The 115,343-nt window shown below is 35.3% G+C and carries 106 protein-coding genes, 13 tRNA genes and 1 pseudogene; 50 read left to right on the forward strand and 70 right to left on the reverse strand.

Annotated features, from left to right (window positions below):
* Nucleotides 1-10: 10 nt before the first annotated feature.
* Genes EL158_RS06330 through solA form a run of 5 tightly spaced genes read left to right on the forward strand, consistent with a single transcriptional unit; the run spans nt 11 to nt 3,906 of the window.
* Entirely contained in the window at nt 11-784 is a 774-nt protein-coding gene (locus EL158_RS06330; protein WP_027303637.1) for a MetQ/NlpA family ABC transporter substrate-binding protein, read from the forward strand.
* A 9-nt stretch (nt 785-793) separates the two neighbouring features.
* The gene (locus tag EL158_RS06335; RefSeq protein WP_027303638.1) at nt 794-1,558 is read left to right on the forward strand and encodes a MetQ/NlpA family ABC transporter substrate-binding protein; all 765 of its coding nucleotides are present in this window, start codon (nt 794-796) and stop codon (nt 1,556-1,558) included.
* Nucleotides 1,559-1,566: 8 nt separating this feature from the next.
* Nucleotides 1,567-2,229, forward strand: coding sequence for a flagellar basal body P-ring formation chaperone FlgA (gene flgA / locus EL158_RS06340; protein WP_027303639.1), 663 nt, complete (start codon nt 1,567-1,569; stop codon nt 2,227-2,229).
* Nucleotides 2,226-2,780, forward strand: coding sequence for a UbiX family flavin prenyltransferase (locus EL158_RS06345; RefSeq protein WP_027303640.1), 555 nt, complete (start codon nt 2,226-2,228; stop codon nt 2,778-2,780). The genes flgA and EL158_RS06345 overlap by 4 nt, the downstream gene beginning before the upstream one ends.
* Before the next feature lies 1 nt (nt 2,781).
* A complete protein-coding gene (gene solA / locus EL158_RS06350; RefSeq protein WP_027303641.1) occupies nt 2,782-3,906 on the forward strand; it encodes an N-methyl-L-tryptophan oxidase in 1,125 nt (374 codons plus the stop codon).
* Nucleotides 3,907-4,128: 222 nt separating this feature from the next.
* Here solA and EL158_RS06355 read toward each other — a convergent pair whose 3' ends face one another.
* Together EL158_RS06355 and EL158_RS06360 are read right to left on the reverse strand one after the other, a co-directional pair.
* Nucleotides 4,129-5,085, reverse strand: coding sequence for an MvdC/MvdD family ATP grasp protein (locus tag EL158_RS06355; RefSeq protein WP_027303642.1), 957 nt, complete (start codon nt 5,083-5,085; stop codon nt 4,129-4,131).
* Between the two features lie 2 nt (nt 5,086-5,087).
* The gene (locus EL158_RS06360) at nt 5,088-5,294 is read right to left on the reverse strand and encodes a hypothetical protein (protein ID WP_027303643.1); all 207 of its coding nucleotides are present in this window, start codon (nt 5,292-5,294) and stop codon (nt 5,088-5,090) included.
* 98 nt (nt 5,295-5,392) lie between these two features.
* On the opposite strand from EL158_RS06360, the gene EL158_RS06365 reads away from it, so the two are divergent.
* Nucleotides 5,393-5,668 (forward strand): helix-turn-helix domain-containing protein, encoded by a 276-nt coding sequence (locus EL158_RS06365; protein WP_027303644.1) that lies wholly within the window; start codon nt 5,393-5,395, stop codon nt 5,666-5,668.
* 210 nt (nt 5,669-5,878) lie between these two features.
* Here EL158_RS06365 and EL158_RS08990 read toward each other — a convergent pair whose 3' ends face one another.
* The 4 genes from EL158_RS08990 to guaA are packed head-to-tail and all read right to left on the reverse strand — an operon-like array spanning nt 5,879 to nt 8,922.
* Nucleotides 5,879-6,736: an IS256 family transposase, variant Zn-binding type gene (locus EL158_RS08990; RefSeq protein WP_414973604.1), complete on the reverse strand. Its 858-nt coding sequence runs from the start codon at nt 6,734-6,736 to the stop codon at nt 5,879-5,881.
* 22 nt (nt 6,737-6,758) lie between these two features.
* Nucleotides 6,759-7,046 carry a DNA (cytosine-5-)-methyltransferase gene (gene dcm, locus EL158_RS08775; protein ID WP_027303647.1) on the reverse strand — a complete coding sequence of 96 codons (288 nt, stop codon included), beginning with the start codon at nt 7,044-7,046 and terminating at the stop codon, nt 6,759-6,761.
* Nucleotides 7,015-7,359, reverse strand: a complete 345-nt coding sequence (gene dcm, locus EL158_RS08780; protein WP_027303648.1) for a DNA (cytosine-5-)-methyltransferase — start codon at nt 7,357-7,359, stop codon at nt 7,015-7,017. Before dcm (EL158_RS08780) ends, dcm (EL158_RS08775) begins: the two co-directional genes overlap by 32 nt.
* Before the next feature lie 3 nt (nt 7,360-7,362).
* Nucleotides 7,363-8,922 carry a glutamine-hydrolyzing GMP synthase gene (gene guaA, locus EL158_RS06380; protein ID WP_027303649.1) on the reverse strand — a complete coding sequence of 520 codons (1,560 nt, stop codon included), beginning with the start codon at nt 8,920-8,922 and terminating at the stop codon, nt 7,363-7,365.
* Nucleotides 8,923-9,057: 135 nt separating this feature from the next.
* Here guaA and EL158_RS06390 point away from each other — a divergent pair, with 135 nt between their 5' ends.
* From EL158_RS06390 to EL158_RS06430, 9 genes are all read left to right on the forward strand, one after another.
* Nucleotides 9,058-9,519 (forward strand): hypothetical protein, encoded by a 462-nt coding sequence (locus EL158_RS06390; protein WP_027303650.1) that lies wholly within the window; start codon nt 9,058-9,060, stop codon nt 9,517-9,519.
* Nucleotides 9,512-11,296: an excinuclease ABC subunit UvrC gene (gene uvrC, locus EL158_RS06395; RefSeq protein ID WP_027303651.1), complete on the forward strand. Its 1,785-nt coding sequence runs from the start codon at nt 9,512-9,514 to the stop codon at nt 11,294-11,296. The genes EL158_RS06390 and uvrC overlap by 8 nt, the downstream gene beginning before the upstream one ends.
* Entirely contained in the window at nt 11,296-12,462 is a 1,167-nt protein-coding gene (locus tag EL158_RS06400; protein ID WP_027303652.1) for a hypothetical protein, read from the forward strand. Before uvrC ends, EL158_RS06400 begins: the two co-directional genes overlap by 1 nt.
* A 9-nt stretch (nt 12,463-12,471) precedes the next feature.
* Nucleotides 12,472-13,497 (forward strand): pseudaminic acid synthase, encoded by a 1,026-nt coding sequence (gene pseI, locus EL158_RS06405; protein WP_027303653.1) that lies wholly within the window; start codon nt 12,472-12,474, stop codon nt 13,495-13,497.
* 6 nt (nt 13,498-13,503) lie between these two features.
* Nucleotides 13,504-15,225 carry a motility associated factor glycosyltransferase family protein gene (locus tag EL158_RS06410; RefSeq protein ID WP_027303654.1) on the forward strand — a complete coding sequence of 574 codons (1,722 nt, stop codon included), beginning with the start codon at nt 13,504-13,506 and terminating at the stop codon, nt 15,223-15,225.
* Nucleotide 15,226: 1 nt separating this feature from the next.
* The gene (locus EL158_RS06415) at nt 15,227-16,915 is read left to right on the forward strand and encodes a motility associated factor glycosyltransferase family protein (protein WP_027303655.1); all 1,689 of its coding nucleotides are present in this window, start codon (nt 15,227-15,229) and stop codon (nt 16,913-16,915) included.
* Nucleotides 16,882-17,211, forward strand: a complete 330-nt coding sequence (locus EL158_RS06420) for a hypothetical protein (protein WP_027303656.1) — start codon at nt 16,882-16,884, stop codon at nt 17,209-17,211. Before EL158_RS06415 ends, EL158_RS06420 begins: the two co-directional genes overlap by 34 nt.
* A gap of 2 nt (nt 17,212-17,213) precedes the next feature.
* A complete protein-coding gene (locus tag EL158_RS06425) occupies nt 17,214-19,115 on the forward strand; it encodes a motility associated factor glycosyltransferase family protein (protein ID WP_027303657.1) in 1,902 nt (633 codons plus the stop codon).
* 79 nt (nt 19,116-19,194) lie between these two features.
* Nucleotides 19,195-20,139 carry a hypothetical protein gene (locus EL158_RS06430; protein ID WP_027303658.1) on the forward strand — a complete coding sequence of 315 codons (945 nt, stop codon included), beginning with the start codon at nt 19,195-19,197 and terminating at the stop codon, nt 20,137-20,139.
* Nucleotides 20,140-20,143: 4 nt separating this feature from the next.
* Here EL158_RS06430 and EL158_RS06435 read toward each other — a convergent pair whose 3' ends face one another.
* Nucleotides 20,144-20,716 (reverse strand): YceI family protein, encoded by a 573-nt coding sequence (locus EL158_RS06435; RefSeq protein WP_027303659.1) that lies wholly within the window; start codon nt 20,714-20,716, stop codon nt 20,144-20,146.
* A 57-nt stretch (nt 20,717-20,773) separates the two neighbouring features.
* Nucleotides 20,774-21,139, reverse strand: a complete 366-nt coding sequence (locus EL158_RS06440; protein WP_027303660.1) for an HIT family protein — start codon at nt 21,137-21,139, stop codon at nt 20,774-20,776.
* A gap of 74 nt (nt 21,140-21,213) precedes the next feature.
* Between EL158_RS06440 and EL158_RS06445 the strand changes: the two genes are divergently transcribed.
* Both EL158_RS06445 and EL158_RS06450 read left to right on the forward strand, forming a co-directional pair.
* Nucleotides 21,214-21,861: a putative metalloprotease CJM1_0395 family protein gene (locus EL158_RS06445; RefSeq protein ID WP_027303661.1), complete on the forward strand. Its 648-nt coding sequence runs from the start codon at nt 21,214-21,216 to the stop codon at nt 21,859-21,861.
* A complete protein-coding gene (locus tag EL158_RS06450; RefSeq protein WP_027303662.1) occupies nt 21,861-22,733 on the forward strand; it encodes a DMT family transporter in 873 nt (290 codons plus the stop codon). The genes EL158_RS06445 and EL158_RS06450 overlap by 1 nt, the downstream gene beginning before the upstream one ends.
* Nucleotides 22,734-22,746: 13 nt before the next feature.
* Here the strand turns inward: EL158_RS06450 and tupA are convergent, their stop codons facing one another.
* Nucleotides 22,747-23,553 (reverse strand): tungstate ABC transporter substrate-binding protein TupA, encoded by an 807-nt coding sequence (tupA, locus tag EL158_RS06455; protein ID WP_027303663.1) that lies wholly within the window; start codon nt 23,551-23,553, stop codon nt 22,747-22,749.
* 76 nt (nt 23,554-23,629) lie between these two features.
* On the opposite strand from tupA, the gene tupB reads away from it, so the two are divergent.
* The 3 genes from tupB (at nt 23,630) to acs (ending at nt 27,352) form a co-directional block, all read left to right on the forward strand.
* Nucleotides 23,630-24,319: a tungstate ABC transporter permease TupB gene (gene tupB / locus EL158_RS06460; RefSeq protein ID WP_027303664.1), complete on the forward strand. Its 690-nt coding sequence runs from the start codon at nt 23,630-23,632 to the stop codon at nt 24,317-24,319.
* Nucleotides 24,316-25,260, forward strand: coding sequence for a tungstate ABC transporter ATP-binding protein TupC (gene tupC / locus EL158_RS06465; RefSeq protein WP_027303665.1), 945 nt, complete (start codon nt 24,316-24,318; stop codon nt 25,258-25,260). Before tupB ends, tupC begins: the two co-directional genes overlap by 4 nt.
* A 127-nt stretch (nt 25,261-25,387) precedes the next feature.
* Complete coding sequence (acs, locus tag EL158_RS06470) at nt 25,388-27,352, forward strand: acetate--CoA ligase (RefSeq protein ID WP_034955671.1); 1,965 nt, start codon at nt 25,388-25,390, stop codon at nt 27,350-27,352.
* On the opposite strand, the gene EL158_RS06475 is transcribed toward acs, so the two are convergent.
* Complete coding sequence (locus tag EL158_RS06475; protein WP_027303667.1) at nt 27,339-28,643, reverse strand: MFS transporter; 1,305 nt, start codon at nt 28,641-28,643, stop codon at nt 27,339-27,341. The genes acs and EL158_RS06475 overlap by 14 nt on opposite strands.
* A 102-nt stretch (nt 28,644-28,745) precedes the next feature.
* Here EL158_RS06475 and rdgB point away from each other — a divergent pair, with 102 nt between their 5' ends.
* Entirely contained in the window at nt 28,746-29,357 is a 612-nt protein-coding gene (gene rdgB, locus EL158_RS06480; RefSeq protein ID WP_027303668.1) for an RdgB/HAM1 family non-canonical purine NTP pyrophosphatase, read from the forward strand.
* Between the two features lie 39 nt (nt 29,358-29,396).
* Here the strand turns inward: rdgB and EL158_RS06485 are convergent, their stop codons facing one another.
* From EL158_RS06485 to mqnE, 7 genes are read right to left on the reverse strand one after another with little or no spacing between them, the layout of a single operon-like run.
* Nucleotides 29,397-31,847, reverse strand: a complete 2,451-nt coding sequence (locus EL158_RS06485; RefSeq protein ID WP_027303669.1) for an efflux RND transporter permease subunit — start codon at nt 31,845-31,847, stop codon at nt 29,397-29,399.
* A complete protein-coding gene (locus EL158_RS06490; protein WP_004275209.1) occupies nt 31,844-32,413 on the reverse strand; it encodes a Tgt2/MlaC family protein in 570 nt (189 codons plus the stop codon). Before EL158_RS06490 ends, EL158_RS06485 begins: the two co-directional genes overlap by 4 nt.
* Nucleotides 32,414-32,421: 8 nt before the next feature.
* Entirely contained in the window at nt 32,422-33,114 is a 693-nt protein-coding gene (locus EL158_RS06495) for an MlaA family lipoprotein (RefSeq protein WP_027303670.1), read from the reverse strand.
* 8 nt (nt 33,115-33,122) lie between these two features.
* Nucleotides 33,123-33,563: a phosphoribosyltransferase gene (locus EL158_RS06500; protein ID WP_027303671.1), complete on the reverse strand. Its 441-nt coding sequence runs from the start codon at nt 33,561-33,563 to the stop codon at nt 33,123-33,125.
* Between the two features lie 6 nt (nt 33,564-33,569).
* A complete protein-coding gene (locus tag EL158_RS06505) occupies nt 33,570-34,925 on the reverse strand; it encodes an NCS2 family permease (protein WP_027303672.1) in 1,356 nt (451 codons plus the stop codon).
* A gap of 46 nt (nt 34,926-34,971) precedes the next feature.
* A complete protein-coding gene (locus EL158_RS06510) occupies nt 34,972-38,337 on the reverse strand; it encodes a S8 family serine peptidase (protein ID WP_027303673.1) in 3,366 nt (1,121 codons plus the stop codon).
* Between the two features lie 22 nt (nt 38,338-38,359).
* Nucleotides 38,360-39,424: an aminofutalosine synthase MqnE gene (gene mqnE, locus EL158_RS06515; protein WP_027303674.1), complete on the reverse strand. Its 1,065-nt coding sequence runs from the start codon at nt 39,422-39,424 to the stop codon at nt 38,360-38,362.
* 108 nt (nt 39,425-39,532) lie between these two features.
* Between mqnE and EL158_RS06520 the strand changes: the two genes are divergently transcribed.
* Both EL158_RS06520 and glmS read left to right on the forward strand, forming a co-directional pair.
* Nucleotides 39,533-41,836 (forward strand): [protein-PII] uridylyltransferase family protein, encoded by a 2,304-nt coding sequence (locus EL158_RS06520; RefSeq protein ID WP_051529112.1) that lies wholly within the window; start codon nt 39,533-39,535, stop codon nt 41,834-41,836.
* A 2-nt stretch (nt 41,837-41,838) separates the two neighbouring features.
* Nucleotides 41,839-43,635 carry a glutamine--fructose-6-phosphate transaminase (isomerizing) gene (gene glmS / locus EL158_RS06525; protein ID WP_027303676.1) on the forward strand — a complete coding sequence of 599 codons (1,797 nt, stop codon included), beginning with the start codon at nt 41,839-41,841 and terminating at the stop codon, nt 43,633-43,635.
* 25 nt (nt 43,636-43,660) lie between these two features.
* On the opposite strand, the gene fumC is transcribed toward glmS, so the two are convergent.
* The 14 genes from fumC to EL158_RS06595 form a co-directional block, all read right to left on the reverse strand.
* Nucleotides 43,661-45,052 carry a class II fumarate hydratase gene (fumC, locus tag EL158_RS06530; protein ID WP_027303677.1) on the reverse strand — a complete coding sequence of 464 codons (1,392 nt, stop codon included), beginning with the start codon at nt 45,050-45,052 and terminating at the stop codon, nt 43,661-43,663.
* A 200-nt stretch (nt 45,053-45,252) separates the two neighbouring features.
* Complete coding sequence (locus tag EL158_RS06535) at nt 45,253-47,589, reverse strand: autotransporter outer membrane beta-barrel domain-containing protein (protein ID WP_164715688.1); 2,337 nt, start codon at nt 47,587-47,589, stop codon at nt 45,253-45,255.
* A 195-nt stretch (nt 47,590-47,784) separates the two neighbouring features.
* Nucleotides 47,785-47,861 (reverse strand) — tRNA-Arg (locus tag EL158_RS06540).
* A gap of 66 nt (nt 47,862-47,927) precedes the next feature.
* Nucleotides 47,928-50,003, reverse strand: a complete 2,076-nt coding sequence (gene fusA, locus EL158_RS06545) for an elongation factor G (protein WP_027304870.1) — start codon at nt 50,001-50,003, stop codon at nt 47,928-47,930.
* Nucleotides 50,004-50,012: 9 nt separating this feature from the next.
* Nucleotides 50,013-50,483 carry a 30S ribosomal protein S7 gene (gene rpsG / locus EL158_RS06550; RefSeq protein WP_027304869.1) on the reverse strand — a complete coding sequence of 157 codons (471 nt, stop codon included), beginning with the start codon at nt 50,481-50,483 and terminating at the stop codon, nt 50,013-50,015.
* Between the two features lie 68 nt (nt 50,484-50,551).
* Nucleotides 50,552-50,935 (reverse strand): 30S ribosomal protein S12, encoded by a 384-nt coding sequence (rpsL, locus tag EL158_RS06555; protein ID WP_012661187.1) that lies wholly within the window; start codon nt 50,933-50,935, stop codon nt 50,552-50,554.
* A 139-nt stretch (nt 50,936-51,074) separates the two neighbouring features.
* Nucleotides 51,075-52,514 carry an aldehyde dehydrogenase gene (gene aldA, locus EL158_RS06560; protein ID WP_027304868.1) on the reverse strand — a complete coding sequence of 480 codons (1,440 nt, stop codon included), beginning with the start codon at nt 52,512-52,514 and terminating at the stop codon, nt 51,075-51,077.
* Nucleotides 52,515-52,524: 10 nt separating this feature from the next.
* Nucleotides 52,525-52,842, reverse strand: coding sequence for an L-rhamnose mutarotase (locus tag EL158_RS06565; RefSeq protein WP_027304867.1), 318 nt, complete (start codon nt 52,840-52,842; stop codon nt 52,525-52,527).
* Nucleotides 52,818-53,612: an amidohydrolase family protein gene (locus tag EL158_RS06570; protein WP_027304866.1), complete on the reverse strand. Its 795-nt coding sequence runs from the start codon at nt 53,610-53,612 to the stop codon at nt 52,818-52,820. Before EL158_RS06570 ends, EL158_RS06565 begins: the two co-directional genes overlap by 25 nt.
* 1 nt (nt 53,613) lies before the next feature.
* Nucleotides 53,614-54,858, reverse strand: a complete 1,245-nt coding sequence (gene fucP / locus EL158_RS06575) for an L-fucose:H+ symporter permease (protein WP_034956336.1) — start codon at nt 54,856-54,858, stop codon at nt 53,614-53,616.
* 10 nt (nt 54,859-54,868) lie between these two features.
* Nucleotides 54,869-55,654, reverse strand: coding sequence for an SDR family oxidoreductase (locus tag EL158_RS06580; protein ID WP_027304864.1), 786 nt, complete (start codon nt 55,652-55,654; stop codon nt 54,869-54,871).
* 14 nt (nt 55,655-55,668) lie between these two features.
* Entirely contained in the window at nt 55,669-56,835 is a 1,167-nt protein-coding gene (locus tag EL158_RS06585; protein ID WP_027304863.1) for a UxaA family hydrolase, read from the reverse strand.
* Entirely contained in the window at nt 56,813-57,094 is a 282-nt protein-coding gene (locus EL158_RS06590) for a UxaA family hydrolase (protein ID WP_027304862.1), read from the reverse strand. The genes EL158_RS06585 and EL158_RS06590 overlap by 23 nt, the downstream gene beginning before the upstream one ends.
* A complete protein-coding gene (locus EL158_RS06595) occupies nt 57,091-57,999 on the reverse strand; it encodes a dihydrodipicolinate synthase family protein (RefSeq protein WP_027304861.1) in 909 nt (302 codons plus the stop codon). Before EL158_RS06595 ends, EL158_RS06590 begins: the two co-directional genes overlap by 4 nt.
* A gap of 222 nt (nt 58,000-58,221) precedes the next feature.
* Between EL158_RS06595 and EL158_RS06600 the strand changes: the two genes are divergently transcribed.
* Complete coding sequence (locus EL158_RS06600) at nt 58,222-58,995, forward strand: IclR family transcriptional regulator (protein WP_034956332.1); 774 nt, start codon at nt 58,222-58,224, stop codon at nt 58,993-58,995.
* Nucleotides 58,996-59,015: 20 nt separating this feature from the next.
* On the opposite strand, the gene rpoC is transcribed toward EL158_RS06600, so the two are convergent.
* The 20 genes from rpoC to EL158_RS06700 all read right to left on the reverse strand — a co-directional run bounded on the left by rpoC (nt 59,016) and on the right by EL158_RS06700 (nt 75,721).
* The gene (gene rpoC / locus EL158_RS06605; RefSeq protein ID WP_027304859.1) at nt 59,016-63,569 is read right to left on the reverse strand and encodes a DNA-directed RNA polymerase subunit beta'; all 4,554 of its coding nucleotides are present in this window, start codon (nt 63,567-63,569) and stop codon (nt 59,016-59,018) included.
* A complete protein-coding gene (rpoB, locus tag EL158_RS06610) occupies nt 63,562-67,695 on the reverse strand; it encodes a DNA-directed RNA polymerase subunit beta (protein WP_004277758.1) in 4,134 nt (1,377 codons plus the stop codon). The genes rpoC and rpoB overlap by 8 nt, the downstream gene beginning before the upstream one ends.
* A 99-nt stretch (nt 67,696-67,794) precedes the next feature.
* Nucleotides 67,795-68,172 carry a 50S ribosomal protein L7/L12 gene (gene rplL, locus EL158_RS06615; protein ID WP_004277759.1) on the reverse strand — a complete coding sequence of 126 codons (378 nt, stop codon included), beginning with the start codon at nt 68,170-68,172 and terminating at the stop codon, nt 67,795-67,797.
* 13 nt (nt 68,173-68,185) lie between these two features.
* Nucleotides 68,186-68,668: a 50S ribosomal protein L10 gene (gene rplJ, locus EL158_RS06620; protein WP_027304858.1), complete on the reverse strand. Its 483-nt coding sequence runs from the start codon at nt 68,666-68,668 to the stop codon at nt 68,186-68,188.
* 143 nt (nt 68,669-68,811) lie between these two features.
* Complete coding sequence (gene rplA, locus EL158_RS06625) at nt 68,812-69,513, reverse strand: 50S ribosomal protein L1 (RefSeq protein WP_027304857.1); 702 nt, start codon at nt 69,511-69,513, stop codon at nt 68,812-68,814.
* A 55-nt stretch (nt 69,514-69,568) separates the two neighbouring features.
* Nucleotides 69,569-69,994, reverse strand: a complete 426-nt coding sequence (gene rplK, locus EL158_RS06630) for a 50S ribosomal protein L11 (RefSeq protein ID WP_027304856.1) — start codon at nt 69,992-69,994, stop codon at nt 69,569-69,571.
* 22 nt (nt 69,995-70,016) lie between these two features.
* A complete protein-coding gene (nusG, locus tag EL158_RS06635) occupies nt 70,017-70,550 on the reverse strand; it encodes a transcription termination/antitermination protein NusG (RefSeq protein WP_027304855.1) in 534 nt (177 codons plus the stop codon).
* An 8-nt stretch (nt 70,551-70,558) separates the two neighbouring features.
* Nucleotides 70,559-70,738, reverse strand: a complete 180-nt coding sequence (secE, locus tag EL158_RS06640; protein ID WP_004275235.1) for a preprotein translocase subunit SecE — start codon at nt 70,736-70,738, stop codon at nt 70,559-70,561.
* A 16-nt stretch (nt 70,739-70,754) separates the two neighbouring features.
* A tRNA-Trp gene (locus tag EL158_RS06645) sits at nt 70,755-70,830 on the reverse strand.
* A gap of 12 nt (nt 70,831-70,842) precedes the next feature.
* The gene (gene rpmG / locus EL158_RS06650; protein WP_004275236.1) at nt 70,843-71,001 is read right to left on the reverse strand and encodes a 50S ribosomal protein L33; all 159 of its coding nucleotides are present in this window, start codon (nt 70,999-71,001) and stop codon (nt 70,843-70,845) included.
* A gap of 47 nt (nt 71,002-71,048) precedes the next feature.
* Entirely contained in the window at nt 71,049-72,248 is a 1,200-nt protein-coding gene (gene tuf / locus EL158_RS06655; protein ID WP_004277763.1) for an elongation factor Tu, read from the reverse strand.
* A gap of 68 nt (nt 72,249-72,316) precedes the next feature.
* Nucleotides 72,317-72,391 (reverse strand) — tRNA-Thr (locus EL158_RS06660).
* A 92-nt stretch (nt 72,392-72,483) separates the two neighbouring features.
* Nucleotides 72,484-72,560 (reverse strand) — tRNA-Gly (locus EL158_RS06665).
* A gap of 7 nt (nt 72,561-72,567) precedes the next feature.
* Nucleotides 72,568-72,652 (reverse strand) — tRNA-Tyr (locus tag EL158_RS06670).
* Between the two features lie 50 nt (nt 72,653-72,702).
* Nucleotides 72,703-72,778, reverse strand: a tRNA-Thr gene (locus EL158_RS06675).
* 46 nt (nt 72,779-72,824) lie between these two features.
* Complete coding sequence (locus EL158_RS06680) at nt 72,825-73,079, reverse strand: hypothetical protein (RefSeq protein WP_027304854.1); 255 nt, start codon at nt 73,077-73,079, stop codon at nt 72,825-72,827.
* Nucleotides 73,080-73,240: 161 nt separating this feature from the next.
* The gene (locus tag EL158_RS06685) at nt 73,241-73,615 is read right to left on the reverse strand and encodes a glycosyltransferase family 25 protein (protein WP_027304853.1); all 375 of its coding nucleotides are present in this window, start codon (nt 73,613-73,615) and stop codon (nt 73,241-73,243) included.
* A 16-nt stretch (nt 73,616-73,631) separates the two neighbouring features.
* On the reverse strand, nt 73,632-74,369 hold the full coding sequence (locus EL158_RS06690; protein ID WP_027304852.1) for an amino acid ABC transporter ATP-binding protein: 738 nt from the start codon (nt 74,367-74,369) through the stop codon (nt 73,632-73,634).
* 1 nt (nt 74,370) lies between these two features.
* Nucleotides 74,371-75,027: an amino acid ABC transporter permease gene (locus tag EL158_RS06695; RefSeq protein ID WP_027304851.1), complete on the reverse strand. Its 657-nt coding sequence runs from the start codon at nt 75,025-75,027 to the stop codon at nt 74,371-74,373.
* The gene (locus EL158_RS06700) at nt 75,020-75,721 is read right to left on the reverse strand and encodes an amino acid ABC transporter permease (protein ID WP_027304850.1); all 702 of its coding nucleotides are present in this window, start codon (nt 75,719-75,721) and stop codon (nt 75,020-75,022) included. Before EL158_RS06700 ends, EL158_RS06695 begins: the two co-directional genes overlap by 8 nt.
* A gap of 148 nt (nt 75,722-75,869) precedes the next feature.
* Between EL158_RS06700 and folD the strand changes: the two genes are divergently transcribed.
* The 9 genes from folD (at nt 75,870) to EL158_RS06745 (ending at nt 78,267) form a co-directional block, all read left to right on the forward strand.
* Nucleotides 75,870-76,727 carry a bifunctional methylenetetrahydrofolate dehydrogenase/methenyltetrahydrofolate cyclohydrolase FolD gene (gene folD / locus EL158_RS06705; RefSeq protein WP_027304849.1) on the forward strand — a complete coding sequence of 286 codons (858 nt, stop codon included), beginning with the start codon at nt 75,870-75,872 and terminating at the stop codon, nt 76,725-76,727.
* Nucleotides 76,728-76,735: 8 nt separating this feature from the next.
* Nucleotides 76,736-77,563 (forward strand): signal peptidase I, encoded by an 828-nt coding sequence (gene lepB, locus EL158_RS06710; RefSeq protein ID WP_027304848.1) that lies wholly within the window; start codon nt 76,736-76,738, stop codon nt 77,561-77,563.
* Between the two features lie 116 nt (nt 77,564-77,679).
* A tRNA-Lys gene (locus EL158_RS06715) sits at nt 77,680-77,755 on the forward strand.
* Between the two features lie 5 nt (nt 77,756-77,760).
* Nucleotides 77,761-77,836 (forward strand) — tRNA-Val (locus EL158_RS06720).
* 13 nt (nt 77,837-77,849) lie between these two features.
* Nucleotides 77,850-77,926 (forward strand) — tRNA-Asp (locus EL158_RS06725).
* Between the two features lie 5 nt (nt 77,927-77,931).
* Nucleotides 77,932-78,007: transfer RNA gene (locus tag EL158_RS06730), tRNA-Lys, on the forward strand.
* A gap of 13 nt (nt 78,008-78,020) precedes the next feature.
* Nucleotides 78,021-78,096, forward strand: a tRNA-Arg gene (locus EL158_RS06735).
* A 5-nt stretch (nt 78,097-78,101) separates the two neighbouring features.
* Nucleotides 78,102-78,177, forward strand: a tRNA-Val gene (locus EL158_RS06740).
* 13 nt (nt 78,178-78,190) lie between these two features.
* Nucleotides 78,191-78,267, forward strand: a tRNA-Asp gene (locus EL158_RS06745).
* A 4-nt stretch (nt 78,268-78,271) separates the two neighbouring features.
* Here the strand turns inward: EL158_RS06745 and EL158_RS06750 are convergent.
* Entirely contained in the window at nt 78,272-80,827 is a 2,556-nt protein-coding gene (locus EL158_RS06750) for a YhdP family protein (RefSeq protein WP_027304847.1), read from the reverse strand.
* Here EL158_RS06750 and mltG point away from each other — a divergent pair.
* Nucleotides 80,742-81,737, forward strand: a complete 996-nt coding sequence (mltG, locus tag EL158_RS06755) for an endolytic transglycosylase MltG (RefSeq protein WP_027304846.1) — start codon at nt 80,742-80,744, stop codon at nt 81,735-81,737. The two genes, EL158_RS06750 and mltG, sit on opposite strands and share 86 nt — an antisense overlap.
* A gap of 3 nt (nt 81,738-81,740) precedes the next feature.
* Complete coding sequence (locus EL158_RS06760) at nt 81,741-82,904, forward strand: MFS transporter (protein WP_027304845.1); 1,164 nt, start codon at nt 81,741-81,743, stop codon at nt 82,902-82,904.
* On the opposite strand, the gene EL158_RS06765 is transcribed toward EL158_RS06760, so the two are convergent.
* The 8 genes from EL158_RS06765 to rplI all read right to left on the reverse strand — a co-directional run bounded on the left by EL158_RS06765 (nt 82,897) and on the right by rplI (nt 91,159).
* On the reverse strand, nt 82,897-84,678 hold the full coding sequence (locus EL158_RS06765; RefSeq protein WP_027304844.1) for an aminopeptidase P family protein: 1,782 nt from the start codon (nt 84,676-84,678) through the stop codon (nt 82,897-82,899). The two genes, EL158_RS06760 and EL158_RS06765, sit on opposite strands and share 8 nt — an antisense overlap.
* A gap of 10 nt (nt 84,679-84,688) precedes the next feature.
* Nucleotides 84,689-86,242 carry a peptide MFS transporter gene (locus EL158_RS06770; protein WP_027304843.1) on the reverse strand — a complete coding sequence of 518 codons (1,554 nt, stop codon included), beginning with the start codon at nt 86,240-86,242 and terminating at the stop codon, nt 84,689-84,691.
* A gap of 106 nt (nt 86,243-86,348) precedes the next feature.
* A complete protein-coding gene (locus EL158_RS06775) occupies nt 86,349-86,903 on the reverse strand; it encodes a hypothetical protein (RefSeq protein WP_027304842.1) in 555 nt (184 codons plus the stop codon).
* Nucleotides 86,896-87,993, reverse strand: coding sequence for a hypothetical protein (locus tag EL158_RS06780; protein ID WP_027304841.1), 1,098 nt, complete (start codon nt 87,991-87,993; stop codon nt 86,896-86,898). Before EL158_RS06780 ends, EL158_RS06775 begins: the two co-directional genes overlap by 8 nt.
* A complete protein-coding gene (era, locus tag EL158_RS06785; protein WP_027304840.1) occupies nt 87,983-88,858 on the reverse strand; it encodes a GTPase Era in 876 nt (291 codons plus the stop codon). The genes EL158_RS06780 and era overlap by 11 nt, the downstream gene beginning before the upstream one ends.
* A complete protein-coding gene (hslU, locus tag EL158_RS06790) occupies nt 88,855-90,174 on the reverse strand; it encodes an ATP-dependent protease ATPase subunit HslU (protein ID WP_027304839.1) in 1,320 nt (439 codons plus the stop codon). The genes era and hslU overlap by 4 nt, the downstream gene beginning before the upstream one ends.
* Entirely contained in the window at nt 90,171-90,716 is a 546-nt protein-coding gene (gene hslV / locus EL158_RS06795; RefSeq protein ID WP_004277780.1) for an ATP-dependent protease subunit HslV, read from the reverse strand. Before hslV ends, hslU begins: the two co-directional genes overlap by 4 nt.
* A complete protein-coding gene (rplI, locus tag EL158_RS06800) occupies nt 90,716-91,159 on the reverse strand; it encodes a 50S ribosomal protein L9 (protein ID WP_027304838.1) in 444 nt (147 codons plus the stop codon). Before rplI ends, hslV begins: the two co-directional genes overlap by 1 nt.
* A gap of 114 nt (nt 91,160-91,273) precedes the next feature.
* Here rplI and pseB point away from each other — a divergent pair, with 114 nt between their 5' ends.
* From pseB to EL158_RS06820, 4 genes are read left to right on the forward strand one after another with little or no spacing between them, the layout of a single operon-like run.
* Nucleotides 91,274-92,272: a UDP-N-acetylglucosamine 4,6-dehydratase (inverting) gene (gene pseB, locus EL158_RS06805; RefSeq protein WP_004277782.1), complete on the forward strand. Its 999-nt coding sequence runs from the start codon at nt 91,274-91,276 to the stop codon at nt 92,270-92,272.
* On the forward strand, nt 92,272-93,396 hold the full coding sequence (gene pseC, locus EL158_RS06810; protein WP_027304837.1) for a UDP-4-amino-4,6-dideoxy-N-acetyl-beta-L-altrosamine transaminase: 1,125 nt from the start codon (nt 92,272-92,274) through the stop codon (nt 93,394-93,396). Before pseB ends, pseC begins: the two co-directional genes overlap by 1 nt.
* Complete coding sequence (locus EL158_RS06815) at nt 93,377-94,729, forward strand: DUF4910 domain-containing protein (RefSeq protein ID WP_414973602.1); 1,353 nt, start codon at nt 93,377-93,379, stop codon at nt 94,727-94,729. Before pseC ends, EL158_RS06815 begins: the two co-directional genes overlap by 20 nt.
* Nucleotides 94,726-95,502 carry an AAC(3) family N-acetyltransferase gene (locus tag EL158_RS06820; RefSeq protein WP_027304836.1) on the forward strand — a complete coding sequence of 259 codons (777 nt, stop codon included), beginning with the start codon at nt 94,726-94,728 and terminating at the stop codon, nt 95,500-95,502. Before EL158_RS06815 ends, EL158_RS06820 begins: the two co-directional genes overlap by 4 nt.
* Before the next feature lie 4 nt (nt 95,503-95,506).
* Here the strand turns inward: EL158_RS06820 and EL158_RS08560 are convergent.
* A pseudogene (locus EL158_RS08560) lies at nt 95,507-96,779 on the reverse strand (DUF2920 family protein).
* A 63-nt stretch (nt 96,780-96,842) separates the two neighbouring features.
* Here EL158_RS08560 and EL158_RS06835 point away from each other — a divergent pair.
* From EL158_RS06835 to EL158_RS06865, 7 genes are all read left to right on the forward strand, one after another.
* Nucleotides 96,843-98,336 carry an amino acid adenylation domain-containing protein gene (locus EL158_RS06835; protein WP_126361650.1) on the forward strand — a complete coding sequence of 498 codons (1,494 nt, stop codon included), beginning with the start codon at nt 96,843-96,845 and terminating at the stop codon, nt 98,334-98,336.
* Nucleotides 98,323-99,051 carry a formyltransferase family protein gene (locus tag EL158_RS06840; protein ID WP_027304805.1) on the forward strand — a complete coding sequence of 243 codons (729 nt, stop codon included), beginning with the start codon at nt 98,323-98,325 and terminating at the stop codon, nt 99,049-99,051. The genes EL158_RS06835 and EL158_RS06840 overlap by 14 nt, the downstream gene beginning before the upstream one ends.
* Nucleotides 99,038-99,271 (forward strand): phosphopantetheine-binding protein, encoded by a 234-nt coding sequence (locus EL158_RS06845; protein WP_126361557.1) that lies wholly within the window; start codon nt 99,038-99,040, stop codon nt 99,269-99,271. Before EL158_RS06840 ends, EL158_RS06845 begins: the two co-directional genes overlap by 14 nt.
* Nucleotides 99,268-99,642, forward strand: a complete 375-nt coding sequence (locus EL158_RS08785; RefSeq protein ID WP_126361560.1) for a polysaccharide deacetylase family protein — start codon at nt 99,268-99,270, stop codon at nt 99,640-99,642. Before EL158_RS06845 ends, EL158_RS08785 begins: the two co-directional genes overlap by 4 nt.
* A gap of 23 nt (nt 99,643-99,665) precedes the next feature.
* Nucleotides 99,666-100,205, forward strand: a complete 540-nt coding sequence (locus tag EL158_RS08790; protein ID WP_126361563.1) for a polysaccharide deacetylase family protein — start codon at nt 99,666-99,668, stop codon at nt 100,203-100,205.
* Entirely contained in the window at nt 100,205-101,200 is a 996-nt protein-coding gene (locus tag EL158_RS06860; protein WP_034956225.1) for a hypothetical protein, read from the forward strand. The genes EL158_RS08790 and EL158_RS06860 overlap by 1 nt, the downstream gene beginning before the upstream one ends.
* 158 nt (nt 101,201-101,358) lie before the next feature.
* Nucleotides 101,359-101,580: an acyl carrier protein gene (locus EL158_RS06865; RefSeq protein ID WP_004275275.1), complete on the forward strand. Its 222-nt coding sequence runs from the start codon at nt 101,359-101,361 to the stop codon at nt 101,578-101,580.
* A 27-nt stretch (nt 101,581-101,607) separates the two neighbouring features.
* On the opposite strand, the gene EL158_RS06870 is transcribed toward EL158_RS06865, so the two are convergent.
* Both EL158_RS06870 and EL158_RS06875 read right to left on the reverse strand, forming a co-directional pair.
* Nucleotides 101,608-102,660 carry a hypothetical protein gene (locus EL158_RS06870; RefSeq protein ID WP_027304802.1) on the reverse strand — a complete coding sequence of 351 codons (1,053 nt, stop codon included), beginning with the start codon at nt 102,658-102,660 and terminating at the stop codon, nt 101,608-101,610.
* Between the two features lie 48 nt (nt 102,661-102,708).
* Nucleotides 102,709-103,911 carry a DUF2920 family protein gene (locus EL158_RS06875; protein ID WP_027304801.1) on the reverse strand — a complete coding sequence of 401 codons (1,203 nt, stop codon included), beginning with the start codon at nt 103,909-103,911 and terminating at the stop codon, nt 102,709-102,711.
* 81 nt (nt 103,912-103,992) lie between these two features.
* On the opposite strand from EL158_RS06875, the gene EL158_RS06880 reads away from it, so the two are divergent.
* Nucleotides 103,993-106,164, forward strand: a complete 2,172-nt coding sequence (locus tag EL158_RS06880) for a methyl-accepting chemotaxis protein (protein WP_232008201.1) — start codon at nt 103,993-103,995, stop codon at nt 106,162-106,164.
* A gap of 120 nt (nt 106,165-106,284) precedes the next feature.
* Here the strand turns inward: EL158_RS06880 and purN are convergent, their stop codons facing one another.
* Genes purN through tig form a run of 7 tightly spaced genes read right to left on the reverse strand, consistent with a single transcriptional unit; the run spans nt 106,285 to nt 113,360 of the window.
* Nucleotides 106,285-106,857: a phosphoribosylglycinamide formyltransferase gene (purN, locus tag EL158_RS06885; RefSeq protein WP_027304699.1), complete on the reverse strand. Its 573-nt coding sequence runs from the start codon at nt 106,855-106,857 to the stop codon at nt 106,285-106,287.
* A complete protein-coding gene (locus EL158_RS06890; RefSeq protein ID WP_027304700.1) occupies nt 106,848-108,200 on the reverse strand; it encodes an NAD(P)H-hydrate epimerase in 1,353 nt (450 codons plus the stop codon). The genes purN and EL158_RS06890 overlap by 10 nt, the downstream gene beginning before the upstream one ends.
* Nucleotides 108,200-109,423, reverse strand: coding sequence for a DNA recombination protein RmuC (locus EL158_RS06895; protein ID WP_027304701.1), 1,224 nt, complete (start codon nt 109,421-109,423; stop codon nt 108,200-108,202). The genes EL158_RS06890 and EL158_RS06895 overlap by 1 nt, the downstream gene beginning before the upstream one ends.
* A complete protein-coding gene (locus EL158_RS06900) occupies nt 109,416-110,927 on the reverse strand; it encodes a YifB family Mg chelatase-like AAA ATPase (protein ID WP_004277805.1) in 1,512 nt (503 codons plus the stop codon). The genes EL158_RS06895 and EL158_RS06900 overlap by 8 nt, the downstream gene beginning before the upstream one ends.
* Nucleotides 110,914-111,447, reverse strand: coding sequence for a peptide deformylase (gene def, locus EL158_RS06905; protein WP_027304702.1), 534 nt, complete (start codon nt 111,445-111,447; stop codon nt 110,914-110,916). Before def ends, EL158_RS06900 begins: the two co-directional genes overlap by 14 nt.
* A 6-nt stretch (nt 111,448-111,453) precedes the next feature.
* Complete coding sequence (gene clpP, locus EL158_RS06910; protein WP_004277807.1) at nt 111,454-112,038, reverse strand: ATP-dependent Clp endopeptidase proteolytic subunit ClpP; 585 nt, start codon at nt 112,036-112,038, stop codon at nt 111,454-111,456.
* Nucleotides 112,038-113,360, reverse strand: a complete 1,323-nt coding sequence (gene tig / locus EL158_RS06915; protein WP_027304703.1) for a trigger factor — start codon at nt 113,358-113,360, stop codon at nt 112,038-112,040. Before tig ends, clpP begins: the two co-directional genes overlap by 1 nt.
* 116 nt (nt 113,361-113,476) lie before the next feature.
* Here tig and folE point away from each other — a divergent pair, with 116 nt between their 5' ends.
* The 3 genes from folE to EL158_RS08605 all read left to right on the forward strand — a co-directional run bounded on the left by folE (nt 113,477) and on the right by EL158_RS08605 (nt 115,184).
* Nucleotides 113,477-114,049 carry a GTP cyclohydrolase I FolE gene (folE, locus tag EL158_RS06920; protein WP_027304704.1) on the forward strand — a complete coding sequence of 191 codons (573 nt, stop codon included), beginning with the start codon at nt 113,477-113,479 and terminating at the stop codon, nt 114,047-114,049.
* Between the two features lie 27 nt (nt 114,050-114,076).
* A complete protein-coding gene (locus EL158_RS08600; protein WP_167541490.1) occupies nt 114,077-114,622 on the forward strand; it encodes a hypothetical protein in 546 nt (181 codons plus the stop codon).
* 73 nt (nt 114,623-114,695) lie between these two features.
* Nucleotides 114,696-115,184: a DUF8374 domain-containing protein gene (locus EL158_RS08605; protein ID WP_167541491.1), complete on the forward strand. Its 489-nt coding sequence runs from the start codon at nt 114,696-114,698 to the stop codon at nt 115,182-115,184.
* Nucleotides 115,185-115,343 lie beyond the last annotated feature (159 nt).

The following is a 115,343-nucleotide window of genomic DNA, read 5'->3' on the forward strand; positions in this document are numbered from 1 at the left end:
GGAAACTTCCATGAATTTCTTAAAGATAATTTTAACTTTTTTTTTATTTTCTTCTTTTTCGTCTGCTAATGAAAAAATTATCACCATAGGACTTACACCAAATCCTTTTGAAAATTTAATTGAGCATATGAGAGAGGATTTTAAAAATGAGGGTTATGAACTTAAAATTGTTGAATTTTCTGATTATATCCTGCCAAATAAGGCTTTAAGCGCTAAAGAATTAGACGCAAATTTATACCAACACAAGCCTTTTTTAGACGAATACAATAAAAATGCCAAGAGCGATTTAGTCGCTACCACGCCTATTGTGATTGCTCCTATGGCTGCATTTAGTCAAAAGCTAAAAAATCTTAGCGAGTTAAAAGATGGTGCTAGGATCGCTATCCCAAATGACCCTACAAATGAAAGTAGAGCTTTGGAGCTTTTGCAAAAAGCTGGACTAATCAAGCTCAATGACAAGGTTTTAAAAACTCCGCTTGACATAGTGGATAATCCTAAAAAGCTTAAATTCCTAGAGCTTAAAGCCGCACAATTACCTCGTGCTTTAAGTGATGTGGATGTAGCTGTGATTAATTCAAACTATGCTTTAGGGGCGAACTTGAACCCTGTAAAAGATTCCATTTTCATTGAGGATAAAGATAGCCCTTATGTTAATTTTGTAGTCGTAAGAGCAGAGGACTCACAAAGTGCAAAAACTAAAGTTATCGATAAGGTTTTAAGGAGTGAAAAACTTCGAAATTTTATCGAGGAAAACTATAAAGATATTTTAATTCCTGGTTTTTAAGGAGGAAAAATGAAAAAAATTATTTTAATTGTTAGCTTATTGTTTCATTTTGCTTTTGCAAATGATAAAACCATAATTATAGGTGCTACACCTACTCCACACGCTGAAATCTTGGAATTTAGCAAAGCTTTATTTAAAGAAAAAGGTTGGAATTTGGAAGTGAAGGAATTTGCTGATTATGTGTTGCCAAATTTAGCTTTAGCACAGGGGGATTTAGATGCAAATTTATATCAGCATAAGCCTTTTTTAGATGAGTTTAATGCTAATCAAAAAAGCAAGTTAGTCGCGGTAGATAATATCATTTTGGTGCCTATGGCTGGGTATTCTAAAAAAATTAAGGACAAAGACTTAATTCCACAAAATGCTAAAATCGCTATCCCAAATGACCCTACAAATGAAAGCAGAGCTTTAGATTTACTTGAAAGAGCTGGGCTTATCAAGCTCAATGACAAGGCTTTAAAAACTCCGCTTGACATAGTGGATAATCCTAAAAAGCTTCAATTTGTAGAGCTTAAAGCCGCACAATTACCTCGTGCTTTAGATGATGTAGATGTAGCACTTATCCCTACAAATTATGCACTTGGAGCAAAATTAAATCCAAAAGATGGGCTTTTTATCGAAGATGAAGGAAGCTTATATGCTATCGTTTTAGCCGTGCAAGAAAAGGATAAAGATGGCGAGAAAGCACAAGTTATCAAAGAAGTGCTAAAAAGCGAAGCGATTAAAAAATTCATTGAAGAAAAGTATAATGGTGCTGTAATAAGCCTATTTTAAGGGAAAATATGAGGAAAATTTGCTTTGTATTTTTGTTTTTATGGCAAATTTTAGAAGCTGGAAATTTAGATCTAGTCAAAGCTGCCTTAACTAAAGAATATCAAAATAATTTTCCTCAAATCGTTATCGAACAAATTGATTTAAAAATCACTTCTTTACCAAAAGATTTTGAAAAATTTGAGTTTTTGCGTATTGCTAATGGGAAGTTTAATAGAGCGCAAGGTTTTGTAAGGGCAGAATTTAAAACTCCACAAAATATCTCCAAAAATGTTTTTTTTCGTTATTTTATCCGTGCTAATTTAGAAGTTTTGCGTAGCACAAGGGCGATAAAAAGAGGAGATAGAATCGGTGCATTTGATTATAAAATTGTGATGATGGACTTTGATAAAGTCCCAAGCAATGCCCTAAGCAAAGAGGACTTAAACAATCTTCTTGCAAAAAATAATATTAGCAAAAATACCATTTTAAGACAAAATATGTTTAAAACCACAGCTATTATTAAAAGAAATGACCAAGTTATAGGCGTTTTAAAAGATAAAGGTATAGATGTTTTAATCGAGCTTGTTTCTTTACAAAGTGCAAATTTGGGTGAGAGAATTCGAGTTAAAAGCAAGGACGGCAGAGTGATGCAAGGCATTGTTGTGGGGAAAAATAGGGTTTTGTTACAATGAAAGTTTTGTTAGGGATTACAGGTTCAAGTAGTGTGCATTTAGGGCTTAAAATACTTGAAAATTTAGAACAAAAGGTTGAGCTTTTTTGCATTATCACTAAGGGTGCTAAAAAAAGTTTTGAAGCGGAAAATAAACAAAATTTAAGTCAAATTTGTAAAAAATTTAATCAATGCGTTTTTTTAAATGATGAGGATTTAAGTGCGGGGGTTTCAAGTGGCTCTTTTGGTATCGATAAAACCATCATCGCCCCCTGCTCTATCTCGACATTAGCTAAAATTCACGCTGGGTTTTGTGATACTTTATTAACAAGAGCTTGCGCGGTAGCCTTAAAAGAGCAAAAAAAACTCATTTTAGCCGTGAGAGAGCTGCCTTTTTCTACACTAAATTTAGAACATATGGCAAAACTTTCTCTAATGGGAGTTATCATAGCTCCGCCCATTTATGCAAGTTATAGCAAAATAAAAAATTTAGGAGATTTGGAGAATTTTATTATTGGAAAATGGCTTGATTTACTAGAAATTGACCATAATTTATATGAAAGGTGGGGTTAAAATGCTTTATGATATAGCTATTATTGGAAGTGGGACGGTGGGAGCTTTTGCGGGATATTATGCTGCAAAATCCGGCAAAAAGGTATGTTTGATTGATAAATTTCAAACACCTCATACACTAGGCTCTTATCACGGCGATACGCGAATTTTTCGCATTGCTTATGGGGAAGGGAGTAAATATATCCCTCTCTTGCAAGAGGCTTACACACTTTGGGGAGAATTTGAAAAAGCACATAAAATTAAACTTTTTGAGCGTGGTGGGCTTTTAAATGTAGGCAGTTACGACAATGATTTTATGCAAAATATCCTCACAAGCATAAAGGAATTTAAACTTAATACAAAACAACTTAATGCTAAAGAAATTTATGAAAATTACGGCATTAAAATTGCAAAGGATTGCTTTGGCATTTTAGAGCCTGATACTGGCTTTGTTTATAGCGATTTAAGCGTAAGTCTTGCGATTTTAGAAGCTCAAAATTTAGGTGCAGATATTTTAATCGACACTCTTAAAAATGTGGATAAAAAAGAAGATATTTTCACACTGCATTTTGAAAATAAAGAAAAAATTAAAGCAAAGCAAATTCTAATTTGTGCTGGAAGTTTTGTCAATGAGGTTTTAGACTGCTTTGATTTTGAGTTAGCTCCTGTGTGCGTTAAGGCAAAAAGAAAGGTGGTGCATTGGTATGAAAGCTTGGGAAATTATCCCATTTCAAAACTTTCATCATTTATTATAGAATTTGAAGATGACCATTTTTATGGATTTTATGATTTTAAAGATGGACTTAAAATTGGGCGTGATCAAAGCGGACAATTTATTAATAATAGGGAAGAGCGTAAAGATTTTGGTGCTTATGAGGAAGATTTTAGGGAAATAGATGTATATATTAAAAATTTCTTTCCCAAAATAGGCTCTTTTAAAAAGGGAAGTGTTTGTAGCTATCCTTTGAGTGCGGATAATGACTTTATTATCGATTTTTTAAGTGAAAATGTCTTTTTTATCGGCGGTTTAAGTCATGGCTTTAAATTTGCTCCCGCACTTGGCAAATTCGGCTTTGAGGCTTTAAATGCTAGCAAGTTAAATGAGGATATTCAAAAACATTTTAGCTTAAGTCGTTTCAAGAGATAATTTTAAATCCACAAAATCATAGCTCTAGCTGAAAGCTTATTCTGCCACCCTGCTTTTGCGTGGGATCTATGTGGATAGGTAAAATCTTATCCGCATATTTGTGGGCATTGGGTATGGCAAGACTTACTAGAAGACTTATGCTAAGTGATTGATACAGCACAAAAAGCTAGACTCGCCTAAAAGGTAAATTTTATGTGAGACCACTATTTAGAAGACTTGCGTTTAATGCTTTGCGTTATTGCACCACCTAGCTATTGCTCCGCTTATATCAAGTCCGCTTAAATCCTCTATCCATAGCCATTGCCCGCTACAATTAATTTCTAAAAAAATCCATTCATTTTTTAAATTTATTATAAAATCCAAAGCTCCAAATTCTATATTTAAATTTTTCATCATTTTTTTTACTTTTGATTTTATATGTAATGGAGGATTTATTATGCTGTGGGGCGTTTTAGCTAGATCGTATCTCCGCCAGTCTTCATTAGCTATTTGCGATTTTTGCGAATCAATTTTACAAGCAAAATGCTCGTTACCAACAATCGTATATCTAACTTCATATTTTTTATCAATATACTCTTGTAAAATGATAGGATTTTCTTTATTGTCTTTAAAGGCAAAAACATCATCAGTTTTTAATCTATAAGTATAAAAACCATATACTTTATTATTTTTTTTGAAAGCATCTTGGTGCGCTAGCTTTAAGATTATGTCTTCATGTAATTTAGCAAAATTTAATAAATCTTTTTTATTGTTGCTTACAATAGTTTTGGGCATTTTAAAACCTATTTCTTGCGCCAAAGCCATTTGGCGATATTTATTATCGCCTTTAAGAACATCAGAGATGTTATTTAACCACGGTAATTTAAGCAATGAAGTGTATAATCCCGTTAATGTGGAATTCCATTCATTAAGCCAAATTTTAAAATCTATATTTGAATTGCTTTTTTCTTTTTGTTCTAAGGTAAGTTCGACATAAGCACGCCTTAGCCAAACATGAGTGATTTTATTGCCTTTAACACAAATATCATTTTGCTCAATTATCCAAACATTATCGCAAAAAGTAATTTTTGTTTGCAATAAAGATTCATAGTCTAAATTAAGTCTAAAATATTTACATTTAAGCTTAGAAATCACTCTATCAGCGTGAGTATCGTAAATATCGCTTAGTATTAAAAGCATATTTATACAGCCATGCCTTCATTTGGTCTATCCGAATCGCTACGATTATCTCTGGCGTTGGCGTATGTTGTTTGTTGTGTTGAGGTAGGTGCTCCACTTGCGTAAATTTGTAAAGCCTCAGAATTTGCTGGTTCCCAACTCCAATTTTGCGTTTGTTGTGTAATATAGTCCATAGGCTCCAAAAATTTGCTTGCAAATACCTTTTGCATTTTTTCTCCTTTTGTGATTTTTAACTTATTATAATAAGTTGCGATGAGATTTTACATTTTTTAAAATTAAAAATAACTTATAATAATAAGGTATTTTAATGCTAGATGATGAAAAAATACAAGAAATTTACAAAAAAATAGGGCAAAATGTAGCCGCCGCGCGTAAAGAGCGTAAAATTTCACAACTTGCCCTATCGCTTGAAATGGGCTATAAATCTGTAAGCCTTGTAAGTTTTGGAGAAATTTGCCTAAAAGGCGCACATTTTAATATCGCACACCTTTTACAAATATCGCAAATTTTAGATATACCCTTTAACTCACTCTTTAACGGCATTCAAGAAATCCTAGATAAAAGCAAGGATTTAGAGCCTTAAAAGTGCGAATTTTAGAATTTTTATTTTTTTAAATTTCTAAAATTTCGGCTTAATGGTAAAAAGTGTTGATAAAATTCAACACTTTTGACTCATCTTTCATCATTTTTTAATCTAAAATAATTAGAAATAAATTTCTTTTTATTTTCTAACTTTAATCCACTATGAACTCTAAGCTTAATCTTTAAATGAGTGAATTCTGCTTCTATGCCATTATTGGAGTTTGGTAAGTATTTTATGCTCTAAAATGTAATAAAGATAAGCTAAATTACGCTTTAAGCTATAATAAGCAGATCTTAGTCTTTGATGAGCATAAATAAGCCTACCACTATCATTTATGCTTTTTTCATTTAAAAAGTCTTTATGTTTTTCTTGCCAGTTTTCTAGCTCTTTTACAAAGCTTTCTTTGTTTAACTTAGTAAGCTTTCTACTTAACTCTAAAAGCTCTTTAGAAACTAAACTTTTAGGCTTTTTAATTAATTTTGTCTGAATGTTCCTTTGTATATGGATTTGGCATATTTGAAATGGTATAGGATATAGTATTTTAGTAAGTCCTTTAAAGCCATCTGCTGCTACTACTACTTTAATGACATATCCTTGTTCTAAATACCACAAAAAGCCTAATACATAATCTTTTATTTTTTCTTTATGCTCTATAAAATTCCACCATATAAACTTCTTAGATATAGCGTCTTTAAATACAACTACTCCAAAGTTTAATCCCCAGTAAGTTACATCTATTAAGAGTATTATTTCTTTTAGATTTAGTTTTGATAGCTTTGGTGTTTCTATGCTTTTTATGTAATTTTGAAGCGTTTTCATACAGATATTATTTTCTTTAGCAAGAATACTTAGGATTTTCTTTTTTGCAATGTATGAATTAAATAATTTTTGGCTTGAAATTGTGCTTTTAAATACAAATATTTTAGAACAATTTTTGCATTTATATCTTTGTGAATTACTTTTAATCAAACCATTTTTTACTACTAAAAAACTACCGCAATTTGGACATTTTTTTTGTTCATATTTTTCAAGCCCCTTAAATGATGAATTTAAGGGATATTTTAGCAGTTTTTATCAACACTTTTTACCATTAAGCCGAAATTTGTGGCTTTTTTAAAATCAATAAATCAAAATTAAAAGCTGTTTTTTGTGAGGCAATAATGATAATTCGTTCCCTATTTTGCGGCACACCAAAATCTTTAGCATTTAGCAATTTAAAACTTACTTCATAACCCAAATTTTGTAAAATAATTTTAAGTGTTTGCCCCTTATTGTGGTGGATTAAATGCTTTACATTTTCAAGCAAAACTACCTTTGGTTTTTTCTCATCAATAATCCTACAAATATCAAAAAAATAGCGTTCCCCTTGTATCTTCAAAACCTTTTTTCTTACCTGAAATGCTAAAAGGCTGACAAGGAAACCCCGCACAAAGCAAATCAAAATCAGGCAAAGATTTAGCTTCAATTTGTATAACATCACTTAACGGACTTTCTTTAAAATTTGCTTCATACACTTTCGCGACTTTTTCATTGATTTCACTTGAAAATACACATTTACCACCGGCATTTTGCACCCCAATTCTAATGCCACCAATCCCAGCAAATAAATCAATAAAACTAAAATTCTTTTGTATAAAATCACCCTTTTTTCTTTGCTCTAAAATAGCATTAGAGAATAAATTCGCAGTCATTCCCTACTCCCACTCAATAGTCCCCGGGGGTTTTGAGGTAATGTCATAGACTACGCGGTTTATCCCTGCTACTTCGTTGATTATGCGATTTGAGACAGATTCTAAAAATGCGTGGGGTAAGTGTGAGAAACTTGCAGTCATTCCATCCATCGCTTCTACTGCTCTTACACAAATCGTATTATCATAAGTGCGATTATCGCCCATTACGCCTACACTTCGCACATTGAGTAACACGCAAAATGCCTGCCACACGCTATCATACAAGCCCCATTTATGCAGCTCTTCTATGAAGATAAAATCCGCCTCTTTTAATAGCTCTAAATCCGCGGCATTCACCTCGCCCATAATGCGTATGGCAAGTCCGGGTCCGGGGAATGGGTGCCTCATAAGCATAGATTCAGGCATTCCTAATTCTCTGCCTAACGCCCTTACCTCGTCCTTAAACAGCTCTCTTAAAGGCTCGATTAGCTCAAATTTCATCCATTCAGGCAGTCCACCGACATTATGGTGGCTTTTTATCGTTTTGCTAGGACCCTTCACACTCACAGATTCTATAACATCAGGGTAGAGTGTGCCTTGTGCTAGGAATTTTATCTCGCCTTTTGTGTTGTGCTTTTTGGCTTCAGCTTCAAATACTTCTATGAACGATTCACCGATGATTTTGCGTTTCTTTTCCGGATCAGTTACGCCCTTTAATCGCCCTAAAAATAGCTCTCTCGCATCGGCTACAATCAAAGGCACTTTTAGATTCTCTCTAAACATCGCTTCTACCGCTTCTCTCTCCCCCTTTCTTAAAAGCCCGGTATCCACAAAAACAGGGATAAGATTTTCCCCTATGGCACGATAAAGTAAAGTTGCCACAACGGAGCTATCCACGCCACCACTCACTGCACAAAGCACCTTATCTCCCCCAAGCACCTTTTCCCTTAGCTTTGCAATCTCAACTTCCGCAAAATTTCGCATATTCCAGCTTGTATCTGCCCCGCAAATCCCCACAGCAAAGTTTTTCAAAATCTCCCCGCCACACTCACTATGCACCACTTCTGGGTGAAATTGCAAGGCATAAATATGCCGCTTAAAATCTGCGATAGCGCAATTTTGCGTATTCCCACTTTTCGCCAACTCCACAAAGCCACTAGGCACAGACTCCACCTTATCCGCGTGGCTCATCCACACGATAGAATTTTGCTTCACACTCTTAAATAGCCTAGAATCCACGCTAGAATCCGCAATTTCTAAAACCGCCTTGCCAAACTCCTGTGCGTTCGCTCTTACCACACTTCCGCCAAAAAAATGCGCGATATACTGCATACCATAGCAGATTCCAAGCACAGGGATTCCAAGCTCAAACACCCTAGAATCCGGCTTATACGCTCCCTCTTCATACACACTCGCAGGTCCCCCACTCAAAATTATGCCCTTAGGATTTTTCGCTTTAATAGAATCTAGCTTTTCAAAATATGGCACAATCTCCGTATAAACGCCATATTCACGCAATCTTCTAGCGATAAGTTGTGTATATTGTGAGCCAAAATCTAAAACCAAAATTAAACTATTCATCATCTACCACCTATTTAAAGTTTCATATTTTTTAATACTTTTTACCGAGCCATTTTGCTCATAAGTCGTATAAGTTGGCTCTCCTTTATATCCACAAGCACTTAGAAATATTAAACAAAAAAATGCTAAAATTCCTTTATGAAAAAGATAAAAACCGCGACCAATGTTATTGTTGAAATGGCAAATCAGCCTCATTATACTCCCCTAAAAGATCGATTTTACTATAAAGATTTTTTACTCTTAATGCCAGAAAAACACAGACGCCACATTGCTAAGATTTTCATTAAAAATGACACTCTAAACATCATAACGCTTAATCACATAGGCTACCAAGAATTAAACCACGATGATAGCAAAAAATACATTAAAATTCTTATAAAGCTTTACGCAAAAGAAAATCCAAACAGCAAATTTATCGATGTGAAAAATCTTAGAATTTTTTCCCAACGCTATGAAAAAACTAAGCTAAAATTAGAAAATAGTCCTAAAAAAATTCGCCCCTATATCGAGCTTTCTTTAGGGAAATTTAAAAATCCTTTCGAAAATAAGGCTTTATATGACAAATTTGAAGCCTTGAGAAAAGTGATACAAAATGCTTGAAAAAGACCTTATGAGTTTGCCAGAAAGTGCGGGGGTTTATCAGTATTTTAACGCAGAGGGAAAGCTCCTTTATGTCGGTAAGGCTAAAAATTTAAAAAAACGCGTTAAAAGCTATTTTAGCTTTAATCCTCTAAGAGCAAATTCTAAAAATAGTCTAAGAATTCAAAAGATGATTAATGAGGCAGCACATTTAAAATTTATCAGCACTAAAACAGAAGCTAACGCTCTCATTTTAGAAAATTCTCTCATCAAACAACTTCACCCAAAATACAATATTTTATTAAGAGATGATAAAACCTATCCTTACATTTATATAGATTTAAATGAAAAATTTCCGCGTTTTGAGCTGACGCGTAAAATTATCAAAAAGCCCAAAATTAAATACTATGGACCCTTTTTTAAGGGAGCAAAAGAGCTTTTAAACGCCCTTTATCTTTACTATCCTTTAAAACAAAAGAAAAATTGTAAAAAACTTTGTATTTTTCATCAAATTTCAAGGTGTAGTGGGGTTTGTGAAGGTTTAGTGAGTGAGGAAAATTATAAAGCAATTTTAACAAATGCCACAAAAGCCCTTTTAAATCCCAGTCTTTTAATCAAAAATTTAGAACAAGCTATGTTTAAATACGCTCACAATGAAAATTATGAAGAAGCGGCTAAAGTCCGTGATGAAATTAACGCCATAAAAGCCTTAGAAACAAAAGTTCAAATTGATTTAGCAAGGCTTGAGGATTTTGAAATTTTTGCCCTTGCTAGTGAAAATGGCATTTGCTCCACTTTGCGTTTCATCATACAAGAAGGGAAAATCATCAGCACCCATTCAAAAATTCACATTTTAAAAGAAAAAGAAATCAATACAAATGAAATTTATAAACAAGTGCTTTTAGAAAGCTTTAATCAAGACAGCCCCCTCGTCTCAAATCAAATCTATGTTTATGAGGACTTTGAGGATAGAAAGCTTTTAGAGGAATTGTTAAGCGAAAGATTTGCTAAAAAAATTCATATCCAAGTCCCACAAAAGGGTGAAAAAAGAAAAATTTGCGATCTTGCTTTTGAAAATGCCTTACTTAACATCAATATCCATCTTAAAAATAATGATTTAAGCTTAATAGAGGAATTAAAGCATTATTTTGAGCTTGAAAATGTGCCTCATTGCATAGAAATTTATGATAATTCTCACCTACAAGGCGTAGCAAAAGTGGGTGCTATGGTGTGTTTTAAAGACGGCAAATGGGAAAAGAAACATTACCGCAAATTTCATCTTCAAGGCAAAAGCGATTATGAGCAAATGAAGGAAGTTTTAATAAGAAGAACGAAAGACTTTGAAAGCCTTTCGCCTCCTGATTTATGGCTCATAGATGGAGGTAAAGCCCTGCTTGATTTAGCAAATAACATTATCAAAAGCACAGGTGCAAATGTCGATGTTTTAGCCATAGCTAAGGAAAAAATCGACTTTAAAGCACAGCGTTCAAAAGGAAGTGCTAGAGATAAAATCCACTCGCAAAAAGGCGAATTTTTACTTAAAACAGATGATAAAAAGCTACAATTTTTACAAAAATTAAGAGACGAAGCGCATCGCTTTGCTCTTTCTTTTCATAAAAATACTAAGAAAAAACAGGATTTAAAAAGCTCTAAACTCTTAAATTTAGGTATTAGTGAGGGGTATTTGCAAAAACTACTTGCTTTTTATGGAGATTTTGAGAGTATTTATGAGGCAAATTATGAGGAACTAAAAATGCTTACAAATGCAAAAATAGCTCAAAAAATTAAGGATATGTAATGATATTAAGCTTTTTGATTTTAATTTTAAGCACTTTTTTACTTTTTTTAAGTGTCGATTTTAACGCTCTTGCTAACACAGACGAACAGCTTAAACTTAGTATTTTTCTTAGCATTTTACTTTTGGGCGGGGTTTTGTGCATTACGCTTTTTAGAAAAGAGCGTTTTTTGCAAAAACTATTTTATAAAATTTCCCTCCTTGAAAAAAGCGAAAATGAAAGCGTAGAAAGGGCTTTAGACGCCTTAAAAGAACGCTTAGAAATGCAAAAATACCACATCAAAAAAGCAAATTTAGAAAAACAAGAAAAGCTTTCTTTGCTAGAAGAGCTTTATTATCATCTAGGTAATATTCAAAACGCTCTTTATTACATAGAGGCTGATGAAAAATCTCTCTCTCTTTTGCTAAATGCCCTACATAAGCAAAAAGAAACACTTCGACTAGCTATCAATCACCCCATAAGCTATAACAAAAGCTTAGGCGGACATAAGGATAAATTTTTGCGTTATGAAGCTAAAATCGCCCTCGTTAATAATGATGATTTAGAAAATTTTCTTATCCAAAATATCTTGGCGTATTTTGGGATACAAAGCGTTTTTTTTAAAGAAATTAGCTTTGATAGAAATGATTATCATCTCGTTTTCATTAAAGATGAAATCTATCAAAAATTAGTCAAAAAGGAGGAGGATTTTATCGTTTTTGGGAGGGATAAAAATTTAAGTTATCCTTGCTTTTTACCTATGCCACTTGATAAAAAAATGCTCGAAATTCTTCTTAAAAAACGGCTCGAAAAATTAACACCAAAGCAGTTTGAAAAAGGCGTCTTAAATAATGTGCTTTTATTTAAGCAAAATGAATTTGATGCGAATTTATTTTTTAGCATTATAGAAAAGCAATGCTCACAAAATACTTTGGTAAATTCTTTATTTCAGCTTAAAGAGTGCTTGAGTAAAGAGAGTTACCGCCTTGTTTTGCTTGATTATGATGTGATTAAATTTGATTTAGAGCAAGTTAAAATTTTACTTCATATCTATAAAAATCACAACCCACAAAGCCACATCATACTTTTTACTCAGGAAAAAATCACTGAATTTGACTGCATTAGCGAGGTTTTAAGCTCCATTAGCAAAAATGAGCTTATCGCACTTTTACGCAAGTATTTAAATTAAGGACTTTCAATGCTTATTAAGGATTTTGACACGACAAAAGGTGTTTTCATCATCGCAGAGCTTTCAGCTAATCACTCAGCAAGTTTAGAATTAGCTCTTAAAACTATACAAGCAGCTAAAAAAGCGGGGGCAAATGCCATTAAAATTCAAACCTACACGCCCCACAGCCTTACCCTAAAAAGTGATAAAGACGATTTCATCATTAAAGGAGGACTTTGGGACAAAAGAAGCTTTTTTGAGCTATATGAAAAGGCACAAACACCTTATGAGTGGCACTCCCAGCTTTTTGAAGCCGCACAAAATGAAGGACTACTATGCTTTTCAAGCCCCTTTAGCGAGGAGGATTTAACTTTCTTACGCCGTTTTGACCCACCAGCTTATAAAATCGCCTCTTTTGAGGCAAATGATGAATATTTTGTGCGTTTAGTAGCAAGAGAAAAAAAGCCCACTTTTGTCTCCACAGGAGTGATTGATGAGAGTGAAATTGCAAGAATTTGCGAAATCTTTAAGGAAGAAGAAAACGAAAATTTATGCCTTTTAAAATGCACCTCCGCCTACCCTGCCGAGTTAAAAGATATGAATTTAAACGCCCTTTTAAGCCTTAAGCAATTTGGCTATGAGGTAGGATTAAGTGATCATAGCAAGGGGCATTTGGCGGCGACTTTAGCAGTAGCTTTGGGGGCTAGGGTGATAGAAAAGCATTTTATGCTAGATAAAAATGTCATCAGCGAGGATAGTGCCTTTAGTCTTGATTTTGACGAATTTAAAGCCTTGGTTAAAATAATAAGAAATGCCGAGCTTTGTTTAGGGAAAAAAGATTTAAATTTAGATGAAAAAAGTTTAGAAAATAGGCGTTTTGCGAGAAGTTTATATGCGAGTAAGGACATTAAAAAAGGCGAAGTTTTTACTAAAGAAAACATAAAATCCGTGCGACCTAGCTTTGGCTTACACCCTAAATTTTACCCACAAATTTTAGGTAAAAAAGCAAAAAGAAATATAGAATTTGCCACGCCTTTAAAGGAAGAGGATTTATAAAGCATAATGAATTTAACTAAAAATATCAAAGCTCTAAAGCAGAGCAACCCTAGCCTAAATTTACCTCAAAAGCAAGATAAATTCAGCCTTGATGAAAGCTTAAATCTCTGCTTTAAAGAGGGTAAAATGTATCATAATGTCAAAGAGGAACTTAGCCAAAAGCTTATTTATATCAAGCAAAACTACGCATATTATCCCCTGCTCTATTTTTACGGCTTTGGTAATGGCACGCTTTATAAAATTTTATGTCAAACACAGACTAAAATCGTTGTTTTTGAGGACGATTTAGAGCTTTTAAGCCTTGTGTTTAGTTTGATTGACTTTAGTGAAGAATTGCAAGATAAAAGACTTGTTTTAATCACAAATTTAGAAGAGCTTAACGCCCTTTTTGAGGATGAGCTAATCCAAACAAGCTATAAAATTTACACGCTTTTTTCACATTGTGCCTTTTATGAAAATGAGAAATTTGAGCTGTTACACGCTAAATTTAAAGAGTATTTTGACTTTTTGCTTTTACAAAAGGGGAACGACCCCGAGGACACGCTCACAGGTATGAAACATACGCTTATCAATCTTAAAACTATGCTTGAAAAACCTAAATTTAAGGACTTTTTAAACACTTACCGCTTTCAAAATCAAAATGCCATTATCGTTAGCACAGGACCAAGCCTAAGTAAGCAACTTCCGCTTTTAAAAGAAGTGCAAGAAAAAGCCGTGATTTTCGCAGCTGATAGTGCCTATGCTATCTTAAAAAAAGAGGGCATAAGGGCGGATTTTGTTTTTTCCTTAGAAAGACTAGAATTAACAAGTGAATTTTTCAACCAAAACTTTAACGAACTTGATGAAAATGTCCTTTTCATCATCACTTCCCTGACTCACCCAAATACCTTAAAATATCTTAAAAATCAAAATTTTCTCCTTGTTTTGCGACCCTTTTATTTTGAAAAGGCTCTAAAATGCGATGAATTTGGCTATTTAGGTGTGGGAGCTAGTGTGGCAAATATGGCTTATGAGTGTGCGGCGGCACTTAGATTTGAAAACATTATCTTTATAGGACAGGACTTAGCCTACGATGATATGGGACTTTCACACGAAAAAAGCTATACCTTACTTTCTTACCACAAAAATGACTTTCAAAACGATAAAGATAAATTTTTATGCGAAGCTTATGGGGGGCAGGGTTTGGTGCAAAGCTCTTTGGCTTGGACTCTTTTTAGACTAGGACTTCAAAGAGACATACTAAATGCTAAAAAGCTAAATATCAACACCTACAACGCCACAGAAGGCGGTGCGAGGATAGAGGGTTGTATAGAAAAAAACTTTGCTTGGTGTTGTGAAAATTTACTTCAAATAAAAAAGAAAAAACTCCCCATAAAAAGCGTAAAAATATCCACTACAAACGCTTTTTTAAGCCTTAAAAACTTACTTGAAAAAGGAGAAAAATTTGAAGCTAAACTTGAAACAATTTTGTGTGATTTAGAACAAGCTCTAAGTAAAGAACAAAATTTGGAATACTTTTTGCATAATTTAGAAAAATTAAGCGAGGAATTTAAAAAGCAAGAAATTTGCACGGATTTATTCTTAGCCTTGCTTTTTGATTTAGAAAGCGAAAGATTAAAGTTAAGGGCAGAAAATGCCGATATTTTAACAAATTTAAAAACACAAAAAGGCTATTTTGCCAAGCTTTTAAAACTTTTAAAGAAGCAAAATGCACTTTTAAAGGAGTAAAATGAGCTTATATGAAAAAAATTTAAAGGCACTTAGAAACATCGCCTTAAAAGAAGCTTTAAGCAAGATAAAAGCACCAAAGCATTTTAAGCTTATCACGGGAAGCGATTCTTTGGATATAAATTTACAGGATTTAAGGGATAATTCTTTGCTCTATCAAAACCCTATGCAAGAATTAAACGAGGCTATAAAGCTTTATAATGAAACTTATCCGCTTTATCCTGTGCTTTATTTTTACGGCTTTGGTAATGGGCTTTTGTATAAGGTTTTAGCACAAAATGAAAATCATCTTTTATTTGTCATTTTTGAAAGTGAGCTAGAAATCATTTATCACATTTTTCATCTTGTCGATTTTACTAAAGAGCTAGAAAAAGGTAAATTGATATTTTTAAACCCAAAAAATGATATTAATTTAGAAGCACAAGCTTTATTGGGCGAATTTATGCCCGCTTTTTACTCTTCTAGGGTGTATTTTTTAGAACTACACTCAAAATATTATGAAAAATTTAAAGAAAATGTCAAACAAACAAATGAAATCCTCACTCTTACCATTAAAAATACTATCAGTGCTTATGGCGATGATCCTTATGATGCTTTGCTTGGCATCAAGCAACATAGCTTTAATTTAGTCGAAATGATAAGCCACCCCACCATACAAGAATTGCACGCAAAAAGAAAAGGTAAATTTAAATCCTGCGTCATAGTTAGCACGGGACCTAGCCTTACTAAACAGCTCCCGCTTTTAAAAGAGGTGCAAGATAGGGTTGTGATATTTGCAGCGGACTCGGCTTATCCTATCTTAATGCAAAATGACATTGTGCCTGATTATGTGTGTATGGTGGAGCGCACGGATTTTACAGCGGAGTTTTTTAAGCACGATTTTGGAAATAAAGATGATAAAACGACCTTTTTACTCGCCTCCCTCGTGCATCCAAACGCTATAAGCTACTTGGAAGCACGAGGGAAAAATTATATGCTACTTGAAAGACTGCTAGCCTTTCACGCCTTTACCGCGCTAAAGCAGTGGGGCTATATCAACGAAACCATAAGTGTCGCACATATGGCTTTAAGTGTGGCGAGTTCTTTGGATTTTAGAAATATTGTTTTCATAGGGCAGGATTTAGCCTTTGCTAAAGATGGAAGCTCTCACGCTAAAAATTATCAAAATGGAGAAAATTTTGAAAGCGGATATTATGAAGATGAATTTGAAGTAGAGGGCTATGGCGGAGGGAAAGTAAAAACGCACTTTTTATGGTATATGTTTAAACATTTTTTAGAAAAACATATTAGTGAGTTGGCGAAAAAATATATATTTTTTAACGCCACCGAAGGGGGCGTTAAAAAATATATATTTTTTAACGCCACCGAAGGGGGCGTTAGGGTGCAAGGGACGATAGAAAAGCCTTTTAAGGAATGCTGTGAAGAATTTTTCACAGAAGAAAAGGGCGATTTAGAAAAGTTAGAGAGCCTAAATCAACAAAAGCAAAATGAATTACTTCTTAAAAGCTTATATAAACTTTATCAAGCTAAAAAAAATTGCTTAAAATTTAGAACATTTTTAAATGAAAATTTAGATGAGCTTAATGAGCGTCTAAAACCTTACGCAAATCAAATCAATCCTAGCTTATTGCACGGGGGGGGGGGGGGGGTAGTATTATGCAACAAAGTATCGAACAAATTATGCAAATAAGAGAAGAAATACAAGGCGTAGGACTTGAGATTATAGAGCTAATCCAGCCTCTAAAGGCACAATTTGACCTAAATTTAGGGCGTTTAGTTAGCATAGTTGTAAAGGATAATGAGACAAATTTACAAAAAAATCTTTTTTGGATTAAGGAGCATTTGTATTATTTTGAACTCATTGCAAAATATGTCAAAGATGAGGAAAAAGAGCTTCAAGCCGCCATTTTAAAACTTGAAAATGAGCTTAAAAATAGAGGCTTAGAAAAAAGAGTAGAAAAATTAAAAACTAAATTTAAGGATTAACAATGCTAAAGAGTGAATTTTTTGACAAAAATATCAAAGCCTTAAAAGCTGTCGATGTAGAGCTTAGCAAAAAACTCAATAAGATAAAGGGAACTAAAAAATTTGATCTCATTTTCAATAAAGATCCACTTGACCTAAACATCATAGAGCTTAAAACGAGAGAAAAAATTTATGAAAATCCTCTTAAAGAATTAGAAGAAAAGCTAAAATTTATCGATGAAAAAAGGTCGCTTAATCCTGTTTTATTTTTTTACGGAGTGGGAAATGGCTTTTTATATAAAGCTCTGTTGCAAAATAAAACACATCAAAAAATTATCGTTTTTGAAAAGGATTTAGAGCTACTTTTTCTAGCCTTAAATCTTTCTGATTTTAGCGAGGATTTAGCAAATAATAGGCTCATTTTTATCCAAAATAAAGAAATGAGCACGAATCCTTTAAGAGCTTTCCAACTCTTTCAATACCATATGTCATCTTTACTTTACCGCTCTTATTTTTTAGAAATTCATAGCATTTATTACGAAAAACAAAGAAAGGATATTTTAGAACTTAATCGTATCAACAAAAACGCTATCATAGATCTCTCTTTAAGAAATGGCAACGATCCTCAAGACGCCACTCAAGGCATTAATCAATTTATCCAGCACCTCCCTAAAATGCTAACGCACCCTACCCTACACAACCTACTTGACAAAAGACAAAATAAGGCTGAAACCGCCATCATAGTCGCCACTGGACCAAGTTTAACCAAACAACTTCCCTTACTTAAAAAATATGCCAAAAGGGCGAGTATCTTTTGTCTTGATGCAAGTTATGCAATTTTAGCAAAAGAAAACATTAAGCCTGATTATGTGTTAAGCCTTGAAAGAGTGGAGGCTACGAGTAAATTTTTTGATAATGATTTTAAGGAATTTGACAAAGATGTGCTTTTTATCCTTCCCACACTTACGCACCAAAAAACGCTTAGTTTCATAGAAAAAAACCGCAGGGAATATATGCTAGTGCCAAGGCTTCTCCCCCTAGCACAAGAGCTCAAACTAAAAGAATTTGGCTTTGCAAATGGCTGGAGTGTCGCACATATGGCTTATTCTTTAGCGTGGGCTTTAGAACATAAAAATATTATCTTAATAGGACAGGATTTAGCCTTTGCCAAAGACGGAACCACGCACTCAAAAGACTATCCAAGAGGTTTAGAAACAGCTAAAAGAGAAATCGGTGCTTTAATGCAAACCGAACTTAAGGCTTACGGAGGTAAGGGTAAGGTTAAAAGCACGAAAATTTGGAGTCTTTTTAGGGATTTTTACGAACAACTTATCTATCTTTCAAAAAATTCTTGCAAAACTTATAACGCCACAGAAGGCGGTGCGAGGATAGAGGGGGCGATAGAAAAGCCCTTTAAGGAGCTTTGCGAAACCTTATTAACAAAGGACATTAAAAAACCTCTTCCTAAGCCAAAAGCTCTTCCAAGAAATAAGCAAAATGAACTTATGCTTCAAAGCTATAAAAAGCTCAAAAGCTTTATAAAGTCGAGTGAAAATTTAGGTAAAGAGTGCAAAAGACTCTCTAATCAAATCAAGACAATCACACAGGGCAACACACAAAAGCACTCCCTTGAAAGCATTTGTCAAAATATCGAAACCTTTAAAAACAAAATAGGACAAAAAAGATATTACTATCTTAGTGAAATTCTAGGTCCTAGCACCTTTCATAGCGAAAGTTTGCTCTCCCCACTTTATCTAAGCTCGGTAAAAAACGACTCCGATAGACAAAATAAGCTTGTAGCGTGGATTTATGCTAATGAGGCGTGGGTTGATGAAATTTATAATCTTATCTTTATGCAAAATGGCGTGATAAAAAGAGCCATAGTGCCTTTAAGAGAAACTTTAGAAAAGAGAAAAGTGCTTTAATTTGGCTAGGCTTTATCCTAGCCTTTCACATCTTCATTTAAAAAATGCTGTTAAAATTAGCAAAAATTAAAGGTATGTTTTGGATTTTCTTTTCATTTTTAGTTTATTTTTTGAATTTCTTGCTTTATTTTTGGCATTTTATTTTCACGATGTAAGAATTTTCTTTTTAAGTCTTAGTTTGCTTGTTTTAAGAGTAGCTTATCTTTTTAGCCCTGTGTTTCAGGCACATTTGTTTTTAAGTTTGTTTTTACCACTTATTTTTTTACTTTTTTATCTTAAGAATTTTTCCAAATTCATCTTTTCTAGGCAAAATATCCAAGCCTTTTTACTCCTCATTTTAGTAGGAGTTTTAGCTCTTATCCTACCGCAAAACACACATTTTAATGCGACAAATTTAAATTACGAGCTTATGAGTTTTTACACTCCGCTTAATGAGCTTGGTTTTGTATTTTTTCTCTTAGCCTTATTATTTTTAGGGCTAAAAGGACTTAAAAATTTAGATTTTACTCCGCTTTTAACGCTTTTTGGTGCTTATGTAAGCTTTTTAATCAAAGAGTTTTGGAGCTTTAAATATTTTGAATTCGCAAGTTTTATTTTTTGCTTTATCTTGCTTTTTAACGCTTATAAAATGCTTTTTTTCGATAGTCTTACTAAATTTGGGAATGAAAAAAAACTCTCCCTTTACCTTAAAAATAAAGAAGAGTATTTTATAGCCTTACTTCATTTTGACGAACTTAGCAAGGCAAAAGAGAGTTATCAGTCTCTCATCTTAAAGCAAATTGCTAAAATTTTAAGGCGTCTTAAGGCTCAAATTTTTTTTATTGATAAAGATTTTATTTTGATTTTTAAAGATGAAGAAAGTGCGTTAAGGCATTTGGGCTATTTAGAGTCTTTACTCAAAAATACAAATTTAAATTTAGAAAATGAAAATTTTAAGCTTGAATTTAAGCTTGTTTGGCAGAAAAATGAAGGGGGTCTTTGGCAGAATTTACAAAGCCTCAAGGACAAACTCCTTAAGGCTTAAAGGCTTATTTTTCGTTAGCTTCTACCTCAACGCTAATTTTCACTTCATCGCCTAAAGTAAGATTTGAAGTGCTTGGAGCGAATTTAAAATCGCTTCTTTTAATCTCACTTTCCAAAGTAAAGCCAACTTTCTCTTTACCATCTTTACCCTTAGCTATGCCACCTATTTCAGCGTCAAAAACGATATCCTTAGAAACGCCAGCTATGGTTAAAGTGCCACTCATCTTACCTTCGCTATCACTTGTTTTTTCATATTTTTTCATCACAAAACTCATTTCAGGGTGGCTTTTAGCTTTGAAAAAATCGTCTTGCAAGAGGTGATTATCTCTTGTTTTATTATCTGTATCCACAGAAGCGACCTTAACTTTTGCTTCAAATTTTTTAAATTCATAAGTCGCAGGGTCAAAGTCAATCACCGCATCATAATCCTTAAAATTTCCCTTAACATTACTAATTTGCAAATGCTTAATCTTAAAGCCAACATCAGTATGAGTCTTATCAAGCACATAATCCTTAGCCATAAGAGCAGGACTTAGCAAAGAGGCTACCAAGAGCGAACTAAACAACATTTTTTTCATTTTTTCTCCTTTATAAATTAAATTATAGAAATTTTAATCTATTTTAAATAACAAATGTTAATTTTTTAACCTTGCTTTTAAAAATTCCTCAAATTCCTCAAACGAAGGCAGATTAAGATCTCTAAATTCCCTTTGCTGCTTTCCCCACATACACTCAGGGAAAAAAGCGTCCTCTTTAAAACGCGCCATAATGTGAAAATGGACTCTTGGGACATAGTTTCCAAAAGAGGCGATATTAATCTTTTCAGGCTGATAAAATTCCAACATCGCTTTTTCGCAAAGCAAAATCGTATCAAAAAGCTCTTTTTGTAGGGGCGTAGGACAATGGCTTAATTCTTTGTAATTTTCTTTTGTAAAAACTTTAATCCAAGGCACTTGCGACTCTTCTTTTTCTATATAAATTAACGCATTTTCATAAAGCATTATTTCTCCTTTTTGTATATTTTATAGTAATTTAAATAATTTGATGTAAAATATAAAAAATAAAGGAGGTAAAGGTGATTATTAGTTCAAATTATTCAAACTATAATTATTACAAGCCTCAAAGCTATGAAAAAGATGCAAATTCTTCACAATTTAACACCAAAAATTCAAACGAAAAAGATTTTGATGAAAAAGATCAAAACTCCGCCGAAAATAAACAAGAACAAACACAAATGATAAATGGCGTAGAACTTACAATGAAGGAAGTGCAGCTTGTAAGAGAGCTTCAAAGTATAGATAGAAATGTCAAAGCCCACGAAGCGGCACATCAAGCAGCGGGTGGGGGCTTGGCTGGAGCGGCTAGCTTTAGCTATACCAAAGGACCAGATAATCAAATGTATGCCACAGCCGGTGAAGTGCCAATAAGAATGCAAAAGGGCAATACGCCCGAAGAAACCATAGCCATAGCTCGTCAAGTCGTAGCTGCTGCTATGGCGCCAGCTGATCCTAGCCCTCAAGATTATAAAGTCGCAGCTAATGCGACAAGAATGGAAATTGAGGCAAGAGCTGAAGCGACTAAACTAAAAGCCGAAGAAGCAAAAGAAAAAAACAAAGAAGAAGAAAAAAGACAAGAAGAAAGTGAAAAAAAAGGCTTTAAAGAGCAGATTCAAAAAGCTTATGATTTAAGCGAAGATTCCTTAGGGCTTAACATCGCTTCTTAATGAAACAAAGCTATCTTTACCTCTCTCTCATCATCGCTATGTTTTTATGGGGTATGTCTTGGCCCACTTCTAAAATTTTAAGCTCTTATGCTAATGTGGAATTTGTTGTTTTGTGGCGATTCTTCTTTGTGCTTGTGGGATCTTTGCCTATCTTATTGTTTTTAAAAATTTCCTTAAAAATTTCTAAAAAGACACTCAAATGGCTTTTCATAGCAGGAGGCTTAAATGCCCTTTATGCTTTTATCTTTTTTCTAGCCTTGCGTTATGGCACGGCTGGTAAAGGCGGAGTTTTGGTTACGACTATGGTGCCTATTTTTTCCTATCTTTTTTTATTTTTAGGTTTAAAAAAAAGCTATAAACTAAGCAAATATGAAATTTTTGGACTTTTCATAGGCATTATTTCAGGGCTTTTTTTGCTCAATTTAAATTCCCTTGAAGAGCTTTTTGGACGCTTTAATGTGCTATTTTTACTTTGTGCTTTTATCTGGGCTTTGATGAGTCTTTGCACACATAAAACTAAAGGTGAGCATCCTTTGAGTGTGAATTTTTATGTTAATTTTATTTCCTTTTTGCTTTTTACTCCACTTTTTTTAAATGATGAAAGCTTTTTCATTTTAGAAGCAGATATGAAATTCTGGCTTAATATGTTTATCGTGGCATTTTTATCCACTGTGGTGGGAACGAGCATTTATTATTATGGAATTCACATTTTAGGAAGTGTAAGAGCAAATTCTTTTATACTCATCACACCAGCAAGTGCTTTATTAACTAGCTTTTTAATTTTAAATGAAGTGCCGACTACACTGACCTTAGTGGGCGGTGCTTTGGCTATTGTGGCGATTTATTTTATGGGAAAAAAGGGTAAGGCTTAAGCCCTACCGCAAATTATTCTTTTCTGCTCTTTGCATCAACGATAAATAAAGGCTTATTGAGTAGTTTAAAGTCTTCAATCGTCTTTAAAGTGCCATCACTCACAAGCCATTTTATAAATTTGCTCGCTTCTTCATAATTGACATTTTGGCAATGCTTAGGACTTACTGCTATGACGGAGTAAAAATTCTTTAAGCTATCATCACCCTCACTCACAATAACTAAATTTGGATTAGCTTTTGCGTCTGCTTCATACTTGATATAAGTGCCACGATCTGTTAAAAGCACACCTTTTTTCTCCTCAGCGATCTTAATGCTAGCTAACATTCCCTGTCCGCTTTGTATATACCAGCTCTCTTTTTCAGGCACACCGCCTACATTTTTCCACAAACCTTTTTCTTTATTATCCGTGCCTGATTTATCTCCTCTTGAAACAAAAGGCATTTTTTCAGCCCTAATAAGCTCTAAACTTTCTTTAAGGCTCTTTCCTTTGAATTTATCCGCCAAGCTCTTATCCGCCACGATAATAAAGTCATTATACATCACAGGAGTTCTATCTACACCAAAACCCTTACTTACAAATTCTTTTTCTACCTTAGGAGAATGCACAAAAAGCACATCAGCATTGCAATCCTCTCCTAGTTTTAAAGCTGCTCCCGTGCCAACAGCGACCCATTTTAAGGTATTACCGCTCTCTTTTTCATAAAGAGGCTTTAAGGCGTCTAAAAGACCTGTATTATCAGTGCTTGTTGTTGTCGCCATCTTTAATTCTGCTGCACTAAGGCTTAGTGCTACTAAAGCGGATAGAATAATTTTTTTCATCGCTTTTCCTTTCTGTTTAAAATAAAATGCAATTTTAGCATAATTATGCTAAAATCACGCCCATTAAGGATACATTTTGGATTATATATTTAACGCATTTAAAGAAGCTTTAAATTTACTTTTCAATGCCGATGAAAGCGTCATTTCAGCCATTAAAACAACGCTTTTAAGCTCAAGCGTTTCTATCATTTTAGCTCTTATGGTAGGCTTTCCACTTGGCTTTTGTTTAGGATTTTTTAATTTTAGACTTAAATCAAGCTTAAAACTACTTGTCAATACCAGCCTCTCCTTTCCTACTGTGGCTGTTGGGCTTATCATTTATGCCTTTATTTCCAGTAGGGGACCTTTGGGGGAATTTGGCTTACTTTTTACTATAAAAGCTCTCATTTTGGGGCAGTTTGTTTTAGCCCTACCCATTGTCATCGCCCTCTTTTCAAATTTAATAGAAAATATGGACAAAAAACATTTTTTACTCATAAAATCCTTTCATTTAAGCGCATTTAAGCTTGTTTTAACCATCATTTATGAATTACGCTTTGCACTCATTAGCATTATAGCTCTAGCTTATGGCAGGATAGTCGCTGAAGTGGGCGTAGCGATGATAGTAGGGGGGAATATCAAATACCACACCAGAACAATAACAACAGCCATTTCCCTTGAAACAAATAAAGGCGAATTTGAACGCGGCATAGCCTTAGCCTTAGTTTTAATCAGCATAGCCTTTGTGCTAAATTTTCTTATCCACAGCTTAAAGAAAAATCGATGATAGAAATTAAAAATCTTAGCTTTTCTTATGGGACAAAAGGCATTTTGAAAAATCTTAATCTAAACCTTGACACTAGCAAAATAAGCATTTTAATGGGTGCAAATGGGAGTGGGAAATCAACTTTTTTAAGGATTCTTAATTTTTTAGAAGGCGATTTTCATCAAAATATTAGCTATTTTAAGAAAAATATTTTACGCCGTGAGGAAAAAAGATGGCTTTATTTACTTTTTGCAGAAGCTTGTTTGCTAAATAGAAGTGTCGAAAATAATCTTAAATTTATCCAAAAAACCTACCAAATAAAGGGCGATTTAAAGGGCTTTTTAAGTGAAATTTACACACTTTTGGAGCTTGATAAAAGCTTACTTAAAAAATATCCCGGAGAACTCTCCTCAGGGCAAAGACAAAAAATAGCCTTTGCTATGGCTATGGCGGCTAGGGCGCGTTATTATTTACTTGATGAGCCGAGTGCTTTTTTGGATAAAAAGACCTCTTTTTTACTTAAAAACGCTATCTTACATCTTAAAAAAGGTCTAAATTGCGGTTTTTTAATTACAAGCCACGATAAAGAATTTTTAGATTCTTTAGCTGAAGTGAAACTCTATCTTAGTGATGGAGTGATTTTAGAATTTGAAAATACAAATATTTTTGAATTAAATCATCAAATTTTACATTTTGAAAATCCAATTAAATTTGACAAAATAGCTGACAAAATAGCCCTTAATCCTTACAAAATCAGCCTTTTTTCAGGACAAAAATACTGCATTAAAAATGCTAAAATCATAGCCTTAAGAACGCGTCAAAATGATGTTTTCATTAGAATTATTTCAGGGGATAAAATTTTAGAATTTGCCCTTGAAAACGAAGCGTTTAAAAAAGCAGATTTAAATCTTTATCAAAATTTAAATCTGGGCTTCAATGAAGACGCACTTTGCTTTTTATAATTTGTTACCAAAATTAACATAAAGATAAATTTTTTCTTAAATAAGTCTAAAAATACTCAATAAATCCATTAAACTTTCATACAATTAATTTTAATTCTATATAAAATAAATTTTTTAGGAGTGGATAATGTATCAAAACGACACACAACTCATCAAGCCCAATAAAGAATTTGCAAAAAAGGCACGCATTAAAAATATCTGTGAATACTATGAACTTTACGAAGAGGCTAGTGAAAATTTTGAAAATTTTTGGGGGAAAATGGCTTTGGAGAAAATCGACTGGTTTAGTCCTTTTTCTAGAGTTTTAAATGGGGATAATCCTCCATTTTATAAGTGGTTTGAAGGGGGGACTCTAAATGTAAGCTATCAATGTCTTGATCGTCATATGAAAACAAGGCGTAATAAAGCTGCCATAGTATTTGAAGGAGAGATGGGCGATTATGAAGTTTATACTTATAGAAGGCTTTTTCACGAAGTGTGTAAGGCAGCAAATTTACTAAAGCGTTTTGATGTCAAAAAGGGCGATAGAGTCGTGCTTTATATGCCTATGATACCAGAAAGTGCGATTTTAATGCTAGCTTGTGCGAGGATAGGGGCTATTCATAGTGTTGTGTTTGGCGGTTTTTCTCCAGAAGCTTTGAGAGATAGGATTATCGATGCGGGCGCAAAACTTGTCATCACAGCAGATGGAGCTTTTAGACGCGGTAAGCCTTATATGCTAAAACCTGCCGTGGATAAGGCTTTAAGTGAGGGGTGTGAGTGCGTGGAAAAAGTGCTTGTTGTCATACGCAACAATGAGCCTATTAACTATGTTAAAGGGCGTGATTATGTTTATAATGAGTTGGTTAAAAACGAGTCATATAAATGTGAGCCTGAAATTATGGATAGTGAGGATCTGCTATTTTTACTTTACACTTCAGGCTCGACAGGTAAGCCTAAGGGCGTAATGCACGCAAGTGCTGGCTATATTTTATGGGCTCAAATGACTATGGAGTGGGTTTTTGATATAAAAGATTATGATAATTATTGGTGCAGTGCGGATATAGGCTGGATTACAGGGCATACTTATGTCGTTTATGGACCTCTAGCTTGTGGAGCGACTACGATTATGTATGAGGGAACGCCGACTTATCCAAATTCTGGTAGATGGTGGAGAATGATAGAGGAATATCAAGTGAGTAAATTTTACACATCACCCACTGCCATTAGAATGCTTTACGCAGATGCACCAGATGAGCCTAAAAATTACGATTTAGGCACTCTTGAAGTTTTAGGGACTGTGGGAGAGCCGATAAATCCTAGTGCTTGGAGCTGGTTTTATGAAGAAATTGGAAATTCAAAATGTGCCATTGTAGATACTTGGTGGCAAACAGAAACTGGAGGACATATGATCACGCCTTTGCCCGGTGCTACGCCTTTAAAGCCTAGTTGTGCGACTCTACCTTTACCGGGAATTTTTGCTGAAATCATCGATGAGGAAGGAAATAAAAAGAGCATAGGTGAGGATGGTTTGCTTTGCATTACCAAGCCTTGGCCTTCTATGATAAGAGGAATTTGGAAGGATGAGGAGCGTTATAAGGAAAGCTATTTTTCTCAAGCTAAAAAAGATGGAAAGCCTGTGTATTTTAGCGGGGATGGGGCTTTTTATGATGAAAGAGGCTACATTACCATTACAGGACGCACGGATGATGTGGTTAATGTCGCTGGACACCGTATAGGCACAGCAGAGGTTGAGTCAGCACTTGCCAAACATAAAGATGTAGCAGAATCTGCTGTTGTGAGCGTTTTGGATAGTATTAAGGGTGAAAGTTTATTCGCCTTTGTTGTTTTAAATTCTAATGCAAGTTGCGATTTAGGAAGTGAGCTTGAAACCTTAAAAGAACTCAATGACATTTTAAGAGCAGAGATAGGACCTATCGCTAAAATAGAGCAAATTCTTTACACGCCGGGCTTACCAAAAACAAGAAGCGGTAAGATTATGCGAAGAATTTTACGCACCATAGCAAGAAAAGAAGAATTAAAACAAGATATTTCTACCCTAGAGGATTCTGCTATTGTGGCAAGTATCATCAAATTAGCTAATGAGCAATGACCTTGCCCATTAGCCCCTCTAATTCTTTTTGAGAAATTTGTGCTTTATCAAATTTTACCACTAAATGATGGTGATTTTTATACACTTCCAAAACGCCCTTTAGCTTTGAAACAGCATTTATATCGAGCTTGGTATCAAGGGGCAAATAAAGATTTTTAAGGTCAAATGGATTTTTTAAGAAAAATAAAGAAAAAAGCCAAAAAAACGCCAAAATAATCATAATCAAAGCTAAAATTTTCAACGCATCAAAATGTAAAAATATCCCACCTATTACGCCGCCGCTAAAACTTCCCGCATAACCAAAGGCATTAAATGCACCAAGTGCTTTGCCTTTTTCATTGACCTTGCAAAATTTAGAAGCACAAGATTGCATAATAGGCTCGTGCAAATTAAAACCTAGAAAGAAAATCGCCACAGCAGCGATAAAAATTGCTAAATGGTCAAAAAAGGCAAAAAGTATGTAAGAAAAGATAAAAAAAACAACACCAGCTAATAAAATGTGCTTTGCCAAACCCCTTTTCTCTCCCAAAGCCCCAGCAAAGCCCATAGCCACGAAGCCTACAAGCATAGAGGCAGTATAAACAAGCCATAATTTATCATAATGAAAACGCTCAACCAAAATAATAGGGATAAGCAAAAAGGCTATGGACATAAGCATTTTTTGCATAAAATTTGTCGCATTCATTAGGGCTAAATTTTTTTCTTTAAGCAAAGCTAAAAGTGGAGTTTTGCTATTTTCGTGTGTGATTTTAGGCTCTTTTGGCACAGCAGTATAAAGCAAAATAATGCAAAGAAGAGATAAGGCGGCACTTAAATCAAACAAGCTTGAAAGCCCAAATTTAGCACTCATTATAGGTGCTAAAACCATAGATAAAGCAAAAGCTATACCTATAAAACCTCCCATCATCGCCATAGCCTTGCCTCTTTGCTCTTCGCTTACAAAATCGCTTATCATCGCACTTGCCACAGCACCTATCGCACCAGAGCCTTGCAAAATGCGTCCTAAGAGCATAGTATAAATGTCATTTGCCAAAGAACAAATTAAAGAACCGATGATAAAAAGCACTAAACCTAAAAGCATCGTTTTTTTACGCCCTATTTTATCACTAAGCATCCCAAAAGGCACTTGAAATATGACTTGCATTAAGGCATAAACACCCACAAGCAAACCGACCAAAAAATCGTTTGCATTTTCAAGTTTTAAGGCGTATAAACTCAGCACAGGCAAAACGATAAAAAGCCCAAAAAATCGACTCGCAACAATGAAAGAAAGAACTAAAATACTACGCATTGCTTATCCTTGATTGAAAAGGGCTTATTTTACTTAAAAAGCTTTAACGCTTTATTAAGTTTAAAAAAGTAAGATTAAGCCTTAATAAAATAAGGATAAATGATGAAAATTATTTTAGCAAGTTCCAACGCACATAAATTAAAAGAATTCAAAGAGCTTTTAAATGGATACGAAATTCACAGCCTTAATGCTTTTATTAAGCCTTTTGATATAGAAGAAAATGGCAAAAGCTTTAAGGAAAATGCCAACATCAAATCAAAAGCAGTTTTTGAAAAATTAAGCTCAAAGGAACAAGAAAAAAGCATAGTTTTAAGCGATGATAGTGGAATTTGCGTTAAGGCTTTAAATAGTGCACCCGGAATTTACTCGGCACGCTATTCTTTAAAAGCCGATGATAAAAATAACCGCTTAAAGCTCATTGAAGAATTAGAAAAATTAAGCCTTAAAGAAAGTCTTGCGTATTATGTTTGTGCTTTAAGTCTTAGTTCTAAATTTGGCACTTTTAGTCTAAGTGCTAAAATGTATGGTAGGGTTATCACTGACGAAAGGGGTGAAAATGGCTTTGGTTATGATAGTCTTTTTATCCCTGCAAATTATGATAAAACCTTAGCTCAGCTAAGTAGCTTGGAAAAAAATGCCATTTCCCACCGCTTTAAAGCCCTAGAACTTGCTAAAATTTTCTTAAAAACACTCAAAAAGGCTTATCAATGCTAACTTTTTTAAAATATCTTAGTATAGCCACCGTTGCTTATATTATTTTAGCACTTTTGGCTTATTATTTCTCTTAGCATAAAAGCTAATTAAAAGACTAGGTAGCAAAAATAAACTGCCAAACAAAAGCAAAATCATCACCAAAGTCGTTAAAATCCCAAAATAAATGGTCGGGATAAAATTACTACTCATCATCACGCTAAAGCCCAAAACAATGCTAATACTCGTATAATAAAGTGCCGTCCCTATGAAAAGATGTGAATTGACAATGGCTTTTTTCACACTATTATGCTTAAGCTCTTCTTTAAAGCGGTAAATATAATGCAAAATATCATCAACCCCTATGCCTATGGCAATGGCAGCTATGGTAATGCTCATTAAATCAAGAGGGATATCTAAAAAGCCCATAAAAGCAAAGACTAAGCTTAGTGGGATAAGATTACAAATTATGGCTATGGTAGCTATTTTAAAACTTCTAAAAATAAGCACAAAAAGCGTAAAAATCGCCAAAACCACAAAGGCTAAAGTATCAAACTGCGAGGAAAAAAGACTTTGAAGCATATTATTATAAAGGAGCATTATGCCAGTGATTTGCACCTCTACACCTTCATTTTTTAAAAGCTCATTAAGCTCATTTTCCAAATTCTTTAAAAAGGTATCGCGTTTTAAATTGGGATTAGAATCAATGACGCGTATGCTAAATCTAAGCTCATTTTGCTTGATATTTACAAAAGGAGAAAGCAAGTCTTGCTTAAAATTCGGTGGTAAATTTTCATTTAAAAACGCCAGAGCAAAATCGTCCAAATCTTTACCATTATTAATACTTTTGCCTAAACTTAAAAGACTATTAAGGCTCAAAACAGAGCCTACAAATTCCTTATTTTCTAAAAAATGATGCACCTTTTTAGCAATACGCGTTTTTTTAGAATCAAACCAGTAAGTATCTTTTAAAGCAAGACTTTCAAATTCATCTTCAAAACTATCTAAATTTTCGCCATCTTTCATTTGACTTTTTTGCTGCTCTTTAAAACGGATAATAATATCAAGTGGCAGGGTCCCACCCAAATCTTTATCGATGACAAGTAAGCCCTCCTTAATGGCACTGCCATCTTTAAAATAATTCACAAAAGAATTTTCCACCTTCAACTTAGGAATTTCTATAAAGGCTAAAATAAGTGCGATAAAAGCTAAAGCATAAATGAATTTCTTGCGTTTTATGCTGACATTAGCACACCAAAGCAAAAAGGAAAGTTTAAATTCTTTTTGCGTGAAATTTTGCTTTTTTAAAAGCATTAAAGCACTAGATAAAAAAAGATAAGATAAGATAAGTCCCAAGCCTATGCCAAGACTCATCATAATCCCAAGCTTAATAATAGGCTCAATATGCGAAAAAATCAAAGAAAAAAAGCCTATCATAGTCGTAAAAATGGCAAAAAAACTAGGTTTTGCCTTAGCAAGTAAGGTCTGTAAAACAAGTCTTTTTTGCGTAGTATTTGGGTAAAGGCGTGAAATTTCTATAAAATGCGTTATCAAATGCACAACAACAGAAAGCGTGATGATGAGCATTAGTGGGGCATAATTAGACGAAATAACAGTTACAGGAAAATCAAGCAGAGCAAAAAGCCCACTAGCCGAGCTTAAAGAGATAAAGCAAATAAAAAGCGATAAAATCATCAAAGAAAAGGAACGGAAAAAATACCAAAGTGCAAATCCTAGCAAAAACACTAAAGAAATTCCATAAAGCTTTAAATCGTCCTTAATGTAGCTTATCATATCATCGCTTATCATATTCACGCCACCAAGATAAAGCCTTGCTCCATCTTTTTCATAGCCGCTCATTATGGTGCGAATTTGTGTTAAAAGTGCTTTATTAAAAGCATTTTGCGTTTCTTGGTGCGTTTTAATTTGCGTTCTTAAACGCTCTTTTTCATTTTCATCTTTTGCCCCATCTCTTGCTTCGATTAAATCGATATAGGTCAAATCGGGCTTAAGATAGATAATTAAAGCTGTGGTTTTTCCGTCTTTTGCGATGATGTTATTTTGATAAAAGGGGCTGGTGAGAATTTCATCTTTTGCCCTGCTTTGATTAATGTCCTTGCTTGTGATATTTGGGATATTTTGCATTAATTCTTTTAAGTCTTTATTTTCACTACTTAAAAGCAAGGGAGCATTAATGATGCTAAAAACCCTCTCCACGCCCCTGACACTCTCAAGTTCCTTATGTAAATTTTCTAACTTTTTTAAACTTGTTTGACTAAAAGGATTTTCATCACTTGGCTTAAAAACTAACATTAAAAAATTATCACTCTTATAATGCTTAGAAAGCTCTCTAAAAGTCTTTAAGTCTTTGTCATCTTCTAAAAGCAAACTTTCAGCACTCGCATCAATATGCAGTTTAAAAGCGAAAAAGCTTAAAAACACACAAAAAAGCAAGGTAAGCAAAAAGGTGCTTTTGGGATGATTAATGAGAAATTTTAAGAAAAAAGCCATTATTTGATGATGATATCATTAAGCTTGTTTAATAAATCTTTAAAAGTGCCATTTTCTAAAATATCGCCAAATTGCGAACGATAGGTTTGTATAATGCTAACGCCCAAAACATCGACATCGTAAATCAGCCAATCATCATTTTCTTTATAGAATTTAAAAATAATGAATTTTTTTTCTCCATCGACTAGCATAGAACTTGTGAGAAAATAACGCTTTTCATTTTTCTGCTCTCCGCCTTCAACTTTTAAAATTTGATCCTTATAAAGCTCGAGCTTATCAGTAAAGCTTTTTTTAAGACTTGCCTCAAAAGCCTTGTTAAATTCCGCCACTTCATCTTGACTTAATTTTTGATAATATTTAGATAAAGACAATTTTGCCATTAATTTATAATCAAAAACTTCGTCAAAAAGCTTAAAAATATCCTGTGCGGCGACTTTTTTATCGCCTTTTGTGTTTTGTAAGATTTTTAAACTCTCATTGATATTGTTTTGCATAAAACTTTCAATTTCATTTAAATTAAGTGCAAAAGCACTCAACGCTATCGTAAGTAATAATAAAATTTTTCGCATTTTTCTTCCTATTTGCTAAGTTCTTTACGCCTTTGCTCGTAAGCATCACGCAAAAACGGATATAAATTTGGCGTATTATAATAAATTTCATCAATTTCATCAAGATGAAAGGATAGCTCATTGGCAAAGCCGTAAGCCCCCACCAAAAAACTGGCATAATCAGGCTCAATATAAGCCGTAGGCGTAGCATACCAAAGTGCTGGTAAGCTTAAAGTATCTCTTAAATTACTCGGTCCTAAAATAGGTAAAACGATATGAAAGCCCTCACCCACTCCCCAATGTGCCAAAACAAGTCCTAAATCTGCAGGATGCTTTTCTATCCCCATTTCACTAGCGATATCCCTAAGCCCACCAAAGCCCATAATAGAATTTGCGATAAAACGCTTAAGCTCATCACCAGCATTATCAAATTTAAGTTGCAAAACATTTCCCACTACACGAAAAGGTGCTAGTAAATTATCAAAAAAATTCCTCGCACCAGAGCGCACGAAACTGGGTATTATAGCATTATAACCCTTTAACGCAGGACGCATTACATAAGTATAAAGTCCGACATTAAATTCTGTTATCATTTTATTATAACCAAAAAGAGGGTCGCTAACTTCATATTGTTGATACTCTTTTTCAAAATCTTCCAATTTCTCAGCCACACTAACGCTAACAAAACCACAAAATAATAATAAAAATAATATCTTTTTCACACTTTTCCTTAAAGTTCAATATCCCAATAAAACTCCACCCATTCACTAGCCTCCTTAACGCTAAATTCAGGTTGTAAAAGAGCAGTTTTTTTGTAAAAAATCGTTGCGATTTTAAGCTCTATATGTGGAAATTTCGCCTTTAAAATTCTCTTAATTTCACTCAAACTTTCCCCACTATCGACAATATCATCGATCAATAAAACTCTCTTATAAGCACTTAAATTTGGGATATTAAAAACCTCAACACTATCAAGCTTTCTTGTATCATCATAATGGATACTATTTAAAGCAAATAAATTTCTAGTCTTTAGTGCTACCGCTAAAGAATGTCCAAGACTAAGTCCTCCTCTAGCTATGGCGACTAAGGCATCTGGTGCAAATTCCTCTTTCACTTTTTTTGCTAAGAATTTCACATCTTTTTCGAAATCTTCATAAGCGTAAAACATCATTTTTCCTTAATTTAAAGCAATTAGTAAGAAGTTTCCTAAAGAAATCAAGCTCAAAACGACAATCCCTACATTAATCTTATCCCACTCTCTTTTAAAAATTCTCACTAGCAAAAAGCTAATAAAACCAAAAGCAAAGCCCGAAGTTATCGAATAAGTCAGTGGCATCATAATGATAGTAAAAAAAGTGCCAACAGCAATAGCACTATCACCAAAATCGATATTTTTCACTTCCATAAACATCAAAATGCCAACCATTACAAGCACAGGGTAAATGGCATTAGGCGGTATAGCCTTAAAAAGTGGCAGTAAAAAAAGCGTAAGCGCAAAACAACAAGCCACGACAATAGCAACAAGCCCTGTCCTACCTCCACTCTCAACCCCCGTTGTGCTTTCCACAAAAGCCGTAACAGTCGAAGTGCCAACACCAGCCCCCAAAACCGAGCTTGCCGCATCAGCCATTAAAGTTTTACCAAGCTTTTTTTCTCCCTCTACAGGCTTATCAAAAATTTTTCCCCTTGCCCCAACACCTGTAATCGTGCCTATACTATCAAAAAGCTGCGTAATAAAAAAAGTTAAAATCACAGGGATCATTGCCACGCTTAAAGCACTTTTAATATCAAGCTCAAAAGCGATAGCGCCAAGTCCATTTTCTCGGCTAAAATTTGGTAAAGAAAAAATTTCATTAGGAAAAATTGCCCCTTCGATATTTAATTTTACTCCGTAATTTTGCATTAAATAAAATGCCACGCTCCAAAGTGCTAAAGAGCTTAGTAAAACACCCAAAATAAAAGCCGCTCTAAGTTTTAACGCCCAAAAAAATATGACTAAAATTAAAGAAAAAATTCCAAAAAGCACACTAGGATCCTTAAAATTTCCCACACCCACTAAAGTTGCATCATTTTTAACAATAATGCCCATCTTTTGAAGTCCCAAAAATGCTATAAAGCATCCTATACCAGCACAAATAGCAAGGCGTAAATCTTTAGGGATATTGCGTATGATCCAAAGACGAAAATTTGTAAAAGAAAGAATTAAAAAAATAAAGCCTGATAAAAACACCGCCCCCAAAGCACTCTGCCAAGGAATTTGCTGTGCTATACAGACTGAAAAAGTGAAATAAGCGTTCATTCCCATACCCACACTCATCGCCACAGGGGTGTTTGCAAAAAGTCCGTTAAATGTGCTTGCAATGATAGTGATTAAAGCAGTAGCGGTAATCAAAGCCTCCAAAGGCATACCTGTGTTACTCACAATGTGAGAATTAACGGGGACAATATAAATCATCGTCAAAAAGGTCGTAATACCTGCTAAAAGCTCTGTTTTTATATTTGTCCCATTTTCCTTAAGCTTAAAAATACTCATTGGTAATCCTTACATAAACTACACATCAATTTTGACATCAAAAGACTTAAAAATAAAAACCAAATTGACCCAAAACATTAATATTATATTGATCGCTAACAAATTCATTAACTACATTAAATCCATAAAAAAACGAATTAGGATAAATAAAATGCGAAGTTAGCCCCCAAGTGATAAGATTAGAGTTAAGACGATGATACTGCACGAAATCTTGATTAGGAAAGTCTTTGAAACGCACATTATTTTCAATCGTTTTTCCGCTTAATTTATATTCATAAATAAAAAAACTTCCAAGCTTTGTTTGCATCGCTTCTCGGTCAAAAAGATAGGATAAATTCAATCCACCAGCCAAAGAAGTGGTATGATGATTGATCGCATCGTAAGATTTAGCAAAGACAAGATTGCCATTTTCACTAAAAGCATCTTGCTTGATAAAATTATAATTAAAATACGCCAAAGGCGTCAAAGTCAAATTATTAAGAGCTTGAAAGTCCTTAGCTAGTCCTAATTGTAAGGAGCTAAGTAGATTGTCATAATTTGAGTTTAAAGAGCCATTTTGTCCCATAATTGTTCTTGTCATATCATTACTTGCTCTTGCTAAACTCGCACCGCTTAGAATTTTAAAATTTTGCAAATTTAAAATGTGATTAAATGAAAAATTAAAATATTTATTTTTCAAATTGGCATTTTCAAAATCTAGTCTAGTATCACTCACATCTAACCCAAAGCTTAATAGGGAATTTTCATTAACTGCCCCGCCTATGGTAAGATTTAATCCTGTGCTTCGCCCGTCAAAATTATCGCCGTTAATTTTTTTGTAATTAGGGCTAAGATTCCAAATATAACGCTTATCCATTTTATCTAATAAGCCCAAATCCATAAAAACATCACTCTCAATACTAGCTGTTAATAAAGGATTTTTTTCTAAACTTGCCATTAAATTCCCGGAAGTAAAGCTTGGATTAAGAGCGCTCATCATATTTCTTTGTGCAAAAATGTGCTGCTGATAATGAAGTCCGGAAGCACTTTGCATATAGTCATTAGCCTCCAAACTTTCTAAAGTTTTCTCCATAGTTTTCGTATCTGTATTGTCCAAAAAGGCAAAATAGTCCTTATATCTATCTTGTAAATTATGAATAGAGCGAATGCTTCTTAAGGATCGCCCCATAGTGCTATTCGCACTCTCATATGCGTCTTTTTTAATAACTGGCTTAACAATGATATGATTAGGTGGTGGCGTGGTCGTTGGTGGAGTAGTTGTTGGCGGTGGTGTAATTGGGCTTGGCTGGGTTACTGGAGGCTGAGGGTTTGTAATGTCTGGTTGTGGAGTTGGCTGGGGTTGTGGAGCCGGTTGGGGCATTTTATCTTTATTAATGCTTGTTTTATCACTATCTAAAACAGCTACAAAATCCACAGCATTATTACCCATCACAGAAACGCCACTAAATTGATCTAAATGCGTATTCAATCCACCCAAATCAATGCTAACATAATGCCCACTTGTAAAAAATTTCGGCAAAGGGATATATTCTAATTTTCCGCCTTTAATCTCATAAGAATTTGCTATGAGTTTGGAATTTTTATCATTGCCAAAATCAAGTTGCAATTTAGAATTTTGCCCCTCTTGCGTGTATTTTCCCTTGATAGTCAAATCACTCAAATCTTCATTTCCCGGTCTTACTATGCCTTTATTTTCAAGGTTTTTACCTACTTCGCCATTACCGCTAAATAAGCCCCCCTCTAAAACTTTCACATCACCTGCTATTCTAGCTTTTTCCTTTTCGCTTTTATTATTTAAAGCTAGGCTACCATTTTTAATAATGGTCGCCCCCTCATAGCTATTATTCCCCGTTAAGATGAGCTTGCCGCTACCCTCTTTGATAAATCCTACATTAAGATTTGTTAAATTTGTCGGTAAATTGATTGCGTCTTTTTTATGTAAGCTTTCGTCCCACTTTTTTTGGCTAATGTCATTGCTAAAAGTTGCGTTGTGATTTTGCGTATCAAGGGTATAATACACCTCATTTTGTCCCGCATAAGCACTTGAAACATCACTATCATTAAGGCGATTAGCGTCCAAAGTCGCCAAGCCTTTCATAGCCTTAGCCACATCTAAAATTCCCTGCCCAAAAAGACTTTCTTTGCTGACTTTTTGAATAGAGGCATATTCGCTTTCACCCACTCCGTGATATTCTGTGATGGGAGTATAATAGCTAGAATAACCAGCTTGAGAAAGGTCTCTTTTGACTTGATCTTTATCGATACTGCCGTCTGCTTTTTTAGGAATTTCTGTATCAATGTAAAAAATAGTATGAAAAGTTTTTTCCATAAGTATAGGTTTTCTACCAAGATATTCTACAACCTTTAATTTTGTCTCTTTTACCGTGAGTTTAGGAGCTATATAGTCCTTATTAGCCGTGCTTAAAAGCACATCGGCAATTTGTTTGCCATTTAAAAAAGGAAAGCGTTGTGCCACCAAAGCCGCTCCTCCACTTACCATAGGAGCTGCCATTGAAGTCCCACTTTGTGTGCGGTATAAATTTTTATCTACACGCCCAAAACTAGGTTTTTGCATATAAGCAGCATTAACATTGCTAATATTAGAACCGGGTGCTACCAAGCTAAAATTTTCCGCTCCCAAAAGTCCATTACTAAAACCAGACAAACCTCTACCATTAATCACAAGTTTGCCATCTTGATTTCTCGTAATTTGCGAAGAATCCACAGAACCCACCGCCAAAAAAGAACGCAATTCTTCATTATAAAGAGGGCTTAAAGCCATAATGCCAGGACTTATAATACCCTCATTACCCGCCGCAAAGACAACGAGAGTTTTATTTTCTTTTGCGAGTTGATTGAGTTGCTTGGCTGTAGAGTTTTGCTGAATTTGTTCAAAAAGTTCATTAGAAGACTTGCTTTTATAAGCGTCAAGATAAAGTCCCGTTTGAGTCATACTTACAACAGGATAATTGGTTGAATTCCAGCTATTATTGATGATTTTAACATCTTTATCTTTAAAATAATCATAAACATTAGGGGCATTAAAGCTTCCACTACCCTTATTATTCCCAAAAATTTGCACCCCATAAAGTTTAGCATTATAAGCTACGCCGTGAGGATTATTCTCATCAATATACTTAGCCCCTATAATGCCTGCGACATGGCTTCCGTGCGTATCTACGGAGTAATCAGGCGTATAAGCTTTACCATTGATAGTTGAAAAAGCCTGTCCTAAAACCTTATCTTTTAAGCTAGGATGCTCCCCATTGATCGCCGAGTCTATAACCCCAACATTAATTCCATCTCCGGTAATCGTTAGCTCATAAGCCTCTTTTGAGCCGATAAGCTCTTGATCGCTAAGAGCGTGAAGATTTAGAATTGTTACAAAAGATAAAAAAATACTTTTTTTCATTATTTCATTATGTCCTTATGTTTTAATAAATTTTAAGCTCGTTATAAAGGCTATCCCTTTCCACAGGGATTAAATTTGAGGTTTTAATCAGCTCAATGAAAGTCTCAAGCTTTGTCCCTTTAGCACTCTTAGCCCCACCCGCACTCTGTATGCTTTCTTTTTCTATCGTGCCGTCTAGATCATTTGCTCCAAATTCCTGTGCTACCATAGCTAAATTTAAACTCATAGTCGCCCAGTAAGCCTTAATATTTTTGATATTATCAAGCACTAGACGCGAAATGGCTATGGTTTTAAGAATCTCTTCGCTATCAAGCTGTTCTTTAACATCTAAAAAGCTATTATCCTTTTGCCATACAAGTGGGATAAAGGCGTTAAAACCACCCGTTTCATCTTGCAAGGCTCTAAGCCTTAGCATATGATCGATTCTATGTTTTCTTTTTTCTATATGCCCATAAAGCATAGTGGCGTTACTTTGCCTGCCTTTTTTATGCCATAAAGCGTGAATTTTAAGCCAATTTTCACTACTTACTTTACCTTTGCAAATTTTAGCGCGTATTTCTTCGTCAAAAATTTCAGCTCCTCCTCCAGGCATAGAATCTACGCCGTATTCTAGCATTTTCTCGACCACTTCTTCATAACTAAGTCCCCACCTACGATGGATAAAGTCAATTTCTGCTGCTGTTAGAGCTTTGATGTGAATTTGTGGGTAATTTTGTTTGATTTTTTGAAAAATTTCTAAATACCACTGCCAAGTTGTGTCCTTATTGTGTGCTGAGACGATATGCACTTCCTTTGTGCCGCGTTTTTGTGTGTCAGCAACGATGTTTAAAATTTCTTCGTGGCTCATTAGATAAGGATTAGGATTTTTCCTATGGGCTGAAAAGGCACAAAATTTACAAGTATCCGCACAAATATTTGTTGGGTTAATATGACGATTAAGATTAAAATACACCTTTTTGCCGTGTAGGGCGGTGCGTTTTTGATGAGCGAATTTTGCTAGGGTAAATAAGTCTAAATCATAAAGCCTATAAGCATCTTCTTCGCTAAGTCTTTCTTTGCTTTCTAATTTTTGTATTAAATCACGCATTGTTTTCACTTTTATTTTTTTAAAAGCCTTATTATAAATTTTTCTTCTTAATAAAAGTTCATAAAAAGAATTTTGCTAAAATAATTTCAAATTTGAAAAAGGAACAATTTGCCAAGACAAAAATTAAAAGACGAGATTAAGCATTACAAAAGCTCCTGCCATAAGCTTTTTTTAAAGCAAGGTTTTTTTAGTATGCATCATAGTAAGCACATAGATGATTTTATCAACCGAGCTTTTATGATTGTTTTGGAGGAATTTTTTGAAGATTTTTTGCCGACTAAGGAGTTTGTGCCTTTTTGCATAGTGGCGAGGGATTATTATGCGAAAAATCATTTATGTTTTGATGAGCCTATACCCTTACTTTTTGTGTATAAAAATTTAAAAATTTATCATTTAAAGCCCCTCATTAAAGCCTTGATTGAACTTTTAAATGATGTAGGTTTAAGGCTTGATTATATGATTTTAGAAAATGAAGGCTTAGGATATATTAGCGAAAAAGAGCTTTTAAATTCTCTCATACAAATGCGTTTTATAGGTGGCTCAAAGCTTTTATTTAAAGAAAGTAAAGCAAGGGTTCATTTGACGCTTAAAAAGCACTTAAACGCCCTTGCCTCAAATCTTTTTAAACCTTGCAAATTAGCCTTTTTAAAGCAGGATTTTAATATCCAAAAAGAGGACGGAGGATTGCAGGATTTAAGAAATTTAGATAACCTACTCACGCTTTTTAAAAAAGATAGTTCTAATTACGCACTTGCTTTCATCAATGAAAAAAATCTTAGTGAACTACGGCTAGCAAGTGAGTTTTTACTCTCTTTTAAATCCGCCATTAATCTTCAAAGTCAAAAAGATAATAATGAATTTTCCCTTAATCACGCTCAAGATTTAGCAAATTTAATGTATAAAAGAGAAAAGAAAAATTTAAAAGCCAAAGATAATTTAGTGCAAAAAATCTTAAATTCTATGCACACCATAAGCCTTTACAACGCCTTTTTAACGCAACAAATTCAAAATGAATTCGTTGGAGAAACAAGTCAAAAGTATCATTTTTCTAGCTTTTTAAAGGCTATGGAATTTTTAAGCTCACTTAAAGATGAACCGCATCATTTAAATATCAATTTAATTTTCGCACTCAAAGAAACACCTTTTTTAAAGGAAGAAAATGAAAAAATTCTAGAGCTTTTTAAAGGCTTTTTTGAAAGAAAACATAGCTTTTTCATCTTAAAAATTTTGCTTGATAGTGGGAAATTAAAAGAGCTTTTTAAGCCTATGGTAAGGTTTTTAAGTAACGAAGAAAGTGATTATTGCTTCGATGTGGAGGCTTTTTTGGTGCTAGAAGAATTTGAAAAAAGGGATTTAGCACTTAAAGAAAATGCTCTTTTAAAACTCGTCATACTTTTTAGCAGCGTTAAAGAAGAAAACGAACTTTCTATGGGCGGGGTTTTTAGGGCGTTTGGTGCGAAATTGAAATTGGAAAATAAAGCATTAGAATTAGGACTTAAACTTTATAAAAATTTTGGCGCCTTAAAAGAGCTGGTCGAAAAAGAAGATATTTATAATCCTCTCATTTTATCCGCCCTACTTTCTAAGCTAGAAAATCTTAAAACCTTAGAGCTTTTAGCCCTTTTAACCAAAACAAAAGCACAAATTTCAAATGCCTCGCCCTTTTTTTACAAAGCCTTAGATAAGCTTTTAATCAATGCCAAATACGGCTTTGAAGATGCTAATTTACTAGAAGAAAGCACAAGAAGGGTTAAAAAAGAGCAAACCCTTAGAAGAACTAAGGCTTTTTTAGACTTAAATCCTCTTTTGCAAGATAAAATCACACATATTAAATCCAATCTTTTCATCATCAAAAACCCTTTTGAAGATATTATCAAAATCGCTCAAATCGCCCTTCATCAAAATTTTAAATTCTGGCTTAATACAGAAAGTAATTTAAGCCTTGAAATCATTTGTCAAAAAGACTTTAAAATCGAGCATTTTTTATATGCTTTGAGCGAATTTAACCTCATTTTTATGAGCTTTTATGAGCTTTTCGGTGATAAAATTTATCTTAAATTTGAATATGAAAATATCATCAATCAAACGCAAAAAGAAAGACTTTTAACGCTTTTAAATGCAAATTTAAATTTAAATCACAAAAGAAAGATGAAAAAGCCAATCATTAAAAAAGATGAAGTAAAATTGGATTTAAATTATTCTAAAACTTATGCGAAATTAAATCTTAATACTAAAGACCAACAAGGTTTAATGGCATTTATAATGAATATTTTTCGTGCCTATGGCTTGCATTTAAGCACGGCTAAAATTCAAACCATACGCCAAAGGACACGCAATAGCTTCATTTTTGAAAAAAACGAAGCTATTTTGCAAAATCAAGACAAAATAATAAATTCTTTAATAAGCGAGTGAAAATGTGTGGGATAGTTGGCTACATCGGTAAAAATGAAAAAAAGCAAATCATACTAAACGGACTTAAAGAGCTAGAATATAGAGGCTATGATAGTGCGGGTATCGCTGTGATGAGTGAGGGTGAGCTTAGCTTTTTTAAAGCGGTTGGTAAGCTTGAAAATTTGGCAGATAAATGCAAAGAATTTCATAGCGAGGGCTTTGGCTTTGCCATAGGACACACAAGATGGGCGACACACGGAAAACCCACAGAAATCAACGCTCACCCACATTTAGGGCAGTATTCTTGCGTGATACACAATGGCATTATTGAAAACTACAAAGAGCTTAAAGACGAGCTTGAAAAAGAGGGAGTGCAGTTTTTAAGTCAAACAGATACCGAAGTCATCGTGCAGCTTTTCGAATTTTACGCACACCATTTAGAAGCAAAAGAAGCCTTTAAAAAAACCATTTCGCGTTTAAAAGGAGCTTTTGCGACCTTGCTAATTAGCAAAAAAGAGCCAAATACTATCTTCTTTGCCAAAAATGCCGCCCCGCTTATCATAGGTAAAAACGCTCAAAATGAACTTTATTTTGCTAGTGGGGACGCTCCATTAATAGGCAATGTTGATGAAGTGATTTATTTAGAGGATTTAAGCTATGGCTATGCGGGGGAAAATGAACTTGTCATTTTTGAAAATGACAAATCGCTAAAACCTAGCTTTGTCAAACTTTCAGGCGATAAAGCTTATGCGAAAAAAGACGGCTTTCGCTTTTTTATGGAGAAGGAAATTTATGAACAAAGTCGCGTTTTAAGCGAAGTTTTAATGGGACGCATTGAGGGCGATAAGGTCGTTTTTGATGAACTTGAAAAAGAGGATTTAACACACTTTAGCGAAATCACTCTTTGTGCTTGTGGGACAAGCTATCACGCCGCTTTGGTAGGAAGCTATCTTTTAGAAAGAGTGGCTAAAATTCGCACAAAGGTAGAGATAGCAAGTGAATTTCGCTACCGCGAAGCTTTAATCGACCCTAACTCCCTTTTCATCGTCATCTCACAAAGCGGCGAAACAGCCGACACCCTAGAAGCCCTTAAAATCGCCAAAAATGCGGGAGTTAAAAGCCTTGCTATTTGTAATGTAGATAATTCCAACATCGTGCGTTTAGCAAATTTAAGCCTACTTACGCGTGCTGGCATAGAAAAGGGCGTAGCTTCCACTAAGGCTTTTGCGACACAGGTTTTAACGCTTTGGATGTTAGCCATTTTCATCGCACAAAAGAAAAATTTACCGATACAAGAGGATATTAAAGCTCTTTTGCATACGCCAAATTGTGTGCTTGTGAAGCAAAATTTACACGAAAGAATTCATCGCCTTTCTAAACGCTATTTAGACGGACACGGCTTTTTCTTCATCGGGCGTGATGTTTTCTACCCTTTAGCACTTGAGGGTGCTTTAAAGCTTAAAGAGCTTTCCTATCTTCACGCAGAGGGCTATCCAGCTGGAGAGATGAAGCACGGACCCATAGCCTTAGCAGATTCTAAACTCTACACCATAGCATTAATGCCTGAAAATTTACTCTATGAAAAAACAAAATCTAATGTCGAAGAACTCATCGCTAGAGATTCCACTCTACTTTGTATCTCACCTCTTGATTTTGACTTAAGTGATGATTTTATCAAAACAAAACAGCAAAGCCACTATATGTGTGAATTTTTCGAAATGATGCTTATCACGCAACTTTTAGCTATGGAAATTTCTATCCGCTTGGGTAATGATGTGGATATGCCGCGTAATCTTGCAAAAAGTGTAACGGTAGAATAAGCCCCAAAAAAGGGGCTTTATAAAACTAAGCCTTAGGTCCTATCATCTTGCTAGGATCGACAAATTGATTAAAATCTTGTTCACTCACAAGCCCTAATTCCATAGCACTTTCTTTAAGAGAAATACCCTTTTTATGTGCGTTTTTAGCGACTTTAGCGGCATTTTCATAGCCTATGTGAGGATTAAGTGCGGTAACTAGCATTAAGGAATTATGCAAATTATGATCGATCCTTTCGCGATTTGGCTCTATACCCACAGCACAATGGATATTAAACGAATGCATAGAATCGGCTAATAAATCAAGACTTTGCAAGAAATTATAAATAATCACAGGCTTAAAGACATTTAGCTCAAAATTCCCTTGCGAAGCAGCAAAGCCTATCGTAGCGTCATTTCCCATTACTTGCACAGCGACCATAGTAAGAGCTTCACACTGGGTAGGATTAACTTTTCCCGGCATAATAGAGCTTCCCGGCTCATTTTCTGGGATTAAAATCTCGCCTAAACCACATCTAGGACCACTTGAAAGCCATCTTACATCATTAGCGATTTTCATCAAATTCGCCGCTAGACCCTTCATCGCTCCGTGTGTGAAATTAATCGCATCGTGGCTTGTGAGAGCGTGGAATTTATTAGGACTTGAGACGAATTTCGTGCCTACAAGTTTTGTTAGCTCTTCGCTCACTTTTTCACTAAGCTCAGGATGTGCATTAAGCCCTGTGCCAACAGCCGTCCCACCGATAGCAAGTTCTCTTAAAGTAGGCAAAGAAGCGATGATTTGCTCTTTTGAGTGTAAAAGCATAGACAAATAGCCGCTAAATTCCTGTGCTAAAGTGAGTGGAGTAGCGTCTTGAAGGTGCGTTCTGCCTATTTTGATAATGCCATCAAATTCCTTCACTTTCTTTTCGAAAGTCGCAATCAAACCATCAAGAGCTGGGATAAGCTTTTTCTCCACTTGCTCCACAGCCACTATACTCATAGCCGTTGGGAAAGTATCGTTTGAGCTTTGACTCATATTAACATGATCATTAGGATGCACTAATTTTTCTTTACGAAAATCCCCACCCATAAGCTCTGTCGCTCTATTTGCAATGACTTCGTTCATATTCATATTGCTTTGTGTGCCAGAGCCTGTTTGCCAGATAGCTAGAGGGAAATTATCGTCAAATTTACCAGCTATGATTTCATCACAAGCTTTAATAATGGCATTTTTTTTAGCTTCATCAAGTTTGCCTAGCTTATGATTAACGATAGCAAGAGATTTTTTGAGATTTGCAAAAGCATAAATTAAAACCTTAGGCATTTTTTCGCAGCCTATTTTAAAATTCTCAAAACTTCTTTGCGTTTGTGCGCCCCAGTGCTTATCATTTGGCACTTTAATCTCACCCATAGTATCGTGTTCGATTCTATATTCCATTTTCACTCCTTGTAAGAAATTCTTAAATTCTAGCATAATAAAGTTGGCGTAAAATAAAAATCTTAATATTTATATAGAAAGCTCAAAAATGTCATTTTGTTTTAGTGTGAAAATTAAAAATTTAAATCAATAATAAAATAAGAATATGTACTAAAAAAGATAAAAGGACACAAGCCTTAGCTTATATCCTTTAAAAAGTCTTAAAAAGTCTTATGCAGTCTTAAACTAGCAGTATGTGATGTTGCACTTTCTCCAAAGAGGAATTTATAGCCTAAGCTTACATCTACTCCATAAGGATTTATCCACATAAAAGCTCCCCCTAATTGTGAATAGTATTTTGATGTTTCAAAATGATTGGTAAAGTTTTGATTATTGATTTTAGTTTGGGTATCTATTTCATTATTAAGATTGACCCTTACACCTCCATCAAGCTGAATAGCAACATTATCTTTTCTTTTAAACCAATTCAAACTTGCTGTTGCATAAGTGATACCATAAGTCATATCATCTAAGCTTTCTTTATAGGCTAATTTATTCCCTTTCATATCAAAGCCTTTTAACTTAGCTCCTGTATGACCTATGCCTATTTGAGGAGTAAGATATTGGCTATGATCTTGTAAGTTATAATAAATAATAGAAGCTAAAAATACTCTAGCATCATAAGCATAGTTTTTTGCATCTCCTTGAGATTTAAAACCACTTACTGGTTCCCTTTCAAGATCTGCTTTAGTATAAGAGCCTCTTATATCCACTCCACCAAAAAGTTGTCCTATATGACTTTGAGCTAGTTCTATGCTATATTTTGAACCAAGTAAGAAAGTATCACTATCAAAATTAAAGACATCATCAGCTAAATGAGTCTTATTTTTCTCTACTGCTCCATAAAGCATTAATAAGCTATTATCAAAATATGTATGTCCTCCTGCTAAGATACCAGAGCTTGTTCCATCTGCTTTTTCTGGTATATCTGCTAAATCTGTTTTAATCTTAGAATAATAAGGACGCACAAAGATATCAAAATTTGTATCAGGTTGGGTTCTTTTATATCTTAAAGAAGCACGACTTGCTTCATTTAAGAAAGAATCAAATAATAAAGAACGACGCCCTAATTGATTGATAAAGGCTTGAGAGAATAAACCTGCCGCACCAAGATTAGCATTAAAACGGGTGTCTATGGTTTGAGTTTGTGCATTAAATTTTCCATAAAAGCCACTTTGTTTAAGATCTTGTGAAAAGTCTGCACTTTTAACATAAACATTTCCAACTCCAGTATTAGCAGCACCTGATACTGAATTAGCTAAAGAAACACTTTTACCAATTTGTGTATCCTCACTCACTAAGGCTATGGTAAGTTTATCTATGGCTACTCTTGCTTGAGTGGCATTAGCATTATTTGTGCTATCTACAAGCTTAACAGTTGCATAGGTTTCTTGTGCTGTGGTGGCTGTTCTTACTTCACCAAAATTTAGAGTAGGAGTAGCACCACTTGCTATTCTAAAGGTAGAAATTCCATTATTATAGCCTATATTCATATTATCATTAATATTAATATTACCATTTCCACCTATTTCTATATTAGCAATTCTACCTTGCTGCATATTATTTAGTTCAAAATCACCTGAAGTAATTTTAAGATTTTCAATAGTGCCTTGGTAATTGTTTAGGGAGCCACCATTATTATTAGTAAGAGTAGAGATGGTGCCTTTCATATTGTTTATGTTACCATTAGTGCTTTGTAGGGTTTGAATATTAGCACTATTATTAACATTGCCATTATTATTAGTAAGATTAGTAATGTTTCCATTTCCACTATTAGTGATATGACCTCCATCATTTGTAAGGGTGGTAATAATGCCTGTGTTAGTAATACTATCTGTGCTAGCCTTTGTTTGGATAGCTTTTGTAGTAGGGGCTGCTTTGTAGGTTAGGGAAGTGATAGTTCCTGCGTTGGTGATGTTACCGCCTTGATTGCTAGTGAGGGTGTTGATGGTGCCTTGACCCATAGTTACACTGCCGCCTTTATTATTGGTAAGGGTAGCGATGGAGCCTGAAGTGTTGTTGATAGTGCCTCCTGTGTTGGTTAGGGTAGTGATGGTTTGACCTTTGTTATTTATAGTCATCGTTCCTTTGTTGTCTATGGTTTCAATTTTATCACTAGCATTTCGTATTGTAATATTAATAGTATTTTTTTCACCCACAGTAAGCGTTTTCATGCTCGCATTATCTAAACTCAAATTTGTCGTTGCATCACCGCTTGTTTTTTTGGAAGTTATGGTCATATCTCCCATATTCATACCGCCATATACACTTACACCAAGAGTTCCAGAAACATTACTTCCAAAAATAAACTCGACTGTTTTATATGGATTGTTTGGTTGTCGGTTAAGATTTAAATCTCCATTGGCTGGATTAAACCGGGCTTCTTGCTTTATATTATTATTTCTTTCCCATTTTGCTGTAACTTTATCATTGGCTTGAGAAGCACAAGTTAAAGCAAGAATGCAGACTAAAGACAAAAGGGGCTTTTTAGAACTCATATGAGTTACCCCCCCCCCCCCCCCCGTGTGTGAGAGTTTGGTTGAAATTTTTGCATATTAAACCTTTCATAAATGAGATAAAAATTACCCTCAATTATAAAATAAAATTAACAAAAAGTAAAGAGAAATTTGAAAAATCGTTTTTTTTTTTTTTTGTAAAAGCCTAGAAAATAGGAGTTTGAAAGTAATGGAAAGTGGTGTCCACGGCGAGATTCGAACTCACGACCTCAAAATTAGGAATTTTGCGCTCTATCCAGCTGAGCTACGAGGACAAATAGAGAAAAGCCCCTCATTGTAATGCTTACAAAAAAGGGGGAGGGTTAAGATGAAGAGGGGTGTTAGCCATTTCTTTTCTTAACAATCTCTTCGGAAACATTTTTAGGCACTTCATCATAATGGTCAAATTCCATAGAATAAGTCGCCCTACCTTGAGTTTGAGAACGCAAATCGGTAGAATAGCCAAACATCTCAGCCAAAGGACAAAAGGCTGTGATGACCTTATTTCCGCCACGCTCGTCCATAGAATTGACCTGACCGCGTCTTTTGTTTAAATCGCCAATTACATCGCCCATATAATCTTCAGGAGTTTCAACCTCCACTTTCATCATAGGCTCTAAAATCACCGCTCCAGCTTTTCTAGCACCCTCTTTAAAGCCCATAGAAGCAGCAAGTTTAAATGCCATTTCGGAAGAATCCACCTCGTGATAAGATCCATCATAAACGGTTACTTTCACATCTTCCACAGGATAGCCCGCTAAAACGCCATTTTGTAGGGCTTCTTGCACACCCTTATCAACGGCTGGGATATATTCTTTAGGGATAACACCGCCTTTAATGTCATTTACAAATTCATAGCCACTTCCCGGCTCCAAAGGCTCAAGGCGTAAAAATACATGTCCGTATTGACCGCGACCGCCCGATTGCTTGGCGTATTTGTATTCTTGCTCTACGGCTTTTCTTATCGTTTCGCGGTAAGCCACTTGTGGCTGTCCTACTTCGGCTTCGACTTTAAATTCTCTAAGCATTCTATCTACGATAATTTCAAGGTGCAATTCACCCATACCAGAAATGATCGTTTGCCCACTTTCTTCATCTGTTGAAACCCTAAAGCTTGGGTCTTCTTGAGCTAGTTTATTAAGCGCTATGGACATTTTTTCTTGATCTGCCTTAGTCTTAGGCTCGACTGCTACGGAGATAACCGGGTCTGGGAAGTCCATTCTCTCTAAAATAACCTTATCTTTCTCACTTGCTAAGGTATCTCCTGTGAGCGTATCTTTAAGCCCCACAACAGCACCGATTTCCCCTGCGTAAAGCACCTTTATCTCTTCTCTTTTATTAGAGTGCATTTTTAAAAGTCTGCCTATACGCTCTTTTTTATCCTTAGTCGAATTATAAGCGTAAGAGCCACTTTCAAGGCTTCCACGATATACACGCACGAAAGTTAGCTGTCCCACAAAAGGATCGGTCATTATTTTAAAAGCGAGTCCTGCAAATTCGCCATCATCAGTAGAAGTTACTGAAACTTCGCTTCCGTCTTCATACTCGCCTTTAATGTTAGCCACCTCATCAGGTGCTGGTAAATAGGCTATGACTGCGTCAAGTAGGGGTTGAACGCCTTTATTTTTAAAGGCTGTTCCACAAAGCATAGGCACCATAGAAAGGCTCAAACAGCCGGCTTTTATCCCTGCTTTAATCTCCTCAAGGCTTAAATCCTCGCCCCCTAAATACTTCTCCATAAGCTCATCGCTCGTCTCGCTTACTGCTTCTATCATTTTAACGCGGTATTCTTCAGCCTTTTCCTTAAGCTCGGCTGGAATTTCTTTCTCTACATAGTCAGTTGGCTTACTTTCATCTTCCCAAACTAAAGCTTTCATCGTAACAAGGTCAATCACACCTTTGAAATTATCCTCCGCACCGATAGGAATTTGAAGAGGGACGGGATTTGCCTTAAGGCGGTTACGAATTTGCTCCTCGACATTGTAAAAATTAGCACCTATTCTATCCATTTTATTGACAAAAACGATTCTTGGAACGCCATATTTATTTGCTTGTCTCCATACGGTTTCGCTTTGCGGTTGAACGCCACCTACTGAGCAAAATACTGCCACAGCGCCGTCTAAAACACGCATAGAACGCTCCACTTCAATGGTGAAATCCACATGTCCTGGAGTGTCTATAAGATTGATTTGATAATCTTTCCAAAAACAAGTTGTCGCTGCGGAAGTTATCGTAATGCCTCTTTCTTTCTCTTGCTCCATCCAGTCCATAGTCGCGGCACCATCATGCACTTCGCCTATTTTATGACTCATACCTGTGAAAAAGAGTATTCTCTCACTTGTTGTTGTTTTTCCCGCGTCAATGTGAGCGGCTATGCCTATATTTCTAACCTTTTTTAAAGGGGTCGTTCTTGACATCTTAGCCTCCTACCAGCGATAATGTGCAAAAGCTTTATTTGCTTCAGCCATTTTATAAGTGTCCTCTTTCTTTTTGAAAGATGCACCCTTAGAATTTGCCGCGTCCATTAATTCGCCAGCTAGCTTTTCTATCATCGTTCTTTCGCTTCTTTTTCTAGCAAAAGAAATAATCCAGCGAATCGCCAAGGCTTGTTGCCTAGCAGGACGCACCTCAACAGGCACTTGGTAAGTCGCACCACCCACACGGCGTGATTTAACTTCAAGTAAAGGTTTAATGTTTTCAATAGCATCGTTAAAAATATCAATGCCCTTTTTCTCGCCACCTTTTTTATCAATAGCCTCTAAAGCACCATAAAGTATAGCTGTAGCGGTGCTTTTTTTACCATCATACATTAAAGAATTAATAAATTTTGTGATGATTTTATTACCATAAATTGGGTCGGGTAAGATTTCCCTTACGGGAGCTTTTCTTCTTCTCATTTTTTTCCTTCAAATTTAAAATTTTACTCAAACAAAATCAAATCAAACGGATTTGCCTGTTTTAACAATTATTTCGCGGCAGCTTTTGGACGCTTCGCACCATATTTAGAACGAGAAACCGTTCTCTTAGCCACGCCAGCAGTATCTAAAGCACCACGCACGATGTGATACTTCACACCCGGTAAGTCTTTCACCCTACCGCCACGCACTAAAACGATGCTATGCTCTTGGAGGTTATGACCCTCACCGCCGATATAGCTTATCACTTCAAAGCCACTAGTAAGTCTTACTTTGGCAACTTTTCTTAAAGCGGAGTTTGGTTTTTTAGGGGTTGTAGTATAAACCCTAGTGCAAACGCCTCTTCTTTGCGGACAATTTTTAAGCGCTGGAGACTTAGACTTTTCTAAGACCTTTTTACGCTCTTTACGAACCAACTGATTTATGGTAGGCACAATCATTCCTTTCTTAAAATGTAATAAAACTTGCGATTCTAGCTAAAATTTTCTTACAAAAATATAAACTATGATGAATTTGCAATAAGTTTTGGTATATTTGGATAAAATCCTATCTAAATTTAGATAGGATTAAAGATTATTGCTTGTTGGTATTATACTGCACATAAACCATATGAGTGGCTAAGTATTCCTCAAGTCCGTGCTTACCGTCAGCTCCACCTATGCCACTTTTACGCCAACCAGCGTGAAATCCTTGCATAGCTTCAAAATTTTCGCGGTTAATATAGGTTTCACCAAATTTAATTTCCCGACTAGCTCTCATCGCCACATCTAAATTTTGCGTATAAATAGAGCTTGTGAGACCATATTCGCAATCATTTGCCATATCAATAGCCTCATCAAGCGTGTCAAATTTAGCAATAGGCAAAATCGGTGCAAAAATTTCTTTTTGCATAATCTCATCTTCGTGTTTGACATTTGTAAGAACACTTGCAGGAAAATAATAACCACTCTCATCTGTAATTTTTCCACCACACTCTACCACAGCTCCTTTAGCTTTAGCTCTTTCAAGTATAGCTAGAGCATTATCGACTCCTGCTTGATTGACAAGCGGACCCATATCAAAATTTCCTTTTAGCGTATTTCCAACACTTACCTTACTCATAGCCTTGACAAATTTATCAACAAATTCATCATAAACGCTGCTATGCACATAAGCCCTTTCAGCGCAATTACAAACTTGACCATTATTACAAATTCGACTCGCCTTAATTGCTTCCACAGCTAAATTAATATCCGCATCCTTACACACTATGGCAGGGGCTTTTCCTCCAAGCTCTAAAGAAACTTTGATGATATTTTTTGCGGCAGCTTCCATAACCCTCACTCCCGCCTCAACACTTCCCGTAAGGCTTACCATTCCTATATTTTCATTACTTGATAGTTCTTGTCCTACTACACTACCCTTACCTGCGACCAAATTAAACACGCCTTTTGGCAAGGAGCTTTGTGAGACAAGTTTTGCAAATTCAAAGGCGTTGTTTGGAGTTTCACTACTTGGCTTGATGACTATGGTATTACCCGTTAGTAGAGCTGGAGCTAATTTCCTAACTATCAAAAAGAAAGGAAAATTCCAAGGCAAAATTCCACCTATTACGCCTATGGCACTTTTATACAAATAAATATGCTCATTAGCCCTATCACTTTGTATAATTTCACCCTCATATCTCCTAGCCCATTCAGCTGTATAATCCATATAATCAGCACTAAAATGAATCTCCACACTAGCCAAAGCCCTAGTTTTCCCCTGCTCTTGCATTAAAACATTTGTCAAAAAATCAGCATTTTTGCGTATCAAATTTGCAATTTCTCTTAGATGATTTGCCCTCTCAATGGCAGGCTTTGCCTCCCAAGCTTTTTGTGCTTTTTTAGCCGCGTCAATAGCCCTTTGTGTATCTTCTAAAGAAGCACTAGCTACCCTTGAGATAAGCTCCTTTGTAGCAGGATTTAACACCTCGATAAATTCACCCTTATGTGGCACAAATTCCCCATCAATAAAATTATAATAAGTTGTCATTTTCTCTCCTTTAATCTAAATGAAACACTTCTTCCATATTAAGCCATTTTTGACCAGCATAACCTAAAGAGATTTGGCAAGGATCGGTTATTTTCCACCATTTTTGTGTGTTTTCATCTCTTGCCATTTTAGCCATATCTGCTTCAAAATCAGCACCTACATACTCAAAATACGCAAATAAATATTCTCCAAATAAATAAATGGAGTAGTTTTGGATATTACACGCCTTAATCATCTCACAAACGCCCTCATAAGGTTTTGCGTGAAGGGCTTTATATTCTGCTATTTTTTCCTTTTTGATTTTTATGATTTGACCGTATCTTTGCACCTATCCTCCTTGTAAAGTGATAAAGCATTTTTGTAAAAAATCTTATCTAAATTTTCAAAAATCCCGCTTTGTATGATAAAACTAGCCCATAAACTAGGGCTTAGTTTAGATACTGGATAATTACTCCCGAAAAGCAATCTTTCCTCACTGAAATTTTCTTTTACACAAGCAAAAAGATCGAAAATAAATTTCCTTGAAGTTTGTTCGCAAAAATCATCAGGAGCTGAAAGCTTAATGTATAAATTTGGGAAATTTTTTAAAAGACTTAAGGTTTTTTTATGCTCGTTAAGATGATTGATTTTAGGGTTTCCTAGATGATTTAGAATGACTTTTAAGCTTTTATTTTCTCTCAAAAAGGCTTCTAAATGATCGAGCTCGTCATTTTTCATACAGGCTTCAAAAGGAATTTGAAAGTTTTTTAAAATTTCTATTTTCTTTTTAAAATCTGCTTCAAATAGCCTTTTAGCACCCTTTTGACTGGTATGTAAAACCTCTCTAAATGAGCTAAGATTTTCTTTGTATCTTAAATCCGCCAAGCAAAGTAAAAGGCTATGAGTTTGCTTTAAAGAAAGAGCGTAAAGGCTTTCCTTATCTACATTATCGCCATTACACTCCACATATAAAGCACCTAAAAACTCGTAATTTTCATATTCTTTTTTCATCCTTGAAAAATCATAATTTTGATTGAGCCTTTCATCATCTTTTAGCCAAGAAATGGGAACTTCGTTTAAGTCCCAAAGATGCAAATGTGCATCGAAAATCTTTTGCATCTTAGGTCCTTATTTTAGAGCCAAAAAAGCCATACCAAGCCACATATAAAAATAAAGGTGCTAAAGATAAATACCCCATACTTGTGCCAAAACTATCATTAATCGCTCCCACAATAATAGGCATAATCGCCCCACCAACTATACTCATCACTAAAAGTGAGCCGGCTAATTTGACTTGATTGAAGGGAAGATTTTTGGTTGCCACAGCAAAAATAGTAGGAAAAGAAATACTCATAAAGAAAAATAAAGCTATGAGCAAAATAACACTTGAAATTCCACTTGAAAAATAAAGCCCCACGCAAATGAAAACATTGATTAAAGAATAAAGCCCTAAAATATACTCTCCTTTAATCTTTTTCATCAAAGGCGTAGAAACTATCCTACCAACCATAAAAGCAACCAAAGCAAGAGAAAAATAATAAGCCGCCTTTTCATCACTTAAGCCCTCATAATGCTCGGTAGCATAATTGATAAAAAATGCTCCTGCGGCGACTTGATTAGCAATGTATAAAAATTGTGCTAAGAGTCCTTTATTAAAATGACTATGCTTAAACACACCCAAAGGCTTAGAATCATCTTTTAAAGCATATTCATCACTCACCGCAGCACCTTCTGGAATTTTATTAAAAGCAAAAAGCGCAAGGATTAAAAGCACAATGATCGCAATACCAACATAAACAAGCTGGACATTACCCATATTTGCGACTAAGGCTTGTTCTATCATTTCCTTACTAGCACCTTCTTCTTGCTTAGTGATGGATAAAAATAAAGCACCGCCGATTAAAGGTCCTACAAACTGCCCTAAGCCGTTAAAACTTTGCGCGGCATTGATTCTAAAGCTGGCATTTTTTTCATCGCCAAGCTTTACCATATAAGGATTTGCACTTGTTTCTAAAGAGCCTATGCCACAAGCTAGAACAAAAAATGCAAATAAAAACAAATGAAAACTTGCTAAATTGGTCGCTGGTATAATGAGTAAAGCCCCTAAAGCATAAAGGGCTAAACCGAAAATAATGCCTATTTTGTAAGAAAATTTAGAAGCAATATAACCTGCTGGTAGGGCGATAACAAAATAAGCCCCAAAATAAGCAAGCTGTAAAAAGCCACTTTCGTGCTGGGTGATGTGAAGGTGATTTTGAAAATTCTTATTCATCACATCGATTAGTCCATAACTCACTCCCCATAAAAAGAAAAGCGAAGTGACTAAGATAATAGCGATTTTGATATTTTTTGATTGTGTTGTCATCTTTTCTCCTTTAGTTGAAATTTAAAGCCCTATCTAAATGCACATAGCCCCCATCAACAAAAAGAATTTGCCCAGTGGTGTGCGAAGCTAGGGGACTTAGCGTGAAAACTGCGGTATTTGCTATTTCCTCTATGTTAGTAAAACGCTGTCCTAGCGGTATGGTTTTAGCTATTTTTTCATATTGCTCTTTAGGATTAGGGAAATTTTGAAGCCATTTTTCATAAAGTGGTGTCATCACTTCAGCGGGTGCTAGGGCATTGACACGCACTTCATCTTTAGCAAAAGCACAAGCCCACTCTCTTGTAAAGCCTATTTGAGCGGCTTTTGCTGAAGCATAGGCGCTAGTTCTGCCCTGTCCTGTGAGTGCTGTTTTGCTGACTATGTTTAAGATGCTACCTTTTTCTTTTTTGATATAGGGTAAGCATTCTTTTGCTAAGGTGTAGTAATGAAAGAGATTGTTTTCATAAGATTTGATTAAATCCTTAGTGCTTGTATTTTCTATGTGGAGATTATCATTTGCTCCGGCATTATTTACAAGGGCGTAGATTGAGCCGTATTTTTGATGAATTTCTTTGATGAGACTTTCGATTTTTTCATATTCTTTTAAATCGATTTGATAGAATCCGAAATTCTCACATAAATCCCTTAATTCAAATTCCACATCCTTATCTATAGATGAGCGTGATAAAATCACAGGGATTCCTCCTTCTTTCGCCCAAAGTCTAGCTATACCAAATCCTATGCCCTTAGCACCACCGCTAATGATACAAATTTTATCTTTAATCTTTAAGTCCATATATCCTCCTTTAATTAGCAAGTTGTAGCAAGTCGCCACACGGAAAAGTCATTTTGCTCGTTAAGCTCTGCTTTAACTAAATGTCCATCGCCTATTTTGACAATAAGCTCTATGAGTTCATCTCTTATATCTTCTTTAGTTTTCGCTCCGTCTAAAATTTCTCCTGCATTAATGTCAATACAATCGTTCATATTTTGATAACAAAAGCTATTTGAACTCATCTTAATCGTAGGCACTATGGCTGATCCTGTTGGTGTGCCTCGACCTGTGGTAAAAACGCAAATATTAGCCCCGCCAGCGACCATAGCACTAAGCTGCTCTATGTCATTACCTGGAGTATTCATAAAAGTAAGCCCCTTAGAAAGCACAGGCTTAGCATAATCAATCACATCCATTAAGGTTCTTGTCCCAGCCTTATAAACACAGCCTAAAGATTTCTCCTCTATGCTACTTAGCCCTCCTGCTATATTTCCTGGGCTTGGATTTGCTCCTCTTATATCAGCGTGAAAAGATTTAACTAAATTCTCATAATTTAAAATCGTATCATAAACTTTTTTCGCCACTTTATCATTTTTTGCTCTTTTAGCAAGTAAGGCTTCACAGCCTATAAGTTCCGTAGTTTCTGCTAAGATAACTGCTCCGCCTTCATCGATGATAAAATCACTCAAACTCCCCAAAGCGGGATTAGCACTAAGTCCGCTATAACTATCACTTCCGCCGCACTCCGTGCCTAAAATCAAATCGCTAAAATCGCCCTCGCTTTTTTGAAAATTCGCCGCTTCTTTTAGCATAGCATTGATTATTTTTACTCCTTTTTCTATGCTTTTTTGGGAGCCGCCTTCTTCTTGTATGACTAAAAATTCGACCTTTTTATAGGGCGTGGCTTCTTTGATTTTTAAAGCAAGCACTTCAGCTTGTATGACTTCACAGCCAAGACCTACGATTAAAACGCCAAAAACATTAGCATTTGTGCCATGACCTATTAAAACATCTCTTGTTTGTAAAGCGTCAAATTCAAGCTGGGAGCAGCCGTGCTGGTGATTGATATATACAGCACCATCGCATTTTTTAGCGATATTTTCGCAGACCTTATTCGCACAATGCACGCTAGGTATGATGATGACTTTATTTCTTAGTCCAAATTTGTCATCTTCTCTTCTATAACCCATTATTTTTTTCATTTTTATCTCCTCGACCTCTAATGCCACTGGTATTATGGATATGCACCCATTCCCCCGCTTTAATATCACAATTTGCGCTTGCTATTGCTTGAGCGTATTTAATGACCTCTTCATTTTCTTTAATATCGCTTAAAGCAAATTTATGTCCGCTTGCTATATCGTTTAAAAGTTTTATGTTTTCTAGGATTTCTCCTTTTTGTAAATTGCGTAAAGCAGTGGCGACATTATCCTTTTCATTGATAATAATATAAGCTTTCATAATGCTACACCCGTTTCTTTTTCTATGCTTTTAATAAGAGCTTTAGCCTCATCTAAACGCAAATTTAACGCCTCTTTTGTGCTAGGCGATAAAGGATGGACACTAGTATTTGCAAAGTCAAAACCTCTTGCCTTTAAAAGCAGAGCAAAGCCCATAGGAAAAGTCAAGCTCATAGCAAATCTTATAGCCTTTAGTAAGCTTTTTTGCACTAATAAGGCTCTTTCGTAATTTTTTGTATCCATAGCACGATAAATTTCACTCATCAATTCAGGGAAAATCCCACCCATACTCGTCATAGAGCCTTTAGCGCCAGCTAATAAAGCTCCGGCATAAAATTCCTCCCTCCCCACAAATACATCAAAATTTGTAGGAACGACATCCAAGATATGATTTAAAAGCAGTGCATCTCCGCTACTATCTTTAATCCCAACAACTCCATCAAGCTTTGATACTTTTTCGATCAAATTTAAGCTCAGTGCTGGAGCAAACAAAGGGATATTATAGATATAAAGGGGGAGTTTAATGCTTTGTGTTAAATTTTTCACATATTCAAAAAGCGTTTCTTCATTGAGTTTGTAATAATAGGGCATAGCAAGCAATAAAGCATCAAGTCCTAACTCATAAGCTTTTTGAGCTAAAATAAGCGTATTTTGATACACAGGCGAAGCTATACCTGTAATGATGGGCTTATCATTTTTAGCAACTTTTTTAGTTAGCTCCATCAGCTTTACTTGTTCTTCTAATCCTAAAGCTTGAGAATCGCCAACGCTACCATTACAAAACAAGCCATCTAAACCCTTAGAAATTCCAAATTCGCAATAACGCATAAATTCTTTTTCATTAATGCTTTTGTCATTTTTATAAGGTGTTAGTAAGGCTGGTAAAGTTCCTTTTAAAATTCCCATTTTGTATTCTCCTTTTGTATATACAAAAATATATTTATATACAAAAAATATAACAATTTTTTTTAAAAAATACAAATGAAATCAATCAAGTATTTTTTATTATTTTTAAATTCAATGTGCCTAAAATAAGCACTTGATTAAAATAGTAAAAAAATAAATTTTTGTGAAATAATGTTACTAAAAGTAAAATATGCTAAAATTAACAGCAAAAAAAGGAGTATTTTGAGCTTACATCAACCCACTTTAAGAGTATTAAAAATTTTAGAACTTCTTGCTAACTCACAAGAAAGACTTACTTTAAGCACCATAGCCAAAAAGCTAAACATTCCCACAAGCACCATTTATCCTATTTTACAAACCCTACAAGAAAAACAATATGTCCAGTGTGATTTAAAGCATAAAACTTATCATTTAGACTTTCAAATTCTTGCTTTATCAAATCACATCAAAAGCGAAAATAAAGTCCTTGAACTGATTAAAAAGCATATGAAAACCATAAGAGATTTAACGCAACAAACCTGTCAAATGGGAATTTTAAAAGAAGGCAATGTGCTGTATTTGGAAAAAATAGACGCTAATAATCAAGTCCAACTCAAATCCTTCATAGGCACTTCTTACCCAGCTTATGCGACCTCTTTAGGCAAGGCTTTACTAGCAAATAAAAATAAAAATGAATTAAAAAAACTTTACCCACAAGCTTTTCAAAAAATCACAACAAAAACACTCAATAACATCGAGGAATTATATCAAGAATTAAAAAGCATCAAAAAAAATAAAATCGCCTTAGAAAGTGGCGAAATGAATCCGCAAATTGAATGTATGGCTATAGGGATAGAGCATAAAGGCAAGATTATAGCCGCCATTAGCATTTCATATTTGCTTTATTATTCTAATGAAAAATTTAGAGAAACAAATAAAAAAATTTTACAAGAAGAAAAAAATAAGATAGAAAAAGAGCTTAGCTTTAGTTTTCCGGATTTAGATGCTATTTATTAAAATAGCCCAAAAAAGGGCTATTATTCTTGTTCTTTAAGTTTTAAATTTTGCTCACCATAAAGTCCCGTTCCAACAGGGATAATACGACCCAAAATGACATTTTCCTTCAAGTCCTCTAAATAGTCAAATTTACCCGCTATACTTGCTTCTGTTAGCACCTTAGTCGTTTCTTGGAAAGAGGCTGCTGAGATGACACTATCACTTCCTATGGCTGCCCTAGTTACCCCTAAAAGCACAGGCTCTGCTATGGCTGGTTCGCCGCCCATTTTGACGATTTTTTCATTTTCCTCACGGAATTTACGGCGTGAGACTAAATCTCCCTCGATAAATTTAGTATGTCCGCTATCGACCACCCTAACCTGCCTTAACATTTGAGAAACGATAACTTCAATATGTTTATCAGAGATCACAACACCCTGTCCGCGATACACTTGCTGAATTTCGCTTATAAGATAATAATGCAAAGCTTTTTCGCCTAAGATTTTAAGCACATCGTGGCTTGAGATTAAGCCGTCTGTAAGCTTTTCGCCTGCGTGGATAAATTCGCCATCTCTTACTTGGATATGCTTGGATTTATCAATAAGATATTCAGCACTTGAGCCGTCTTCAGCCTCGATGATAATTCTTTCTTTTGAGCGTAAAGGTTTGTCAAAACGCACTACGCCATCAATCTCCGCTATCACGGCGGCATTTTTAGGCTTTCTCGCTTCAAAAAGCTCACTAACACGCGGCAAACCACCCGTAATGTCTTTTGACTTTGCTACTGCTTTAGGAGTTTTGGCTAAAATGTCCGCTTGTGAAACCTTATCGCCATCGTGGATAAATATAACCGTCTTTGGCTCAAGCTGATAACGCACAACCTTATCATCTTTTCCAGCTATGAGTAGGGTAGGACGCACTCCACTTGGCAAATATTCATTAATCACCAAAGAACGCTTACCAGTCGCCTCATCAAGCTGCTCATCTGCACTATAACCAGCCTCAATGTCCTCAAAACTTACCACGCCGTCAATCTCCGCTATAATAGCATTATTATACGCATCCCACTCGGCTATGACGCTTTTATCTTTTTTCGCCGCACTTGCAATAATGGCATTAACATCATTTATCACCGCACTATCATCAAATTCTATTTTAGACTCTCTAGGGATATAATGCCTTTTTGCCTCTCTGTCATTTTCATCGGCAATCACAACAAAAAAGCCTTTTTCTTTGACTATATCGCCCTTTTTAACCTTACGCACTCTATCAAGCCCATCGCCTTTAAGGATGTAAAATTTCAAAGTTCCTGTCTCGCCAGCCTTAATGTCCTGCACGACAGGGTCGCCGTCATTGACTAGAATTTCACTCGCATAAGGGATACGATTAGGCACATTCCACCCCTCCTTAATCGCCTCGACTATACTTTCATTTTCATTAACCAAAGCACCATTTTGATATGGTAAATAAAGCTTTCCGTCTATATTTCCACTCACACCAGCTAACTCGTTTGGCTTGGCAAGATCATATTTTCTTAAAATAAATTTAGCTTCTTTTTTCTTATCCTTAATAGAAACAATCACATCTTCGTGAATGCTTTCTATGCTGATAGTTCCCTTAAATGGAGCTTTAATTTTAGGCTCTACAAGCAAAATCGCCGCATTTCTACGATTTGCGACTATATTTTTACCCTCTTTATTTTTGTATGTTTTAAGATTATAAAATCTTATAAAGCCCTCTTTTTGTGCGCTCACTTGTCTATCTTGTAAATCCGTGCTAGCCGTTCCACCGCTGTGGAAGGTTCTAAGCGTAAGCTGAGTCCCCGGCTCACCAATAGATTGTGCCGAGATAATGCCCACAGCCTCGCCCGGCTTGACAAGCTTACCTTCACCCAAATTCACACCATAGCATTTCGCACAAATACCCTTTTTAGCCTTACAAGTGATAGGAGTGCGGATATTTACACTCTTAATTCCACTTTCAGTAAGCACTCTAGCCTTCTCTTCGTCAATCAAAGCTCCCTCAGCAAAAAGAACAAAATTTGTAATAGGGTCAATCACATCTTCAGCTAAAACCCTACCCAAAATACGCTCTTCTAAAGTTTCTACTATGGAGCTATCAGCGGTGATTTCGTTAATCTCAATGCCCTCATGAGTGCCACAATCATAAGTTGTAATTTTAACATTTTGTGCCACATCGATAAGTTTTCTTGTCAAATACCCTGCATTTGCTGTTTTAAGAGCGGTATCGGCAAGTCCCTTTCTCGCACCGTGAGTTGAGATAAAATACTCAAGCACATTAAGTCCTTCACGGAAATTTGAAATAATAGGCGTTTCAATAATGCTACCATCAGGCTTAGTCATCAAGCCTCTCATAGCGGCAAGCTGTGAAATTTGTGCTGCACTACCTCTTGCACCACTATCTGCCATCATATAAATAGAATTAAAACCCTCTTTGTCCTTTTGCACAAGCTCCATCATCTCTTTTGACAAAATATTATTCGTGCTTTTCCAAATATCTATGATTTTATTATATCTTTCGCCTGAAGTGATTAAGCCTAGGTTATAAGAATTTTGAATTTCTCTTACTTGCTTTTTAGCTGCATCAATCGCCTTTTGTTTTTCATTTGGCACGATAATATCAGCTATGGAGATAGAAACGCCTGCCTTAGTCGCATATTCAAAACCTAAATTTTTAAGCTTATCCAAAAAGTTTGCAGTGATCTTTAAGCCACCTTGCTTATAAACATAATCCACCAAAGCGGCAATGTCTTTTTTCTTTAGCACCTTATTCCACATATTTTCAGGGACAAAATCAGGCAAAATAGACTTAATAATCAAACGCCCAGCCGTAGTCGCACATTTACGCCCATCGATAATGGTTTGGATATTTGCATGAATATCAAGGCAATTTGACTCCATCGCCATTACAACCTCATCAATGCCTGTGCAAATTTTATGCGCTCCTTTTGCACCCACTTTTTCTAAAGAAAGATAATAAATTCCTAAAACCATATCTTGAGAAGGCACGGTTACGGATTTTCCGCTCGCTGGTAAGAGGATATTCATAGAAGAAAGCATTAAGACCTTACATTCAGCAATAGCTTCTTGAGAAAGTGGCACATGCACAGCCATTTGATCGCCGTCAAAGTCCGCATTAAACGCCGCACACACTAAGGGGTGTAGCTGAATAGCCTTACCCTCGACTAAAACAGGGTGAAAAGCTTGGATAGAAAGCTTATGTAAAGTTGGGGCACGGTTAAGCATTACAGGGTGTCCTTCAACAACCTCTTCAAGGCACTCCCAAACTTCATTTGTTTTATTTTCTATCATTTTTTTAGCTTGTTTAACCGTAGTAGCATAACCCTTTTCTTCAAGCTTGGCTAAAAGGTGTGGTTTAAAAAGCTCTAAAGCCATTTTTTTAGGCAAACCGCACTGGTCCATTCTAAGCTTAGGTCCTACAACGATAACACTACGACCAGAGAAATCCACCCTTTTACCTAGCAAATTCTGTCTAAAACGCCCTTGCTTACCCTTAATAATCTCACTCAAAGACTTAAGCGGTCTTTTGTTTGCTCCCTTGACGGCATTTGCACGGCGACCATTATCAAATAAAGCATCTACGGCTTCTTGTAACATTCTTTTTTCATTTCTAATGATAATTTCAGGCGCGTCAAGCTCGATGAGTTTTTTAAGCCTTGTGTTTCTATTAATCACGCGACGATACAAGTCATTAACATCACTAACCGCAAATTTACCTCCATCTAAAGCAACAAGAGGGCGTAAATCAGGTGGCAAAACGGGTAAATTTGTAATCATCATCCACTCAGGGCGATTTGGCACTGCGTCTTCGCTGTCAATATTTGCATTAAGATTAGAATTTAAGAAATTTTCTACCACTTTCAAACGCTTAATGATAGTCTTTTTCTTCGCTTCGGAATTTGTCGCTTGCATTTGCTCTTTGAGTTGATTTAATAAAGCAACTAAATCTAAATTTGCAAGCAAATCACGCACGACCTCTCCGCCCATTCTAGCTTTAAAATCGGTATTTTCATAGCGTTGCATTAAGCTTTGATACTGCTCTTCATTTAAAACATCACAAAATTCGACTTTTTTGGAATTTTCATTATCATAATAAGCCTCGCCCGGATTCTCTACAATGTAAGCTTCATAATATAACACACGCTCCAAATCCTTCATCTTAACACCAAGCAAAGTTCCTATACGACTTGGCAAAGAATTGACATACCAAATATGTGCCACAGGTGTTACAAGCTCTATATGTCCCATTCTGGAGCGGCGAACCTTAGAATTTGCGACTTCAACGCCACATTTTTCGCATTTTACGCCCTTAAAACGCATTTTTTTATATTTACCACAAAGACACTCATAATCTCTAATCGGTCCAAAAATTTTCGCACAAAAAAGCCCATCTCTTTCAGGTTTTAAGGTGCGGTAATTAATCGTTTCAGGTTTTTTAACCTCGCCATAAGACCAAGATTTAATTCTTTCAGGACTAGCTAGTCTTAATTGAAAAGCTTCAAAGTCTCTTGGTCGATTTTCTTCTTTAATTTCTATTACTTTAAATTTACTCATTTTCCTCGTCCTTATCAAAAATCTCAACATCTAAGGCTAAAGACTTTAGCTCATTTGTTAAAACAAAAAAGGTTTCAGGTATGCCTGTGGCTGGGACATTTTCGCCCTTAGTTAAAGCCTTATAGGCACTAAAACGACCTTCAACATCGTCAGATTTTATAGTAAGCATTTCACGCAAAGTATGTGCCGCTCCGTAAGCTTCCAAAGCCCAAACTTCCATTTCTCCAAATCTTTGTCCTCCAAAGAGGGCTTTACCGCCAACTGGTTGTTGTGTGACTAAAGAGTAAGGTCCTGTGCTTCTTGCATGCACTTTTTCATCAACTAAATGGTGTAATTTTAGCATATACATACATCCTACATGCACACGCTCTGCGATCTTTTCTCCCGTGCGTCCATCATAAAGCTCTGTTTTGCCGTCCATATCAACCTTTGCCATTTTGAAAAGCTCGGCAAATTCCTCTATATTAACCCCTTCAAAAACAGGAGTTGCAAATTTCACACCTTTACTCCAATCTCTTGCATAATTTAAAAGCTCTTCATCGCTTAAGCTCTCCACAAAGGCTTTTTCGTTTGCAAGGCGTGGGATAGAGCAAATTTCAAGCATTTTTTTGCGTAAGCTTTTAATGAAATCTTTTTGCTTTTTGTCAAAAAGTTCTTGAATTTGTTCGCCCAATTTCAAGCCTACAAGCCCTAAATGGCTTTCTAAAATTTGCCCTATATTCATACGACTAGGCACACCGAGTGGATTTAAGGCTATATCAACGCTCTTTCCATTTGGAAGATAAGGCATATCCACCTCAGGCACTATGGTCGAAACTATGCCCTTATTTCCGTGTCTTCCTGCCATTTTATCGCCGACCTTAAGCTTTCTTTTTGTCGCAATATAAATTTTTACAAGCTTAACAACTCCACTTGGTAAAATGTCATCTTTTTCTAAAATTTCAAGCTTTTCATCGTGTTCGGCTTTAAATTTTTTCTTTTCATTTTGGAAATGATTTTTCAGATCTTCATATTGTTTTTGCACTTCTTTAGAATAAGCTTTAATGAGGCTTGTTAAAATAAAACGATTAACCTTTTCTAAATCTTCCTTAGAAACTTTTTGTCCCTTTTTATAGGTCTTTGAGCCTACTTTTTGTTCGCTATTTAAAGGGGCTTTAGCTAAAAGCGCATAGACTCTTAACATTTCCTCTCTATCCATCATTAAAAGTCTGTCGTGATATTCTTTTTCTAAGACTATTTTTTCTTTATCGTAAGATTTTAAAGCCCTATCATCTTTTTCATAGCCTTTCTTAGTGAAAATTTTCACATCAACCACAACACCCTCTAAAGAAGCGGTAGCGTATAAGGACTTATTGACAACATGTCCTGCTTTTTCGCCAAAAATAGCCCTCAAAAGCCTTTCTTCTGGGGTAGGCTTGACCTCTCCTTTTGGAGAAACTTTACCAACTAAAATCATACCTGGCTTAATGTGTGTGCCTATTTTTGCGATTCCGCTTTCATCGAGGTGTGCCACATCATCTTCTTTGACATTTGGAATATCTTTAGTAATTTCCTCAACGCCGTCCTTTAATTCTCTTGCTTCAATTTCTTTTTCATAAATATGCACACTTGTGAAAGTATCCTCACGGATAATTCTCTCACTCACAACGATAGCATCTTCATAATTGTAACCATTCCAAGGCATAAAGGCGATGAGAGCATTTTTACCTATGGCTAACTCACCTTGATCCATACTAGGACCATCGGCTATAATTTGTCCAGCCTTAACAACATCGCCCTTTTTAACGATAGGATGTTGGACATAATTTGTATTTTGATTTGTTCTTAAATTCTTTTCTAAGCTATAATGGTCGATAAAAGGACCCTTTTCATCTTCACCTAAAATAAATATGCTTTTATTATCGACTTTTTCTATCACTCCACCTCGTCTAGCTTTAACAGCCTCCCACGCATCGCGAGCTATAATTCTCTCCATACCTGTACCGACAATAGGCGCAGAAGAAGTTAAAAGTGGCACGGCTTGGCGTTGCATATTTGAACCCATTAAGGCTCTGTTAGCATCATCATGTTCTAAAAATGGTATCAAAGACGCTGCCACGCCCACAACCATACCCGAACAAAGGTCGATGAGTTGGACTTCCTCTCTTCTTGCAAGAATCGTTTCGCCATCTTGCCTTGCCTCTACAAATTCCTCGATAATATTACCCTTAGCATCGATTTTTGTCGAAGCTGGAGCGATGAAAAGCCCCTCTTCTTGAGTAGCAGTAAGATAAACGACCTCATCACTCACTTTACCATTTTCCACCTTTCTATAAGGTGCTTCGACAAAGCCAAGCTCATTAACCTTAGCATAGGTAGAAAGGGTATTAATAAGACCGATATTTTGACCTTCTGGAGTTTCAACAGGACAAATTCTGCCATAATGAGTCGCATGCACATCACGCACCTCAAAACCTGCCCTTTCTTTCACTAAACCACCCTCGCCTAATGCAGATAAACGGCGTTTGTGAGTTACCTCACTTAAAGGGTTTGTTTGGTCCATAAATTGCGATAATTGCCCACCTGTAAAAAATTCCAAAATTGTTGTCGTAATCATCTTAGGATTAATCAAATCATAAGGCATCACCTTATCTAAATCCGCATTTAAAGAGCTAAATTTATCTCTAATCGCCTTTTGCATTTTTGTAAGCCCTAAGTGAAGCTCATTTGCTAAAAGCTCACCTATGGAGCGGATACGGCGATTACCTAAATGATCTCTATCATCGATATAACCCTTACCATTTTTAACCTTTATGAGATATTTTGCAGTCTTGATAATATCTTCATTTGTTAAAACTGTGGTGTATTCAGGCACATCAAGGGCTAATTTATGATTCATTTTCATACGACCTACCTTAGTCAAATCATAACGCTCAGGATTGAAAAATAAATCATTTACAAAGGCTTTAGCTGCGTCTTTTACGACAGGCTCTCCCGGACGCATAACCTTATAAATTCTAATTGCTGCTAAATCATTTTCATCTTCCAAATTTTCACTTTGTTTTAATAATTTTAAAGTTTCATTATCCTGTATGAAAGAATTAATAATCGCCGCATCAACGCCATTTGCCAAATCATTAGCTATATTAAAGCTTTTTTGCTCTTTAATTTTAGCAAGTTTTCCCTCATCAATAAGAGTAAGAGAGTCAAAAAGCACTTCTCCGCTCTGCTTATCAACAATAGGACTTGCTAAGTATCTATTGATAAGGACTTCCAAAGGATATTCCACCCACTTTAAGCCATCTTTAATCAGTTGTTCAATTTTCTTCTTTGTCAGTCTTTTACCTGCTGGATGGACGATCTTACCTTTTTCATCTTTTATATCATATTCGACCCTATCAACAAAGTCATTAGGATTAAATTCTGTCAAAAATTTGTCTTTTTTCACATGAATAGTTTGAATAGGATAAAATAATTTTATAATATCTTGTTTTTTATAGCCTAAAGCTCTAAAAAGCATAGTTATAGGGACTTTTCTGCGTTTATTGATTCTAACATAAAGCACATCTTTAGCATCATATTCAAAATAAAGCCACGAACCACGATCTGGTATGATTTGAGCAGTATAAACAAGCTTATTTGCCACAGTGGAGCTTTCCTCTTCTTTAAAAATCACACCCGGACTTCTATGAAGCTGATTAACCACAACTCTTTCTACACCATTAATGATAAAGGAAACTCTATCTGTCATTAAAGGAATTTCGCGTATAAAAATTTCTTGTTCTTTAATATCCTTAATACCTACCTTCTCACCCGTTTTTTCATCTTTTTCGTGAAGAGTGAGACGAATTTTCATTTTCAAATTTACCGAATAAGTTAGTCCTCTTTCCATACACTCTCTTATGGTGTATTTTGGCTTACCTATTTCACTGCTTACATATTCTAACGAAAGTCTATTTTGTGGATCGTGGATAGGAAAAATGGATTTAAAAACCTTTTCTATACCACTTTCGCTTTTTGTATCACTAAGATTTAAAAAATAATCAAAACTTGCTTTTTGTAATTGAAGAAGATTTGGAATTTCAATTTGTTTAGAAATATTGGAGAAATCTACCCTAAAACGATTTCCTAATTTATTATTTAACATATATCTATACCTCATTGGTAAATTTGTAAATTTAAAAAGAAGACCTAAAAAAATTTAGGTAAAAAAAGGGAATTTTACAATTCCCTTAAACTTCAAAGTTTATTTTAACTCAACTTTAGCACCAGCTTCTTCGAGTTGTTTTTTAGCTTCTTCGGCATCTGCTTTAGCAACACCTTCTTTTAAGGTTGAAGGAGTTTGCTCTACTGCATCTTTAGCCTCCTTAAGACCAAGACCTGTAAGAGCACGAACGATTTTAATAACTTCGATTTTCTTCGCACCGCTATCAGTTAAAACGATGTCAAATTCAGTCTTTTCCTCAGCTGCAGCAGCACCGCCACCAGCAGCAGCACCGCCAGCTACCATAACAGGAGCAGCAGAAACGCCAAATTTTTCTTCAAATTCTTTTACAAGTTCTGATAATTCAAGAACACTTAAATTTGAAATATACTCTAATACATCTTCTTTAGAAATTGCCATTTTTTATCCTTTTTTAATTTTCTGTTTCTTTTTTATTTTTAAGCGCATTTAAACCGATAGTAAAATTTGTAATCGGTGCGTTCCAAACTTGCAAAAGCATAGCAAGCAACTCATTGCGTGAAGGCATTTTAGCCAAGGCTTTAACCTTAGCAATATCCGCAACTTCACCATCAATAAAGGCGGTTTTAATTTGAAATAAATCGTTATTTTCTTCAAATTTCGCCGCGACTTTAGTAACACTTAGTTGATCTTCGCCCCAAAGATAAATATTTGTATCTTTAAGAACTAAACCTGTTTTACCGGAATTATTAAGAGCAATGTTAGCCAAAGTGTTTTTAATAATCTTTACTTCAACACCATTTTCTCTTGCGTTATTTCTAAGCTCTTCAAGCTTTTTTGTGCTAAGACCCTTGTAATTACACACCACAATAGCCTCACTAGCCTTAAAACTCTCCTCAAGCTTAGCGATAACTTCCACTTTTTCACTTCTAGTCACATCTTCTCCTTTCCGATTGAGATTTCAAGCAGAGCGATTTCTCATTTAAGTCCTAAGACCTCGGCTATCTTCAATCTAAAATAAACATTTCAAAGAAAATCTTTCTCTCAAATGTTTATTTATAAGAGTTGTTTTCACAACTCTTATTTCATATCTAAAAGCTCTTGAACTTCAAGCTTTACAGATGGACTCATCGTTAAAGAAAGTGCCGCATTTTTAATATATCTTCCCTTTGCAGCAGCTGGTTTATGCTTATTAATCGCCTTAACAAAAGTGCTGATATTTTCCAAAAGCTTCTCTTTTGTAAAGCTAACTTTTCCAAGTCCTGCGTGGATATTTCCTTGCTTATCAACACGGAAATTAACTTGTCCGCTTTTTGCATTATGCACAGCTTGTGCGACATCCATAGTTACTGTGCCTGTTTTAGGATTTGGCATTAAGCCCTTAGGTCCTAAAATTCTACCAACTTTACCAACAAGACCCATTAAATTTGGTGTAGCAATTAAAACATCAAAATTCATATTGCCTTTTTGAATTTCCTCGACCAAATCATCACTTCCTACTATATCCGCTCCAGCTGCTTGTGCTTCATCGGCTTTAGCGTCTTTTGCAATGACAGCCACACGCACTTTTTTACCTGTCCCAGCAGGTAAAACAACAGAACCGCGCACCATTTGATCGGCGTGTCTTGGATCAACATTAAGCTTTAAAGCAATTTCAACCGTTTCATCAAATTTAGCCGAAGCAAGAGTTTTCACCACATCAACAGCTTCATTTAAAACATAATTTTTTTCAGAATCAATCTTTTTTGTTAATTCTTGTAATCTTTTTGTAATTTTTGCCATTTATTTTCTCCGCATTTTAAAGTGCTACCGCTTCAATCCTAGCGGTAAGGATTCATCAATCTACGATTTCAACACCCATAGAACGAGCCGAACCTGCTATAATTTTTGCCGCTTGGTCCCTATCTTTAGTGTTTAAATCTGCAAGTTTCTTATCAACAATTTCCAAAACTTGCGCACGAGTTAGCTTACCAACCTTATTTTTAAGAGGATTGTCCGCACCTTTACTAATCCCTGCTGCTTTTTTAATTAAATCCGTAGCAGGAGGCTGTTTAGTAATAAAAGTAAAACTTTTATCTGCATAAACTGTGATAACAACAGGGATATTAAAACCTGCCATATCTTTCGTTCTTTCATTAAAAGCCTTACAAAATTCCATAATATTAACACCTTGCTGACCTAAAGCTGGACCAACAGGAGGTGATGGATTCGCTTTTGTAGCAGCGATTTGTAATTTAATTTCGCCTACGACTTTTTTAGCCATAATCAATACTCCTTTAAAAAATTTAAATAACTTTCTCAACTTGAGAATATAAAATTTCTACTGGTGTTGAACGCCCAAAAATAGAAACATTAAGCTTTAATAAACCACGAACCATATCATATTCTTCCACTATGCCCGTAAAATTTGCAAAAGGACCCTCTATAATTCTTACATTTTCGCCCTCTTCAAAAGAAATTTTAGGCTTAGGAGCAGCTTTATTATAAGCTTTTTCTAAGATTAAATTAATGTCTTTTTCGCTTAAAGGTGTAGGGTTTTTAGACTCACCTATAAAACGCCCTACCTTTGGTAAAGACTGAATACGATGCCAAAGCTCTGTGTCTAAATTAAGGTTTGCAAAAACATATCCAGAATATAAACTTCTTTCACTAATCTTTTCTTTACCATTTTTAAATTCAATCACATCTTCGGTTGGAACGACAATTTCTTTTAATCGCTCTTCAATTTTATTATCTTTAACTAAATTCTCAATAGCCCTCTTCACAGCCATTTCACTACCAGCATAAGTTTGAATCGCATACCATTTATGTTCGCTCATCTAACACCTCACACTATGGAAGAAACAATAGAGGACATAATCCAATCCACTAATGCCAAGAACAAAGAAACCACAGTTACCACGATAAATACCGTAATGTAAGCATTTCTCACTTGCTCTTTTAAAGGAAAAATCACTTTCCTTAGTTCAGCTTTTGATAATTTAAAATAAGTTACTAATTTTTCCATTATAAAACCTCAATCATGGCAGGGCAAGAGGGATTCGAACCCCCAACCATCGGATTTGGAATCCGGCGCTCTACCGTTGGAGCTATTGCCCTAAGGCACAAAGCTTAACTTTTTAGCTTGACTTCTTTATGAAGCGTGTGTTTTTTTAACCTCGGGCAATACTTTTTAAGCTCTAATTTTTCCGTAGTATTTTTGCTATTTTTATAAGTGCTATAATTAATATCGCCGCATTCTTCACACTTTAAACCAACTTTAACTCTCATCTATTTTCCTTAAAAAATAAAGCCAAGATAAACTTGGCTTTTTAAATTTACTTGATAATTTTAGAAACAACACCAGAACCAACAGTCTTACCACCTTCACGGATAGCAAAACGAGTTCCTTCCTCAAGTGCAACTGGAGCGATAAGGCTAACCGTAATTCTTACATTTTCACCCGGCATAACCATCTCAACACCATCAGCTAATTTAATAGAACCAGTTACATCAGTCGTTCTTACATAAAACTGCGGACGATAGTTGTTAAAAAATGGAGTATGACGACCGCCCTCATCTTTATTTAGAATATAAACTTCTGCTTCAAAATCAGTATGAGGAGTGATAGATTTAGGCTTTGCAAGAACCATACCACGAAGAACATCTTCTTTTTTTGTTCCTCTTAAAAGCACACCGACATTATCGCCAGCCTCACCTTGATCCATTTCTTTTCTAAACATCTCAACGCCTGTAACTGTTGTAGTTTGAGTATCTTTGATACCCACTATCTCAATAGTATCGCCGACTTTAACCACACCTTTTTCAATTCTACCTGTTACAACAGTTCCACGACCAGAAATTGAAAAAACATCTTCGATAGGCATCAAGAAGTCTTTTTCAGTATCTCTAACAGGAGTTGGGATATACTCATCAACTGCCTTCATAAGCTCTAAAATCTTAGCTGACCACTCGCCATCTTGTCCCGCCTTAGCCTCTTCTAAGGCTTGAAGAGCAGAACCGGAAATGATAGGAGTGTCATCACCTGGGAAATCATAAGAGCTTAAAAGTTCTCTAATTTCCATTTCAACCAATTCTAAAAGCTCTGCATCATCAACCATATCAGCCTTATTCATAAAAACTACGATATAAGGAACACCCACTTGACGAGAAAGCAAAATGTGCTCTCTAGTTTGTGGCATAGGACCATCAGCAGCAGAAACAACCAAAATCGCTCCGTCCATTTGTGCCGCACCTGTAATCATATTTTTAACATAGTCGGCGTGTCCCGGACAATCCACATGAGCATAGTGACGATTTTCTGTCTCATACTCAATATGAGAAGTTGCAATGGTAATACCGCGTTCTTTTTCTTCTGGAGCATTGTCGATATTATCATAATCTTTAAGCTCAGCCAAACCTCTTCTTGACAAAACAGCAGAAATAGCCGCTGTTAGAGTAGTTTTACCGTGATCTACGTGACCAATAGTACCAATATTTACATGTGGCTTGTTACGAGAAAATTTTTCTTTAGCCATTTTATTCCTCCGTATAAAAATTAAATAAGCAAAGGCAAGTCTAAATTCATTGAAATTTTTTCAAATTATGGAGCTCATAGCGGGAATTGAACCCGCGACCTCTCCCTTACCAAGGGAGTGCTCTACCTCTGAGCCATACGAGCGCTCAGAAAAATCGCACATAAAAATAGACAACTAAAAACTCTTTAATAGGGAAATTCTGTAAGTTTTATAAATACAGCTCCCAGTCAAACTTTGGAGCGGGAAACGGGACTCGAACCCGCGACCCTCAGCTTGGAAGGCTGATGCTCTAGCCAACTGAGCTACTCCCGCAAAGCTATGGTGGTGAGTCGTGGATTCGAACCACGGAAGGCAAAGCCAGCAGATTTACAGTCTGCCCTCGTTGGCCACTTGAGTAACTCACCTAAAAAATAACGCTAAAAACGATATCTGGTCAAACACTGCTAAAATTCAATGGAGCTGGTTAAGGGACTTGAACCCCCGACCTGCTGCTTACAAGGCAGCTGCTCTACCAACTGAGCTAAACCAGCAAATAAAAATCGCAATTCTACCTTAAAAAAAATTTTTTGTCAAGAACTAGAAAGGCAATCTTAAATTTTGTGATTTTAAAGACTTCATTAAGAAAAAAACATAAAAACGCAAATGCCAATAAAGCTTCCAAAAAGGTCTTGCTAATTTAGCTATAAAGAAAAATCGACTTTTAACTTGAGAACCGATGACACTCCCCTCGTTTTCTGGAATTTTAAGACTAAAGTTTTCACCAACCCAAATATAACTCATAACCTTGTGGATATAAAACATATCTGTATAAAAATCGACAGGATAATACATCTTTTTTAAATTATCAAGCCATTTTAATGCGGCACTAGGCTTGATATAATAGGCAAAAGCACCAAAAGAAAATCTTTTTTCACAAAGATAAAGTTTATCCTTAATGTGCTTATAGCCGTAATTGCGGAATTTAACTTTTACAAATTCATAAGGGATCTCTTTTAAAAAGTTAAGAAATTCGGCGAAGTCCCCCCTCCCCCCCCTTCAAAATAAAAATCATCTTCTAAAATCAAGACCGCCTCATTAAGCTCTACACATTTTTGCCATAGGCTAAGATGACTTGCAAAGCAAGCAAGTTCAGTATCTAAAATGCCACAACCCCCTCCTCTACCACAAAAAGCAAGAGAACGAAATTTAGGAAAATAAGAGGCAAATTTTTCCATATTTTCTTTTATTTTCGCATCTATGGCTTCAAAAAATTCAAAGCTTATCTCATCTTTTAAATTTGGATAATTTTCAAAAAATCTTTCTATTTGTTTTTGCATAAGCTTTTTACGCTCCAAGCTTCTTTTTAAATTGATAATAAAAATTTTCATACTTTCCCTTATAAAATCATTGATGAAAATCAAAAAGATTTAAAAATTTCTTCGCTCTCTGGGTTTTTGGGCTTTGAAAAAATTCTTCGGGCTTAGAAATTTCGACTATCTCGCCATTATCCATAAAGACGATTTTATCTGCCACAGCCTTAGCAAAGCCCATTTCGTGCGTAACAATAAGCATAGTCATACCCTCTTTAGCCAAATTTAACATCACCTCCAAAACCTCTCTAACGATTTCAGGGTCAAGCGCAGCGGTAACCTCATCAAAAAGCATTAGCATAGGATTCATACAAAGGCTTCTAACGATGGCTATGCGTTGCTTTTGTCCCCCACTAAGCTCCCTTGGATACGCCTCAAGTTTGTGTAAAAGTCCCACTTTTTCAAGCCAAATTTTAGCCTCGTTTAAAACCTCATCTTTAGCTCTTTTTTGCACCTTTAAGGGTCCAAGTAAAATATTTTCCTTAACGCTTAAATGTTCAAAAAGCTCGTAAGATTGAAACACCATACCCACTTTTTGCCTCATTTTAGTCCAGTGCTTATAGTCTTTAGTAATTTTCTCTCCATCGATATAAATCGCCCCAGAGGCAATCTCCTCAAGTCCATTAATGCAACGAAGTAGGGTCGATTTCCCACAGCCACTAGGTCCTAAAATCACCACGACTTCCTTTTGATTCACCTCTAAATTGATATTGTTTAAAGCTTTGTGTGTGCCGTAAAATTTCACTAAATTTTCTATTTTTAATACACGCATTTTAACCCCACTTTTTTTCTAAAGTCCTAGCATACAAGGACACAGGATAACAAATCACAAAATAAAGCATAAAAATTAATCCATAAATCACAAAGGGCGCAAAATCATTTTGATTATGAAATTCTATGATTTGCTGCCCTACTTTTACAAGCTCCACCGCACCGATTAAATAGGCAAAAGTCGTGCTTTTTATCATACGCGTGAGTAAATTCATACTAAGAGGAGTGAGTCTTCTTAAGGCTTGAGGAATAATAATGTAAATATAGGCTTGTAAAGGGGTTAAACCCAGTGCGGCGGCGGATTCGTATTGATGTTTGGGTATGCTTTGTAGGGAACTTCTCACTAAATCCATCATTTCAAAACTCCCCCAAATACTAAAAACAATAATAGACGCTGCTACGCTACTTAAATCAAGTCCAAGCCACCTTGAAAAGCCAAAATATACAATAAAAAGCCACACTAAAAGCGGCATCACACGCACAAATTCCAAGCCAAAACGACAAATTACATAAATATAAGAATTCTTAAGACTCATCAAAATCCCAAGCAAAAGCCCACCAAAAGAAGTGATAACAATGCTCACAAAAGAAATTTCAAGCGTGATGAAAAGCCCCTCACCAAGTCTAGTAAGGCTATTTATATTTAAAATTTCAAGCATATCTTAGCCTTTTTTCCACAAAAGAAAGCATTAAAGAAAGTGGTAAAATAAGACACAAATAACCCATAAATAGCATAAATAAAAGCTCGTCTGTCTTATAAGTTAGTGAATTTAAGCTTTTCATCAAAGTTACCAAATCGGGTAAAGCAATAATGCTAACGACCGAAGTTTCTTTAATTAGAAAGATGATATTAGCGCTGATTCCACTCATCGCTACCGCCAAAGCTTGAGGCAAAATCACATAACGCAAATTTCCAAAAGCACTAAAACCAAGGCTAAGTCCTGCTTCAAATTGTTGTTTTTTAACAGATTCAAAACCTGCCCTTAAGGCTTCTGCCATATAAGCCCCACCCAAAAAACTAAGCCCCACAATCGCACAAGCAAAGGCAGGTCTTAAGCTCTCATCTACACTAAGACACAATAAATTTAAAGGAAAGATAGTTTCAAGATGAAATCCTAATTTTGGTAAGGCATAATACAAAAAGAAAAGCTGGATTAAAAGAGGGGTATTGCGCGAAAATTCTATGTAAATTTGGCATAAATTTCTCATAAACTTGAGCTTAAAAAAGTGCATTAAAACGCAAAAAAAGCCTATAATTAAAGAAAATACGACACCCCAAAAACTAAGTTTTAAGGTCAGCCAAGCCGCCTCGACAAAAGCAGGAATATGCGTCAGTATAAAGTGAAAATCCATCTTTTCCCTACAAATTTAACAATCATTTTAAGTCTTAGATTGTAGCAAAAATTTGTTGCGAAATTCTTATGAAAAAAGTTTAATTTGCTTTAAATTTGCTATTTTGCATTATAATCTCGCAAAATATTATCAAGGTATAAGGATAAAGATGATTTTGCTTGATGGCAAGGCTTTAAGTCTTAAAATAAAAGACGAGCTTAAAAATATGAGTTTGACACTGAAAACTAAGGGCGTTGAGCCTTGCTTGGCAGTTATTTTGGTCGGCAATGATGCGGCAAGTCAAAGCTATGTCAATGCTAAAGCAAAAGCGTGCGAAGTGTGTGAGATTAAATCTTTAGTTTATAAATTAGATTTTAACACTACGCAAAATGAACTTTTAGCCCTCATTAACACTCTCAATTACGATGATAGTGTGCATGGTATTTTAGTCCAGCTCCCTCTACCACCGCACATTAATAAAAATGTCATTTTAGAAAGCATATTAAGCTCTAAAGATGTCGATGGCTTTCATCCTATCAATGTAGGCTATTTAAATTTAGGTATCGAAAGCGGCTTTTTACCCTGCACACCTTTAGGAGTGATGAAGCTTTTAAAAGCCTACGAAATAGATCTTGAAGGTTTAGATACCGTTGTTATCGGCGCTTCAAACATAGTCGGTCGCCCTATGGCAACAATGCTTTTAAACGCTGGAGCGAGTGTAAGCATTTGCCATATTAAAACAAAGGATTTAAGTTTTTATACGCAAAAAGCGGACTTAATCATAGTCGCCGCGGGCTGCGTGAATTTACTCAAAGAAGATATGGTGAAAGAGGGAGTTATAGTTGTTGATGTGGGGATTAACCGCATTGACAATCACTTAGTGGGCGATGTCGATTTTGACAAAGTCTCCAAAAAAGCAAGTTTCATAAGTCCCGTTCCTGGCGGTGTAGGACCTATGACAATCGCGATGCTACTTGAAAATACTATTAAATCCGCCAAAAATAGACTTTTAAATCCTCAAATTTAAGGATCATTATGAATTTTCTTAAAAAATTTTATACTTTTTTTAATTCTTGGACTGGGACGATTATTTTTGTATTGCTTGTGATTTTTTTCTTTGTACAAGCCTTTATTATCCCTAGTGGTTCGATGAAAAATAGCCTTTTAGTTGGAGAAATGCTTTTTGTGAAAAAATTTAGCTACGGAATTCCTACTCCGCATATTCCTTGGCTTGAAATTCCTATTTTACCAGATTTTGATGATGATGGACATTTGATTAGCGGAGATGGTCCTAAAAGAGGAGATATAGTCGTTTTTAGATACCCTCACGATGAAAAAATTCATTTTGTTAAACGCTGCGTAGCTAAGGGTAATGATAGGGTTATTTATGCAAATAAAACGCTTTATGTGAGTATGAGTGAGGGAGAGAATTTTATGCGAGAAAATTATCCCAAAGATGACCTTATAAAACTTGGCGGACGACTTTTTGTCAAAGAGCCTTATAAACAAAAGGGAATTCACTATGAAGAGCAAGTTAATATGGATGATCTTATAGAAAAATATGCTCTCTTAGGGCAGTTTGCTATGACGAAAATTAATCTTAAAGAACTTGGGAATGCTTATGTTTTCGATGTGCCAGAAAATGAATATTTTATGATGGGAGATAATAGGGACTTTTCTTCGGATAGTCGTTTTTGGGGTTCTGTGCCTTATAAACTCATCGTAGGACAGCCTTGGTTTGTGTATATGTCCTTTGACAAAAACTATAATATACGCTGGGAAAGGATAGGTCGCTTCGTAGATAGCCTAGAAAATGAAGAAAAATTCATCAAAGATGATGATAGTGGGGATACTTTAAGCTAGTCAAGGAGCGATTGATAAATTGCTCCTTTTTACACCAAACGCTTAAAAAACTGATGAAAAAATGAAAAATACTTGACAAATTAAAGAACTTTTTGGCATAATCACTTCTTTTATTTGTCTCCTTAGCTCAGCCGGTAGAGCATCTCCCTTTTAAGGAGGGGGCCGTTGGTTCGAATCCAACAGGGGACACCATTTTGGGTCGCTTAGCTCAGTTGGTAGAGCGCCACCCTTACAAGGTGGATGTCATAAGTTCGAGTCTTATAGCGACCACCATTGCTTCTTAGGTGCAGCGGTAGTTCAGCTGGTTAGAATGCCGCCCTGTCACGGCGGAGGTCGCGGGTTCGAGTCCCGTCCGCTGCGCCATTTATGTCTCCTTAGCTCAGCCGGTAGAGCATCTCCCTTTTAAGGAGGGGGCCGTTGGTTCGAATCCAACAGGGGACACCACTTTATAGGGTTTGACCCTTTCGTCTAGTGGCCCAGGACAACACTCTCTCTGTGTGGAAACAGAGGTTCGAATCCTCTAAGGGTCGCCAAATTTGGTCGCTTAGCTCAGTTGGTAGAGCGCCACCCTTACAAGGTGGATGTCATAAGTTCGAGTCTTATAGCGACCACCATTGCTTCTTAGGTGCAGCGGTAGTTCAGCTGGTTAGAATGCCGCCCTGTCACGGCGGAGGTCGCGGGTTCGAGTCCCGTCCGCTGCGCCATAGTTTAATTAAACAAATTCACAGGAAGTTGTATAACATTTTTTATAAGATTAAAGGGTGTTTTAAGCGTATCAGCTAGAATTTGAGTTTGAAATTTAGGGTCATCAAGCGAACCATTGACTTTGATATTTGTGCTAATTTCTTGATTTTTCCCTAAAATCACATAATTTAAAATCGGCACTTTAGAGATGGTATCAGAAGCCGACTTTAAAGTCTTAAGCTCTAAATTTAAATCTAGACTATTAAGTCTCAAATTTGCACTTCCTAAGCCAAATAAATCCACACTATCGCCATTAAGATTAATCGCAGTGAAGCTAAGTAGGTCTTTTTTACGATTAAATAGCACTTTACCATCTTGTATATGAAGTCCTTTTTGATTAAAAGTTGGTGCCCTAAACATCACTAAAGACGGCACAGTATCTATAAAAGAAACCAGCTGATTAATCCCCTTTAAATCCCTAACATAAGTATTTTTAACCCCAAATTCTCCCTCAAAAAACTCATCGCTACTTCCCTCAGCCTTGACATTAAAAACACCTTCTTTAAAGGCATTTTTTTGTAAAAAAGTGTTTAAAAATTCATCGCTCATATCATTTGCTATAAGGCTTAATCTTTCAGGAGATTTATGAAAAGAAATTTGCGTTTTGCCACTACTTGCACTAGCATTTAGCACAGCTTTATTTAAAGAGGCTTCCAAGCGTTCAAATGATAAAGTTTTATTCATATCTAAAAGAATAATGCCCACATTTGCTCCACCTATTTTAATATGATATGGATTTGTCTCCAAAGCAAAGCTTTTTTCGCTTTCTCCCTTTTCGTAAAGATAAGTGAGATTTTTAAAATGCAATTCTTTTAAAGCTGGAGTGAAAGTCGCACTTATTAAGTTGCTTTTTGAACGCAGTGTTAAATTCCCTCCCAAACTTTGAATTTCGAAGCTGTCGCTAGTATAAGGCTCTTTTGCATTGATTAAAAAACGCTTCTCAAAACTCGCCTCATCAATGCTTACATTAAAATCATTAAAATTCCTACTCTTATAATGCAAACGCCTAATATCCCTTAATCCTAAACTTTTTGCTACACTCAAATAAGGCATAAAAATTTGTAAATTTTCTAAAGTTAGCTCTAGCCCTTCGCTAAAATTTAAATTTGCATTCCACGCGGGGATATAAAGCTTCACCGCTTCTTTATAATCTAGATTAAATTTCACATTTTGATTTCTCATATCAAAATAATCATCATAGTAAAGCCTTAAAAGCTCCGTGTCAAACACGCCATTTTTTTGCTCTAAATCGATATTTGCTTTTAAATTTGCACTTAAAAAATCGTTACTAACTCCATTTGCATTGATATTTAATTGACCATTGTGAAATTGCACTGAGGCGGAGTTGATATTAAAATTTGCCAAAGAAAGTGCGGCATTACTTAAGGTCAAATCGCCCTTATAAAAAGTTTTTGCATTTTCATTAAAGCCTATTTTTAATTCCACGCTTCCGCTTGTTTTGCCACTTTTTTGATAAAAAGGCAAAGAAAAATCATAATTTTTCAAAGCATTGGCTAATTTTTCATCAAAAACGACCGCCCCACTTTTAATCAAAAGGTAAATTCCTGCTTTTTTAGAATCCAGCAAATCATACAAATACACCTTACTTTCACTTAAATTTGCTCCGTTATAACTTGCTTTTGCAAAATTTAAATCAAGCTTTTGTTTAGAAAAATTGATAGTAAGATTAGGGATAGTAATGGGCGTCATTTTCTCATCTAAACGCACCGATACATTTTTCGCAAAGCCCTTTGCCTTAAGTTCATCTAAATAATACTCTTTTTTGGAAAAATCTGCAAAACCCTCCAAAAAATCCAAATGATAAAATTCCGCCTTAGCTCTTTCAAAAAGCCATAGGTCAAGCTCCTTTGGAAGCTGAATTTGTTTTTTTATGTGTTTTGATAAAAGATTGATATTTTTAAGATTCATATCTTCAATTTTATAAGAAAGCTGCCCATTTTTAAAAGATAAAGTGGTATTAAAATCTAAAAAAGAAGAATCTGCCCTCGCTTTTAAATGATAAAATTCGCTTTTTGCATTGATATTTAAATCACCCGCTATATTAATGCCATATTCTTTTACGAAAAGCTTTTGAATTTGTGCCTTAAGCTCATCTTTTTCACGCTTTAAATCAAGCTTTAAAAAAAATAAATCTCCATCGACAAAAAATTCCTTACCATCAAAATAAATTTGCACCTTATGTTTGTCAAAAACGAGATTTTCTACATTTATCTCCTCAACAAAAGTATAAAGATATTTCAAATTCTTCGTAATTTTTAAAAGTTCTTTAGAGGCGAAATTTTGATTGTTTTTATTAGAATTTACAGAAAGATTATTTTCATTAATGATAATATTTTTTGCTCTCACTATTAATTTTTTATCCATTTTTATATATAATTGCTCCAATTTTAAAAAATCAAATTGGACACTTGAGATGGAAATTCCGTTTTTAAGCACTAAAAATGCGATAAATATTAATCCTAAAATCCCTAATATAAAATATAAAATTTTCTTTTTCATACGCAACTTCTTTTTAATTTTTACTCTAGGGCTTGGGTTTTATCTTATCCAACCCTTGCCGAGCAATTCTGTCGTTCATATCCCTAAAGGCTCAGTAGGACAAATTATAACACATTTAAGGCAAAATCATTACGAATTAAGTGCGATTGATAAATATGTCCTCTTTTTGCTAGGACATCCACAATCAGGCTGGATTAATATAGGCACAAAGCCCCTAAATAGAGCCGAATTTTTACACAAGCTTACCATTTCAAAGGCAGCCCTACAAATCCTCACTTTAATCCCGGGCGAAACTAGCGTAGTATTTTTAGATCTTGCCGCACAAAAATTAGATTTAAATAAAGAAAAACTTTTAGCCGAATTTAAAAAACAAGCCCCTTATGAAGAAGGCGTTTTTTACCCTGAAACTTACAAAATTCCAAAAGGCATTACAGAAGACTTACTTATACAAATTCTGCTTTCTTACGCACATAATCAGCATAAAAAAACGGCGGAAAAAATTTTTGGTGAATATAACGCTAAAAAATGGCATCAATACATCATCACCGCTTCAGTGATTCAAAAAGAAGCTGCAAGTGAAGAGGAAATGCCCGTAGTCGCTAGTGTGATTTATAATAGACTTAAAATTGGCATGAAACTACAAATGGACGGGACTTTAAATTACGGCATTTATTCTCATGCTAAAATCACGCCCCAAAGAATAAGAGAGGATAATAGCCCTTATAATACTTACAAATTCGAAGGTCTGCCTAAGGAAGCCGTGTGCAATGTCTCTTTAGCGGCGATTCGTGCGGCGATTTTCCCACAAAAAACAAATTATTTATATTTTATGCGCGATAAAAAGACAAAAAAACACATCTTCACAACAAATTTAAATGATCATAATAAAGTCATCAAAGAACAAAGATAAATAATGCAAAAAAAGATTTTTTGGCTTAATCTTTTCATCGTTATCATCATAGCCTTTAACCTCCGCTCTCCTATTACCTCAATAGGACCTGTGATTGACATTATCGCAAATTTTTACACACTTAATTCTACCTTTGCTGGTATTTTAACAGCTCTACCCCTCGTAGCCTTTGGGACCATTTCTTTTTTGGTTGGCTATTTTTCACCACTTAAGGCTATTATTGTCGCCTTACTTTTAATCATAATGGGAGAATTAATCCGCTCTTATTTTGGACTTTTGGGGCTTTTTAGCGGTATGTTTTTATTAGGCTGTGGTATAGCCTTTGCAAATGTTTTACTTCCTAGTTTCATTAAGGAAAAATTTCCCAATCAAATTTCCTCCTTAATGGGAATTTACAGCCTTGTTTTAAGCGTTTCCTCCATTTCTGGCATAGCCCTTGCAAGTCCGCTTTTAAAGCTTTTTGAAGTGCCTGAAGCTATGGCTTTTTGGCTTATTTTTGCTTTAATTGCTCTTTTTGCCTATTACCCACAAATGAAAAATGGCAGAATTAAACGCAAAAAAAGCAAAATTTCACTTAAAATCAAACTCCACACTCACAAAACCGCCTGGAAAATCACACTTTTTATGGGAATGCAAAGCTTCATAGCCTATGCTTTATTTTTTTGGTATGTGCTTTTCATCACGGAAAAAGGTTTTGATAAAAATTTCGCTACTAATGCCGTTTTACTTGCTCAGCTCGTAGCTCTACCCGTTTCGCTTTTTGGACCCTTACTTTTAGGCAAACTTCCACTTAAATTTCACACAAGCTATATTGCAAGCTTATGTGCTTTATATGTGGTGGCTCTTTTCATACTTTATGCCTTTGATAGTGCTTTTATGGTGCTTTTAAGTGCCTTTATTATAGGAATTCCTTGGGGTGGAGTTTTTGGCATAGCCTTGCTTTTCATCGCACAAAAAAGTCAAAATGCTAAAATCGCCACCAAGCTTTCGGCTTTTGCTCAAGGATGTGGTTATTTAATCGCCGCACAAGCACCTTGGATTATAGGCTTATTGCGTGATATTTTTCATACTTTTTCTTGGGGAATTTTGCTTTTAGTTTTTGTAGGCATAGGTGTTAATATCTTTGGCTACCTTGCCTACAAAGCTGATAAAATAAGTTTTAAATAGCTTTCGTCCTTGTCTCTAGCCATTTAAGTGCTTTAGGCTCATCTTGAAGGCGTGGAGCAAGCTTTTCTTTTACTTTTTGATGATAAGCATTAAGCCATTTTTTTTCTTTTTCGTCAAGTAAATTTACATCAATGCAACTAAGCTCAAAAGGGCAAAGTGTAACAGGTTTAAAATATAAAAATTCACCATAGGCTGAGTTTTTAGGATTTTCTACCTTAGTATTAACAACTAAATTTTCAAGTCTCACACCCCATTTTTCCGCCTTATAAATCCCCGGTTCTATGGAGGTAAGCATACCTTCTTTAGCCCTTGTTTTTTCAAGCACAGGAGCAAAGTATGAAAGCACTTGCGGACCCTCGTGAACATTTAAAAAATAGCCCACTCCGTGTCCTGTTCCGTGAATATAATCAAGCTGCTCCTCCCACAAAGGCTGCCTTGTAATAGCATCAAGTAAAGGCATAGCAATATTTTTAGGAAAAATTGCTCTAGAAATGGCAATATGTGCCTTTAAGACAAGAGTGTAATCGTGAATTTGCTCCTCACACAAAACACCCACAGGCACAACCCTAGTAATGTCTGTCGTGCCATTTTTATACTGCCCCCCAGAATCGATAAGCAAAAAGCCGTCTCCCTCAATATCTAAGCAGTTTTGCCTCTCTGCTTTATAATGTGGAAAAGCACCATTGCCCTTAAAAGCTGCTATGGTCGCAAAGCTATTACTAATATAAAAAGGACTTTTAGCTCTAAATTCCGTAATGCGCGTATCTATATCGACTTCATTAATTTTTTGCTTTTGTTCTAAAGCCTCTTCAAGCCACGCAAAAAAACGACACAAAGCCACGCCATCTTCTACCATCGCATCTTCTATGTGAGAAATTTCCCTTGCACCTTTAACCGCCTTTAAATGTGTGCTAGGATTAATCTCCTCTACAAGCTTAACGCTAGAATTTAAAGCTTCCACAAGTAAGGCTGTCATTCTAGTTGGCTCAATCAATAAGGTTGTATTTTCCAAGCTTTTTAACTCTTTAATGACACTCTCATAAGCACAAATTAAAATTCCCTCACTCTTAAGCTCTTCTTTTAAAGCACTAGAAATTTTACCCTCATCGACAAAAAGCAAAGTTTCATTTTGTTTAATTAATAAATGACTTAAAAACACAGGATTATACTCTACATCCGCACCCCTTAAATTTGTAAGATAAGCAATATCATCAAGACTTGAGATGAGATGATTTTCCGCTCCTAATTCACACATTTTTTGACGGACTAAAGCTATTTTTTCTTTAGCACTTAAGGCACAATATGCCTTTTCGTGAGCGTAAATTTGAGCCTTAGGTAAAGAGGGGCGATCACTCCACATTAAGGCGATTAAATCGCAATGCTTAAGTGTGCAAAAGTCCTCTAGCTCTTTCTTAAGAGCTAGATTAAGCACGGCAAAATCACTGCCTAAAATTTGACCTTGTTTTAAATTTTTCTTAAGCCAATTTTGAAAAGTGTTTTCTTTATCTTGCTTTTGCAAAACTACACCACTTCCCTCAAGCTGCTTTTGTGCCTGAAGCCAATAACGCCCATCAACCCATAAATACGCTTCTTTTTGTGTGAAAACTAAAGTCCCCACAGAGCCTTGAAAGCCACTTAAATAATCCTTAACTTTATAATAATCACTTAAATACTCGCTCAAATGCGGATCAGCACTCACGACAAGATAGGCATCTAAGCCCTTTTCTTGCATAGCTTCGCGTAATTTTCCTACCCTTTTTGCAAAGATATTCATCTTTTTCCCTTTAATTTTCTAATTTTTTCACAAAATTTTTAAAAACTAAAAGCACCGCAGCCACAGCAAATAAAATCCACACACATTGATAAAATAAATCAGGTAAAGTTGCTAAATTTTCTTCATTAGCGTGTCCTCCTATAAGCCCCGCTAAAACATTACCCACTGAAATGCTTACAAACCAAAGTCCCATAACTTGCGATTTTATAGCACCCGGAGCGATCTTAGTCATAATGGACAAGCCCACAGGAGAAAGACAAAGCTCACCAAGCGTTAAAAACAAAAAGCTAGCCACAATCCACCAAGGAGAAGCTAAAATCGCACTTCCACTAGCCACAGCATTTGTAGCATTTTCTACGCCACCATTATTTGAAATGATACTACCTGCCGCAAAAGCCATAATCAAAAAGCCCACTCCAGCACCGATCAAGCCCAAAGAGAATTTAGTCAAAGAAGAAAACTCACAATTTCTTTTTGCCAAAAAGACCCAAATGCCCCCAATTACAGGTGCTAAAAGAATAATAAAGAGTGCGTTGATAGATTGAAACCACACGGTTGGAATTTCATAGCCTAGAACCATTTTGTCAGTAAGTTTATCGGCGAAAAAATTGTAAGTTGTGTATTGTTGCTCAAAAACAGACCAAAACACAGCCGCCGCAAAAAATAATATAACAAAAAGAATCAAATTTTTCTTCTCATCTTTAGTCAAAGATGAAAGAAAAAATAGATAAAGAAAATAAAAACCCGCACACCATAAAATTACCATAGTCATACTTTTTGCAATCGCAACAGGATTAAGATTGATAACGCCACTCACACTTAAGATAGCGATACCTACAAGAGCGATGAAAAACACCGCGATGAAATAAGGAGCGTTTTTATTATATTTTGTCGCCTTATCCCAAGCCTCGTCCATACCGACTTTTTCATCAAATTCTTTAAAATCAGGCACAGCTTTAAAGGCAAAAATCAAAAGTGCGATAAGCATACCAATGCCCCCCGCTCCAAAGCCCAAATGCCAGCCATATTGCGTTTGTAAAAAGCCCGTAACCAAAGGTGCTATAAAACCACCTATATTAATCCCCATATAAAAAATGGTAAAACCAGAATCGCGTCTAGGGTCTTTTTTATCATACATCATACCCACCATAACCGAAGAGCAGGTTTTAAAAAGTCCCGTGCCTATGACTATAAGCCCTAAGCCCACGAAAAATAAAGCTGTATTAAAATAAGAAAGCCCTATACTCAAATGTCCCAAAGCTATAACTACACAGCCTATAAAAACGGCTCTTTTCTGTCCTAAATAATTATCCGCTATCCAGCCACCCGGTAAAGCTGCTAAATAAATACAACCGCCAAAAATTCCAGCAATTGCCGAAGCCTCTTCCTTACTCATACCAAGTCCGCCACTAAGCAGGGTCGCTGTCATAAAAAGCACAAGTAAAGGACGAATTCCATAAAAAGAAAATCTCTCCCAAAGTTCAGTTGCAGACAAAGCAAATAAAGGCTTAGGATGCCCTAAAAATGCTTTATCGAGTTTTTGTGTATTTTGTTCTTGTTTCATACCACTTCCTTTTATTATTCGATAATCATTTTAATTATAATAAAAAAATGTAGATTTTAGTAATATTTTAGATGAAATTATTTTAAGTTGTTACGATTTTACATATTTATTTTAAAGTGATTAATGTTAAATTTAAATGGAGGCTTAAACTTAGGGCTTTTGCATTTTGCAATTCTATACTTTCAAATTTGAAAGCAAAATTCGAATTCTCAAGCTCATAAATAAATAGCAAAAGTTTTAAAAAATCGCCACTCAACTCTAAATCTAAAAAATGTTTTTGCAATAATTTTTCATCTTTATAAGTATTTTGCAGATGGTTAATCAATAAATGATGCTTCCTACTTAACAATTCTATAAAATCCAAATAATCCTCATAATTTTTACTAAAAAATGCAATTTTTCCAAGCCCCTCTTCAAGCTTTAAATTTTGCTCCTTAAGTTCTATTTTAAGGTTTTTTTCTATATTTTCTAAATGCTTAATTTGCGATTTTCTTTCCAATAAAGTCTCGCCATTTAGACCTATAATTTCCTCCAAAAATCTCCCAGAAAAACTCTCATATAACTTAAATGCCAAAAATATCCCTAAAAATCCTAGCAAAATAGCAAAAAGTATCTTTTCTCTTAAATTTAAATTTTCCAAAAATGCTACCAAACTACTCATTTTTTAACTCCAAAATGAGTTCCTTAGAATTTGCATTGATAATTTCAAACATATTGTTTTTTTCTATTTTTTCCAAAGCCTTTATATAATCATTTTCCGCGTTAAAAACCAGTCTAATGCTATCTTTTAAGCTTAACGAAGAAATTTTAAGTCCATTTTGATTAAGAAAGCTAAAAATTTCATAAAGCTTAAGACTTTTCGCTTCATCTTTTTTAAAGTGTATCGCTAAAGCCGCTAAAAGCTCTTCATTTTGTCTTAATAAAAGCGTATTGTTTTTATAAGTTCGATTCAAATCTTTTAAATTTTCCTCCAAAATGAAAAGATTCTCATTGAGTTTTTTTAAATCGGTTTTTAAATTTTCATTATTTTGTTTGGTGATTTTATTTTGAGTGTATTTAGGATAATCTTTCCAAAATAAAACGCCCAAAGTCCCTAAAAAACAAAAAGAAAATAATAAAAAAGCCAAAATAAAAGGCTTTAAATTCAATTCATTTTTTTTAATAAAATCTGTCTCATTAGAAAAATGACAAAGAGAGCAAAGCGTCTTTTGTGGCTCTTCTTTGAAAAAGCTCTCCACGCTTAAATGCCTATGATACCCACTAAGCCACACGCCAAAAGCGAATTTATCATTGACGCTTAGCACTAAATCATTTTGCTCTAAAAGCTCTAAAATTCCATAATTTTGAAAGAAAAGATCCTTATTTTCTTTCAAATCTAAATCCCTCAAGCTAAATTGCGGTAAATTTTTAAGCCCTGTAAAATAGCCATTTTTAAAATAACTTATAAAGCTTAATGTTTCTCCAAAAAATACAACGCAAAATTTTTTCTCTTTAACCCACTTTGGATAAAGCATACTAAAGATAAGAGGCTGGGGATAAACGCTTTCTTTTTTGTCTAAATTTTTAATATGTGTTAAGAAAATATGAGCGTTTTCATTTTCCCTAAAAACACTCATTTGATATTCAAAAGCATTATTTAAATGAAGCTCCTCCACGACACTTTCAAACAATACATCATTTTCTAACCGCCCATTTTTCTTCGCATAAAAAAGCTTGTCAAACTCTATAAATTCACGCTTTTTATTCTTCATACTCTAGCATTTTTTTTAGAAAATTTTCATCTTTTTGCCAAGCCTTTTTTACCACAACAAAGAGTTTTAAAAGCACCTTTTTTTGCGTTAAATTTTCTATCTTAATCCTTGCTTTTTGCCCTATTCTTCTAAGAGTCGCTCCCTCTTTTCCTATAATCATTGCTTTGTGAGAATTTGTGTCGGTGATAATTTGTGCGTGGATAATAAGAAGATGTGGCTTTTCTTTTACATTTTGCATTAAAATCTCACTACAATAAGGCAGCTCGTCGCTTAAATTTTCATACAAACTCTCTAAAATAAAATCTCTAAAAAGCTCTTTTTCGCTACTTGGCGTTAGAAATTCGCTATCATAAAAATGTGTGTGAGAAGGAAGAAGTTTTACAATTTCATCTAAAAGGGCTTTTTTATAACTTTTTTGCTTACAAGAATAAGGCAAAATAGCCTGAAAATCTCCGCTAAATTTCGCATATTCGCTTAATTTTTGAAGCACTTCCTCATTTTTAGCTAAATCGACCTTATTTAGCACGACAATGTGCGGAATTTGCGGCTTTAAAGCAAGGAATTTTTCATAATCACTTATTTCATCAAAAATACTCGCCACAAAAACGATGACATCACAATCTTTCATAGCCTTTAACGCACTTTGGATTAAAAGCTGATTAAAAGAAGTTTTGCTTTCGTGAAGACCGGGCGTATCGATGAAAATGAGCTGATTATCTCCTTGCATTACTATGGCTTTGATTTTGCGTCTTGTAGCGTTTTGTTTGTGAGAAACAAGGGCGATTTTTTCCTCAAGTAAGGAATTAATCAGTGTGCTTTTACCTGCATTTGTGCGACCTATGAGGCTTATAAAGCCACTTTTCACAAAATATACCTCGCTAAATCTTTATTTTCTACAATAGAGCTTAATTTTTCTTCAACCATCTTTTTATCCACAATGAAGCTTTTACCAGCATACTCATCAGCCTCAAAACTTAAGTCCTCAAGTAATTTTTCTATTACCGTATGCAGTCTTCTAGCACCTATATCTTGCATTTCTTCATTGGCTCTTGAAGCGATTTTAGCGATCTCTCTTATAGCCTCATCGTCAAATTCTAAGCTTAAATCCTCCGTTTTTAAAAGCTCTACATATTGCTTTAAAAGGGAGTTTTTAGGACGGGTTAAAATGGCATATAAAGCCTCATCATCAAGGCTATCAAGCTCCACTCTTAAAGGAAAGCGTCCTTGAAGTTCTGGGATTAAGTCGCTTGGTTTGCTAAGATGAAAAGCCCCCGCAGCGATGAAAAGAATATGATCGGTTTTTACAATTCCTAGCTTAGTTTGCACACTTGAGCCTTCTACTATGGGAAGTAAGTCCCTTTGAACGCCCTCTTTACTAGGGTCTTGACGATTAGAATTTCCGCTTGAAACGGCGATTTTATCTATCTCATCGATAAAGATAATCCCCTCATTTTCCACACGCCTTAAAGCCTCACTTTTAATGTTTTCTGTGTCTAAAATTTTATCACTTGCCTCGCTTTTAAGGGTATTTCTAGCGTCTTTGATTTTCATCTCTTTTTTGACTTTTTTACTGCCTACGCCTATGACTTTTACCATATCTTGCATTGCACTCATTTCAGGGGGGAGATTAGGATTAGTATCGAACATATTTTGCGAAATTTCAAGCTCGATAACACTTTCATCTAAGTCCCCATTTTTAAGCTTTGTTCGCATTTTTTCAAGGCTGTTTTGATACTCTTCTTGTTTTTCCTCACTCACGCCTTTAGGAAGAGGCGGTAAAAGCTTTTCTAAAATTTTATCTTCAATATAAGCTTCGATTTTATCTTGATTTTTCTCTCTTTGCTCGTTTTTGACTAAATTTAAAGCCGCATTTGCTAGGTCTCTTACCATACTTTCGACATCACGCCCTACAAAGCCCACTTCTGTATATTTACTCGCTTCGATTTTGATGAAGGGAAAGCCCATCATCTTAGCTAAACGCCTCGCGATCTCCGTTTTACCCACGCCCGTTGAGCCTATCATTAAAATATTTTTAGGCATAATGTCATCTTGAAGTTCGGGGCTTAGTCTCATTCTGCGGTAGCGGTTTCTTAGGGCTATGGCGATGATTTTTTTCGCCTTTTTCTGCCCTATGACATAATCATCTAAAAATTTAACAATTTCTTTAGGGGTTAAATTCATTTTTCATCCTCAATTACATAAGTTTTAATGTTTGTATTTGTATAAACACAAATTTCACCTGCGATTTGAAGGCTTGATTTGACAAGTTCTTCTTCGTCTAAATTTTGTGCGTGTTTTTTTAAAGCCCTTGCCGCTGAAAGTGCGTAATTTCCCCCACTTCCTATGGCTGCAATTTGATTATCCTCAGGTTCTAAAACATCACCCGTGCCAGAAAGTAAAAAAATGTGCTTTCTATCAAGCACGAGCATCATAGCTTCAAGCTTTCTTAAATACTTATCCTTACGCCACTCTTTAGAAAAATCAATCGCCGCTTTAAGCAAGTCGCCCTTAGAGCTTTGGAGCAAATTTTCAAACATATCAAAGAGATTAAAGGCGTCCGCCGTGCTACCTGCAAAACCTGCCAAAACCTTGCCATTGTTTAATTTACGGATTTTGACGGCATTGCCTTTCATTACCGTATTCCCAAGGCTTACTTGTCCATCGCCACCGATGACGGATTTATTTTTACCCTTATAAGCTAATATCGTTGTAGCGTGAAACATTACTCCGCCTTAACTTCAATTTTAAATTCCGCGTGGATAGCGTGTCCTAGCTTTACGCTTATGTTGTGAATACCTAGCGTTTTAATCATTTCACATTCTAGGCTTTTTTTATCTAGCTCTATATTTTTTTGCTCTTTTAAAGCAAGAGCAATGTCCTCTTTCGTAACCCCGCCAAATAAAGACCCATTTGCCCCCACAGGTTTTGAAATTTCAAGTGTGATTTTAGAAAGCTCATTTTTAAGCTTTTCTAAATTCGCAAGCTCAAAACGCAAATTTTCCGCTTCTTTTTTCTTATCGCTTTCATATTTTCTTAAAACTTCATTTGTAGCGGCTTTAGCAAAACCTTTAGCGATGAGAAAATTCTGCCCATAGCCGTCCTTGACTTCCTTGACCTCTCCAGCCTTACCTAAACTTTTAACATCTTTGATTAATAATACCTTCATCACTTTTCCTTAACAAATAAATGAATTTTAACGCAAATTTATAAACAACTTTAAAAATCACAAGCTGGAACGCTTTTTGCTAAATTTCATCAAAGTTTAAATGAAGGCAAAAAAATGTTTAATGATAAGGTCATTTTAATCACAGGTGGCACAGGCTCTTTTGGCAAGACTTATACTAAAGTTTTATTACAAAATTATAAGCCTAAGAAAATCATCATTTATTCACGCGATGAACTAAAGCAATTTGAAATGGCAAGTGTGTTTAACGCCCCTTGTATGCGTTACTTCATCGGCGATGTAAGGGATAAAGAAAGGCTTAAAAAAGCGACTAAAGATGTCGATTTTATCATACACGCTGCGGCGATGAAACATGTGCCAATAGCTGAATATAACCCTATGGAGTGCATTAAAACTAATATCCACGGCGCACAAAATGTTATTGATGCTTGTTTTGAAAATGGCGTGAAAAAGTGCATAGCCCTAAGCACGGATAAGGCTTGTAATCCTGTAAATTTATACGGAGCGACTAAGTTAGCTAGCGATAAACTCTTTGTCGCGGCAAATAATATGGCAGGGGAGAATCACACACGCTTTAGCGTTACAAGGTATGGTAATGTCGTAGGTTCAAGGGGTTCTGTGGTGCCGTTTTTTAAAAAACTCATTAATGAGGGTGCGAGTGAGCTTCCCATCACAGATGTTAGAATGACGCGTTTTTGGATAAGCCTTGAAAATGGTGTGAAATTTGTGCTTGAAAATTTTAAGGCTATGCACGGCGGCGAAATTTTTATCCCTAAAATCCCCTCGATGAAAATCACCGACCTAGCCCACGCCCTAGCACCCAAATTAAAGCATAAAATTATAGGCATTAGAGCGGGGGAAAAATTACACGAAATTATGATTTCAAGTGATGATAGCCACCTAACTTATGAGTTTGAAAACTACTATGCCATAAGCCCTAGCATTAAATTTATCGACACGCACACGGATTTTAGTGTCAATGCTTTAGGCGAAAAGGGGCAAAAAGTGCCAAATGGCTTTTCTTATAGCTCGGATAATAATCCTTTATGGGCGAGTGAAAAAGAGCTTTTAGACATCATTAATGAGGGGTTTTAATGCTATCTTATTCTCATCAAAACATTACCCAAGATGATATTGAAGTCGTTGTAAGAGCCCTAAAAGAAGACTTTTTAACCTGCGGAGCTAAGGTAGAGGAATTTGAAAAAGCCTTAGCAAAATATGTAGGCGTAAAAGCCGCTTGTGTGGTAAATTCCGCCACTTCGGCACTGCATTTAGCCTATCTTGCTTTAAATGTTAAGGGCAAAATTGTTCTTACCACGCCTCTTACTTTCATCGCCACTTCCAATGCGGCTTTAATGGCAGGAGCTAAGGTGGAATTCATCGACATAGGCACGGACGGCAATATTGACGCTAAAAAGCTAAGAGCTAGGCTTGAAAAAGGAAGTGAAAATATCGCTGCTGTGGCGGTGGTGGATTTTGCAGGGCAAAGTGTAGAGATAGATGAAATTTCCGCACTTTGTGAGGAATTTAAACTCCCCTTGCTTGATGACGCTTCTCACGCCTTAGGGGCGGAATTTCGCGGTAAAAAAGTCGGCTCTTTCGCAAGTTTGAGTGTGTTTTCCTTTCACCCTGTAAAGCCCATTACAACCTTTGAGGGCGGGGCTGTGGTGAGTGATGATGAGGAATTAATTGAGCATATTAAAAGGCTAAGAAGTCATAGCATTATAAAAAAAAGGCTGTGGGATAGCGATAGTTTCGAGCTTGGCTTTAATTACCGCTTAAGTGATGTCGCTTGTGCTTTAGGGATTAATCAGCTTAAAAAGCTTGATGTGAATTTAGCAAAAAGAGAGCAAATCGCCGCTTTTTACGATAAGGAATTTGAGAAAAATCCCTATTTCTCCACGCTTAAAATCCCTGCTTATAAAAAAAGCTCAAGACATCTTTATCCTATACTTTTATATCCTGAGTTTTGGTGTCAAAAAGAAGAGATTTTTAAAGCACTTTTAAAGCGTGAAATAGGCGTTCAAGTGCATTATAAACCTACTTATGAATTTAGTTTTTATAAAAAAGAGCTTCCAAATTTACGCCTTGAAAATGCGGATAATTTTTATAAAGCCGAGCTTTCTATTCCTTGTCATCAAGAAATGAGTTTAGAACAAGCAAAATTCGTCAAAGAAAGCCTTTTTGAAGTGCTTGAAAATGGGGGATATTGTGGATAGTTTAGATTTTCGCTCCGCCTCCTTTTCAAAGACTTCAAAGGCTCTTTATGCCTTAGCTACAAGACTTTTTCCAATATGGCGTTCTATCACAGGTGAGGGTTTTAGGGCTAGTCTTGAAATTTTAAAAAAAGAATTTGAAAACACGGGGGGGGGGGGGGGGGTAAGCCCATTTCAAATTCACGCCCTAGCCTCTGGAAGTAAAGTTTTTGACTGGACTATCCCGCCTGAGTGGAGCGTAAAAGACGCTTATATCATCACGCCACAAAATGAAAAAATTTGTGATTTTAAAAAACATAATCTTCATCTTTTAAATTACTCCACCCCCATAAATACAGAACTAGATTTTGAAGAGCTTGATAAACATCTTTATTCCTTAAAAGAGCTTCCAGATGCTATCCCTTATGTAACGAGTTATTATAAAAGGCGTTGGGGCTTTTGCCTATCTCATCATCAAAGATTAAAGCTTAGCAAGGGAAAATACCGCGTTTTTATAGATTCTAAGCACGATGAAAACGGAGTTTTAAATTATGCGGATATTGTGATACCAAGCACCACAGGCTTAAAAGATGAAATTCTCATCTCCACCTATCTTTGCCACCCATCTATGGCAAATAATGAATTAAGCGGTCCTTGCGTAGCTATCTTTTTAGCAAAATGGCTTCACACGCTAAACACTCGCAAATACAATTACCGCTTTGTTTTCGTGCCTGAAACCATAGGAAGTATAGCTTATTTATCGAAACATTTAAAGCATTTACAAAAGCACACAAAAGCAGGTTTTGTTCTAAGCTGTGTGGGCGATGAAAAAAATTATTCACTAATTCACAGCCCAAAAGCTAATACTTTAAGCGATAAAGTCGCCTTTCATACCCTTAAAAACAAGAAAAATTTTAAAGAATTTAGCTTTTTATATCGCGGCAGTGATGAGAGGCAGTATTGTAGTGCTTTAGTAAATTTACCTGTGGTTTGCGTGTGTAGGACGCGTTTTGGGGACTTTAAGGAGTATCATACGAGCTTAGATGATTTAAACTTTATCACGCCTAAAGGTTTGGGTGGGGCTTTAAGGGCTATGCAGGAGATGATTTTAAATTTAGAAAATAACGCTACTTACAAAAGCACCATTTTTTGTGAGCCAAATTTGGGTAAAAGAGGGCTTTATCCAACACTTAATCTACGCAATCAGCCTCCACAAATTTCCACCTTTTTAGCCCTTTGTGATGGTGAAAATGATGTTTTAGACATTGCACAGATGATGGATTTGCAAGGCTATGAGCTAGAAAATATCATTAAGGATTTACTAAAATACAATTTAATCAAAAGGATAAAGCCGTGAATTTTTTACAAGCTAAAGATAAAATTTATAGCAAAAAAGATTTTTACGAAGCACTAAAGAGTGTAGGGATAGGGCGTGGGGACTGCATTTGTGTGCATACAGAGCTTTTTAATTTAGGCATAGCTTTGGTGGGGCGTGAGGAATTTTTGGGCATTTTACTGGAAGTTTTTAAAGAACTTTTAGGAGAAAATGGCACACTCATTATGCCAACTTTCACTTATGATTTTTGCAACGGCAGAGATTTTGATAAAAAAAATCACAAAAGCACTATGGGCGTTTTGACAGAGTTTTTTAGATTGCAAGAGGGTGTTTTACGCAGTGATGACCCTATTTATTCTTTTGCGATTTGGGGAAAGGATAAGGGGGATTTTTTAAGCCCAACGCCTACTTGCTTTAGCGAAAACTGCGTTTATGACATCTTGGCTAAAAAAGACGGCAAAATCGTGCTTTTAGGCACGGATATTGTGGGCTATACCTTTACGCATTTTATTGAAGAAAGGGCAAGGGTGAGTTACCGCTATTATAAAGAATTTAGCGGGAAAATCATCGATGAAAGGGGCTTAGTGCGTGAGAAAAGCATACAATTTTATGTAAGAGCTTTGAGGCAAGAAAAAAGTATTTTTTCTGTGCCAAAACAAGTTGATATTTTAAAAGCAAATCATAATTTTAGGCGTGAAAGCTTTGCAAATGCTTGTATAGTCAGCATAAAAGCAAAAGCCTATTTGAAGGATACTTTAAGCATTTTAGCTCAAGATGAAAAAGCCCTTTTGTAACGCTTTAAGCATCTTCTATCTTTGAAATTTCTAGGTGCATTTTAGCGTTTTTTTGCGAAAAATGATAAAGCAAATCATCACTTGGATAGCTTATGCTTTTGTTTTTACAAGGGGGTTTTGGGTGGGAGAAAATTTGGGTGAGCATTGGGGGAAGTTCTTTATTGATGAGAGATTTTATAGACATATCTAAGCCGTGTTCTAAACTTTTAATAAATTTGCCATCGATTTGACTTTCCTTTTTTATTAAATTTAATTTTGCCTTAAAACCTAGCTTTTCATAAAGGGCGTAAAGCTCTTGTTTTTCATCAGGCGGAGCGATGTCCTTATCCTGTATGGAGTGATAACTTACATAAATGGGTTGGGGATAATTAGCCTGAATAGCAAGATGTTCCGGCTCTAGGATATAGCGAATTTTTCTTCTTGCAGGGGAGAAAAAATTAGGCGAATACCGATTAGAAGTCCAAAAGGTTTTATCAAAACAATGTAGATTAATCTCCTTATAAGCCGTGCCTACGGATATATGCTCCATATAATCAATTTCTTTACCAAAGCCTATAAAACGCCAAGGAAATTTCGCATAACCTGAATTATCTATGACCCCATCTATCGCCCAAGGAGCGATTTTGCTTACTAAATGTGCTAAGTAGCCTCCGTGAGATGAGCCGATTAAAACAACTGGTAAATTTTTGACATTTTTACCCCCCCCCCCCCCCCCCTGTATTAAAAGGTGGATTTTTCTGCACATAAAAAAGAGCGTTTAAAATGTCAAGGGCGGACATAATGCCAAAATTATTATATTCATTTCTCGCAGGTTTTAGAGTGGCTGTAAGTGTGGGGTGAAAGCTATCATTAAGTCTTTTTTGCTGCTTAAGTTTAAGAATTTGTGCGTTGATGAGTTCTAAAAGTGCGGTAAGGGCTTCTTTGGAATTAATGGAGTCTAAAGGAGGCGTTTTAAAATGGATATTTTTACAAAACTCATCTATAATCATTTTATCGATTTCATCTAAGAAAAAATCTACTCCAGTAAGAGAGCGATTACCTATGCAGTGGTAATTCACGCTCACAACAGCTGCTTCAAATTCGTTTGCTACAAACCCAGCTAAATGCTCCCTATAATTCTCATCAGCATCCGCACCAAGCCCGGGAATGATGAAGATAAGGGCTTTAATTTCTTTTTCATCATCATAACAAAGCCTAAATTCCAGCTTACTTTCCCTCTTAATCCCAAGCTCTACATCATCACAGCTTTTAATCTTATAAGTTTTATCTACAAGCATTTTTTGCCTTTTGTTTTGAAATTTAGATTATTATACAAAAAAAACGATGAAAGGCTAGAAAAGATGATATGTCATATTGATGACTTTTTACAAAAAAGTGTGAAAAAATTCCCACAAAAAATGCTTTTTAAAGAAATGGGGGGAGTAAGTATCACTTATAAAGAATTTGATGATTTAAGTCAAAAAGTTGCAACTAAGCTTTTAAACACCTTAGCAAAAGAGCCTATTCAAAGTCCTATTTTAATCATCTTACCTAAAAGCATTAACACGCTTATTAGTTTTTTTGGCGTGGCAAAGAGTGGGAATTTTTATACACTCTTAGATGAAAAAATGCCCCTTGAAAGAATAGAAAAAATCATTAGTGTTTTAAAACCTAAGGCTTTCATCACTTCAAAAAGTTTAAATTACAAGCTTGATTTACCTACACTTTATACAGAAGATTTTGAAAGCTATGAAAGAGATGAAGAAGCTTTAACAAAGGCTAGATTAAGACATATTGATACAAATTTACTTTATGTCTTTTTTACAAGTGGTAGCACAGGGCTACCTAAGGGAGTAAGCATAAGTCATAAAAGTGTGATTGATTATGCTTTTTGGGTGAGTGAGGAATTTGAGTTTAGCGAAAGCTCAAATTTGGCTAACCAAGCCCCACTTTATTTTGACAATTCTATCCTTGATATTTTCCCTACTATTAAGGAGGGTGGCTCTGTGCATTTAGTGCCAAATTCACTTTTTGCCTTTCCGCTTAAGGTGCTTGAATACCTAGAAAATGAGGGGGTTAATACCATTTTTTGGGTGCCTTCAGTGCTAATTTATTTTGCAAATACACAGGCTTTAGAAAAATTTACACTCAAAAAGCTTAAAAAAGTGCTTTTTTGCGGAGAAATTATGCCTAATAAACAGCTTAATTACTGGAGAGCAAAGCTTCCAAACACCCTCTTTGCTAATCTTTATGGACCAACTGAAATCACTGATGTGTGTTGTTTTTATAAGGTAGATAGAGAATTTAAAGATGAAGAGCTTTTACCTATAGGAAAGGCTTGTAAGAATACAGAACTTTTAGTCTTTGATGAAAATAAAAATTTGATTAATGAAGTAGGTAAAAAGGGTGAGCTTTTCGTAAGAGGGACTAGCCTTTCTTTAGGTTATTATAATGACACAGAAAAAACAAAAGCAGCCTTTATACAAAATCCTTTGCATAATAATTATTTAGATTTACTTTATAAAACAGGAGATATTGTCGCTTATAATGAATTTGGGGAATTACTTTGCTATGGAAGACTTGATAATCAAATCAAATTTAAAGGACATAGAATTGAGCTTGGTGAGATAGAAGCAGTGTTAAATTCTCACGCAAAGATTAAAAATAGTGCTTGTATCTTTAAAGATGACAAACTCATCGCCTTTTATGAGAGTGATGAGGAGCTTGATTTAAAGGGCTTTTGTAAACAAAAACTCCCCCCTTATATGATAGCCTCAAGTTTTGTAAGGGTGGAAAAATTCGCCCTTAATGCAAACGGCAAGATAGATAGGAAGGTTTTGAGTGATAAAATTTGAGAAGATTGTTTGTTTGGGAGAAGGCAAATTTGCCCTACAATGTCAAAAAATTGCTGAAAATTTTTTCGCTTGTCCCGTAGAACTCTTACAAAATGACAATATAAAAGAACTTGATGGCTTTTTTGCGAGCTTAAAAAACGCTCTTATTATATCTGCGAACAATACCTTTTATCTTTTTAAAAAGCCTTGTATTGCTAATAATACCATTATCAATTATCACAATTCTTTACTGCCTAAACACAGAGGATTAAACGCTCACATTTGGACAATTTTTGAAGATGATGTGAAAACAGGCATTTCTTGGCATAAGGTTGATGAGGGGATAGATACTGGAGATTTAATTATACAAAAAGAAATTGTGCTAGATGAAAGCTTTACAGCCCTTTCTTTACTTAGAATGCAGTATAATTTAGCTCTATCCTCACTTGAGGAAGCTTTAAGGAATTTAATGCTTAATCGCGTTAAGCCACAAAATATAGAGGCACTTTATCATAGTAAAAATGAGTTTCCTAATGAAGGCTATTTGGATTTGGCTTGGGAAGAGGCTAAAATTTGTCGTTTTTTAAGAGCAATGGATTGTGGAAGTCATCAAGCTCAATTAAGGCTTTTTGGAAGGGATTTAAAAATTTTTTATTACGATCTAGAAAATTTTAATCTTTTCTTAAGCAATGATATAAAACTTCATATTAAAAAGGATAGAAATGCAACAAATTAAACAATTTTTTAAGAATATAGGGCGTGAGGATTTAGATGAAAATTCTCAAAATTTACTTAGTTCTGGCTTGATTGATAGTTTGGATATTATGGCTTTTATTGCTGAAGTGCAAAAACATTACAAAAAGCCATTTTTATTGGGGGGGGGGGGGGGGGTAGAACCTAATGATTTTGAAAATTTTGAAAATATCAAAAAGTTGATTGAAAGAGTAATGTTATGAAAATCCTGATGTATCATTATGTGCGTGAAAGTGTGCCACATTTGCCATTTTTTCGTTATTTGTCTTTTGATAATTTTAAAAAACAATTAGATTATTTTGAAAAAAATTTTGGCTTGGTATCTTTTGAGGAATTTTGCCGCCTTAAAACAGAGCCTGAATTTATCAATATGCTTAAAAATAAGATTTTGCTCAGCTTTGATGACGGCTTAAAAGAGCATTTTACCTTGGTCTATCCAGAGCTTTTAAAAAGGGGAGCTTTGGGAATTTTCTTTATGCCAACTGCGGTTTTAAAAGAGGAAAAAGCTTTGTATGTGCATAAAATTCACTATTTGCTAGGACACGGGGGGGGGGGGGTAAGCTCCTTGATTTAGCCTTAGAGCTAATTGAACCTAGTATGTGTGAAAATGAAAATGCCTATTTGTTCGAAGATTATTATGATTTACTTGATGATGAAGAGAGCGTGAAGCAATTTAAGCTTTTATTAAATTATAATCTCAAAGAAGAATTTAAAGAAGAGGTTTTATCCGCCCTGTTAGCGAAATGTAACTTAAGCGAGGCACAAATTTACGAAAATTATTATCTTAACCACGAAGAGCTTAAAATAATGAGTGAAAATCAAATGCTTATAGGAAGCCACGCTCACTCTCACATTAATTTCTTAAATCTTAACGCCAAACAAGAAGCAGATGAAGTGAGAAAATCTTTTGAAATTTTAAGCTTTTTAGACCCTACCATTCGCACTTTTTGCTATCCTTATGGGGAATTTAGTAGGAATTCAAGGGCTATTTTGCAAAATTTGGGAGTTGATTTTGCCTTTGTAAGCTTAGATGAGTATAAAAAAGACATCGATGAAGAGGATTTAAAGAAAAATCCTTTTACTTTAAGCCGTTATGATTGTAATGCCTTTAAATTTGGGAAAGCGAGTATGGGATAATGCACGAGTTAAGATTTTGCCGCCTTGATGAAGTGGCACTTTTGCAAAGCTACATCGCTAAGGAGTGGAGAGGGGACCATATCTTTGTAAAATCACGCGAAGTGCTTGATTTTCAATATTTAGACCGCAAACGCTCCCGCTATAATGTCCTCATCGCTTATAATACGCAAACTAAAGAATTTGACGGAATTTTGGGCTTTAGTTTGCTAAGTCAGTATGATGAAAATATCAAAGATGAGTGGATTTTCACTTCGATTTGGAGCGTTAAAAAGGCTTATGTGTCATTAGGACTTAAGCTTTACCGCTATCTTTTTGAATTTTTTAACATTAAAAATACCTCAACAGCTGGACTTTCGGGAGATTCTGTGAAATTTTGCAAACTTTTCTACGACAAGATGGATAAACTTTATCATTTTTACATTAAAAATGATAATAAAAAAAGCTTCAAACTTGCTATTTTTAAGCAAAATCCCCCAACTAAAAAGCCAAATTTAAGACTTAATCTTAAAAAACTTAGCCTTAAAGAATTCAAAAACTCCACTCTTAAATGCCACTTTACTCCGCAAAAAAGCAAGGCTTATTTTATCAATCGATATTTAAAACACCCATTTTATAAATATGAAGCTTTGGGCGTTTTTAAAGAAGATATTTTAAAAGCCGTATTTTTCATAAGAAGCGTTAAAACTCATAAAGCTAAAGCTCTTTTGATAGTCGATTTTATAGGCGATGTAAGGGGAAATTTACGCACTTTATTTGTAGAATTTTTACAAAAAAGACGATGTGAATTTGCAAGTTTGCTTTGCTATGTGCCAAAAAAAGAGTATTTTTTAAAAATGGGCTTTTCCCTGCCAAGTGATGATGAGCTTTTGCCTGTATATTATGAGCCTTTTTTAAAGCAAAATATCGCCATTTACTTCGCCCTAACTAGCAAACATAAAAACGCCTCCTTTTTCAAAGGCGACAGCGACCAAGATAGGGTCAATAAGCTTGGTTAATTATATTTTATTATAAAACCTAATCAACGCAAAAATCACAACCTCTTAGTATAAGATAAAAAAATTTTAAAGCATTTTATCTTAATTAGGTCCATAATTTGCTTTTAATTTATACCTCTTTGATACAATCTTTTTGCAAGTTATTTTAAAGGAATCAAATGGAACAAATCAAGCAATTTTTCATCAATATAGAACGAACAGACATTGATGAAAATATGGATAATCTCGTAAGCGATGATGTAATTGATAGCATTGACATTATGGCTTTAGTAGCAGAGATTGAAAAGCACTATGGCAAGGCTTTAAAAGCGGAATTTATCAACGCAGAAAATTTTGAAAATTTCGCAAGTATCAAAAAAATGTTAGAAAGTGCTTTTTAAACCCCCTCCCAAAGCGGCAGGGGGTTTTTAAGCCTTTAAATTTTGCTCTTTAAGGGCTTTGATAACGGCATTTTTAGACTGCAAAAGTTCCGTGAAAAAATCGACCACCTTATCCCAGTCTTCTTGCGTTACCCTTTCTAAATGCGGATTTTCTTTATAAGCGTCCCAATTTACAGGCTCAAATAAATGCGTTTTGTGTGGAAAATACTTCGCCCTCACCCACTCTAAAGACGGAGCATAATAATCCACATAAGCCTTAGCTAAATCTTTTTGCACCCTAAATTTGAGCCTATCTTCCTTCACGCCCTCAAAATGCTTCCTTGAGATGTAAAGCATAGAATTAAAATTCCCGCCTAAGTCCTTTTTGTTAAGCCTTGATTGTAGCTCTATGCCAAGAAGATTAAAGCTTTCATTTTTGTGTTGTTTGAGTGAAAATTCCTCATCCCACTCTATGCCTAAATGATGTGTAAAGTCCTTAAGCATAGTCCCTCCCACATAATCCTGCCTTAAAAGACGCACGATGATATTCTCCTCCCCCCACACCGCTTCGTGGTCTTTTACGATTTGCGCGTAATCAAAAATGTGCTTTCTAGGGTGCTTATCAGGGGTGAAATCGCCTGAATAAAAGCCCATATTATTCTTATAATCTTGTGAGCAATGTGAATTTAAATAATCCAAAGTATTTCTAAAATACACGATGATTTTCACTTCATCAAAGCCCAAATTTCGCATAATATTTTCTAAAATTTCGATGTGGCGACGCGTTGGAAAGTCCCACACTATACCCTCAGCGGAAAAAATGAAGGTTTTATCCCTATGCTCTTTAATTTCTTCTTTAAAATTCTCTAAAGCCCTAAGTAATCTTTCATTTTCTAAATCTTCTAAAACATTTGCGCTTAAATTTGGTTTTTCTACAAGTTCTAAAACCATATCCACCAAAGCCCAGTGGCGATTTGCCACGCGTAAGCTTTTAGGATAGATAAAACCCTTTTCTAAAAGTTTGGCTTCATTTTGCATTAAAAAGCCTTGTTTTTCTTGATTACCTGAATTTGTCGTGCCTATGTGTAAAAATGCTTTCATTATTTGCCTTTCAAAAATTTTTCTTATTTTAGCTTAAATTGTGTAATGTCAAGCACATACCCCCCCCCCGTCATCTTTAAAGGTAAAAAGCTTGTCTTCACACACATAGCTGATTTCATTATCCTCTCCCACAGGACTTTTCCTACCTTGTAATTTTTCGAGCATTTTAGGCAGCTCTTTACGACATAAAGCCTTATCACTCATTCTAAGTCCGTGCTCTAGGCTTTTTACAGCGCGTCCGTCTATATCATTTTCATCTTTGATTAAATGCAAGGTATCATCAAAGCCCAGTTCTTTGAGCTTTTCGCTTAATTCTATCTTTTGTGCAGCAGGTGCGCCATCATCTAAATTTGAGTGATAATGCACGAAAATTGTCTTTTTAGATTTTTCGGCGAGAGTTTGAAGATGCTTAGTATTTAAAATCGTCCTTGCATAATAATTTGCGTTGGAAAAATAATAGGGCGAATTTTCATCTTTTGTCCAAAATTTCTTTACAAAACAAGCAAGCGCATAATGCTTTCCATTGATTACAAATTCAGGAACCCCCGTCTCACGCCCTAAAATATGCGGTAGCCAAGGCAAAACGACCCCGCTATTATCCAAAACGCCATCAACATAAAAAGGAGCGATTTTCGCACAAAGCATAGCCAAATAGCCCCCGTAACTCCCTCCCACATAAATTTTAGGAAGCTCCGCAAATTCGGGGATTTGCAAAGCTAAATCTTTCACAATGCACATTATATCAAGTGCGCTCATAATGCCGTAATTTTGATAATCTCCATTTTTAGGCACGACATCACAATTAAGACGCACCATAAAATTTTCTTCCAAAACTTTGTTATTTTTATATTCTTGTAAATGCTCATCAAGCCAAGGCAAAAAGCCTAAATAATTGCCCACATCGACTCTATCATTACACTTTAAAAGCTGTAAAATTTTTTGCATAAGCTCTATATCCTTAGCATTTGGAATCAAGTAAGGGTTATAAGGCTCTATGACACCCACCCTCGCACAAAAGCAGTGATAAATGGGGCTTATAACGCATACTGGATGTGCTTTTGCCACGCTTTTACGCTCAAAATCGAGAAAATTCATATTTGCATTTGCTCCAAAACCACCAATTAAAAAAACGATAGCCTTAATATCCTTACTATCATCGTAACTTAAGCGGTATTCAAGCTTTGAATTTCTCTTAAGTCCAAGCTCCACATCATAGGCTCCATCTATAAAAAAACTCTTTTCTACAAGCATTAGCACACCTTAAAAAATTTAAACGACATTATAATCAATTTTACAAAATATTTAAGTTTTGTTTTGTTTTTTTTTGATAAAATGCAGATTTTGAATTTTTTAAGAGAAAGGTTTAAAATGTTTAATTCCCTAAACATAGGCGTAAAGCTTGTCATATCCGTGGCAATTGCTGTCATTATAGGCTTAATTGCTTTTGTTACTATCATTTCTGTGCAAGTAAGCCAAACAATGCAAGGTGAAGCTGAAAAGCTAATGCTTCAAGCCTCCAAACGCTATGCAAATAACATCGAAGGCGCACTTAATGAAAGCATAGCCTTAACCAAATCTACCGCAAGGACTATCACGGATTCGATTAAAAACAATGGTTATTTTGATATTACCGATATAGAAACCGTCATCAATAACATCTTCGATAGTTCCGCTTACGCAACTTATACTTTTTTATATCTTAATAACAATACCATCCTAAATGACCCAAATATAATAAAAGAACAACACATTGTTAAAGAGTATAAAAGCGAAAAAGGCACTTTTGGTATGTTACTTCATGATACAGATACCTCTAAGGCTAGTAAGCTTGAAAAGTTGCAATTTAGTGAAAGCATAAAAGAAATTCCTGTCGTGTCAAGAATTGTTTCTTCAGTCAAAGGTAGAGATTTAGATACTGTATATGTAGGAGTCCCTGCTAGAATGAATTTTAACAAACATGAATTTGTGGGTGTGAGTATAGCAATGCCTATTTTTAATCCTAAAGGAGATTTTATTGGCGTTGCAGGCTATATTTTTGACTTAAACGACTTCTCAAATGCCTTGCTTGATAAAAAACTAAGCCTTTTTGAAGAAGATTATAGGGTTTTACTTGCAGGCGATGGAACCGTTTCCGCTCATCAAAACCCTGACGCTCTCCTTAAAAATATAAGCGAAATTAACAAATACTCCCCAGAAAGCTCTTTGAAGGTTTTAGAAATTGTCAAAGCAAATGGAGAGGCGGTTTTGGGCGATTACACTTCACCGACTGGCAAACCTTCCTTTGCTGCCGTAGCTAGTATATCTACCATAGGAAATAGCAGCCACTGGAGTATTTTAACTGCCGCTCCAAAAGATAGTGTTTTAGCACCTTTATATAAAATGCAATTTCTTCTTATCTCCTTAGCCATTGTTTTTTTAATTGCTGTTTTACTTGTGGTTTATTTCCAAGTGCATAGAATTGTAGGTAGAAGACTGCCTATTCTCGTTAATGCACTCGATGCTTTTTTCCGTTATATCAATCACGAAAAGGTTGAAGTTCACGCTATTAAAATTAACGCCAACGATGAGTTAGGACGCATAGGCACAATGATGAACGAAAACATCAAAGCCACCAAAGAAGGCTTAGACCAAGATAAACAAGCTGTAAAAGAAAGTGTTACCACAGTAGGCATAGTCGAAAACGGAGATTTAACAGCAAGAATCACAGCTAATCCTAGAAACCCACAACTCATAGAACTTAAAAGCGTTCTTAATAATCTCCTTGATGTTTTACAAACTAAAGTGGGTAAAGATATGAATAAAATTCATTCTATCTTTGAAGAATTTAAAAGCCTAGACTTTAGACACAAAATAGAAAATGCAAGCGGTAGTGTAGAAGTAACCACTAATGCCTTAGGCGAAGAAATCATCAAAATGCTTAAACAAAGCTCTGATTTTGCAAATTCTTTAGCCAATGAAAGCTCCAAACTTCAAAACGCTGTGCAAAACCTTACTACAAGTTCAAATTCTCAAGCTGCTTCTTTAGAAGAAACTGCTGCTGCTTTAGAAGAGATAACCTCCTCTATGCAAAATGTTTCTCAAAAAACAAGTGATGTTATCACTCAAAGTGAAGAGATTAAAAATGTTACAGGCATTATAGGTGATATAGCTGACCAAATCAATCTTCTAGCCCTTAATGCTGCCATAGAAGCAGCAAGAGCAGGAGAACACGGAAGAGGCTTTGCCGTCGTGGCTGATGAAGTAAGAAAACTAGCAGAAAGAACCCAAAAGTCTTTAAGTGAGATAGAAGCAAATACTAACTTACTTGTCCAATCTATCAATGATATGGCAGAAAGCATTAAAGAACAAACTGCTGGTATCACACAGATTAATGAAAGTGTGGCTCAAATAGATCAAACCACTAAGGATAATGTAGAAATTGCTAATGAAAGTGCTATCATCTCTAATACTGTTAGTGATATAGCTAATAATATCCTTGAAGATGTGAAGAAGAAGAAGTTTTAGGAGTTTTAATTTATACCTAGTGAAAACTAGGTATGAGTTTTTTTAAATTTCTTTTTATTTTCTATTTTTTTTCGTGGGGTTCATAAAAACTTTCATTTTACAAGATAAATGAAAATATTTTTAAGATTTATCAAAAAGCTCAATCACGCTTTGAGGCAAAAGCTCATATTCTAAAGCGTGAATTTGTGCCTCAAATTCCTCAAAGCTCAAATTTTTCTTTTCAAAGGCTTTTTGTGCGATGATTTTTCCTCCGTCAAGCTCCTCACTGACCCAATGCACACTCACACCCGCGACTTTCATATCACTTTCAAAGCTTTCTTTTATAGCATTTGCACCCTTAAAAAGGGGTAGAAGTGAGGGGTGAAGATTAATCGCTTTCACATTTTGTGTAAAAACAGGACTTAAAATTCGCATAAAACCTGCCAAAATCGTTAAATCCGCCCCACTTTCCTTAATCTTTTCAACTACCACTTCATCAAATTCCTCGCGACTTTTAAAATCTTTATGTTCGATAATCACGCTCTCAAGCCCAAATTTCCTAGCTCTTTCTATACCATAAGCGTCCCTTTTGTTACACAAACAAAGCACCACTTCAAAATGCGTTTTACCAAAGGTTTTTTGATGGAGTTTTGTGAGTAAATTTTCTAAATTACTTCCATTTCCGCTAAAAAGTATGGCAAGTTTTATAAGCATTTTAGTCCTTTTATAAGTTTTAAAGCGTCAAAGCTATTTGCGTTAAATTGATATGCTTTTGAAACAAGAGCGTGTGCTAAAACGGCGTTTTTAGCAGCTTTTAAGGGACTAAAACCAGCTCCTAAAAGTGCGGCTATCATTCCCGCTAAAACATCGCCACTTCCACCTTTTGCTAAATTTGCTTTGCCAAGATTGACGATAAATTGTTTATCTTTTTGTGAAATGATTGTATTTGCACCCTTTAAAACCAAAACGCAAGGGTATTTTTGACTAAATTGTTCCGCATAAAAAAAGCGATTTTTTTGCAGATCTTCCACGCTTAAATTCTGCTTAAAACACATTTTAAAAAGTCTTGTAAATTCTTTAGGATGTGGAGTTAAAACCACATCTTCTCTTTGTAAAAAGGGTAAAATAGCCTCATCTAAAAAAGCATTAGCGTCTAAAACTAAGGGTTTTTTGTTTAAATTCTCATCTTTTAAAAGTTCTAAATTTAAAAGCCCCATTCCAAGTGCGGCAGCGTTAAAATTAAAATCTAAATTTTCTTTTTGCATTAAAAGTGCTGAATTTGGCTTTTCTTTTACAAGAGAAACTAATCCTGCTCCAAAATTTAAAGCCCCAAGTCCTGCTAAATTCGCTGCTCCTGCGTTTCCCACTACGGCGATATGTCCGTAAGCTCCCTTATTTGTTCCAGCATTTCTTTTAATGAGCTTTAAATCCTTTTTTTCAAGTAAATATGTTTTTATTTCTGTGCTAAAAAGCTTATGAGAAATCCCAAGTTTTGCAAGTCTCAATCGCCCCACAAACTCTTTTGTAAAATCTTCCAGCAAAAGCTCTTTAAAAGCTCCCATACTTAGCGTAATGTCCGCTTTAAAGCAAACCTCACTTCCCAAAGCAGTGGGTATATCACAGGCGATTTTAAGGGCTTTATGCTGATTAATCTTTTTTAAAAAATTTGCCGTTTTTGCATCCAAATTCCCCTTAAAACCACTCCCAAAAATGCAATCCACTATCACACCATAACGCTTTATTTTAGGCTCTTTATTAAGAAAAGAAAAGCCATAATTTTTTAAAATTTGCTCTTGTTTTAAAAACATAGCATTTTCTTTAAAACCTAGCTTATAGGCTTTGGCTTTTTTAAGATGACGCAAGGCTACAAGCCCATCAGCAGCATTATTCCCTCCACCTAGTAAAAAAAGCACCCTTTTATTTTGAAGCTTTTTACGCTCTTTTTTGATTAATTTTGCTAAAGCTATGCCAGCATTTTCCATTAAAATAAGCTCATCAAGCCCTAAACTTACTGCTCTTAAATCAAGGCTTTTGCTTTCCTTAACGACAGCTTTCATCACTCACTCCACTTTTCTAAGCTTTTTTGCGTTTTTGCGCCCAAATCTTTAAGCTTACTTACCCTTGAGTTTAAATTTCCTGTCCCTAAAAAAAGCTTATTTTGCAGATTTTCTATTTGAATATTAAGGCTTTTACTCGCATTTTTAAGCTTATCAAAATCCTCTAAAACCCCTGCAAATTTATCGTGAAATTTACCAAGCTCCTCAAAGGCTTTTAAAATATTTTCATTGCTTTTAATGTGTCTCCAAGAAATATTAATGGTATTTAACGCCATAAAAAGCGTGTGTGGGGTGGTGAGATAAATATTTTTCTTATAAGCGTATTGATACAACGAAGCATCAACGCTAAGGGCGAGGTCCAAAAGATTTTGATAGGGGATAAAAAGCAAGATAAAATCATAAGTGTAAGGGCTAAATTTCGTATAAGGCTTTTTGCTAAGCTCATCAATTCTTTCTTTAAGATTAAAGGCAAGATCCTTGCAAACGCGTTTATTTAAATCGCTAAAATCAAAATCATTTGGCAGGGGAAATTTCGCATCGATGATGATATTTTTTTGCGAGTCTAAAAACACAACAGCGTCCGCAATATAGCTTTTTAAATCCTCCTTAAACGGCACTTGGAGTTTATATTGCTCCTCTTTGATTAAACCGCTATTTTCTAGGATATTTTGAAGTTGAAGTTCGGCAAAATTCCCGCGAATTTTTTTATCTCCCTTGAGTATGGTTGCGAGTTTATCGGCATTTGTTTTGATAGTTTGAGAAAATTCAAACATATTTTTAATATTGCTTTGAAGGCTAATTTCATTTTGGCTTAATCTTTCACTATATTCTCTTACGCTCTTTTTTACAGGGATGAAAATCTCCTCTAAAAGCTTTTTAATGTCCTCATTTAGCATAATTTTGTTTTGATTAAGATAATTTAAATTTTGCTTTTGAAGATTATTTTCTAATTTTTGCTCTAAGAGATTAAGAGTTTTTTCATAATCTTGCTTTAAATTTTCTCTTTCTCTTAATTGTAATGACATAAATTCTTTATATTGCGTTTCTTTTTCTTTAAGTGAATTTTCTAAAATTTCGCACCTTGAAAGAGCTTTATATAAAGCGTCTTTTTTATTTTCATTATCTTCTTTTAGGGCTAAAATATCCTTTTGTTTGATCCTATAAAGCACGACAAAAGCATATAATAAAATCAAAATAAATGCTAAAATTATACCCTCATACATCTTTAATCCTAAAACTCAAAGCCTCCAAAAGATGGCTTTTTTCTATGATTTCACTTTGTTTTAAATCCGCACAGCTTCTAGCGACCTTTAAGCTTTTATTAATGGAACGCCTTGAGAGTTTAAAACGCGATATAGCCATATCTAGCACATCTTTTGCCTCCTTGCTTAAAATGCAAAAATGCTTCAAATCCTCATCTTTTAACTTGCCATTAAATTCCCTCTGCCCTCTTTTTTTAGAAAAGCTAAAAGCCTCCAAAACAAGCTCACTCATTTGCTTTGAGCTTAGGCTTGGCTTATCATCTTTGCTTATTTCATCCATAGCTACATAAAGATCTATTCTATCTAAAATAGGCGATGAAATGCGCGCTTTGTATTTTTTCACCTCATTTTCTGTGCAAACACAAGCGAGATTTTTAGAAAATAAATTTCCACACGGGCAAGGATTTTGTGCGGCGATGAAGGCGAATTTGGTTTGGTAAGTGATTTTAGAATTGACCCTTGAAATATGAATTTCATAATCTTCCAAAGGCTCTCTTAAACTCTCTATCACCTGTTTAGAAAAATGCGGAAATTCGTCAAAAAACAGCACTCCGCCATTTGCCAAAGCGACCTCACCTATTTTGGCATTAAGCGTTCCACCTCCAAAAATGCTAGCCCTCGTGCTAGTGTGATGTGGATGTCTAAAAACACGCCTTTTAGCAAATTCGCAATCCTTAGAATCTAGCGACATATAGGCATTTTGCATTAAAATTTCGCTTAAACTTTGCGGCGGCATAATATAAACAAGCCTTTTAGCACACATACTCTTACCACTTCCAGCACTTCCTTCAAAAAGTATATTATGCATACCAAGAGCGGCGATGATACAAGCTTTTTTGGCAAGCTCTTGCCCCTTCACATCGATGAAGTCAAGTTTAAATTCGTCATTGATGATATAAGGCTCATTTTCTATTAATAAGGGCTTGGCAAAAAGGGGGTGGCTTTGAGTGTGGCGGAATTTTTCATAATTTTTCTCTTTAAAAAATTCTAAAGCTTCAAATAAATTTTCGACACCATAAATTTCTAAATTTGGTATCATTGAGGCTTTGAGAGCAAGACTTTTAGGCACGACAAGTTTGGCTCTTTTAAGCTTAGTGCTTAAAAATAAAAGCAAGGAAAAAAGCTCATTTGTGCTTTTGACACTTCCATCAAGTCCAAGTTCTCCCACGACAAAAAAATCGTCCAAGTTCTCCTCATTTTGCAGTAAAATCAAAAGTGCGATAGCAAGGTCAAAGTGTGAGCCCTTTTTGGGGATACCAGAAGGGCTTAGATTAATGGTGATTTTCTTAGCGGGAAAGGTAAAATCGCAAGTTAAAAGAGTCGCTTTAATCCTCTCTACACTTTCTTTAATGGCAGAATTTGGCAAACCTACTATGCTAAGATTTGGCAGTCCTCTTGTAAAAACGCTTTCTACATCGATTAAGTCCAATTCATCGCTAAAGCTTAAGCATTTAAATTTTTTCATTTGCTTTTTTTGATTTGCGTTGCTTTTTAAATTCTTTACTAAATTTTTCGCGTTTAGAAAAAGGAAGTTTTTCTATAAATAAATGCCCGTCTAAATGGTCATTTTCGTGCTGGATCGCCACAGCTAAAAAGTCTTCCGCCTCAAGCTCTTTTTCTTTACCAAAGCGGTCTTGGTATTTAAGTGTGATTTTACGATGCCTTTGCACTTCTTCGAAGAAATCAGGCACACTCAAACAACCCTCCGTGCAAACGATAAGCTCGTCATTAAGAGGAGTTATGACTGGATTGATAATTTCTAACAAATCTTCTTTTTTTTGCTCTTCATTTTCATCGATAATATTAACGATAAAAATCCTCAAAGGCACATCAACTTGTATAGCCGCAAGTCCCACGCCACCACTTGAAAGCATAGTTTCATACATATCATCAAGTAAAGTGTGAAGCTCTTGGTCGAATTTTTCCACAGGTAAAGATTTTAAAAAAAGCCTTTTGTTAGGATAAGTGATGATTTTTCTTACCACGCTGTCCTACTTAAAGCTTTTTTCTAAAACCTTATCGATAAGCCCATATTCTTTAGCCTCAACCGCACTCATAAAAAAGTCTCTTTCGGTATCTTTGGTGATTTTGGCGATTTTTTGATTGGTGTTTTGGGCTAAAATTTCATTAAGTATGGTTTTAAGTCTTAAAATTTCTTTTGCTTGAATTTCTATATCTGTGGCTTGTCCTCTTGCTCCACCTAAGGGCTGATGAATCATAATGCGTGAATTTGGTAATGCAAAACGCTTTTGCTTTGCTCCACAGCTTAACAAAAATGCCCCCATAGAAGCAGCTTGCCCTATACAAATGGTGCAAACATCAGGCTTAATATAATTCATCGTATCATAAATGCTAAAACCACTCGTTATTACGCCACCTGGGGAGTTAATGTAAAGATAAATATCTTTTTGTGGGTCCTCCGCTTCTAAAAATAAGAGTTGTGCCACGATAGAAGATGCCACATCGTCATTAATCTCACCACTTAACATTACAATGCGATCTTTTAAAAGGCGTGAGTAGATGTCATAGCTTCTCTCTCCGCGACTCGTTTTTTCTATTACATAAGGGATATACATTATTTATCTTCTTTCTTTTCTTTTTTAGCCTTTTCCTTAGGCATAAAAATGTCATTAAAAAGCTTTTCTTCAATTAAAGCCATTTTAACCGCTGGTAAAGCACCTTGTTTTTTATAATTTTCCAAATGCTCTTTAGGATTAAAACCATAGCGATATGCCTCAAAATATACCGCTTGAACAAGCTCTTGATCACTCACTTCGATCTTTCTAAGCTTGGCTAACTCATCAATGATAAAGGTAAGTTTCACGCTTTTTTTCGCTTCATCTTTAAAGCTATTTCTCTTAGCTTCATATTTGTCTTTATCATTTTGAATTTCTTTTTTCTCTTCTTCGCTAAAGGCACCAAAAGCTTGTCTAAACTGCATATCAATCTCTTGCTCTAAAATACCCTTAGGCAAATCAAATTCAAAGGTTTCAATCAAAGAATCCGCAAATTTCGCCTTTAATTCTTCGTTAATAAGCTTGAATAATTTTTCATTTTTAATCTGCTCTTTAAGTTTTTCATCTAAAAGCTCTTCACTTGCTTTTTCTTCATTTGGAAGAAGTTTTTTAAGAAGTTCTTCGTTTAATTCTGGAAATTTAAGCTCCTGAATTTCGTGCAGTTTGATTTTAAAAATTGCATCTTTACCTGCTAAATTTGCCGCTCCATATTCTTTAGGGAAAGTTACCGAAATGTCCTTTTCTTCGCCACTTTTCATACCCACCATCGCCTCTTCAAAGCCCGGGATAAATTGCTTAGAGCCTATTTCAAGCACATAGTTTTCAGCCTTACCTCCATCAAAAGCCTTACCATCTACAAAACCTTCAAAGTCAAATTTCGCATAATCACCCTCTTTTAAAGCCCTTTTTGTTTTAATTGCTTCAGTTGTGGCATAGCGTTTTAAAAGCTCATTTTTTTTCTCATCGATTTCTTTTTTACTGACCTTTGGAGTGCTAAATTCAGGGATGCATTTTTCATAACCATCAAGTTTTAATTCAGGCTTGAAAGAAAGAACTAGTTCGGCGATAATTGCATCATTTTCACGCTCAAATTTTTCAAAATAAGGCTCACCCACAAGTTCTTTTAAATCTTTTTTAAGCTCCTTTAAAGCACTATCTACGGCATTTTTGAAAAGATTTTGTTCGGCATCGTTTCTTAATTCTTTCTCATATCTTTTCAAAACGGCACTTACAGGCACCTTACCCGGACGAAAGCCGTCCATTTTTATTGTTTTAGAAGCTTTTTTAGCTAAATTTTCTACCTCAGTATTAATCGATCCACTTGGAATTTTCACGCTTGCAGCGGCATTGACAGAGTCTAATTGCTTGGCTTTTATTTCCATTTTTTTCCTTCAAATAAAATTCAGGCTGAAAGTATAGCAAATTTTTCCTTATTACTTGCATAAAAATTAAAGAGTAATATGATAAAATTAAGAAATTATAAATTGTGGAGAGAATTTTGCAAGAGAAATTTGAAAATTGTGTGAAAAATATGCTTGAGCTTATCGGCGAAAATCCTCAAAGAGAAGGACTTTTAAAAACTCCTACACGCGTTTTTAAATCTTATGAATTTTTAACAAATGGCTATAAAAAAGATGTGAAAGAAATTTTAAATAACGCTCTTTTTGATAGCTCAAACAATGAAATGGTTTTGGTTAGAGATATTGAATTTTACAGCCTTTGCGAGCATCATCTTTTGCCTTTTTTTGGGCGAGCTCACATTGCCTATATCCCAGATAAAAAAGTCGTTGGACTTTCTAAAATTCCACGACTTGTGGAGGTTTTTGCTAGAAGATTACAAATTCAAGAGCAGCTTACCGAGCAAATCGCAGAAGCTTTAATGCAAAATGTCGGTGCTAAAGGTGTTGGAGTCGTGCTTGAAGCAAGACATATGTGTGTAGAGATGAGAGGCGTTCAAAAGGCAAATTCCACAACCTCCACTTCGGCACTTAGGGGACTTTTTCTTAAAAATGAAAAAACAAGACGCGAATTTTTTTCTCTTATTAATTCTTCTAAGCAAGTGAGATTTTAAGGAAGTTGTGATGAAAAAAGACTTGCGGTGCAATTTTATGGACATTTAAGAACTTATGAGAAAACTTATAAAAGTTTATTTAAACATATTATAAAGATAAACGAAGCTGATGGTTGGGAAGTCGATTTTTTCATCTATACTTACGATAAATTCGAACATAACACAAAAACTTGGCATCATCACAATTCTAACCTTAAAAATCGCTTTGTTCTAAAAAGTGATGAAGAAAATTTGCAAAGGATATTTCGCCCAAAAGCCCTTAATATAGGTCATTTAGAAGAGAACGAACATGGGATGTTGAAAAGTATTGAAGAGGGCAATAAACTCCGTCAAGCCTACGAAAAAGAGCAGGGCTTTAAATATGATTTGATTTTTTATACACGACCTGATTTGATTTATGTTAGCGATTTACGAATCAATACTTATTTAGATATTTATCAAAATCATCCTGAATTTAAGCATTTTGGACTTAATTATAAGTTTTATCTCGTGTGTCATGGGCAGTTTAAAAGGCTTCCTGTGGCAGATCCGCGTTATTTTTTAGAAAGTCTATGTTTTTTTTGCAAATTTTAACGCAGGTTATATTAACGGCTGCGATGAGGGAGTGAAAATTTTAATTGATTATACTTTCAATAGGGATTATTTTATGCAAAGAGAGGATTTTATCGTTGGTTTTGGAAGTGATGTTAAGCAAAAATATGAAATGCTTAAAAAAGAATGTGAAGCTTTTAAACAATTGGGCTCTAAAGAAAATTTAAAATCTCTAAAAGCGAAAAATTTAGAACTTAAAATTAAAAAAAAGCAAATAGCTCTCAAAGAATTCATGCGACCCAAATTTATCTTAGCTCAAAATGAAAGCGCTTGTTTTGCGGTAAAGCAACATTTAAGCTATAAGTTGGGTCAAGCGATGATAGAATGCTCAAAGTCCCTTTTTGGTTATGTGTGTTTGCCTTATGTTTTATATTACATCAAAAGCACACACAAAAAAGAAAATTTAGAAACTACACAACAATTTTTAGACTATGAAGAAGCACAAAATATTAAAAATCACTTAAGTTATAAATTAGGTCAAGGCTTGCTCCAAAGGACACGGGGGGGGGGGGGGGATTATGCAAAGCTATATAGCGCTGCTTAAATTTTGGATTTTTGATGTTAAAAAAATTAAAAAAGAATTTTATAAAACAAGCAAATTTTTAAAGACAAAAAGTGAGCTTACAAAAACTTAAAAAAACTGAAAATGAATTTAATTCCATATTTTAAAGAAATCGCAAAAATTTCTGCCGTAAATAGAACA

The organism is Campylobacter upsaliensis (genome assembly GCF_900637395.1).
Taxonomy (GTDB): domain Bacteria; phylum Campylobacterota; class Campylobacteria; order Campylobacterales; family Campylobacteraceae; genus Campylobacter_D; species Campylobacter_D upsaliensis.

Coding starts and splice junctions, on each gene's coding strand:
- EL158_RS06330 (WP_027303637.1), top strand. CDS start 11: ATGAATTTCTTAAAGATAATTTTAACTTTTTTTTTATTTTCTTCTTTT.
- EL158_RS06335 (WP_027303638.1), top strand. CDS start 794: ATGAAAAAAATTATTTTAATTGTTAGCTTATTGTTTCATTTTGCTTTT.
- flgA (WP_027303639.1), top strand. CDS start 1,567: ATGAGGAAAATTTGCTTTGTATTTTTGTTTTTATGGCAAATTTTAGAA.
- EL158_RS06345 (WP_027303640.1), top strand. CDS start 2,226: ATGAAAGTTTTGTTAGGGATTACAGGTTCAAGTAGTGTGCATTTAGGG.
- solA (WP_027303641.1), top strand. CDS start 2,782: ATGCTTTATGATATAGCTATTATTGGAAGTGGGACGGTGGGAGCTTTT.
- EL158_RS06355 (WP_027303642.1), bottom strand. CDS start 5,085: ATGCTTTTAATACTAAGCGATATTTACGATACTCACGCTGATAGAGTG.
- EL158_RS06360 (WP_027303643.1), bottom strand. CDS start 5,294: ATGCAAAAGGTATTTGCAAGCAAATTTTTGGAGCCTATGGACTATATT.
- EL158_RS06365 (WP_027303644.1), top strand. CDS start 5,393: ATGCTAGATGATGAAAAAATACAAGAAATTTACAAAAAAATAGGGCAA.
- dcm (WP_027303648.1), bottom strand. CDS start 7,359: ATGACTGCGAATTTATTCTCTAATGCTATTTTAGAGCAAAGAAAAAAG.
- guaA (WP_027303649.1), bottom strand. CDS start 8,922: ATGATGAATAGTTTAATTTTGGTTTTAGATTTTGGCTCACAATATACA.
- EL158_RS06390 (WP_027303650.1), top strand. CDS start 9,058: ATGAAAAAGATAAAAACCGCGACCAATGTTATTGTTGAAATGGCAAAT.
- uvrC (WP_027303651.1), top strand. CDS start 9,512: ATGCTTGAAAAAGACCTTATGAGTTTGCCAGAAAGTGCGGGGGTTTAT.
- EL158_RS06400 (WP_027303652.1), top strand. CDS start 11,296: ATGATATTAAGCTTTTTGATTTTAATTTTAAGCACTTTTTTACTTTTT.
- pseI (WP_027303653.1), top strand. CDS start 12,472: ATGCTTATTAAGGATTTTGACACGACAAAAGGTGTTTTCATCATCGCA.
- EL158_RS06410 (WP_027303654.1), top strand. CDS start 13,504: ATGAATTTAACTAAAAATATCAAAGCTCTAAAGCAGAGCAACCCTAGC.
- EL158_RS06415 (WP_027303655.1), top strand. CDS start 15,227: ATGAGCTTATATGAAAAAAATTTAAAGGCACTTAGAAACATCGCCTTA.
- EL158_RS06420 (WP_027303656.1), top strand. CDS start 16,882: ATGCAACAAAGTATCGAACAAATTATGCAAATAAGAGAAGAAATACAA.
- EL158_RS06425 (WP_027303657.1), top strand. CDS start 17,214: ATGCTAAAGAGTGAATTTTTTGACAAAAATATCAAAGCCTTAAAAGCT.
- EL158_RS06435 (WP_027303659.1), bottom strand. CDS start 20,716: ATGAAAAAAATGTTGTTTAGTTCGCTCTTGGTAGCCTCTTTGCTAAGT.
- EL158_RS06440 (WP_027303660.1), bottom strand. CDS start 21,139: ATGCTTTATGAAAATGCGTTAATTTATATAGAAAAAGAAGAGTCGCAA.
- EL158_RS06450 (WP_027303662.1), top strand. CDS start 21,861: ATGAAACAAAGCTATCTTTACCTCTCTCTCATCATCGCTATGTTTTTA.
- tupA (WP_027303663.1), bottom strand. CDS start 23,553: ATGAAAAAAATTATTCTATCCGCTTTAGTAGCACTAAGCCTTAGTGCA.
- tupC (WP_027303665.1), top strand. CDS start 24,316: ATGATAGAAATTAAAAATCTTAGCTTTTCTTATGGGACAAAAGGCATT.
- acs (WP_034955671.1), top strand. CDS start 25,388: ATGTATCAAAACGACACACAACTCATCAAGCCCAATAAAGAATTTGCA.
- EL158_RS06475 (WP_027303667.1), bottom strand. CDS start 28,643: ATGCGTAGTATTTTAGTTCTTTCTTTCATTGTTGCGAGTCGATTTTTT.
- rdgB (WP_027303668.1), top strand. CDS start 28,746: ATGAAAATTATTTTAGCAAGTTCCAACGCACATAAATTAAAAGAATTC.
- EL158_RS06490 (WP_004275209.1), bottom strand. CDS start 32,413: ATGCGAAAAATTTTATTATTACTTACGATAGCGTTGAGTGCTTTTGCA.
- EL158_RS06500 (WP_027303671.1), bottom strand. CDS start 33,563: ATGATGTTTTACGCTTATGAAGATTTCGAAAAAGATGTGAAATTCTTA.
- EL158_RS06505 (WP_027303672.1), bottom strand. CDS start 34,925: ATGAGTATTTTTAAGCTTAAGGAAAATGGGACAAATATAAAAACAGAG.
- EL158_RS06510 (WP_027303673.1), bottom strand. CDS start 38,337: ATGAAAAAAAGTATTTTTTTATCTTTTGTAACAATTCTAAATCTTCAC.
- mqnE (WP_027303674.1), bottom strand. CDS start 39,424: ATGCGTGATTTAATACAAAAATTAGAAAGCAAAGAAAGACTTAGCGAA.
- glmS (WP_027303676.1), top strand. CDS start 41,839: ATGTGTGGGATAGTTGGCTACATCGGTAAAAATGAAAAAAAGCAAATC.
- fumC (WP_027303677.1), bottom strand. CDS start 45,052: ATGGAATATAGAATCGAACACGATACTATGGGTGAGATTAAAGTGCCA.
- EL158_RS06535 (WP_164715688.1), bottom strand. CDS start 47,589: ATGAGTTCTAAAAAGCCCCTTTTGTCTTTAGTCTGCATTCTTGCTTTA.
- fusA (WP_027304870.1), bottom strand. CDS start 50,003: ATGTCAAGAACGACCCCTTTAAAAAAGGTTAGAAATATAGGCATAGCC.
- rpsG (WP_027304869.1), bottom strand. CDS start 50,483: ATGAGAAGAAGAAAAGCTCCCGTAAGGGAAATCTTACCCGACCCAATT.
- aldA (WP_027304868.1), bottom strand. CDS start 52,514: ATGACAACTTATTATAATTTTATTGATGGGGAATTTGTGCCACATAAG.
- EL158_RS06570 (WP_027304866.1), bottom strand. CDS start 53,612: ATGCAAAAGATTTTCGATGCACATTTGCATCTTTGGGACTTAAACGAA.
- fucP (WP_034956336.1), bottom strand. CDS start 54,858: ATGACAACACAATCAAAAAATATCAAAATCGCTATTATCTTAGTCACT.
- EL158_RS06580 (WP_027304864.1), bottom strand. CDS start 55,654: ATGGACTTAAAGATTAAAGATAAAATTTGTATCATTAGCGGTGGTGCT.
- EL158_RS06585 (WP_027304863.1), bottom strand. CDS start 56,835: ATGAAAAAAATAATGGGTTATAGAAGAGAAGATGACAAATTTGGACTA.
- EL158_RS06590 (WP_027304862.1), bottom strand. CDS start 57,094: ATGAAAGCTTATATTATTATCAATGAAAAGGATAATGTCGCCACTGCT.
- EL158_RS06595 (WP_027304861.1), bottom strand. CDS start 57,999: ATGGGAATTTTAAAAGGAACTTTACCAGCCTTACTAACACCTTATAAA.
- rpoC (WP_027304859.1), bottom strand. CDS start 63,569: ATGAGTAAATTTAAAGTAATAGAAATTAAAGAAGAAAATCGACCAAGA.
- rpoB (WP_004277758.1), bottom strand. CDS start 67,695: ATGTTAAATAATAAATTAGGAAATCGTTTTAGGGTAGATTTCTCCAAT.
- rplL (WP_004277759.1), bottom strand. CDS start 68,172: ATGGCAATTTCTAAAGAAGATGTATTAGAGTATATTTCAAATTTAAGT.
- rplA (WP_027304857.1), bottom strand. CDS start 69,513: ATGGCAAAAATTACAAAAAGATTACAAGAATTAACAAAAAAGATTGAT.
- rplK (WP_027304856.1), bottom strand. CDS start 69,994: ATGGCTAAAAAAGTCGTAGGCGAAATTAAATTACAAATCGCTGCTACA.
- nusG (WP_027304855.1), bottom strand. CDS start 70,550: ATGAGCGAACATAAATGGTATGCGATTCAAACTTATGCTGGTAGTGAA.
- secE (WP_004275235.1), bottom strand. CDS start 70,738: ATGGAAAAATTAGTAACTTATTTTAAATTATCAAAAGCTGAACTAAGG.
- rpmG (WP_004275236.1), bottom strand. CDS start 71,001: ATGAGAGTTAAAGTTGGTTTAAAGTGTGAAGAATGCGGCGATATTAAT.
- tuf (WP_004277763.1), bottom strand. CDS start 72,248: ATGGCTAAAGAAAAATTTTCTCGTAACAAGCCACATGTAAATATTGGT.
- EL158_RS06680 (WP_027304854.1), bottom strand. CDS start 73,079: ATGTATTATCCTGTCGATTTTTATACAGATATGTTTTATATCCACAAG.
- EL158_RS06685 (WP_027304853.1), bottom strand. CDS start 73,615: ATGAAAATTTTTATTATCAATTTAAAAAGAAGCTTGGAGCGTAAAAAG.
- EL158_RS06690 (WP_027304852.1), bottom strand. CDS start 74,369: ATGCGTGTATTAAAAATAGAAAATTTAGTGAAATTTTACGGCACACAC.
- EL158_RS06695 (WP_027304851.1), bottom strand. CDS start 75,027: ATGCTTGAAATTTTAAATATAAATAGCCTTACTAGACTTGGTGAGGGG.
- EL158_RS06700 (WP_027304850.1), bottom strand. CDS start 75,721: ATGGATTTTCACTTTATACTGACGCATATTCCTGCTTTTGTCGAGGCG.
- folD (WP_027304849.1), top strand. CDS start 75,870: ATGATTTTGCTTGATGGCAAGGCTTTAAGTCTTAAAATAAAAGACGAG.
- lepB (WP_027304848.1), top strand. CDS start 76,736: ATGAATTTTCTTAAAAAATTTTATACTTTTTTTAATTCTTGGACTGGG.
- mltG (WP_027304846.1), top strand. CDS start 80,742: ATGGAAATTCCGTTTTTAAGCACTAAAAATGCGATAAATATTAATCCT.
- EL158_RS06750 (WP_027304847.1), bottom strand. CDS start 80,827: ATGAAAAAGAAAATTTTATATTTTATATTAGGGATTTTAGGATTAATA.
- EL158_RS06760 (WP_027304845.1), top strand. CDS start 81,741: ATGCAAAAAAAGATTTTTTGGCTTAATCTTTTCATCGTTATCATCATA.
- EL158_RS06765 (WP_027304844.1), bottom strand. CDS start 84,678: ATGAATATCTTTGCAAAAAGGGTAGGAAAATTACGCGAAGCTATGCAA.
- EL158_RS06770 (WP_027304843.1), bottom strand. CDS start 86,242: ATGAAACAAGAACAAAATACACAAAAACTCGATAAAGCATTTTTAGGG.
- EL158_RS06775 (WP_027304842.1), bottom strand. CDS start 86,903: ATGAGTAGTTTGGTAGCATTTTTGGAAAATTTAAATTTAAGAGAAAAG.
- EL158_RS06780 (WP_027304841.1), bottom strand. CDS start 87,993: ATGAAGAATAAAAAGCGTGAATTTATAGAGTTTGACAAGCTTTTTTAT.
- hslU (WP_027304839.1), bottom strand. CDS start 90,174: ATGAATTTAACCCCTAAAGAAATTGTTAAATTTTTAGATGATTATGTC.
- hslV (WP_004277780.1), bottom strand. CDS start 90,716: ATGTTTCACGCTACAACGATATTAGCTTATAAGGGTAAAAATAAATCC.
- rplI (WP_027304838.1), bottom strand. CDS start 91,159: ATGAAGGTATTATTAATCAAAGATGTTAAAAGTTTAGGTAAGGCTGGA.
- pseB (WP_004277782.1), top strand. CDS start 91,274: ATGTTTAATGATAAGGTCATTTTAATCACAGGTGGCACAGGCTCTTTT.
- pseC (WP_027304837.1), top strand. CDS start 92,272: ATGCTATCTTATTCTCATCAAAACATTACCCAAGATGATATTGAAGTC.
- EL158_RS06815 (WP_414973602.1), top strand. CDS start 93,377: ATGGGGGATATTGTGGATAGTTTAGATTTTCGCTCCGCCTCCTTTTCA.
- EL158_RS06835 (WP_126361650.1), top strand. CDS start 96,843: ATGATATGTCATATTGATGACTTTTTACAAAAAAGTGTGAAAAAATTC.
- EL158_RS06845 (WP_126361557.1), top strand. CDS start 99,038: ATGCAACAAATTAAACAATTTTTTAAGAATATAGGGCGTGAGGATTTA.
- EL158_RS08785 (WP_126361560.1), top strand. CDS start 99,268: ATGAAAATCCTGATGTATCATTATGTGCGTGAAAGTGTGCCACATTTG.
- EL158_RS08790 (WP_126361563.1), top strand. CDS start 99,666: ATGTGTGAAAATGAAAATGCCTATTTGTTCGAAGATTATTATGATTTA.
- EL158_RS06860 (WP_034956225.1), top strand. CDS start 100,205: ATGCACGAGTTAAGATTTTGCCGCCTTGATGAAGTGGCACTTTTGCAA.
- EL158_RS06865 (WP_004275275.1), top strand. CDS start 101,359: ATGGAACAAATCAAGCAATTTTTCATCAATATAGAACGAACAGACATT.
- EL158_RS06870 (WP_027304802.1), bottom strand. CDS start 102,660: ATGAAAGCATTTTTACACATAGGCACGACAAATTCAGGTAATCAAGAA.
- EL158_RS06875 (WP_027304801.1), bottom strand. CDS start 103,911: ATGCTTGTAGAAAAGAGTTTTTTTATAGATGGAGCCTATGATGTGGAG.
- EL158_RS06880 (WP_232008201.1), top strand. CDS start 103,993: ATGCAGATTTTGAATTTTTTAAGAGAAAGGTTTAAAATGTTTAATTCC.
- purN (WP_027304699.1), bottom strand. CDS start 106,857: ATGCTTATAAAACTTGCCATACTTTTTAGCGGAAATGGAAGTAATTTA.
- EL158_RS06890 (WP_027304700.1), bottom strand. CDS start 108,200: ATGAAAGCTGTCGTTAAGGAAAGCAAAAGCCTTGATTTAAGAGCAGTA.
- EL158_RS06895 (WP_027304701.1), bottom strand. CDS start 109,423: ATGTATGAGGGTATAATTTTAGCATTTATTTTGATTTTATTATATGCT.
- EL158_RS06900 (WP_004277805.1), bottom strand. CDS start 110,927: ATGAAAAAATTTAAATGCTTAAGCTTTAGCGATGAATTGGACTTAATC.
- clpP (WP_004277807.1), bottom strand. CDS start 112,038: ATGTATATCCCTTATGTAATAGAAAAAACGAGTCGCGGAGAGAGAAGC.
- tig (WP_027304703.1), bottom strand. CDS start 113,360: ATGGAAATAAAAGCCAAGCAATTAGACTCTGTCAATGCCGCTGCAAGC.
- EL158_RS08605 (WP_167541491.1), top strand. CDS start 114,696: ATGCAAAGAGAGGATTTTATCGTTGGTTTTGGAAGTGATGTTAAGCAA.